This is a genomic window from Streptococcus moroccensis (assembly GCF_030812835.1).
GTDB lineage: Bacteria > Bacillota > Bacilli > Lactobacillales > Streptococcaceae > Streptococcus > Streptococcus moroccensis.
In genome coordinates this window covers 1-92,848 of record NZ_JAUSTM010000009.1, presented here as the reverse complement: position 1 = coordinate 92,848, position 92,848 = coordinate 1, and the positions used below count along the sequence as shown (strand labels likewise).

The 92,848-nt window shown below is 40.1% G+C and carries 84 protein-coding genes and 4 tRNA genes; 15 read left to right on the top strand and 73 right to left on the bottom strand.

The window, feature by feature from the left end; genetic code table 11:
* Positions 1–181: 181 nt before the first annotated feature.
* From J2S23_RS05875 to ruvA, 10 genes are all read right to left on the bottom strand, one after another.
* Positions 182–652 (bottom strand): sigma-70 RNA polymerase sigma factor region 4 domain-containing protein, encoded by a 471-nt coding sequence (locus tag J2S23_RS05875; RefSeq protein WP_307121824.1) that lies wholly within the window; start codon positions 650–652, stop codon positions 182–184.
* 135 nt (positions 653–787) lie between these two features.
* The gene (locus J2S23_RS05870; protein ID WP_307121823.1) at positions 788–1,102 is read right to left on the bottom strand and encodes a DUF1292 domain-containing protein; all 315 of its coding nucleotides are present in this window, start codon (positions 1,100–1,102) and stop codon (positions 788–790) included.
* Between the two features lie 28 nt (positions 1,103–1,130).
* The gene (gene ruvX, locus J2S23_RS05865) at positions 1,131–1,550 is read right to left on the bottom strand and encodes a Holliday junction resolvase RuvX (RefSeq protein WP_307121822.1); all 420 of its coding nucleotides are present in this window, start codon (positions 1,548–1,550) and stop codon (positions 1,131–1,133) included.
* Positions 1,550–1,816, bottom strand: coding sequence for an IreB family regulatory phosphoprotein (locus tag J2S23_RS05860; protein WP_307121821.1), 267 nt, complete (start codon positions 1,814–1,816; stop codon positions 1,550–1,552). The genes ruvX and J2S23_RS05860 overlap by 1 nt, the downstream gene beginning before the upstream one ends.
* 105 nt (positions 1,817–1,921) lie before the next feature.
* Positions 1,922–2,464 (bottom strand): SP0191 family lipoprotein, encoded by a 543-nt coding sequence (locus J2S23_RS05855; protein WP_307121820.1) that lies wholly within the window; start codon positions 2,462–2,464, stop codon positions 1,922–1,924.
* 126 nt (positions 2,465–2,590) lie between these two features.
* A complete protein-coding gene (gene spx / locus J2S23_RS05850) occupies positions 2,591–2,989 on the bottom strand; it encodes a transcriptional regulator Spx (protein WP_307121819.1) in 399 nt (132 codons plus the stop codon).
* A gap of 84 nt (positions 2,990–3,073) precedes the next feature.
* Positions 3,074–4,216, bottom strand: a complete 1,143-nt coding sequence (gene recA / locus J2S23_RS05845; protein ID WP_307121818.1) for a recombinase RecA — start codon at positions 4,214–4,216, stop codon at positions 3,074–3,076.
* 48 nt (positions 4,217–4,264) lie between these two features.
* Positions 4,265–5,521 (bottom strand): competence/damage-inducible protein A, encoded by a 1,257-nt coding sequence (locus tag J2S23_RS05840; protein WP_307121817.1) that lies wholly within the window; start codon positions 5,519–5,521, stop codon positions 4,265–4,267.
* 95 nt (positions 5,522–5,616) lie between these two features.
* Positions 5,617–6,177 (bottom strand): DNA-3-methyladenine glycosylase I, encoded by a 561-nt coding sequence (locus J2S23_RS05835; RefSeq protein WP_307121816.1) that lies wholly within the window; start codon positions 6,175–6,177, stop codon positions 5,617–5,619.
* A 326-nt stretch (positions 6,178–6,503) separates the two neighbouring features.
* Positions 6,504–7,097, bottom strand: coding sequence for a Holliday junction branch migration protein RuvA (ruvA, locus tag J2S23_RS05830; RefSeq protein ID WP_307121815.1), 594 nt, complete (start codon positions 7,095–7,097; stop codon positions 6,504–6,506).
* 220 nt (positions 7,098–7,317) lie between these two features.
* Between ruvA and J2S23_RS05825 the strand changes: the two genes are divergently transcribed.
* Positions 7,318–7,749 (top strand): helix-turn-helix domain-containing protein, encoded by a 432-nt coding sequence (locus tag J2S23_RS05825; RefSeq protein WP_307121814.1) that lies wholly within the window; start codon positions 7,318–7,320, stop codon positions 7,747–7,749.
* Between the two features lie 342 nt (positions 7,750–8,091).
* On the opposite strand, the gene mutL is transcribed toward J2S23_RS05825, so the two are convergent.
* From mutL to argR, 5 genes are all read right to left on the bottom strand, one after another.
* Complete coding sequence (mutL, locus tag J2S23_RS05820; RefSeq protein WP_307121813.1) at positions 8,092–10,056, bottom strand: DNA mismatch repair endonuclease MutL; 1,965 nt, start codon at positions 10,054–10,056, stop codon at positions 8,092–8,094.
* A 417-nt stretch (positions 10,057–10,473) separates the two neighbouring features.
* Positions 10,474–10,914, bottom strand: coding sequence for a DUF3021 domain-containing protein (locus tag J2S23_RS05815; protein ID WP_307121812.1), 441 nt, complete (start codon positions 10,912–10,914; stop codon positions 10,474–10,476).
* A complete protein-coding gene (locus J2S23_RS05810) occupies positions 10,911–11,354 on the bottom strand; it encodes a LytTR family DNA-binding domain-containing protein (RefSeq protein ID WP_307121811.1) in 444 nt (147 codons plus the stop codon). The genes J2S23_RS05815 and J2S23_RS05810 overlap by 4 nt, the downstream gene beginning before the upstream one ends.
* Positions 11,355–11,526: 172 nt before the next feature.
* Positions 11,527–14,073 (bottom strand): DNA mismatch repair protein MutS, encoded by a 2,547-nt coding sequence (mutS, locus tag J2S23_RS05805; RefSeq protein ID WP_307121810.1) that lies wholly within the window; start codon positions 14,071–14,073, stop codon positions 11,527–11,529.
* A 20-nt stretch (positions 14,074–14,093) separates the two neighbouring features.
* Positions 14,094–14,555, bottom strand: coding sequence for an arginine repressor (gene argR, locus J2S23_RS05800; RefSeq protein ID WP_307121809.1), 462 nt, complete (start codon positions 14,553–14,555; stop codon positions 14,094–14,096).
* Between the two features lie 127 nt (positions 14,556–14,682).
* On the opposite strand from argR, the gene argS reads away from it, so the two are divergent.
* From argS to J2S23_RS05785, 3 genes are all read left to right on the top strand, one after another.
* Positions 14,683–16,374, top strand: a complete 1,692-nt coding sequence (gene argS, locus J2S23_RS05795; protein ID WP_307121808.1) for an arginine--tRNA ligase — start codon at positions 14,683–14,685, stop codon at positions 16,372–16,374.
* 199 nt (positions 16,375–16,573) lie between these two features.
* Entirely contained in the window at positions 16,574–17,698 is a 1,125-nt protein-coding gene (locus J2S23_RS05790) for a 5-methyltetrahydropteroyltriglutamate--homocysteine S-methyltransferase (RefSeq protein ID WP_307121807.1), read from the top strand.
* 146 nt (positions 17,699–17,844) lie between these two features.
* Positions 17,845–18,717, top strand: a complete 873-nt coding sequence (locus J2S23_RS05785; RefSeq protein ID WP_307121806.1) for a hypothetical protein — start codon at positions 17,845–17,847, stop codon at positions 18,715–18,717.
* Positions 18,718–19,015: 298 nt separating this feature from the next.
* Here the strand turns inward: J2S23_RS05785 and J2S23_RS05780 are convergent, their stop codons facing one another.
* From J2S23_RS05780 to hisS, 38 genes are all read right to left on the bottom strand, one after another.
* The gene (locus J2S23_RS05780) at positions 19,016–20,311 is read right to left on the bottom strand and encodes a glycoside hydrolase family 140 protein (protein WP_307121805.1); all 1,296 of its coding nucleotides are present in this window, start codon (positions 20,309–20,311) and stop codon (positions 19,016–19,018) included.
* A gap of 3 nt (positions 20,312–20,314) precedes the next feature.
* Positions 20,315–21,235, bottom strand: a complete 921-nt coding sequence (locus J2S23_RS05775; protein WP_307121804.1) for an alpha/beta hydrolase — start codon at positions 21,233–21,235, stop codon at positions 20,315–20,317.
* A 3-nt stretch (positions 21,236–21,238) separates the two neighbouring features.
* Complete coding sequence (locus J2S23_RS05770) at positions 21,239–22,522, bottom strand: PTS sugar transporter subunit IIC (RefSeq protein WP_307121803.1); 1,284 nt, start codon at positions 22,520–22,522, stop codon at positions 21,239–21,241.
* A 52-nt stretch (positions 22,523–22,574) separates the two neighbouring features.
* Positions 22,575–22,886, bottom strand: coding sequence for a PTS sugar transporter subunit IIB (locus J2S23_RS05765; protein WP_307121802.1), 312 nt, complete (start codon positions 22,884–22,886; stop codon positions 22,575–22,577).
* A 13-nt stretch (positions 22,887–22,899) separates the two neighbouring features.
* The gene (locus J2S23_RS05760) at positions 22,900–23,208 is read right to left on the bottom strand and encodes a PTS sugar transporter subunit IIA (protein ID WP_307121801.1); all 309 of its coding nucleotides are present in this window, start codon (positions 23,206–23,208) and stop codon (positions 22,900–22,902) included.
* A 217-nt stretch (positions 23,209–23,425) separates the two neighbouring features.
* The gene (locus J2S23_RS05755; RefSeq protein WP_307121800.1) at positions 23,426–25,288 is read right to left on the bottom strand and encodes a BglG family transcription antiterminator; all 1,863 of its coding nucleotides are present in this window, start codon (positions 25,286–25,288) and stop codon (positions 23,426–23,428) included.
* A gap of 901 nt (positions 25,289–26,189) precedes the next feature.
* Entirely contained in the window at positions 26,190–27,656 is a 1,467-nt protein-coding gene (locus J2S23_RS05750; protein ID WP_307121799.1) for a lactate racemase domain-containing protein, read from the bottom strand.
* A 10-nt stretch (positions 27,657–27,666) separates the two neighbouring features.
* Positions 27,667–28,515: a triose-phosphate isomerase gene (locus J2S23_RS05745; protein WP_307121798.1), complete on the bottom strand. Its 849-nt coding sequence runs from the start codon at positions 28,513–28,515 to the stop codon at positions 27,667–27,669.
* On the bottom strand, positions 28,512–29,315 hold the full coding sequence (gene larE / locus J2S23_RS05740) for an ATP-dependent sacrificial sulfur transferase LarE (RefSeq protein ID WP_307121797.1): 804 nt from the start codon (positions 29,313–29,315) through the stop codon (positions 28,512–28,514). The genes J2S23_RS05745 and larE overlap by 4 nt, the downstream gene beginning before the upstream one ends.
* A gap of 103 nt (positions 29,316–29,418) precedes the next feature.
* Positions 29,419–31,839, bottom strand: a complete 2,421-nt coding sequence (locus J2S23_RS05735) for a glycoside hydrolase family 3 N-terminal domain-containing protein (RefSeq protein ID WP_307121796.1) — start codon at positions 31,837–31,839, stop codon at positions 29,419–29,421.
* A gap of 17 nt (positions 31,840–31,856) precedes the next feature.
* Positions 31,857–32,879, bottom strand: a complete 1,023-nt coding sequence (locus J2S23_RS05730; protein WP_307121795.1) for a Gfo/Idh/MocA family protein — start codon at positions 32,877–32,879, stop codon at positions 31,857–31,859.
* Positions 32,880–32,884: 5 nt separating this feature from the next.
* Entirely contained in the window at positions 32,885–33,727 is an 843-nt protein-coding gene (locus tag J2S23_RS05725) for a sugar phosphate isomerase/epimerase family protein (RefSeq protein WP_307121794.1), read from the bottom strand.
* Between the two features lie 4 nt (positions 33,728–33,731).
* Positions 33,732–34,835: a Gfo/Idh/MocA family protein gene (locus J2S23_RS05720; RefSeq protein WP_307121793.1), complete on the bottom strand. Its 1,104-nt coding sequence runs from the start codon at positions 34,833–34,835 to the stop codon at positions 33,732–33,734.
* An 11-nt stretch (positions 34,836–34,846) separates the two neighbouring features.
* Positions 34,847–35,743 carry a sugar phosphate isomerase/epimerase family protein gene (locus tag J2S23_RS05715; RefSeq protein ID WP_307121792.1) on the bottom strand — a complete coding sequence of 299 codons (897 nt, stop codon included), beginning with the start codon at positions 35,741–35,743 and terminating at the stop codon, positions 34,847–34,849.
* A gap of 10 nt (positions 35,744–35,753) precedes the next feature.
* The gene (locus tag J2S23_RS05710; RefSeq protein ID WP_307121791.1) at positions 35,754–36,485 is read right to left on the bottom strand and encodes a sulfite exporter TauE/SafE family protein; all 732 of its coding nucleotides are present in this window, start codon (positions 36,483–36,485) and stop codon (positions 35,754–35,756) included.
* Between the two features lie 9 nt (positions 36,486–36,494).
* Positions 36,495–37,748: a phosphoglucose isomerase-related protein gene (locus J2S23_RS05705; protein WP_307121790.1), complete on the bottom strand. Its 1,254-nt coding sequence runs from the start codon at positions 37,746–37,748 to the stop codon at positions 36,495–36,497.
* Between the two features lie 14 nt (positions 37,749–37,762).
* The gene (locus J2S23_RS05700) at positions 37,763–38,914 is read right to left on the bottom strand and encodes a class II fructose-bisphosphate aldolase (protein WP_307121789.1); all 1,152 of its coding nucleotides are present in this window, start codon (positions 38,912–38,914) and stop codon (positions 37,763–37,765) included.
* Positions 38,915–38,930: 16 nt separating this feature from the next.
* Entirely contained in the window at positions 38,931–40,094 is a 1,164-nt protein-coding gene (locus J2S23_RS05695) for a diphosphate--fructose-6-phosphate 1-phosphotransferase (RefSeq protein WP_307121788.1), read from the bottom strand.
* A gap of 201 nt (positions 40,095–40,295) precedes the next feature.
* The gene (locus J2S23_RS05690; protein WP_307121787.1) at positions 40,296–41,900 is read right to left on the bottom strand and encodes a sulfatase family protein; all 1,605 of its coding nucleotides are present in this window, start codon (positions 41,898–41,900) and stop codon (positions 40,296–40,298) included.
* 74 nt (positions 41,901–41,974) lie between these two features.
* Positions 41,975–42,751, bottom strand: coding sequence for a sulfite exporter TauE/SafE family protein (locus J2S23_RS05685; protein WP_307121786.1), 777 nt, complete (start codon positions 42,749–42,751; stop codon positions 41,975–41,977).
* Positions 42,748–43,863: a radical SAM/SPASM domain-containing protein gene (locus J2S23_RS05680; protein WP_307121785.1), complete on the bottom strand. Its 1,116-nt coding sequence runs from the start codon at positions 43,861–43,863 to the stop codon at positions 42,748–42,750. Before J2S23_RS05680 ends, J2S23_RS05685 begins: the two co-directional genes overlap by 4 nt.
* A gap of 30 nt (positions 43,864–43,893) precedes the next feature.
* Entirely contained in the window at positions 43,894–45,678 is a 1,785-nt protein-coding gene (locus tag J2S23_RS05675) for a sulfatase (RefSeq protein ID WP_307121784.1), read from the bottom strand.
* 67 nt (positions 45,679–45,745) lie between these two features.
* Positions 45,746–47,164 carry an MFS transporter gene (locus J2S23_RS05670; protein ID WP_307121783.1) on the bottom strand — a complete coding sequence of 473 codons (1,419 nt, stop codon included), beginning with the start codon at positions 47,162–47,164 and terminating at the stop codon, positions 45,746–45,748.
* Between the two features lie 194 nt (positions 47,165–47,358).
* Complete coding sequence (locus J2S23_RS05665; protein WP_307121782.1) at positions 47,359–47,904, bottom strand: DUF924 family protein; 546 nt, start codon at positions 47,902–47,904, stop codon at positions 47,359–47,361.
* On the bottom strand, positions 47,905–48,861 hold the full coding sequence (locus J2S23_RS05660; protein WP_307121781.1) for an ABC transporter substrate-binding protein: 957 nt from the start codon (positions 48,859–48,861) through the stop codon (positions 47,905–47,907).
* 15 nt (positions 48,862–48,876) lie between these two features.
* Entirely contained in the window at positions 48,877–49,635 is a 759-nt protein-coding gene (locus J2S23_RS05655; RefSeq protein WP_307121780.1) for an ABC transporter ATP-binding protein, read from the bottom strand.
* 3 nt (positions 49,636–49,638) lie between these two features.
* The gene (locus J2S23_RS05650; protein ID WP_307121779.1) at positions 49,639–50,661 is read right to left on the bottom strand and encodes a FecCD family ABC transporter permease; all 1,023 of its coding nucleotides are present in this window, start codon (positions 50,659–50,661) and stop codon (positions 49,639–49,641) included.
* A 12-nt stretch (positions 50,662–50,673) separates the two neighbouring features.
* On the bottom strand, positions 50,674–51,696 hold the full coding sequence (locus tag J2S23_RS05645) for a LacI family DNA-binding transcriptional regulator (protein WP_307121778.1): 1,023 nt from the start codon (positions 51,694–51,696) through the stop codon (positions 50,674–50,676).
* Complete coding sequence (larC2, locus tag J2S23_RS11380; protein WP_503167739.1) at positions 51,689–52,147, bottom strand: nickel pincer cofactor biosynthesis protein LarC2; 459 nt, start codon at positions 52,145–52,147, stop codon at positions 51,689–51,691. The genes J2S23_RS05645 and larC2 overlap by 8 nt, the downstream gene beginning before the upstream one ends.
* Positions 52,147–52,929, bottom strand: a complete 783-nt coding sequence (gene larC / locus J2S23_RS11375; RefSeq protein WP_503167738.1) for a nickel pincer cofactor biosynthesis protein LarC — start codon at positions 52,927–52,929, stop codon at positions 52,147–52,149. Before larC ends, larC2 begins: the two co-directional genes overlap by 1 nt.
* Before the next feature lie 2 nt (positions 52,930–52,931).
* On the bottom strand, positions 52,932–53,609 hold the full coding sequence (larB, locus tag J2S23_RS05635; protein WP_307121777.1) for a nickel pincer cofactor biosynthesis protein LarB: 678 nt from the start codon (positions 53,607–53,609) through the stop codon (positions 52,932–52,934).
* 354 nt (positions 53,610–53,963) lie between these two features.
* A complete protein-coding gene (gene galE / locus J2S23_RS05630; RefSeq protein WP_307121776.1) occupies positions 53,964–54,983 on the bottom strand; it encodes a UDP-glucose 4-epimerase GalE in 1,020 nt (339 codons plus the stop codon).
* A 57-nt stretch (positions 54,984–55,040) separates the two neighbouring features.
* Positions 55,041–55,502 carry a class Ib ribonucleoside-diphosphate reductase assembly flavoprotein NrdI gene (gene nrdI / locus J2S23_RS05625; RefSeq protein WP_307121775.1) on the bottom strand — a complete coding sequence of 154 codons (462 nt, stop codon included), beginning with the start codon at positions 55,500–55,502 and terminating at the stop codon, positions 55,041–55,043.
* Between the two features lie 406 nt (positions 55,503–55,908).
* Positions 55,909–56,793, bottom strand: coding sequence for a YitT family protein (locus J2S23_RS05620; protein ID WP_307121774.1), 885 nt, complete (start codon positions 56,791–56,793; stop codon positions 55,909–55,911).
* Positions 56,794–56,839: 46 nt separating this feature from the next.
* Positions 56,840–57,781, bottom strand: coding sequence for a YitT family protein (locus J2S23_RS05615; RefSeq protein ID WP_307121773.1), 942 nt, complete (start codon positions 57,779–57,781; stop codon positions 56,840–56,842).
* Positions 57,768–59,522, bottom strand: a complete 1,755-nt coding sequence (gene aspS, locus J2S23_RS05610) for an aspartate--tRNA ligase (protein WP_307121772.1) — start codon at positions 59,520–59,522, stop codon at positions 57,768–57,770. Before aspS ends, J2S23_RS05615 begins: the two co-directional genes overlap by 14 nt.
* A 112-nt stretch (positions 59,523–59,634) precedes the next feature.
* Positions 59,635–60,156, bottom strand: a complete 522-nt coding sequence (locus J2S23_RS05605; RefSeq protein ID WP_307121771.1) for an ABC transporter permease — start codon at positions 60,154–60,156, stop codon at positions 59,635–59,637.
* Between the two features lie 67 nt (positions 60,157–60,223).
* Entirely contained in the window at positions 60,224–61,501 is a 1,278-nt protein-coding gene (gene hisS, locus J2S23_RS05600; protein ID WP_307121770.1) for a histidine--tRNA ligase, read from the bottom strand.
* A 627-nt stretch (positions 61,502–62,128) separates the two neighbouring features.
* Between hisS and J2S23_RS05595 the strand changes: the two genes are divergently transcribed.
* Complete coding sequence (locus tag J2S23_RS05595) at positions 62,129–63,403, top strand: replication-associated recombination protein A (RefSeq protein WP_307121769.1); 1,275 nt, start codon at positions 62,129–62,131, stop codon at positions 63,401–63,403.
* 251 nt (positions 63,404–63,654) lie between these two features.
* Positions 63,655–63,727: transfer RNA gene (locus tag J2S23_RS05590), tRNA-Lys, on the top strand.
* Between the two features lie 100 nt (positions 63,728–63,827).
* On the opposite strand, the gene J2S23_RS05585 is transcribed toward J2S23_RS05590, so the two are convergent.
* The 7 genes from J2S23_RS05585 to mnmA form a co-directional block, all read right to left on the bottom strand.
* A complete protein-coding gene (locus J2S23_RS05585; RefSeq protein ID WP_307121768.1) occupies positions 63,828–64,106 on the bottom strand; it encodes a Veg family protein in 279 nt (92 codons plus the stop codon).
* Complete coding sequence (gene dnaB, locus J2S23_RS05580) at positions 64,107–65,462, bottom strand: replicative DNA helicase (protein WP_307121767.1); 1,356 nt, start codon at positions 65,460–65,462, stop codon at positions 64,107–64,109.
* A gap of 123 nt (positions 65,463–65,585) precedes the next feature.
* Positions 65,586–66,038: a 50S ribosomal protein L9 gene (gene rplI, locus J2S23_RS05575; protein WP_307121766.1), complete on the bottom strand. Its 453-nt coding sequence runs from the start codon at positions 66,036–66,038 to the stop codon at positions 65,586–65,588.
* 9 nt (positions 66,039–66,047) lie between these two features.
* Positions 66,048–68,024, bottom strand: a complete 1,977-nt coding sequence (locus tag J2S23_RS05570; RefSeq protein WP_307121765.1) for a GGDEF domain-containing protein — start codon at positions 68,022–68,024, stop codon at positions 66,048–66,050.
* 165 nt (positions 68,025–68,189) lie between these two features.
* Complete coding sequence (mnmG, locus tag J2S23_RS05565) at positions 68,190–70,106, bottom strand: tRNA uridine-5-carboxymethylaminomethyl(34) synthesis enzyme MnmG (protein ID WP_307121764.1); 1,917 nt, start codon at positions 70,104–70,106, stop codon at positions 68,190–68,192.
* A 1-nt stretch (position 70,107) separates the two neighbouring features.
* On the bottom strand, positions 70,108–70,581 hold the full coding sequence (locus J2S23_RS05560; protein WP_307121763.1) for an NUDIX hydrolase: 474 nt from the start codon (positions 70,579–70,581) through the stop codon (positions 70,108–70,110).
* 153 nt (positions 70,582–70,734) lie between these two features.
* Positions 70,735–71,856, bottom strand: a complete 1,122-nt coding sequence (gene mnmA / locus J2S23_RS05555; RefSeq protein ID WP_307121762.1) for a tRNA 2-thiouridine(34) synthase MnmA — start codon at positions 71,854–71,856, stop codon at positions 70,735–70,737.
* 286 nt (positions 71,857–72,142) lie between these two features.
* Here mnmA and sdaAB point away from each other — a divergent pair, with 286 nt between their 5' ends.
* The 4 genes from sdaAB to J2S23_RS05535 are packed head-to-tail and all read left to right on the top strand — an operon-like array spanning position 72,143 to position 74,908.
* Entirely contained in the window at positions 72,143–72,817 is a 675-nt protein-coding gene (sdaAB, locus tag J2S23_RS05550; protein ID WP_307121761.1) for an L-serine ammonia-lyase, iron-sulfur-dependent subunit beta, read from the top strand.
* An 8-nt stretch (positions 72,818–72,825) separates the two neighbouring features.
* Entirely contained in the window at positions 72,826–73,695 is an 870-nt protein-coding gene (sdaAA, locus tag J2S23_RS05545; RefSeq protein ID WP_307121760.1) for an L-serine ammonia-lyase, iron-sulfur-dependent, subunit alpha, read from the top strand.
* Positions 73,696–73,701: 6 nt separating this feature from the next.
* The gene (locus J2S23_RS05540; RefSeq protein ID WP_307121759.1) at positions 73,702–74,298 is read left to right on the top strand and encodes a histidine phosphatase family protein; all 597 of its coding nucleotides are present in this window, start codon (positions 73,702–73,704) and stop codon (positions 74,296–74,298) included.
* Complete coding sequence (locus J2S23_RS05535; RefSeq protein WP_307121758.1) at positions 74,279–74,908, top strand: HAD hydrolase-like protein; 630 nt, start codon at positions 74,279–74,281, stop codon at positions 74,906–74,908. The genes J2S23_RS05540 and J2S23_RS05535 overlap by 20 nt, the downstream gene beginning before the upstream one ends.
* Positions 74,909–74,910: 2 nt before the next feature.
* Here the strand turns inward: J2S23_RS05535 and J2S23_RS05530 are convergent, their stop codons facing one another.
* The 9 genes from J2S23_RS05530 to yfmF all read right to left on the bottom strand — a co-directional run bounded on the left by J2S23_RS05530 (position 74,911) and on the right by yfmF (position 83,264).
* The gene (locus tag J2S23_RS05530) at positions 74,911–75,681 is read right to left on the bottom strand and encodes an HAD-IIB family hydrolase (protein ID WP_307121757.1); all 771 of its coding nucleotides are present in this window, start codon (positions 75,679–75,681) and stop codon (positions 74,911–74,913) included.
* 284 nt (positions 75,682–75,965) lie between these two features.
* Positions 75,966–76,655, bottom strand: a complete 690-nt coding sequence (locus J2S23_RS05525; RefSeq protein ID WP_307121756.1) for a LysM peptidoglycan-binding domain-containing protein — start codon at positions 76,653–76,655, stop codon at positions 75,966–75,968.
* 152 nt (positions 76,656–76,807) lie between these two features.
* Positions 76,808–77,602 (bottom strand): energy-coupling factor transporter transmembrane component T family protein, encoded by a 795-nt coding sequence (locus tag J2S23_RS05520; RefSeq protein WP_307121755.1) that lies wholly within the window; start codon positions 77,600–77,602, stop codon positions 76,808–76,810.
* Positions 77,595–78,437 (bottom strand): energy-coupling factor transporter ATPase, encoded by an 843-nt coding sequence (locus J2S23_RS05515; protein WP_307121754.1) that lies wholly within the window; start codon positions 78,435–78,437, stop codon positions 77,595–77,597. The genes J2S23_RS05520 and J2S23_RS05515 overlap by 8 nt, the downstream gene beginning before the upstream one ends.
* Positions 78,413–79,246: an energy-coupling factor ABC transporter ATP-binding protein gene (locus J2S23_RS05510; protein ID WP_307121753.1), complete on the bottom strand. Its 834-nt coding sequence runs from the start codon at positions 79,244–79,246 to the stop codon at positions 78,413–78,415. Before J2S23_RS05510 ends, J2S23_RS05515 begins: the two co-directional genes overlap by 25 nt.
* Positions 79,246–79,800 carry a CDP-diacylglycerol--glycerol-3-phosphate 3-phosphatidyltransferase gene (pgsA, locus tag J2S23_RS05505; RefSeq protein WP_307121752.1) on the bottom strand — a complete coding sequence of 185 codons (555 nt, stop codon included), beginning with the start codon at positions 79,798–79,800 and terminating at the stop codon, positions 79,246–79,248. The genes J2S23_RS05510 and pgsA overlap by 1 nt, the downstream gene beginning before the upstream one ends.
* Before the next feature lie 9 nt (positions 79,801–79,809).
* Positions 79,810–80,652: a helix-turn-helix domain-containing protein gene (locus J2S23_RS05500; RefSeq protein WP_307121751.1), complete on the bottom strand. Its 843-nt coding sequence runs from the start codon at positions 80,650–80,652 to the stop codon at positions 79,810–79,812.
* A gap of 69 nt (positions 80,653–80,721) precedes the next feature.
* Positions 80,722–82,008 (bottom strand): EF-P 5-aminopentanol modification-associated protein YfmH, encoded by a 1,287-nt coding sequence (yfmH, locus tag J2S23_RS05495; protein ID WP_307121750.1) that lies wholly within the window; start codon positions 82,006–82,008, stop codon positions 80,722–80,724.
* Positions 82,005–83,264, bottom strand: coding sequence for an EF-P 5-aminopentanol modification-associated protein YfmF (yfmF, locus tag J2S23_RS05490; RefSeq protein WP_307121749.1), 1,260 nt, complete (start codon positions 83,262–83,264; stop codon positions 82,005–82,007). Before yfmF ends, yfmH begins: the two co-directional genes overlap by 4 nt.
* Positions 83,265–83,385: 121 nt before the next feature.
* On the opposite strand from yfmF, the gene yaaA reads away from it, so the two are divergent.
* Both yaaA and recF read left to right on the top strand, forming a co-directional pair.
* Positions 83,386–83,760 (top strand): S4 domain-containing protein YaaA, encoded by a 375-nt coding sequence (yaaA, locus tag J2S23_RS05485; protein ID WP_307121748.1) that lies wholly within the window; start codon positions 83,386–83,388, stop codon positions 83,758–83,760.
* A gap of 2 nt (positions 83,761–83,762) precedes the next feature.
* The gene (recF, locus tag J2S23_RS05480; RefSeq protein WP_307121747.1) at positions 83,763–84,854 is read left to right on the top strand and encodes a DNA replication/repair protein RecF; all 1,092 of its coding nucleotides are present in this window, start codon (positions 83,763–83,765) and stop codon (positions 84,852–84,854) included.
* 44 nt (positions 84,855–84,898) lie between these two features.
* On the opposite strand, the gene guaB is transcribed toward recF, so the two are convergent.
* Positions 84,899–86,380: an IMP dehydrogenase gene (gene guaB / locus J2S23_RS05475; RefSeq protein WP_307121746.1), complete on the bottom strand. Its 1,482-nt coding sequence runs from the start codon at positions 86,378–86,380 to the stop codon at positions 84,899–84,901.
* Between the two features lie 128 nt (positions 86,381–86,508).
* A complete protein-coding gene (trpS, locus tag J2S23_RS05470; protein ID WP_307121745.1) occupies positions 86,509–87,534 on the bottom strand; it encodes a tryptophan--tRNA ligase in 1,026 nt (341 codons plus the stop codon).
* 135 nt (positions 87,535–87,669) lie between these two features.
* Here trpS and J2S23_RS05465 point away from each other — a divergent pair, with 135 nt between their 5' ends.
* A complete protein-coding gene (locus tag J2S23_RS05465; RefSeq protein ID WP_307121744.1) occupies positions 87,670–89,292 on the top strand; it encodes an ABC-F family ATP-binding cassette domain-containing protein in 1,623 nt (540 codons plus the stop codon).
* Between the two features lie 77 nt (positions 89,293–89,369).
* A complete protein-coding gene (locus tag J2S23_RS05460) occupies positions 89,370–91,958 on the top strand; it encodes a YfhO family protein (protein ID WP_307121743.1) in 2,589 nt (862 codons plus the stop codon).
* A 296-nt stretch (positions 91,959–92,254) separates the two neighbouring features.
* Here J2S23_RS05460 and J2S23_RS05455 read toward each other — a convergent pair.
* A tRNA-Asn gene (locus J2S23_RS05455) sits at positions 92,255–92,327 on the bottom strand.
* A 15-nt stretch (positions 92,328–92,342) separates the two neighbouring features.
* Positions 92,343–92,414: transfer RNA gene (locus J2S23_RS05450), tRNA-Glu, on the bottom strand.
* A gap of 265 nt (positions 92,415–92,679) precedes the next feature.
* Between J2S23_RS05450 and J2S23_RS05445 the strand changes: the two genes are divergently transcribed.
* Positions 92,680–92,753, top strand: a tRNA-Arg gene (locus tag J2S23_RS05445).
* The last annotated feature ends 95 nt before the right edge of the window (positions 92,754–92,848 follow it).

The window sequence follows — 92,848 nt, the reverse complement described above, 5'->3', positions numbered from 1 at the left end:
GTGTGTTTGTGGTGAACTACATTATATCTCTCTGAGGTGTTTTTGTATACTTTTTTCTCAACTAGAAAGTGGCTAACTCCATTTTAGAACTTTCGAAAGTTTAAGGAAAGCTGTTACAAACCCATTTATCCTAAAGAATAGTCTACTCTTTTGCCTTAACTTTGGAAAGGAACAGGTAACCTTAGCCAAAGTCCTTGAGGTAGCTCTTCAAGTCCCTTAGCATCTCTTTTTTCCCTCGGAAGGTCTCTCCTCCCATCAGACGGTCAAATTGGTCCTGTTTTTCTAGCGTTAATTGCTTTCTATACTGAGCCAACATATCCCTTAGGATAATCTGATCAGCCATGGCCATCTCACGGACATAGAGTTTATGGGCCACGTCACTGACTTCTTCATAATTTTGGCGGTTGAGTTTGCGTTTGTCACTTTCTTGTTTGCGCAGCATGTCAAGGACGTAATTGCGAAACTTGGTTTTGAAAAAGCGGAACAATTCCCCATCATTATGTTCAATTCCAGGACAGCTTTCTAGAAGCTGGGATAACACCAGCATGCCTTCCTGGTCCCAGTCCTCTTGTTCCCAAAGTTGAATGTAATAATCCTTACGGGTCCTGTGGACAATTGGGGCCACCTTTTGATAAATCACTTTAAACTCCATCATATACTCCTTTTTTAATGTTAGGAGTATTGTAAGAGATTTTGAGTGGGCCGTGGGACGAATTTCATAAACGGTTCGTTTTCCATCTTAAATGGTCAAAAAATCTCGAGAACTCCTGTCCTCGAGATTTTTTTGTTATTCTTCGTCTAAGAAACTATTAAAGACTTCCTCAATCATATCCCATTCAGCCGTAGCGTCTTCAGGGATTGGTTGAAGGTCACCTTCTGTTCCATCTTCGTTTTCCGTAAATGAGTAGGCTTGAATTTCAACTTCACCATCTTCGTCTTCAACAGCAGATGCTGGAATCAAGAGGACATAGTTTTTTCCGAATTCTTCTTGGCCATCAATCGTCAACAAGATTTCAAAGAGGGTTTCGTTGCCATTTTCATCAACAAGTGTAATTAATTCGCGTTCTTCGTGGTTATGATCATGATCGTGATTATGTGTCATAAAGTTCTCCTTTTTTGATATGTAGTGGTTAAAAATGGCGATCAAGGTAATTTTGCAAAATCAACTGGGCTGCCAATTTATCAATCACTTTTTTGCGTTTGCCTCGGCTAAGATCTGCCTGCTCGACTAACATCCGTTCAGCGGCTACGGTGGTCAAGCGTTCATCCTGATAAGCCACAGGTAAAGCAAACCGTTCTGTTACTAAATCTCCATAGGCCCTAGACGCTTCAACGCGGGGTCCTTCAGAGTTATTCATATTTTTGGGTAAGCCAATGACAATCTTTGTCACCTGATACTCTGTCAGCAATTCAGCCAACCGATCCAGGCCAAACTCGCCCTTAGCTTCATCGATTGGGATAATTTCAAGTCCCTGAGCGGTAAACCCCAAGGGATCAGAGACTGCTACACCGACCGTCTTTGAGCCAACATCTAATCCTATAATCCGCATTAGATATCGATTCCATGTCCATTGAGGTAGAAGCGAACCAATTCCTCAACGATTTCATCCCGCTCATATTTACGAATCTGGTTCCGTGCGTCATTGTAACGTGGAACATAGGCCGGATCGCCACTCAACACATAACCCACGATTTGATTGATCGGGTTATAGCCTTTCTCATCCAAGGAACGATAGACAGTTGTCAAGGTTTCGCTAATCTCTTTCTTGTTTGTATCGTCAAGATTAAAACGAACTGTTTCATCAGTAAATCCCATCGTTACACCTTCTTTCTACTTCAACTCTTCCTTTTATTTTAACTGATTTTGGCGATTTTCACAACTATTTGCCACTATTTTCACAGCTTTCTGCGCCTCTTTTTCCTAAGGCGTTACTGGTTTTGCGCCGTAGGCTTCTAGACGTTTTAAATACTCTTCTGCTTTGAGATGATCCAGATCAGCGAGGCCCGATCCCTGAAAAATCTCTGACCGGCCTAAGGCATTTGCATCAAGGTTGGGAACCTCCAGCGTAAACTGTAAGAACAATTGGTTGTCATCCGTGCTTTGCAGTTCATAAGCCAGCCCCTCAATTTGTTCTAGTTCTTGATAGGCAGGGTCTTCAGCCATGGATTCGCCTAGTAATTTCTTGGTTTCTTCAAAGCCAAGGTCATTGATCGCATCGGTGATCTCTGGCGTTGGTTGTAACTCATTTCTTAAAATAACTTTTTGAAGTTTCTCGCCCTTATAAATAACTGTTTGCTCCTGAATCTGACCATTGGCCATTTCAAGTTCAAAAGACTGGGTTTTCACCACTTGTTCTTCAGCCACCTCGCTAGTCGTTGTCGTTTCTTTAGCCTCATTTTTGGTGCTACATCCAACAAGCAAGACCATCACAAGCAGAAGCACAATCCCTTTCATTTTGCCCATTTCATCACCTCATCCTATTTCACTTAGTATAACATTTTGCCTATTTTTTGACAAGAGAGTCTGAAAGCGAGGCCTAAAAAAGAGACCCAAAAGGATCTCTGTTAATTCTTTTAAATCGTAAGCACCTTAAAGTGCAGCTCTTAGGCGGGCTTGGGCGTTTTCAACATTACGCACAGCGCGCGGTAAAAAGGCACGAATATCGTCTTCTTTATATCCCACTTGCAATCGCTTGGTATCGATGAGGATAGGACTTTTTAGAATTCTAGGATTTTCGGTGATGATGTCAATCACTTCGTTAACGCTGAGGTCTTCGATATCAACCCCTAAGCCTTTGGCATAGCGGTTTTTTGAAGAAACAATCGAAGCGATACCATTCTCCGTTTTTGATAAAATTTCTAAAATTTCAGCTTTTGTAATCGATTCTTTACCAAGGTTATGCTCTTTATACGGGAGATGGTGAGCGTTTAACCAAGTTTTTGCTTTTTTACAACTGGTGCAACTTGATACAGTATAAATCTTGATCATGTAGTAGCTCCTTTTGCTCTGTATGATACTAGTATTATACCTAGTATATCATAATTTGCCATCCGTCGGAAGACCTATTTTCAATTATTCTTCGATTTCGATAGCATCTAGATCAAGAGTTACTTCTTCTGCAAGAGCTGATTCTTCTTGATTTGGCGCGGTTTCTGGCTGATTATCCCCTTCGATCAGACCATAGTGAACCCGAACCTTATTGTCAATTTCTGCAAAAATTTCTGGATTTTCCTTGAGGAATTTCTTAGCGTTTTCAGACCCTTGCCCGATTTTTTCATCGTTATAAGAGAACCACGCACCAGATTTTTTGATGATGTCAAGGTCGCTAGCGATTTTCACAAGCTCACCGGTTTGGGAAATCCCTTCACCGTACATGATTTCGACAAAGGCTTCTTTAAACGGTGGCGCCACCTTGTTTTTCACGACCTTAATCTTGGTTTCCTTACCAACGTTTTGGTCTTTTTGATCGCCTGTTCCCTTGATTTGAGTTGTTCCACGAACATCAAGACGAACAGAAGCATAGAACTTAAGGGCACGTCCACCTGGGGTGGTTTCAGGGTTACCAAACATGACGCCGACTTTTTCACGTAATTGGTTGATAAAGATAGCGATGGTCTTGGTTTTATTAATAGAGGCACCGAGTTTGCGCATAGCTTGGCTCATCATACGCGCCTGCAAACCAACGTGGCTGTCACCGATGTCACCATCGATTTCGGCACGTGGCACAAGGGCTGCAACCGAGTCGATAACTACGAGGTCCACCGCACCAGAGTCAATCAGCTTCCCTGCAATTTCAAGGCCTTGCTCCCCTGAATCAGGCTGAGACAAGAGCAACTCATCGATGTTAACACCCAAGGCTTGAGCATAAAGCGGATCAAGAGCGTGCTCCGCATCGATAAAGGCTGCAATACCGCCTTCTTTTTGACACTGGGCAACGGCATGAAGGGCAACGGTTGTCTTACCAGATGATTCTGGTCCGTAGATTTCGACGATACGACCTTTTGGATAACCACCTGCGCCGAGGGCGATGTCAAGCGCCAGCGATCCTGAGCTCATGACTTGCACTTTTTGTTCAGCGCGCTCACCCAGGCGCATGATCGCTCCTTTACCAAAGTCTTTTTCAATGGTTTTTAGAGCATCATCGAGGGCTTTTTTACGTTCGTCACCAAATTTTTTAGTGATTTCGTCTAATTTTTTTCCTGGTTTTTTTGCCAAAATATATCTCCTATTTCTAAATGTCTCTGGGACACTTCTATCTTTCTATTATACCAAATTTTCGCTAGTTAACAAAGTTTGTCGTACTAGGTTAAAGGCGTTCATGCAGGCAATCTGCCGAATATCCTGCCGGCTACGTCCACCGATTCGAACCTGATAGGCCTTAGTTTCTGTAGCAGAGGATAAGCCGATAAACACGGTACCCACTGGATGGCCCTCTAGACTATCTGGACCAGCAACACCTGTCAGTGATACGCCGTAGTCACTGCCTGTCAGCTTTCTGGCCTGCTCAGCCATGGCACAGGCCGTAGCTTCAGAAACCACCCCATGCCTTTCAAGGTCCTCGCGAGCAATCTGCAACATCTGGGCTTTTTGGTCCAGACTGTAGGTAACAAAGCCGCCTTTAAAGACCTCAGAAGCCCCTGAAAAATTGGCTAAAGTGGCTTGGAAGAGTCCAGCCGTTAAACTTTCAGCTGCTGTTAGGGTTTTGCCCTGAGTTTTTAGCAGGTCAAAGGTCACGCGCTCCAAACTGTTAGCGTCCCCATAGCCATAGAGGTAATCGCTCAACTGGCCATGAGACAAGATGGTCTCTTCCAGTTGGTCGAGTTTGGCATCGGCTTTTTCTTGACTAGTCGCCTTGGTCGACAAGCGCAGTGTGACCTCCCCAGTCTTAGCGTAGGGAGCCAAAGTCGGGTCTGTCTGCTGGGCAATCACATCGGCTAGGATGGTCACTAGCTGGCTTTCGCCAATGCCAAAAAAGCGAAGAACACGAGAATAGAGCTGTTGGCCCTCACTGTCTAACAAGGGCAACAATTCCTTAGTTACCATGGGTTTGAGCTCACTCGGCGGTCCAGGGAGTACCACATAGGTCACACCGTCTTGGGTGATGAGCCCTCCCACTGCAAGTCCCGTATGGTTAAAAAGCGGGGTAGACCCCTCGACAATTTGAGCCTGGCGTTCGTTGTTTGGGGTCCTAGAACTAGCCGGTCGGCTCGCAAAAAAAGCATCCAACTTAGCGACCGCTTTAGGATCAAAAACAAGGTCTCTGCCTAAAAATTGGGCCAATATTTGCTTGGTCAGGTCATCGTCTGTGGGACCCAATCCTCCGCACAAGACCACTAAATCGCTACGCTTTTTAGCGGTTTCCAAGGTCGCCATTAGACGGCCTTCATTGTCCCCAACGGCCACATGGTAAAAAACATCGACCCCGATCTGGGCAAATTTTTCTGATAAAAATTGGGCATTGGTATTGACGATTTGACCGGTCAAAATCTCTGTCCCTACTGCGATTACTTCCGCTTTCATAGTTGACCTACTTTCTTATTCGTAGTTTTCCTATCATTTTACCAAAAAAAACAGCCATTAGGCTACTTTGACATGGTTTTTTGATAAGGTTTGGTTTATCTGTACTTGTAATCACAGCTCTCTTCGTGGTCATTGATTAAGCCCGCTGCCTGTAAATAAGAGTAGATGGCGACAGGCCCTGTGAACTTAAACCCACGTTTTTTGAGATCCCTGGAAATGGTCTCGGACAAGGCTGTCTTAGCTGGGAGAGCTTTGGAGTCTGGGACACTATTGACCTGAGGCTCACCACCCACAAAAGCCCACAAGTACTCTTTAAACGACCCAAACTCTTCCTGTACCTTGAGAAAGGCCTGAGCATTGCCGCGAGTCGCCCATAGCTTGCCACGATGCCGAACGATTGCAGGATTGGCCAACAAGGCCTCCAGTTCCTGATCAGTCATGTCAGCTACTTTTGTAATCTCATACTGGTGAAAGGCCTGTCGAAAAGCCTCTCTTTTGTTAAGAATGGTTTCCCAAGAAAGGCCAGCCTGATACCCTTCTAACATGAGAAGTTCAAACAAGGCTTGGTCTTGGTAGACGGGTTTCCCCCACTCCTCATCGTGGTAGGCGATGTATAGGGGATTGCTTTCTTTAACCCAGGAACAACGATTGGTCATGAAATCTCCTTTACTGATGATAGGCAATAGGGTAACACTAGATGACTGATGAATAGAAGTCAGACTAGATTTCTCTTGAAAATATATACCGCGATAACCCTCTAAAACAGAACACGGGCTACGAACGGCGTGAAATAGACCATTTCTCATAGAAACAAATCGCTCAGCATCAAAATACCTAATGTCACTTTGTTCGCTTAAGGGTCTTTGTCTCTTACTGAACTGAGTTCGAGCTGAAATCCTTGTGAACATTAGCGGTTTTCTAGGACGCGAGTCGTCTGGCGGCAACCGATTATTTTCAAATGGATTTTTAACGCTCTCACAGCTTACTTCATCAACATTTTAAGGGCTTGTTTGATGTAGTTTTCAGCGGTATCATTTGTGCCTTCAAAGAAGGTTTTGATTTTCTTGAGTTCTTTGGCTTTGTAGCCGAGGGCCTCCATGGCCTCCATCGCTTCATCCAAAGCATGGTTGTCTGATGAAGCAAGTGGGGCTTGTTGACTTGGTTCCTTGCTTCCAACACTAGTAATTTTTCCTTCAAGGTCCAAGACCATCTGTTGAGCTGTTTTCTTACCAATCTTTGGAAACTTGGTCAAGTAGGTAATATTTTTCTCATCAATGGCACGGACAAGCCCTGCATTGTCATCGGCAGCGATAATAGCCAGGGCTGAGGTTGGACCAATTCCTGAAACCGAAATCAGATTCAAAAAGAGGGCTTTTTCGTCCTCATCTTTAAAACCATAAAGGCTGTGGGCATCCTCACGGATAACCTGATGCAGATACACTTTAAGGTCCTGATTGAGTTGGCCGGAATAGGCATAAGGGTTGGCAACACTGATAAGATAGCCTAGCCCACCCGCTTCTACAACGATGTATTTGGCTGTGATTTTGGTTAATTGTCCTTTAATATAATCGTACATGGTAACTCCTTTTGTAATGGTTCTAGTATATCACAGGTTCTTGCTTTTAAGACGAGTAAGAATAACTTAGACCGAAACCTTTTTCTGTTCGTCGATTTTGAAGAGCATTTTTTCCACTTAAAACGCAACTAGGGGTTAACAAATTGTCTACTATGCTTGCTGGAATAGGATTTTAGCTTATGATACAATAAGGGTACAATACATGACAAAGGAGCGGCTCATGACTCTCGCAGAAAAGATTTTTACCCTCAGAAAAGAGGCCGGCCTGTCTCAAGAACAATTAGCTGAACGGCTTAACCTCTCCCGTCAAAGCATTTCCAAGTGGGAATCTGGCCAAAGCCAACCAGAAATAAATCACATCGTCAAACTCAGTCAGATTTTCAACGTTACAACGGATTTTCTTCTAAAAGAAGAGGGCGCGAACACTAATCCAGATGATAAGGTGTTCCAAACACCTGATACCAAAAAAAGAGTTCATTTAGTTATCCTTTTGGAAATCGTCTATATTATTAATTTCGCTTTTCTTGCCTACTGGTGGGTTGGTGAAATGTACCAGCTTGCTACTCCGCTTGACTGGATAGGATTTTTTCTTTTGATTGCTAGTGCTGTTGCCTTACGTAAAGTGATTCAGCTGAAAAAAGAAGAAAAATAAGGAATGGGGCATTTTATCACAAAAAGACTAGGAAAAAAGTCCTAGCCTTCTAATCATTTATCATCAGTTAAGCAAGACGCAGGGTTTGGGAGTAACACTCACTGGCTTTGCCAGTTTTCATGTTACCCCTGCACAGGCCATTAGGTGCTTTAGCACCAATGAGTCACTGCTGAGTGGCCTCTAATTCACCGATTTTATCAGATTTTTCAGTCCCACTCAACTATGCTGAGGTGGGACTGACAAGGTCTGGGGATAGACCTTCTCAGTCTGAACCTAAAAACTGAAAAAGGGAGGGGAAGTTAATTTCTTCGAAATCATGACTTTTGCCCCACCCTCGTCTTCCTAATATTTCCCTAGTTCTCTCAAACTCGTATGGTTTTCTTGGATCCGGCGGAACATTTTTTCCATGTCGGACTTGGTAAAGTTGACAAGGACTGGTCGTCCGTGCGGGCAGTTGTAGGGATTGTCACAGGTGGCCAGTTGTTTTAAAAGGTCACGCGCTGAATAGTCATCCAAACGGTGGTTGGCCTTGATGCTGCGTTTACAAGACATCATGATTGCTAGCTCTGCTCGGTAGCGCTTGATGGAGACCTCCTTGGTCAAGAGAAGCATGTCGCACATCTCGTAAACCGCTGATTCAATCTCTTCTTCCTGGAACCATATCGGGTGCTCCCGCAGGATAAATTGATTGGTACCATATTCTTCTAAATGGACCCCAATCTCTCTGAGACTTGCCATCCGCTCCTTGAGGAGAAGCATGTCGTTAGCTGGAAATTCAAAGATATAAGGCACTAAGAGCTGTTGCTGGGAACTGTCAACCTCCCCGATTTTTTCCCGATAGTACTCGTACTTGACCCGCTCCTGAGCAGCATGCTGGTCGATAATATAAAGCCCGCCATTGCCTTGAGCAAAGAGGTAGGTACCGTGCATCTGGCCAAAGTATTCTAATTCAGGAAAAGTCGAGGTTTCTTCGTTTTCCAAATTGACAAGGGCCTTTTCCAAATCTTTTCGGCTCAGTTCAGGATGGTCATAATCCTCCTCATCCAGCTGAGACCGCTGCGCAAACTTAATCCGGGGAGTTGGTGTTTCAGATGGTGACAACTCCTTCTTGTCAGGGCTGTCAAGATCTTGTAAAGGGGCTCTCTCCTCAGCGACTTGAGAACTTTCAGCACCAGGTTTGACATAGAAGTCCTGCTTGACAGCATCATAGTAGAGATTGGTTTCTTTGAGCGGCAGGGTCGTCTGCTCTGGTTTTGGCTGGTTGCGAGTTGCAGACTTAGCTAGGTTTTCAAGGGCATCCGGAATCAAATCCTGAGACTTAAGCGCCTCAGCAATGGCCTCAGTGATGAGGGTCATTAGCTCCCGCTCCTTAGAAATCCGAACCTCTTGCTTGGTCGGGTGGACATTGACATCGGCTAAGTAAGGGTCAATCTGAATGTCTATGACAGCAATGGGGAAACGTCCGACCATGAGCTTAGAACCATAACCGTCAATGATGGCACGGTTCAAAAGGAAATTTTTGATGTAACGGCCATTGATGAGAAGGGTAATGTAATTGCGGTTGGCCCGCGTCAGCTCTGGCAGAGAAACATAGCCTGACACCTCAAAGTCGAGGTCAGACTTGGCAATCTCAACCATCTTTTTAGCAGTAACCAGTCCGTAAACACCAGCAATCGCTTGGCGAAGTTGGCCTGATCCAGCTGTTTTGGTTAGCTCATTCCCATCATTGATTAGGGTAAAGGCCACTTCAGGATGGGCCAGGCTGAGACGGTTAATCACATCCACAATATGGGATAATTCCGATTGCTGGCTCTTAACATACTTGAGTCGGGCCGGGGTATTGAAAAAGAGGTTTTCCACAGTAATGGTCGTCCCCTGGGGACGACTGATGGCTTCTTCCTGCTCGATCTTACCACCCTTAGTAACCAGAAGGGTGCCCTGACCCTCACCGGCAGGCGCCGTCTCGATGGTCATCTGGCTGACAGAGGCAATCGACGGCAGGGCTTCACCCCTAAAACCCAGCGTCCGGATGCGAAAGAGGTCCACCTGTGACTTGATTTTAGAGGTCGCATGGCGACGGATACTGAGCTTAGCATCATCTGCCGTCATCCCCTCACCATTATCCGTGATTTTGATCAAGGAGAGACCAGCTTCCTCAATCGTGACTGTGATCTGACTGGACCCCGCATCAATAGCATTTTCGACCAACTCCTTGACCACACTGGCTGGCCGTTCGATGACTTCGCCGGCCGCGATCTGGTTGGCTAGAATTTCAGGTAATTCGATAATTTTAGAAACAGTGCTCATAGGGCTCCTTTCGCTAGTGTTCTCATTCATCTTCGGGTTTTCTCGTTGTACCATTATACCATTAAACCTAACGAAAAGACATTCAAAAAGAGGCTGGAAAAAAGTCCTAGCCTTCTAATAATTTATCGTCAGTTAAACAAGACGCAGTGGTTGGGAGTAACACTCACTGGCTATGCCAGTTTTAGTGTTACCCCTGCACAGGTCATTAGGTGCTTTAGCACCAATGAGCCACTGCTGATTGGAAGCCCTAAAACGCTTGCTACGCAATCGTTAGAGGCCGTCCTAATCAAACTGTTCGGAGGTGGGAGTGAGAAGGTCTGGGGATAGACTTTCTCAGCCTGAGCCTAAAAACTGAAAAGTGAGGGGAAGTCAATTTCTTCGAAATCATGACTTCTGTCCCACTCTCTGAACTTAAGACTAAATACCTTGGTTAATCGTAGCAGCGATAGCCTTCATCTGACGGTAGTTGATCAGGTAGATGACCGCGTAAATAAGGACATAGATGATCCAGAAAAAGAGGAGATTAGCCCAATCCAGCGGGAACCAGCCAGCTAAGATGCCAAGCAGGGTAAATCCGATGACAGTTACGGTAAAATGGGTAAGCGTCATTTTTAAGAGACTCCAGTCTTTTTCAAAGACGCGATCAGCCGCCTGAAACAGTAGGCCAATAGCAAACCAAATGGTCACTGCAATGGCCATCACAGCCACAGGGCTAAAGTGCGCTTGATAATAAGCACCAACAGTTGAAAAGGGATTAATCGGCAAATAGTCCCCTTCTGAGAAGATGGCCGACATCATGAGTGAAATGAGGGTTCCAATAGTGACGCCTAATGCGCCTGATAAGATGTATTTTTTCATAAGTTAAGGGCCTCCTTGATGGCTTTGAGATAGCGACGGGATGAATAGGTGACATCCCCATTTTTAAGAATGAGTTTGACTAGACCATTCGGGGTGACCTGCAAGTGATCTAACTGCTTGAGGTTAATGATTTCCGACTGCGAAATTTGTAGAAAATCGGTCGACAACAAGTCCTTGACCTGATAGAGCCGATATGCTGTGGTAAAATCCTGATCCAGAGTTTTCAGATGAACAACCTTGTCCTCGATGACCAAACGGTAAACATCTTGAGGAGCAAGCAGGTGGACAGTCTCCCCTTTTTTGGCCTTGAGACGCTCTATGGGATTGTCTAGAGTTTTAATAAAATCGGTCAATTGGGCGATCTGTCTGGTGTAGCTATGGGCTTCGATAGTGACCGAATCTTCCAGAACCTGATCTGAGATGTTAAGGTGTAGTTTCACGTTATCCTCCCTTTCTGTTTGCGAATGAGATCTCCTTCGTAAGTCTATTAAACCTTATTCGCAAAAGGTTTTCAAGAGGGTTTGACCATGTGGTCTGTTTTGAGTGCTATGTGGTCAGAAGGTCAGGATAGATGGCAAAAGACTGAACAGGCGTTCAGTCTTTCTTATAATATTATAACTCTTTCTGCAGTTCGGCCAAGGCCATCATAGCCTCCATTGGCGTCATGGTATTGAGGTTGATTTGACTAAGACGGGTTAGAACCGGATGGTCCTCTACTGCTGTGAAGAGGTCTAGCTGGGCTGGGGGGTCCTGAACAGTTCCAAAACCTCCGTCCTGGTGAACCGCAATCTGGGCTGCATGCTGCTCTAACTGGGTCAGGATATGATCGGCTCTAGCGAGCAAATTGTCCGGTAAACCGGCAATCTTGGCCACATGAATCCCGTAGGATTTATCTGCTGGCCCTTGAGCAATCTTATGGAGGAAGGTCACCTGACCAGACTTCTCCAGGGTGGCCACATGGACATTGACCAAATGCTCCAACTGGTCGCTGAGGCTGGTCAACTCATGGTAGTGGGTCGCAAAGAGGGTCTTGGCCCCGACCTTGTCATGGATATACTCTATGATGGCTTGGGCCAAGGCCATGCCATCATAGGTCGCTGTCCCACGACCCAACTCGTCAAAGAGGATAAGGGAATTTTCTGTCGCCAATCTGATGGCCTTATTAGCCTCCATCATCTCCACCATAAAGGTCGACTGACCGCTGACCAAGTCATCGGCTGCGCCGATGCGGGTAAAGATGGCATCAAAAATAGGCAGAGTGGCCGTTTCAGCCGGCACATAAGAACCAATCTGGGCCAGAATGACAATGATGGCTAACTGGCGCATGTAGGTGGACTTCCCGCTCATGTTTGGCCCAGTAATCAGTTGAAGGGCTGTCGTCTCGTCCATTTGGATATGGTTGGGCACATAGCTTTGGGCTCCCATGACCTTCTCAACCACCGCATGCCGGCCATTAACAATATCAATAACTCGGCTGTCTGTGAAGGTAGGCTTGACCAAGTGTTGTTGCTCGGCCACCTCTGCTAGACTTTGGAGAACATCGACCGTCGCAATGGCCTGCGCCAGGTCTTGTAAGCGTTGGATGTACTTAGCCACCTCCTGGCGGAGGCGCATAAAAATTTCATATTCAAGAGAGGCAGACTGCTCTCGCGCCTCTAGGATATCCCGCTCAAGACTTGTCAGAGCTTCTGTCCCGTAACGCTCAGAGTTTTTTAGCGTCGCCTTGCGGAAGAAATGGCTAGGCACATGGCCGAGTTGGGAATTGGTCACGTGGAAATAATAGCCATCCTTGCGGTTGTAATCAATCTTGAGGTTGGTAATCCCGGTCGCTTCGCGCTCCTTGGCCTCAAGCTCCGCAATCCAAGCCGCACCGTCTCGCATGATGACCCGGTACTTGTCAAGGGTCTCGTCAAAGCCGGTCTTGATAATCCCGCCTTCAGTAATGACTGTTGGCACATCAGGGTCTATGGCCGCTGTGATAAGGGCGTGAAGTTCAGGAAGAGCATCCAAACGGTCTACGAGCTGGTCTAGAACAGGTTGGCCTAATCCTTCTAAAATGGTTCGAATGGCTGGGACGTGTCCAAGGGTCTGGCCGAGTTGCAAGAGGTCTTTAGGCGTTGACTTCCCAAAAGACACCCGGCTTGCCAAGCGCTCAATATCGTAGACCCCTTTTAAGGCTTCGACCAAATCGGCCCGCTCAATAAAAGCATCCATCAGAACCTGGATAACAGCTTGTCGGTATTCTATCTGCTGGCGATCAATCAGAGGCCGGTCCAGCCAAGCCCGCAGGAGGCGCATGCCCATAGCTGTTTTCGTTTCATCCATCAGCCAAAAGAGACTACCGTGCTTTTTACCGGTCCGAGCGTTTTCTAAGAGGTCCAAGCTCGACTTGGTCGCGTAATCCATCTGCAAGACATCACGGACTTGATAAGGACGAACAGACTTAAGGTGGCTCAACTCCCGCAACTGAGTCCTAGCCACATAGGCAAGGAGCTTGCCGGCTACTTGTTTTTCGAGGACTGTCAAGTGCTGGTCGATTAAGGGACTTTCTATAAGGGCGTCTTTTTGAGGAGACAAGAGCAAGTTCATCTGGCCAGAGAGGACTTGTTGAGTCTCTTCGTCAAGCTCAAAGCCCAAGACCACTTCCCGAGCACGAAGATTACGAATTTCTCCCGTTGCGCTCGCTAAATCAGCCATTTCCGTCACATAGAAATCTCCTGTGACCACGTCCATATAGGCTAAACCATAGGTACTCCCTGCTTGATCAAGGGCAATCAAAAAGTTGTTATCGCTATCCAGCTTGCTAGAATCTGCAACCGTCCCAGGCGTGATTACTTGGACTACAGCCCGTTTAACAACGCCCACAGCGGTCTTAGGGTCTTCCATCTGCTCAGCAATGGCTACCTTATGGCCGAGCTCCACCAAGGTATCAATATAAGTCTGAGCCGAATGATAGGGCACACCTGCCATAGGAATGGGGTTTTCCGCATTTTTATTGCGACTGGTTAAGGTTAACTCTAAAATCTGAGCCGCCTCTACAGCATCATCGTAAAATAGCTCGTAAAAATCGCCCATGCGAAACAGCAAAAAAGCATCTGGATAATCTGCTTTAATATCCAGATACTGCTGCATGCCTGGGGAAAGTTTTTCAGTTGTCATGACTTAACTCCTCGTTGCGTCTACTCATCTGCTGGGTCATAGATTACTTGGTAAGCCTTGAGTTTTGATTCAATGGCTTGGGCAGCAGCCTCATCTCGGCAGATCGCAATGACTGTGTCTGCTCCTGCGACTGTCCCTAAAATTTCAATAGGATGAGCCTCATCGATCACATTAGAGGTCACTCCTGCTTCACCTAAACGTGTGTGCATGACAAGGGTAAAGCTTGCCCGCTCAATTTTTAACACATAGGTCGCCAATAATTGAATAAAGTCATCCCCTTCTTGGTGCTCTGGTAAAATATAGTAAGATTCTCCCCTGTCTCTTGTTTTAATCAAGCCCAGTTCTCTCAAGTCTCTCGATAGGGTTGTCTGAGTCACTTCAAAGCCTTTTTCTTCAAGGCCTTCTTGGATTTCTCTTTGCGTTGACAGGTGACGCGTTCGGACCATTTCCTTAATGGTTTCATGCCGGTCTCGTTTTTTCATGGGTTTCTCCAATTTCTTTTCTTATGCAAGATTATACCAAAAACAGGGTAATTTTTCATCATTACAAGCGGAATTCCCTTGATTTTGTGTTAGAATAGGAAGGAAGACATTTAAAAGGAGACCTACCATGGATTCTAAGTTACAAGCTGCAAAAAGTCTGGCTGCCATCCTTCCTAGCCTGGACGAATCAGCTATCCTCAATTTACTTGAAAAACCAAAATCCGCCGACCTTGGAGATATTGCCTTTCCTGCCTTTTCTCTGGCCAAGGTCGAGCGTAAAGCCCCTCAAGCTATCGCAAGCGACATTGCTGAAAAGATTGATGCGACAGGCTTTAGTAAGGTTGTTGCTACTGGACCTTATGTGAATTTTTTCCTTGATAAGACGACGGTATCTGGCCAAATTCTAAAGGATGTGATTACTTTGGGAGCTGATTTTGGTCAATCTGATCTTGGTCAAGGGCAAAACGTGGTCATCGACCTTTCATCGCCTAATATCGCTAAGCCTTTCTCAGTAGGTCATTTACGGTCAACCGTTATCGGGGATGCCCTATCCAATATTTTTCAAAAAATTGGCTACAAAACCGTCAAGGTCAACCATCTCGGTGACTGGGGCAAACAGTTTGGTCTTTTGATTGTGGCCTATAAGCTCTGGGGAGATAAGGCGGCCGTAGAAGCCAACCCAATCAGTGAGCTCTTAAAGTTATATGTCCGCATTAATGACGAGGTTAAAGACCATCCTGAATATGATGACGAGGCGCGTGCCTGGTTTCGAAAACTGGAAGCTGGGGATGCTGAGGCGCTTGAGCTTTGGCAATGGTTCCGTGACGAAAGTTTAGTTGAGTTTGACCGTATCTACCAACAAATGAACGTAACCTTCGACAGCCTAAATGGCGAAGCTTTCTACAACGACAAGATGGATGAAGTCGTTGAGTTGTTGACTGAAAAAAATCTCCTAACCGAGTCCAAAGGGGCTCAGGTCGTTGATTTGACTAAGTATGGCATCGAGCATCCTGCCCTCATCAAAAAATCTGACGGTGCGACGCTTTACATTACTCGAGACATCGCTGCTGCTCTCTACCGTAAACGTCACTATGATTTCGCGAAATCCATCTACGTAGTGGGTCAAGAACAAGCTGCCCACTTTAAGCAGCTCAAGGCTGTCTTAAAAGAAATGGGTTATGATTGGAGCGACGACATCACTCACGTCTCCTTTGGCCTTGTGACCAAGGGTGGTGCAAAACTCTCGACCCGCAAAGGCAATGTCATTCTTCTTGAGCCCACACTCCAAGAAGCCATTACCCGCGCTCAGGCCCAGATTGATGCCAAAAACCCTAATTTAACCGACAAAGAAGCGGTAGCTCACGCCGTTGGGGTTGGTGCCATTAAGTTTTACGACCTTAAAACGGACCGCAATAACGGTTATGACTTTGACCTTGAAGCCATGGTCTCCTTCGAAGGCGAGACCGGCCCTTACGTTCAGTATGCCCATGCCCGCATTCAATCTATCCTGAGAAAAGCAGACTTTACACCAGATGCGACCCAAGCCTATAGCCTGGATGATGCTGAAAGCTGGGATATCCTCACGCTTCTTCAGGCATTCGGAGCAACTGTACAGCGGGCAGCCAATAACTTCGAGCCATCTATCATCGCTAAATATGCGATAAACCTAGCTCAGGCCTTCAACAAGTTCTACGCCCATACCCGTATTTTGGATGACAGTTCAGAACGCGACAGCCGCTTAGCCCTCGCTTACGCAACAGGCCTAATCCTCAAAGAGAGCCTCCGCCTCCTCGGCGTCGATGCTCCAACCGAAATGTAAAGTAAAACCATCTCTCGCTCGTTAGCAAGGGATGGTTTTGTTCTCTAAATAGTATAGTCAAGTCTAGCCTTTGAAAGTCTAATCAATCTTTCTTCCTCAATACATATAGGAGACAACTATATCATAACATACAAAAAAGCAATTTTCCATATCATAACTTCTCTGCTACAATAAAGCTATCAAACATGAGGTGAAACAGATGACAAAAAAATATTTTGAACACGTTGGGAGTTTTTTACGCCCGGAAGCATTAAAAGAAGCCCGCGAGGCCTTTGCCGCAGGCAATCTTTCTCAGGAAGAGTTAACAGCTATTGAAGACCGCCTGATTACAGAATTGGTCGATAAACAGGTGGCTGCTGGACTCGAGAAGGTCACAGATGGCGAGTTCCGCCGTGCTAACTGGCATGTTGATTACTTCTGGGGCTTTGATGGGATTGAACGCCACCAGTTTGGCCAAGGCTTAGCCTTTCACGGTGTGGAAACCAATGATGATTCTGCTCGTGTCACTGGAAAAATTGGCTTTACCAAGGAAAACCATCCCTTTATTGGCCATTACCAATTTCTCAAAAAATTAGCAGATGAGCGAGGTGTCGAAGCTAAAATCACTATCCCAGCACCAGCCCAGTGCTTGGTCGAGTTGCAACGAGGTTCCAATATCCAAAAAGCCCTTGAAGTCTACCCAAATCAAAAGGAATTGTTGGATGATTTAGCGACTGCTTACCGTGATTCTATCCTCGCTTTTTATGAAGAAGGTGCTCGCACCATTCAGCTGGATGACTGCACTTGGGGCGTCATTATGGACGATGAGTTTTACAAAACAGTCATCAAAGGTGCTGTGGAAAAGGACTTCCTTCGGGAAAACTTCCTCTATGTCAACAACAAGGCGGTAGAAAACCTGCCAGAAGACCTGCAAATCAACACCCATATCTGCCGTGGGAACTACCAGTCAACCTATGCAACAGTTGGCCCTTACACAGCCGTTGCGGAAACCCTTTTTGACCGTGAAAATGCTACAGCCTATTTCTTGGAATATGACAATGAACGGTCAGGTGGCTTTGAGCCGCTAGCAGAATTCAAAGACCCTAACAAAGTAGCGGTTCTAGGCTTGATCACGACCAAGGACGGCCAGTTGGAAGACAAGGAGACCATCATCAAACGGATTCGTGAGGCGGCTGAAATTCTGCCGCTTGAGCAACTCTGGTTAGCGACCCAATGTGGCTTTGCTTCTACTGAGGAAGGCAACTTGATAGCAGATGAAGACCAATGGAAGAAGTTGGCCCTTGTTAAAGAAGTCATTGATGAGGTATGGGGAACAAAGGCTTAATCAGAAGCGTCACTATTTACTCCTTTAGTAAATAGTGATTTTTAATGGTTTTAGTTAATTCTTCGGAACCATTCTTTGTGCTCTTATTCACTATCGTAAAAGAATTGTGATATAATATAGAAAACGCTTTAAGGAGGCGCAAAAATATGAAAAAGATGCTACTTTTCTTTTATATCCCCTTGCTATTTGTATTGGCAGCTTGTGGCCAAACGGCAAAGGATGAATTTCTTACGCGAGTGGAGTCCCAACAGTCTCAAAAACAGACTTCTTATGATTACAAAATAAAACTGGATGATGTGACTTCTAGTGATGCAACTGGTATCGCTACATCGTTCGAATCCTTTATTGGAAAACAGATTGATGCCACTATTTCCCAAGATCTGGAAAAGGGATTGGCTACTATTTTGCTTGATTTATCTGCTGTTAATCCTTCCCTTTCTCAAGTGGAAGTTATTTATGCAGGTGATAACCTCTACATGAATGCTGCAACTTTCACATCTCTTTCCGGTATCACGACAACTGCTTTGGATGGAAAATACATCGATGTCCAAGAATTATTAGGACAATCGATGCCGGAAATTCCAAAGTTGAGTGATTACACGCCAAATAATCAGGCTAATGCAGCTCTTTACAAAGAATTGGACGAAAAAAAATTTACCAAGGATGGGGATGATGTCACCTTGACCCTGACCTTGAATGACCTTATCGCTTTAGTTGAAAAAGCTGCAGAAAAAGGAGATGACGAAACCAAAAAGCAAGCTGCAGATATCCAGGAACAATTGGAGACTGCAACAGAAACTTTCTCTCCTGATTCCATCTTTAACATCACATTGGATAAGAAGGACAATGGAAAACTCTTGATGGATCTGTTCTCTGCTGAAAACAAAGAAGACAGTGTCCAAATCAGCATGACCTTTACGAAAAAAGACTACCAAGAGCCAATTGCCCCTACAGCAGATGATATTCTAACCGAAGAGGAGTTCAATACGTTAATGTTAGAAGCCTACTCAGGTCAATAAAAACTCATTCAATAAACATTCGAAAATAAGAAAGACTTTGTCCACAAATAAAGGGCAAGGTCTTTTTACCTTTAAAAGGCTCCATATTCTCCATAGAGATTTCACCCATTACAGCCGACGAGTCTGGGACAATTGCCCCAGACTCTTTTTAACAAATCAGTATTGACCAGTGACAGCAAACTCTCTTTAAAAGATTTCACCCACACAAACCATGTAAAGAAACAAGAATAGCATTATGATAAAATCAATTAACTTAGCTTACATATTCATTGTTAATATAATTTAGAAATTTTCTAAGCTAATCTTTTTTACATTTAATAATTAACAATGCATCTTTTATAAAGTTATGTAGATTTACAAAAGTTACCTGATTGTCTATATCGTATTGAGTAGTAACTGTTACTTCTTTTTTACTTTCTAGATCTAGATAAGTAAAATTATAGTTATCTAACCTGCCATTTAGTTTCAATCTTATATTAAAAGGCACGTATATATAGTAGTCATCATCTACTTTTGCAGCTCTAATTTCTTCCGTATTATTTGCTACTAATTCTTGAATCGGAGTAATATTTGAAAAATTGTGTTTCTCGGCAAATTTTCGTAAAAAACCATAGTCCCATGCTCCTTCAAATTTTAACGCATCATGCCAATCATATGGTGTTTCAAAAGCTTCTCCAACAGTAGTGTCAAATATCATCTGATTATTATGCCAACTCCAAATTCCATGAGCACCATACGACAATCCAGCAAAACCTCCTGATAAAACACTTTGCCAAGCAACTTTTCTTATATCTTCTCTTGTAAACCGTCCATAACGCTGTCTACTATACCCCATCATTTCATAACATGGTTCAGAGTTTAATACAGGTCTAATTGGTTTCATATTATAAAACTCTGTTGCAAGCTTGTAACCCATATCTTGAAATTCACTATTATGGCCTGACTGATACATATAAAAATCCAAGTTCTGATTATTTTTAAGTACTTCAGGAATATCCGATTCCCTACCTCTAATGTGAAGAGTTGCTAAAGAATTTGGTGCCAACTGTTTTACTATATTTAGAGAGTTATTGTAATATTCCTCAATAACTTCATCAGTTTGAAAATCAGTATCCCCACTAATAATATATATCGGATTATATTTATTGTATAGTGAAACAACTTTCTCAATATAGGTCATTAAAAGAGTTTTAGGAAATAATCCTACTTTACGCACATTCATATCACTAGCCCATGTATTTGGTAAATAATTACACCATAATAACACAATAGCAATAGTTATACCCTTTTCATAGGCTCTTTTTATCATATTTTCTGCACGTTCAAAATAAACATCATTAAACTGATTAAAATTGAAAGTCCCATCTTCATTAACAGCAAAAGGTTTGTAGTTTAGCAATGTCTGACTTGAGTCCCATTGCCAGAGCATATTAACTTGTATAACATTAAAACCTTGTTTTTGTCGTACATCCAAATAATATTCCCAATCAGACTCTTCAATATTAGTAAAAGCACTCCAACAAGTATCTGCCAAGTAAAATACAGGCTCTCCATTTTTTGAGAAATAGCGTTTCCCTTTACTAATCTGGAACATAGACTAACTCCTTTGTTTCACATCAATTGGTTTATAGAAACCTCCAAGTTTCGTCTTGATAGGATATAACCATTCTAAAAATAAATCTACCCATTTATAAACTTGAGCATTTTCATTACTTTCTTTCACTCCTGTCCGCAAATCACCTAGTACTAGGCCGTGTTTCCCTTTATCAAAAACATGAACCTCATAGGGAATGTTATGTTTATCCAGTTCTAACGCAAAACGTAAAGCATTATTAGGAGCTACCAATACATCTTCTCTAGTATGCCAAATAAAACAAGGTGGGGTATTATCAGATACATGATTTATAGGATTCATTTTTTCTACTATCTCTGTATTTCCATACAGAGACCCTGTTGTAGCCAAAGCAATTTTGCTAAAGCTCTCTTTTTCTTTACCAGACAGATTAAAGTCAAGTGCAGCATAACCTAGCATAGCATGGGTAGGCTTGTAAAGTTCCTTTTTCTTTCCAACTTTCTCTTCTAACCAATCCTCATGCCATAGAGTGGCTAATTGCCCAGCCAGATTTCCTCCTGCAGAAAATCCTGATACTATGATAAAATCTTCATCAACACTATATTCTCTTGAATTTTCACGAAGAAACGCTACTGCTGTTGCAAGTTCGATCAAAGGATTTGGAAAAACTGAAACAGGTTTTTTTGGTAATTCTGCCAAATCATCTGATGCATAAGCTTCAATTCCCTCTGTAGCATAATGGACAACTAGTACATGAAAACCTTCTGCCAGAAAACGCATTGCTACTTGTTCGTCCTCACGAAATGACGTCCAATAATATGCACCTCCTGGACAGATAACTATGGTTGGATATTTCCGGTTCAAATCTATCTCTTTATTAGGTTCTTGAAAGTAGTATTTGGCGTAAGCCCCCCTTTGTCCAATTTCACGTCTTATATATTTCATAGATTACTCCTTATCTAACTCAGACGAAACATACTCTTGCTCAAGGTTTCGTTTGTCAAGTATCTTAACGAAAGGATAGTAAATAGCCGCTGACAATGGAATCATAAGTACCTGGGCTAGTCCTAACACCCAGCTCCCCTGTAATAAACCTGCTATAAATATTGGAGCACCAAATGGTACTTGCATACCAATTGTCACTGGTAAAATTCCAGCTACAGTTAGAAAGTAACCTATAAGAGTACAAATAACAGGTGTAAGAATATAAGGAATCGCTAAAATAGGATTCATTACAATTGGTAAACCAAAAATTAATGGTTCATGGATTCCAAAGAGTGCCCCGGGTGCTCCAAGACGTCCTAACATTTTGAATTGCTTACTTTTTGTAAAAAACATTAAAACGACAACTAGACCAAGCATAGGTGCAAGGTTAGCATATACACCCCAAAATGATCCAGAAACTAAGTTTGGCATTGCTTCACCAGCTTGATATGCAGCTAAATTCTCTAAATCAAGAGCAGTCATAATAGGTCGGATTACAGCTAGTACGACGATTGCACCGTGAATACCGAAAACCCACAATATTTGCATAATTAGAAGAGCTATCAACATTGACCATATATTGCTACCAAGACCTTGCAAAGGAATTTGTAATACGGTATAGATAAATTGATGGAAACTACCAAAACTTGTATGTGCAAAAAATCCTGAAATTATAGTAAAAATAATCGCTACAATGAAAGCTGGAATTAATCCAGAAAATGTTTTTGAAATAAATGGTGGAACACCATCTGGCATTTTTATAGTCCAATTCTTATCAAGAATAAATACATAAATACGTGTTGCTAGTATCCCAACTATCATTGCTGCAAAGAGTCCTTTTGCACCTAAGAAATCAAATGTTAGTGCTGAGATAGGCATTGGAGCACCCTCAAGTTCAAAAGTCGAGACTGGAGTTAAAATTAAAAAACTGAAGAGTGCAATATATCCTGCACTTGTCCCATCTTTTTTAAATGATTTTGCTAATTCATTTGCTATAGCAAAAACAGCATAAAGAGATAACGCATTTGTTGTAAAAGTAGCTGGTAAACCGATAATCCCCTTAATCGGCTCAATTAGATTTTGATAAAATTCAATTTGCATTGAAGATAAAAGGGTACTAAATGCCCCAATCATCATTATGGGTAATGTTGACATTAAACCATTTGAAATCGCGGATATATATCTATTACTTTGTATTTTATTAGCAATCTCTTGTCCTTTTCTAGTAAAAGACTCTACAAAACTCATGTCATTCTCCTTTTTATTAAAAAATTTTATTCACAAATTACTCAAAACTATACTAGCCTACTTCCATAAGATCTAAAGCTAAATCTAATATCTTACTACCATTCATCATTCCGTAATCGATCATATCGATTACTGCCACCCTCATTCCTTGAGGTTCATATTGATCCCTTAATTTTTCATATACAAAACTTAGTTGAGGACCAATCAAAAGAACATCAGTTTGACCATCATATGAAGCAAAAGCTGACTCAGCCATCGCTCTAACATCAATTTCAACACCTTTGGCTTTAGCTGCTTCTTTCATTTTTTGCATCAGCATAGATGTCGACATACCTCCCGCACAGACTAGTGTAATGTTTACCATAAGTATTCTCCTTTTATTTTGTTTTATATAATTCTACAAATTCAGTGGCCATATCCTTAACGGTAATGGCATTCATGAGATGATCCTGGGCATGGACCATCAAGAGAGAAACTTCTGTTGTTTCTCCCGATGCTTCCTTGGTTAATAAGTCTGTTTGGGCATGGTGCGCTTGAACAAGGTAATCATTGCACTCTGCTAAATGCGCTTCTGCTTCCTCAAAGTCTCCTTTTTTGGCAGCGTAAATAGCTTTCATGGCTAAGCTTCTAGCATTCCCACCATTTACAATTAATCCCATAATAACTTGTGTTTGATCATTCTCCATAGGTTTTCCTCTCTTCTTCTATCTGACATCTTTATCATAACGATTTTATCTTGTAAACTCCATCACTTCTTCTGCCGTTTTGAAAACGGTAATACATTCGATATGATTTTAGTAATTCTTTTTTGTTCTTTTTAAGATTATTTTGCCGATTAAAACTTCTTAATGTCGGCATATGGAATCTTCAATCAGCTGTCTTACAAAAAAAGCCAGCCTAAGGCTAGCTAAGAATATGGACTAAGGTTTCAAAGGTTGGCGTCGTGATAAGGTTTTGGATGGCTTTTTCATCAAAAAAGAGATTACTGGTCTTTTGGTAAAAATCTTCGAGCTGAGGATCTTCCTGAGATCCTATTGACAATAAGAAGACAACTTGTACCTTATTAGTTTTCCATAGAATCGGTTCTTCTAAAATAGCAACAGTCACAAAGCTCTGCTCTGTCATGACCTGATAAGGGTGTGGGAGCGCGACGAGGTTGCCAAAATCAGTCTGACCCAATTCTTCTCGTCGCAAGACCGCCTCTTCAAACCCCTCTGGCAGAAGGCCGTAGTGATCAATATGTTGACACATGTGAGCAATCACCTCTTCTCGGGTGCTTGCTGTTAGTTTAGGAAGGAAAAGGTTGGTTGAATAATAATTTAAGACTGTCGAGCGATCCCCACTCTCAAACATTTGGCGGTAGGTTAAAATCTCGTTGGCATCGATAAAAAGGTTAATCTCATATATCGGTACAGGATACTTCTGATTCAGAGGAACCGTCGTAAAAATATAATCAATTTCCTTCCCTTTAAAATCAAATTGTTCCAGGTCTGCTACCGTACATTCATAGATATTGTTCAGGTAATCCCCAAATGCTTGTCGGTATTTAAACTTAAAGAGCTGTGAGCTACTTTTCCCAGAAATGCAGACCAAAACGATATTCTTACGCTCAATGGAACGATTGCGTTTTTCTGTCGCTAAAGCAAATATAATCGCAATATAGGCGACTTCATCTTCAGGAATGTCCTTGCCATAATGTTCTTTGAGACTGGTTGAAGCATTTAAAGCGATCGTAAAGGGGTAAGGGTATTCTTGCTTGATAAGGTCTAGGAGTGGATTTTGAATGGCAATATTAAAGCGCATGCGAATATCCATAGGAACAAGGTGCTGGTTCAATGCCATGCGTAGCTCTAAATTTTGCCTGAAATCAAGTGCAAGGGTTTCATGAACTCTAGTTAACATTTTATAGACAAGCTCATCAATCTCTCCTGTAATGACAAAATTTGGTCCATAATGACTATAAGAATCCGAAGATAAACGAGAGCCATAATGAATGGCTAGAAATTGCCGTTCAGGGAGAGAAAGAGGTTGCCCAAACTGCTGTTCAAATAAATCACTATAATCATCGACTATTTGCTGAGTAGCAGAACTCATCAATTCCTCTGGAACATCTTTCTCTAAGATAGCATGCCCGTCCTGAAGACGTTTTATCGTTATACTGATATACTTAACAACATTCTCCAAGGCGACTTCTGACATGTTCACTTTATGCCTTTGATTCCCCTCAATAATAGTCTCCATGAGCCATTGGTCTTGGGAGGTATCCATAAATTCCTCATAGAGCGTGTTAAGTAGACAGATTCGTTTGTAAAACTCCTTACCAATCACTCTAAAACCATAATTTGGTTTTCGCTCAATCCGTAAATTATACATCGTTAGAATAGCTTCTACGCGTTTAAGAGTAGCAGATAAGGTATTTCTCGAAATAAAAAACTGTTCTGCTATATCGTCAATTTTTAAGAAATCGTCAGTATCTAAAAGCCATTTTAACAAGACATTCTGCCGATCCTCACTTGTTTCTGGAATTTCCGAGTCATCTTTCGGAGAAACTTTTAAAAATACTTTTTCATCAAAAATGATTAACTTGTATCCAAAATGACGTTTTGATTCAATCTCAGCACCATAGGAGCCTAATAGGTCCTTTAATTCTTTCATGCGATTTCGAACTGTTTTTTCGCTAACACCTAGCTTATCAGCAAGTTCTTGAGACGTCTGATAGCTATCAAGGGATAACAATTTTAACAAGTCATATAAATTACGATTCATTGATTATCCTTTCTTAGCTAGTATCTGACTCTGAATAAAACTTCTATGGTATCCTTATAAGAAAACCATGGAAATTCATTTTTTATTCTTATTCTATTGTATCAATCCAATTCTTAATTGACTAGACTAAATTTTACCGTAATCTAAACGGTAAGTCTTGTAATACTCATCTAAAATCAAAATCTGAAATCCGAAAAATAGGTTTACTTGTTTATCGTCTTTGATGATTAGCTAAATTGTTATCCTATCTTTGGTAATTTTTTGGAGAATTGGTTACAAGTCAAATACTGGGGAAATTAGTATGTATTATCAGATTTTTGATTTTATGTAACCACCCAATAACGGAGTATATTGAAAACACCCCAAAGTCTATATTTGACTCTGGGATATTTTTCTATTTACAGTTCCGTTGAATGGTTTCATTCCATGGTAAATAAGCCTCTAGCACCTCCTTTTTTACGAGTTTTTCCTCATTAGGCAAGTGTTCTAGAAGATAAGTCATATATTTTCCTGAATCAGGGCTGTGTTTCTTGGTCGATAGCGTGAAGGAAAGTCAATTCCACATTTCCGAGACGAATGTTCAGCAGAATAGCGTTTCTGTTTTTTCTCTCAAAGTGACGAGACTGTTGGGGTGAGTTTAAGGGAACGATAGGTGTCGCATAATGAAAAACCTCCATTTCTGTTTTCTATTAACAGTTTAAGGGAGGTTGGATTATTTTTATAGATACTCCGTTCTTTTTTGATATACCAAAAAAGGGCTCTATAAATCTCCATAGGGATTTTACCCACTACAGAAATTATAGAGCCTTTATTGGGCGGTTACTATAAAAGAGAGAACCAACGTGATTCTCTCCAGACGTTAGCTTTTTAACAACCTACTACAGTTGACAATAAGCCATTTCTATTTAGAATATTTTGATGCTAGGGGTGGTAATTCATCTTTCATCATTAGATGAACAGCTGCTGTTGTGAATGCTTTGGGTAACGCTAGAATGTTTGGATTCTTCCCGACAAATTTCTTCTTAGCATCTTCTAAAGCTTCCTCAAAAGTTGCCCGTGTTTTCAAACCCATGCCTCGAGCATAACCTGGTTTTTCTGCTCCAACTAAATAAATGGCAGAAGTATGTTTTTCAGCTAAGTGGCCACAAGACATCATACTAAAACCATGGAAGGGATGAAAGGCATTAGCAAAGCGATATTGTTTTATATATTCGTCATTATTAGCATAATATTCACCATAACGGTTGAGATCAACTAAAGTATCTCCTTCTTTCTGGAACCGTTCATATAAGTCAGGAAGATAAGGCCATAAATTTTCATTAAAATAACCATTACAAGTACTTGCACAAATAAAGACGCAATTATCACTCATAATACGTTTATGGCGAATAACTTGAGCTGATAACGCTTGCATCAACATAATAGGATTTGTTCCCATACCATCACCGTAATGGAAAAATTGAGGCATCCCAAAAACAATAATATCATATTTTTTTTCAGCAAAAGGAACATAAGTACGTTTATTGCCCATTACCCATGATTTCTTTTGGACCTCCTCAGCTGTTCCACTATTTATCTCAATCTGACGTGATTTAGTATCAAGAACTGCATCACAACAAAAGAATTTTTTACCCATTTTTTCTTCCATGTGCATTCCAATTTCGTCAAATTTATGACGCATCATTGAGTCATTATTAACTGGAACAAAGTCATCTCTATGCATGACTTTTGGAACATGGTGGGAAGCTATCGAGCGCCAGTGTGTAATTCCTGTTGCACAGTGCTTATATCCTCCTGAATAACCGCCATATGGATTTCCTTGAGTATGGCCAATTAAAATAGCGACATCACTATCATATACGTACTTGTTCATAATAACAGGGTCACCTTGCTTAGTTGTACCTAAATCAACTAAGTTGTCATAGTCCTCACTATCATGATTAATAATCTGATTTGTAGCTGAAAACTCATAGTAAAGTTCAGGGCCTAGGATCCCTAGAATTTCTTTTTCAGTATTTTTTCTGTGTAGCCCATTTGAACAAATCAGAAGAATATCTTCTTTTTTAACTCCTACGCTATATAACTCTTTCAAAATAAGTTTAATAGACGTTTTACGATGAGAAGTATCTTGTTCACCACCTTTTACACGATCTGGGAATATAATAGTTACTTTACTTCCCTCATGAGCAAGTTCAGTTAGAGGTGGCATTCCAAGCGGATTACGAAGTGATTCTAACGTAGCAGAAACTATACGATCATCAGGTAAGCATTCTGGATCCGGAACTGTTTCACCGGGGATAAAAACATCTGTATCGTCAGGCAAAATAGCTTCTTTATAACCATGCCCATATTCAAATGAAAGTTTCATTTAGGTACTCCTATCTTTTATTGGATAAAAATTCTTTAATAATCTGAATGTATTCATCAGGATAAAAACCAATTTCTCCTGTGAACCTTGTTAAGGCAATTAAGCCCCCGTCTAGTGTATCAATAGCTGCAAGGTCACTAGCGTTGTCCATCTTAAGTCCACCACCATAAATAACATCAAGTTCAGGATAAATGTTTTTAATAAAGTCAATAACTTCTTTGACTTGATTGGAAGTCGGAGGTGTTTTTCCTGGACCAATCGCCCATACTGGTTCATAAGCAATAACCACATTTGAGAGATCCACCCCCTCTAAAGCTATTCTTAACTGATTCTCTAATACCTCCTGCCAGATATCACGTTCTTCAAGAGTTTCACCGATACAATAAAGAACTGATAGACCAGCTTTTTGAGCAGAAATAATTTCTTCATGAAAAAGAGAATTGATAGACGAAAAATCTGCAATCCCAGCTTTAGATAAAACACCTTTTTTATCTAGTCTTTCTTCCAGATGCCCAATGATAGTGGAAGCAACCCCAAGTTGTTTCATAGAATTAGCTGTTCGATGAGTGGTAAAAGCGCCAAAATTACCTTTTAAACTAGTATCTTCACGGTATACACTTTGACACCCAATATTTAATATATCTATATCCATTTGAGTAGAAATCGCATTTATAAGATGGGCCTCAGGGAAATATACGGTAAACTCAACGTCCTCATAATCTTCTTTTATTTTTTTCAGCTCGCGTTCTATGTATCCTACAATTTTAGAACCCCAAACTTGTGGCTTTGCAATTCCATTCACTCCACCGAATTCTTTTTGAATATCAAACCTTTTCAAATTTAAATGAATATGAATCATAATTTTTCTCCTTTAGTTAATTCTGAATTCATTTTTCCAGATTCAAAACCAAGCAAATCAAGTGATACATAAGTAAAACCAAGAGATTTAAAATGAGAATCAATTTGATATCTTTCTTCAATTGCAAACTTCAACTGCTCTTCTGGCACCTCTATTCTCACCAAAGACTCATGGTGTCTTACTCGAACTTGTTCAAAACCTAGTTTTTCAAGAAAAGTTTCTCCAGACATAATTTGTCTAACTTTTTCATGAGTAATTTCGCTATTATATGGAAATCTGGAAAAGACACTACAAGATGACGGTTGATTCCAACGCAATCCCTCTATCGACTTTGCTTGCTCACGAATATTAACTTTATAATATCCTGCTTCTTGTAATGGACTGAGGACAGCTAATTCATTTCGTGCTCTCATACCTGGACGAATATCGTTAATATCGTCCATAATCATACCGTCAGCCACATAATTAATATCATATGAGTTAGCAAGTCGTATCATTTCAAGATACATTAGCTTCTTACTATAATACCAAGAATCTTTTGTATAGTAGCGAATTGAAGCATGCTCAAGCTCATCCATTTTCAATACTTCATACCAAATATCATGTTTTTTAGCAAAGTTTATAGCATGATCTGTATCCTGTTTTTTTATGAGTTCAGAATCAAAAATAATAGCAAGTACATTTTCTTTCCCTAAAACTTCCTTAGCCTTAATGAGTAAAAAACTACTATCGATCCCTCCTGAAAAGGCTACAGCAATTTTCTTATAATTAGAAAGTATTTGAAATAAATGTTCTTTCATTAAATCTACCTCCTAAAGATATAATAACACATTCTTCAAGGTTTTTAAGGAAAACCAAAGGAAACGTTTTCGGAAAAACAGGGTTTTTTAAGTAAAATATAAATTAGAAGGTTGCTTCTACTTTTGAACTATAGCTACGTTTACCCATTAATTCTAGAGTTTGACCAGTCAATTGTACTTCATCACGATATGCTATATTTGAAGAACTTGTCCCTACAGATAATTCAATTTTATTAGGTTCGACTACAAACTTCATTTCCTCATTATAAAATCCAAGTAGGGAACATGGTATACTAAAATCAATTTTACAGCTTTGACCTTTTGTTAAATGTACCCGTTTAAAGCCTCCTAATTGTTGAACAGGGCGAATAACATGAGCCCCCCAAGTTCTATAATAAATCTGAACAATCTCATCACCATCTCGTTCACCAATATTAGTAACCTTACAAGAAACTTTTATTTCACCATCTGTTGAAACTTCTTGCTCAGCTACTTGAAATTCACTCAATTCAAAAGTAGTGTAAGATAATCCCGCACCAAATTCAAAGAGAGGTTGGTCGTCTTCGTCGGTATAACCCCCTTTAAAAATTGCAGCTGCAAATCCAGTATAACCCTTATCAGTAGGCAACTCATATCCTGATCCGGTTCTGTGATTATAGTATACTGGTGTTTGACCAACACTTCTTGGTATTGTCTGTGTAAGCTTACCACCTGGATTTATAGTACCATCTAGCACATCAGCAACAACTTCTCCTGCTTGTAACCCTGGCATTGAAGCCTGAAGTATTGCTGAAACATGCTCCTTAGCCCATGGAATAGCAAATAAACCGGGGCCGTATATTACCATAACAACAGGCTTACCAGTAGCAACTAATTTCTCTAAAAGCTCTTGTTGAACCCCCGGCAAATCAAGTTTTGCACGATCGGTCCCCTCACCTCCAGTCGCATTGGTCCATCCACAATTTCCTCCACAAGCAAAAACAACAATATCTGACTGACTAGCAGCTTCTACTGCCGCATCAAATCCACTTCTGTCTTCAGCAATAATGGGACAACCTTCCGCATATATTGTTTCAAATCGATTTTGTAACTCATCATAGAGTGACGAGCCACCCATGCGTCTAATGATATCATTGATATTCATAGAACTAACATCTTGACTTGCAGCTCCAGAGGCATCTCCTTCTTCTCCATTAGCATCAGCAATACCACCAAAGGTGAATACTTCCCCTGCTTCTGAAGCTAACATCATTTCAATATAAGCTGGATAAGTATATCCGCTAATAGGATAACGTAAATTATCAGCATGAGGTCCTATAACAGCGATTTTTTTGTCTATCTTCAAAGGTAGAATATCATCGTTCTTTAATAAAACCATGGATTTAGATGCAATCTCTTTTGCAACCTTGTTTTTTTCCTCATTATTGAGTGACTTTTTCAAAGATTCTATATCAACATAAGGTGACTCGAAAAGACCATACTCAAACTTGACAGTCAATATGCGTCTAACTGATTCATCAATTAGGGATTCATCTAATTGTCCAGATTCTACATATTTAGGTAAAGCTTTAAAAGATCCTCCAACAGGTATCTCAGTATCAGTTCCTGCTTTTTTTGCTAAGAAACCGGCTTCCTCATAGGTATTAGCGACATGATACGTATTATAACAACGCTGAATACCGGCTCCATCACTAGTTAAGAAACCACGATATTTCATTGTTCCTCGAAGTAAATCTTGTGAAATCTTTTTGTTCATAACAACATTTAAGCCATCGATTTCACTATAATTCGCCATCATACCACTCACATCAGCTAAGTTAGCGGCAGCTTCAAAAGGAGTCGCAAATACTTCATATAGTTCTCGATCGTTAACTCGAGTGATTGAGGTATTCAATCCTCCCTGCGTTTCTGAGTAACCTAGAAAATGTTTTGCGATACATGCTACTCCATCGGTTTTATTTTTTTGCATCCCATTAATATATGAGACACCCATTTGGGAGATGAGGTACTCGTCCTCACCATAGGTTTCATAGGTTCGTCCCCATCGTAAATCTCTTGAAACATCAATAACAGGACTCATTGAAGAAGTGATACCTGTAGACCTACATTCTTCCGAAATAATTGTTGTCATTTTTTCAGCTAACTCAGGTTCCCAAGTATAACCTAGGTTCATCTGAGATGGGAAAATTGTTCCACCCTGTATCGGTAGTCCACAAAGAGATTCCGTTTGAAAGACAACTGGAATGCCTAAACGCGTTTTTTCTACAAAGAATTTTTGAATTTGATTAAATCGAGTCGCCATATCGGTAGCACTTTGAATCCCTTGAGTAGAAGCTTGTGTAAATCGACCATGTCCCATATAAAAATTTTTTGCTAAATTTTCTTCTACGACTCCATTTTCATCAATAACAGAGGGAAGAAGGTTTCCACATAGTTGAGCAACCTTTTCTTCTAAAGTCATTTTTGAAAGCAAATCTTCAACTCGTTCTTCAACCGGTAGGCTACTATTTTTGTACTTATCCATTTCTCACTCCTTTTTAATTAATGATTAAATATAACTTTTTCTCCCTTTTGGGAGGACTTATAAATAGCTCTCACAATTTCTAAAGATTTCGTAGCATCTTCAGGAGTAACAAAATTATAATCTGGATTATCAATATTTTCGTAAAACTCTATCACTTGTTTTTCATGATTGGCTCCCCAATATGAGAGTGTCTCTAGAATCTCTTGAGGAGATTCATTTTTATAAATATGAGATTTCCCGTCCATCGTTATTTCTACCTGCTCACCATGCAAGAAAGCAGTTCCCCTTTCAAAATAGAAATCAATCCGAATAGGTGTATTCTCAAAAAAATAGTTACATGCATTAAATATATAGCGTGCTCCACTCTTAAATTCAATAAGGGCATTAGCAACATCCTCAACTTCAATTTGAGTAATAACACGTTTATCAATAAAACCATGGACACTTCTGACTTCTTCACCCGCTATATAGCGGACTAAATCAAGGCTATGAATAGCTTGATCAATGACAACTCCTCCACCTTCTGTTTCCCAGTGACCCTTCCAATCACACTCATAATATGAGGGTGGACGCCACCAGTTCAAAAGAGAAGACACTCCCTTAAGTTTTCCCAATTCCCCAGAATCAAAAAGTTTTTTAAGTTTTTGTATTCCAGTAATGTAACGATTTTGTGAAATAACTCCTAGCTTTTTATCAACTTTATTAGCCAATTCACAAAGAGCTTTAGCATCTGATAATTCAATAGCAATGGGTTTTTCTTGTAAAACATGATAGCCCATCTCAAGTAATTTAGAGGATTGTTCTGCATGCAAGAAGTGAGGGGTTAGAATATGGACGATGTCGATATTAAGATTTCCTAGGTCCTTATAATCCGTTAAAGCGACACATCCTTTAAAATTTTCAGCAAATGCTTGTGCTCTTTCTATTTGAATATCTACTGCAGCAATCACTTTAATATTCTCTGGGTATTTCTGGAAAATTTCATTATACACTTGCGCTATCCGGCCACAACCTACTACTGCGATCCTCAATTCTTTCATTCTTATTATCCTTTTAGTATTTTTTCTAAGCTATCATAAGCTTTCTGATAACGCTCATAAGAAACTTCACCTTTTTCATATTCAATAACAATCCATTTTTCTTGACTTTTAGGTGTAGCTTCTAATGCTTTAATAATATCCTGAATTGGCAACGTTCCTTCGTCTAAATCTGTAAAAGAGAGTGATTTTTCAGAAACAGATTTACCCACCAAGTCTTCTTCATTGGTATTGCAATCACGTAGATGAAGGTATCCAATTTTATCTGGATTCTCCTTTATAATTTGAGCTGGATTATACCCCTCCACAGCGACCCAACCAACATCCATTCCGAGCTTAAGCGAAGATGTTTCTTGCAACAACTTATTAAAGAAGTAGGCCTCCTGTTCAAATTCCCAACAGTGATTATGATAGAAAATTTGAACATTATATTTAGATTTCAAAAGCTTTGCCAAATCATCTAATTTTTCAACTAATTCTTTTTGTTGAGTTTTGGTAAATTGTTCCATAGTCATTTTATTCAAGTCCCCCATTTCATTAGAAGGGATCCCTGACATAATCAAGTTAGAGAATCCAAACTCTTGCATAATACCAGCCTGTTTTTCAAGTTGACTTTGGACTTCTACCTCATTGGTTATTAACTGATTAAAGAAAACCAAGGTGTGAAAACCTGAAATGGTCATCCCTACACGATTAAGTAGTTCTACTAATTCCGGCATATCTTCAGCTGGAAAAAATCTAAATCCAACTTCCATTCCCTGATAGTTCATATCTTTGAACTGTTGCATAATTTCTTCAGTATTCGTTTTAATCTTCTCACCAAAAAGAACAGCATGTGCAGCAAATTTCATAAGTTTATTCCTCGCCAATTACAATTGTACAGCCTTTTTCTGCTGATTCATTTACATAATCTAATAAGTTTTGGATGTAATAACCACGGTCAAATGTGTTCTCGAAACTCTTGCCTGATTGAATTGCTTCAACGAAGCTTTTTGCCTGTAGATAGAAATTAATTGAAAACGGCTCTTTAGGAGTATTAGCATCTTCCAAATAAAGCTCTTCTGGTACATCTACCACTGCTGGAGCTTTATAGTTGTTATTTTCATCTTTAGCAAACAATGTCACCTCAAAAGGACGAGTGGCATTGTAGATTACGTGGCCTTTTGATCCATAGACTTCCATAGTCGTTTCTGATCCAATTCGGCTGACTGTATTACTAATTAAAACACCCTTGTCTGTTACAACATTGTAAACACAAACATCATCATTGGTTACTGCTCTGTATTCATTAGAGAAGACTTCTTGTCGTTCTTTAATATATGTTCGCTTCATCGCTTGGACTTCAACTATTTCACCATAGTCTTTTTGTAACATCCAATCAGCAATATCTAGCTGATGACTACCGAAATCGTAGACAGCCCCTGGTCCAGAAAGAATATCTTGCATACGCCATTCTAATTTAACATCAGGATTACCAATACGATTACCTCCTTGAGACTGGCGTACATAGTAAACCTCTCCTAGCTCTTTGTTATCAATGAGATGTTTAATATAACGAAATGCAGGAACACCCCGATAGCAAAAACCAATCATACAAACTTTGTCTGTTAATTTTGAATACTGTAAGGCTCTTAAGCTATCCTCAGCACTAGTTCCAAAGGGTTTCTCACAAAGCACATGTTTACCTGCATTAATAGCTTGAACAGCATAAGATACGTGAGTATTATTTGGGGTACAAATAATAACAGCATCTACTTTGGATAGAAGTTCATCGTAAGTTGAACAAACATCAGCATTAGTTAGCTCAAAACGTTCTTTATATTCTTTTGCAAAATCAGGTAGTATATCATATAAGGCCGTAATTTCTACAGAATCCATACGTTTAAATGCACCAATATGCATCTGTGCAATGCCAATAGTCTTACCGGTCCCAACAATACCAATTTTAATTTTTTCCATGATTTTCTCCTTTATTTTTCACCCATATTATATAAATTAAGTTTTTCTTGAATAAATTTTTGTCCAAAAATAAGTCCATTTTTGACTTCATCTAAAGAGTTTGAATGTTCTTTATCCTCATGCTCGATACTTATAGTACCTTTATAATTAACCTTTTGTAATTCTTTGAAAAACCGATCCCAATCCAAATCTCCTGTACCAGGAAGTGCATATTCCCACCAATCAAAATTGGTCAAGATTCCAGTTTCACTCAAACGCTTGTGGTCAACTATAGTATCCTTAGCATGGATATGGAAAATCTTATTTCCAAACTCACTAATATAATCATACGGATTGATAAATTCCCAAACCAAATGAGATGGATCATATGTTAAGCCAAAATATTCACTATCCAATTTTTCTAATAGCGCTCTCCACATGACAGGTGAAATGGCAATATTCCCCATAAGAGGACAATTTTCAACAGCAATTTTAACCTTCTTATTTTCTGCTAACTCAACAATTGGCTCAAAAAACTTAACAACATCATCAAAACTGCGACTAGGCAATTTACGAATAGATTCATAACTATCATAAATATCTTCTCGAATAGGTTTCAATATCCCCGTTGAGGTAACAATTTTTTCAACATTATTATCACCTGCAAAATTAATGCGTTTTATCAACTCTTTTCGATGCATATCTGCTTCTTCAGAAATTGAACTTAAATAATTTCGGCAATAAGTCAGTGCACTAATGGAAATACCAGTTTTATGAATAACATCAGCAAATAATTCTTCCTCCATTGGAATGGTTGGCCCGACCTCTAGATCTCTAAAACCATTTGCCATTGCCCAATTAGCTATGGACTCTAAATTACTTTCACCTAGTTGTACTAAACGATTAGTTAAAAATCCTATTTTTACCATAATTCTCCTTTCATTTTAAAAAGCCTTGCATTATATAAAAGATACCGACAATCCCAACCGCTTGATAGATATAAATCTTAAATCTTGTGATTTCCTTTATTCTAATAAAACGATTTGAAAGCCAAAAGCCACATAATATTCCCACAATCCCAATCAGGATAATTGGCATATGTCCAACTTCTAAAATTCCGGTTGAAATTCTGGTGAGAAGTGAAAATATACTATTTGAGATAAAAAAAAGTTGCGTGATTCCTAAATATTCTTCTTTAGATTGACATACCTTTAAAAAGTAGATTGCCATTAACGGGCCACCAATACCAAATAAACCACTAAAAATCCCTGACAAAATAATAAAGATCAGACTTTTAAAATAGCCTAGATCTTTATTATTCTTATTTGCAAAAATGAATTGGTAAACTGATAATGATAACAAAAAGATACCAAATCCTATTTTTGCATAAGTTGCATGAATATAACCAGAATAATAAATAGATAAGACTGATGCAATTGAATATATAATTGCTGGAAATACAACTTTCTTTAGGTTAATAAAACGTGAATATCGTCTTACCATAAGTGCACTTAAAACCATCGTTATTGATGATGATATAGCTGCACTTTCTGCAATAGGAAATAGCGTCGGTAAAAAAATCATAATCACAATTCCTGAACCGAATCCTAAAGATGCTTGTGTAAAACCAGCAATAATTGTACTAATGCAAATGAGGATATACGCTATCATAGCACATTCCTATTTTTTTAAAGATGTGAACATCAATTGCTTATAAGCTTCAACACCAGGTTGATTAAATGGATTTACTCCCATGAGCGTGCAAGAAAGATAGCAAGCAAATTGGAAAAAGTAGAATAGTTGACCAAAATTATAAGCATCTATCTCATCAACTTCAATCATTGCACAAGGTAATTTTTCCGAATGTGCTGCAAAAGTTGCTTCAAAAGCAATCTTGTTAATCTGCCAGAAATCTTTTCCATCGAGATAATCAAAGTAATCTTTCTTATCATCAGATTTTACAACTAAGGACGCGTTAGCTTTTTTTACGTCGATGAATGTTTCAAAAACAATTGGAGATCCATCCTGAATAAATTGCCCAATGGCATGTAAGTCTTCTGAATACTCTGCATAAGTTGGTAAAATACCTTTGCTATCCTTCCCTTCGCTCTCTCCAAACAGCTGTAACCACCACTTATTGAACCATCTGAATTGAGGTTCAAAACTTGCTAACATTTCAACCTTATAGCCATTTTCATATTCGAAATTTCGATAAGAAGCATACCGATAAGCTTGATTATCAATAGTCTTATCGTTGTGTAATTGCTGTTGCATATCTCTTGCACCACTTACCATAGCATCAATATCAAGACCCGCAACAGCCATTGGTAGTAGGCCAACACTAGTCATGGAGGTAAATCGACCGCCTACATCTTCTGGAAACTCTAAAAATGTATAACCGTTATCTTTACAAAGTTGTTCTAGGCTACTATTTCGTGAACCAGTTGCAATAATCCTCTTAGCCGCTTCTTCTTCCCCGTACTGATTAATAATGTATTGTCGCAACACTCTAAAAGATGAACCCGGTTCAAGGGTTTCAAAGTTTTTTGCAATACAATTCATATAGACTGATTTGCCTTCTAATTGAGCTAGCACTTTATTAAATTGATGAGGAGAAAGTGTATTCCCACTGTATATAATTTCTGGACCATCAACTTGCAACGCTTCAATTACAGATCTGGCTGCATTGTTTGAACCACCAACACCAATTAAAATAAAAACATCTGCTTTTTCCCTTATCTCAGTAGCTAAAGCTTTAAATTGTGAAAGAAAACCTTCATTTGCCCATTTATCAACTGAAAACCAACCTAAGTTGTCTAAATAGTCAGCCTCTCCCTCTACAATTTCCCCGATAATGTTCACATGATCATTCAAATAAGCATTGTATTTGTTTTGATCTTCGATATTCTTAAAAGATTTTTTAAACGTAATCATTTCGACCCCTCTGTTTATTTTTGTGATTTATACCATTCTGCCATTTCACCTAATGACCGCTGCTGAACAAGAGGAGCTTTCCCATAACTACCAAATTTAACAAGCAATGTTCCTATTGCTTCTTTAACAGCTAATTCCATAGCTGCTGTAATTGCAGCCACATCTTCAGATGCTATGTCACCATACATTAAAGTATCCATAATCGGATGCAGGAAAGCCCTTGGATCAGAATATTCTGGATGATTCTTAAGGATACTAAAAATTTCTCCAACGGTCTCTGACTTCTGAAGTTCTGGTCTCTTTTTAAACAATTCACGGATGTTCCTTGTTGTTGCGATGCGAAGATCGGTATCTACATTAATTTTATTAATACCAGCTTCTGAAACTTCTATTAATTGATTCACATCAATACCATAAGCATTTTCGAGGTTACCACCAAGTTGCTTAATCTCCTCAACTATATATTGAGGAACAGTTGATGAACCATGGCTAACTAAAAATCCATCGATGCCTTCATGACGCATACATTCTTTAATAGCTATAGGAATCTCACGACGAATTTTTGTATCCTTACCCTTGTTCGGCCCATGTGTGGTTCCATAACTAATTGCAAGCGCATCTACTTCTGTTTTCTTAAAGAAATCAATAGCTTGGAAAGGACTTGTATATGTGCTTCGTTCGCTAAAGACATCATCTTCAACACCTGCAATGACACCAAGTTCTCCTTCAACAGATACACCACGCTCATGGGCATACTTAACAACTTCACGGGTTAATTCCACATTATCATCATAAGGCAAGCTACTAGCGTCAATCATGACACTCGTATATCCTCCATCAATAGCTGCCACACAAGCATCAAAATCATTCCCATGATCTAAGTGTAAAACAACTGGAATATCAACTTCAGCAGCATATTTTTTCACGGCATCACCAATGTTTTTGGCACCCGCTCTTTTCTCCTCTAATGTGCAATTTTGGAAATCAATACGACCGCCCATAAAACCATTAGCAAGATTTGCTCCTTGGATAATTGCAGGACTACGTAATTCATTATGAATTTCAATTGCTGCTTTAATTTGTGAAACAGCATTAACATTAAATGCTCCTTGGGCATATCTTAGTTTATCTGCTGATGTTAAAACATCTCTAAGTGTTACTAACATTGTTAAAATCTCCTTTTTAATTGAATGAAATCATCTCTGGAATCTCTTCACCAATTAATGGTTGACACCAGTCAATAAAATCTTGTGTCACACCATTTTTTGATTCATTTATATAATTATCTGGTAATTTCCTCTCATGCATCATGACTTCCTTGATATCAACCAAGAATGTTTCGATAGCATATTTTTCACCCTCAACACGTTTGAAAGCAACCATTTTCCCACTCTCTCCTGCCATTGCTGCTTCAAATGCGACTCGGCCAGCTTCAATAGCTTCATCACGATCAACTGGACTTTGAAGTGCAATTGAGGCCCTCCCGAGCAATCCAGGTTTTTCTCCGCGTGCTTTGTACCCCAATTCCTTAATGATTAAGTTAGCTAAATGTGAACTAACATCACCAAAGTAGGTTGCTCGATCTGTCTTAAAGATTGGTTTGACGATAGGTTTTCCTTCTTTATCTGTCAAACCTTCACTAGCAACAACGACGATTCCCGATTTAGTTTTCAAAAGTTCCTTGATATCGGCTAAGAAAGTTGCTTCATCAAATGCTACTTCTGGCAAATAAATCAAGTCAGGTGCGTATTTCCCTGTAGGATCAGCCAATGCACTAGCAGCTGTAATCCATCCTGCATTTCTACCCGATGTCTCAATAACAACGACATGAATCGGAAGACTTCGCACATCAAAACAAACTTCTTTCACACTCTGAGCAATATATCGAGCGGCACTTGCAAAACCTGGACTGTGGTCAGTGATAGCTAGATCATTATCCATGGTTTTGGGAATCCCCATCACTTGAATGGCAAGGTCTTTTTCTCGACAAATGTCATAAAGTTTCCCACAGGTATCCATAGTACCGTTTCCACCATTGAAAAATACATATTCGATGCCATTTTTCAACAGAACCTCTACCATCTTTTCATACTCAGGTCTTTCAAGAGGATCTCGTGAAGTTCCAATTGATGTTCCTGGCGTCTGCAATAGTAATTCTAATTCATTTTCCGAAACATCCGTTAAATCGATAAAATCTTCTTTTAAAAAACCTCCTGTACCATTTCTTGCTGCGAAAATTTTCTTTCCATCATTCAAATCTTTTGCAGCTTTTACAACACCGTACAGCGAACTATTCATTACAGCAGTAGGCCCGCCACCATGAACGATAAGTATATTACCTGACATCTTATACTCCAATCATAATTATTAATTTTATATTTATAATCCTGTGATTAAAATTAGATAATAAACGAAAATTTTTACTCAAATATTAATTATACTAAACCAATTATAACTCTAAAATAGAGAATTATTTCTTTCAGTTGAGAAAACGTTTTCTTTTTTCGTTTTTTATTTAGGTATTTATAAAAATACCTAAATAAAAAATTATGTAGTTTTACAAAATGTCATTATCTGTGCTAATGGTAATCCGCTTGCAATCATCTCTCTAACCTTTTCTTCTTTGTCTGGAGGGCAAATAGTAGAAACCATGTCCCATACACGTTGGTTAGAGAATCGACGATCTTTCTGACGGGGAATGGCATCAGCTGTTTTTTGATACCAATCAAGCATTTCCATTTGTAGTGCTAGAATATACTCTTTCAAATCAGGATCCGCTATCCTATTGTGAAGTTCTTGAGGATCCTCTTTTAGGTCGTAAAACTCATCTAACCCTGAGGCACGCTTTATATACTTATAGCGACCATCAAAAATCATAGTCCCTTTTTCATGACTTTCAGGATCGCTTTGAGCTCGTTTTTTAGGCCAATAAGCATTTTTTCGGTTACGTTCTGTATTATCTGATTCTAACCATTCACTGGCTTGTGTTTCATAAGGATTTCTACCCCCTTCAGAGAAGACATAGTCTCTAACAGTCTTACTTCTCTCTTCAATAATAGGTCGCAATGATTTCCCAAAGTGATCCTCGCTAGGCTCCACACCTGCATAATCCATAACTGTGGCATAAAAATCTATTAATTCCACTAAGCTCTCTGAAACTCCTTGATCAACATCCTCTGTTTTCGGTGGTTTAATCAAAAGTGGAACATTTACAAGAGAGTGCTCAAACGTATTTTGAGCCTTTTCAGGCAGGCCAAAATCACCGGCAAAGTCTCCATGATCTGATAAAAAGAAGATAGCTGAGTTGTCATATTCTCCAGCCTCTTTAAGCGCATCGCAGATACGATTGAACTGCTCATCGATGTATGCACATTGGGCAAGGTAAGTCGCTCTAATCTCTGTCCATTCCTCTTCTGTCATATAATCTAACCCAGCCCACTTATTAATAGCATGAATCATTAGCGACTTCCCAGTTGATTCTTCTAATAGCGCTCGCTTGGTTAATTTTGTATCGTCTATTAAACGACGATATTTTTCTGAAGTGACATAGGGGACATGAGGATTCATCCAACCTATAAATAAACAGAGTGGTTTATCGGCGTCAATCGGATTTAGAATACGCTCAATTGCGGCATCTGTATCTGATGTATCTGACGAATGTAACTCTGTTTCAAGCAATTCATAGTGAGTATATGGATCGGCAGCAACCTTCTCCATCTTAGCATTGATTTCTTCAACATATGGAGAAGTCTCCGTATGACTAACATCCTTATTTTTTCCATAATATATTTCGTCGGCATGAGACTCAATCAAACCAGGAACTTGACCAGCCAAAAGGTCATTTCGACCATTCATCCAGACATAGTAACCTGCATCTTTCAATTCTTTGAACAAGCTTGTTTCGTTTTCTTGTAGTAAATGAGACATTGTGCGATGACCCCGAGTATGAGGATATAAACCTGTTAAAAAAGAGCATCGACTCGGAACACAAACGGGGTTCTGACAAAAGGCATTACTAAATGATACTCCTTCATTTAGAGCAAAGTCGTCTAAAAACGGAGTATATGATGCTTCGTTCCCCATATGTGAAAGGGTATCTAAACGCATTTCGTCTGGATTTAAAATAATGATGTTTGGTTTTTTAGATGTCATTGTGCTTCCTTTCATCTTTAAAATATTTTTCTAAAATTATAATCCCAAAATTATCATTTATAACTTTTTAAATTTTAAAATAATCTTATTCCATTATAAATGTTAATTACTAATACTAATATGATAACTAATTGGAATATTAGAGAAACTTTCTTAGGATTTAATAGACGACTCAACTGTGCTCCAATTAAGCCTCCAAATATAGCAGCAGGTACTATATAATATAAAAGAGTCAAATCATAATGTGAAAAACCTGTTGTCATAGCAATGCTTATTAACTTTGTTGCTTGAGAGAAAAATATAGTTGCTATAGAATAGACTGTCGCTTGTTTAATTGGTAAAGAAAATAGTAGCATCAGCAGTGAAACATTAATCGGCCCTCCTCCAATTCCTAACAAGCTTGCTAATAAACCTAATGTTAAGCCACAAAATGTATATGCCAATAGACTATTGAGCCGAAAAGAAATGAAGGGATTTCTAGAATAAACAAAGGCAAAAACAAGAGTTAAACAAGTCAGAATTATTTGAACTCCTTGTACAACTGCGTTTGATTGAAAGACAATCCTTATTAATTCAAAAAGATAGTTTCCAAGGTATCCTCCAATTATTGAGCCTAGAGCTAAAGATAACATTTTAGGCCAATTAACTTCCAGTCCTCCCTTCACTTGACGATATGTTGATACAAGTGACATGACGAACACTGCCACACTAGAGTAAAAGGAAATAGCAACTACATCGTGAGCACCAATTAAATCAAATATTGGCTTAATTAGAACGCCTCCTCCCATACCAGAAACCGCTCCAACGCTGTTGGCCAGAATTATGATGATAAAATAAATAACTCCAATCATAATCTTTGAACCCTCTCTAGTATAAGTGATATTTGTGGAACAAAACCCCGCAAGAATGTTTGATAACCACAAAAATCCATCTCTTCATCAACATACATAGTATCTTTCATCCGCTTACATCCGCCTCTACACATTTTTACAAATGGGCATTCTGAACATTTACTTGGAACAGCCGAAATCGGACGAGAACAAAGAAATTTCTTTGCTATTTTACTTAAGAACATCTCGCGCAGTCCCATTTCCTGGATATAGCCTAATCGATATTCATCGAGAGCGTAGAAGTCACAAGGATAAACACTACCATCTCCCTCTATAACATATTGAACTTGACAATTACCTAGCATCCCACATGCTGTTACTTGATGATTAACCAGTAAGTTGATAACATCGTCAAAAAGCTTTATAGAAATATAGTTACTATTATCAAGTTCATCGATCCACAATGGTAATATTTTTTTGTAAAACCTCGCGAATCCTTGGGGTGTTAAAGCATACTCACCTCTCTCACTAGCATTCATATCATCTAGACAAGGTATAAACTGGATATAGCGGATATGTTCTTGTCTAACAAAATCAAATACTTCTTCTGCATGATAGGATAGAGCCTCTGTCAGCACACACAATATATTATATTCAATATCATAGGCATCTAATAATTTCTTTGTTTCTTTAACGCGATGAAATGTTCCTCGTCCTCTTGTGTCTAATCGATTCAAATCATGATACATAGGCAGACCATCTATAGACAGACCAACTAAAAACTGATTCTCTTTCAGAAACTCACACCAATATTTGTTAATAATAGTACCATTGGTTTGTATGGCATAATGTACTTGGACTTCTTTTCTTTGATTTTTAACACATTCCACAATATGTTTAAAATATTTCAAACCTGCTAGAGTTGGCTCCCCTCCTTGAAAGGCAATAGTCAGATTATCACCATCATCAAGATCTCGAAAAACATTATTTATCATTTTTTCGGCCGTCTCAAAACTCATATTTCCGTAAGATTTAACATCTCTTAACGAGGTCACATCCGCGTAAAAACAATACTTACACCGAAGATTACAAAGCGACGAGGCTGGTTTAACTAAAATTGAAATGTGTTTCATATAAAACCTCCGCTAGTTGGACAAGATACTTTATGATAGATTTCCCAAAATACGAGCTGCCATAGCTAAGAAATAGTGTAATGATTCCCGTCTTCCTTCTGGGACCAATTCTAAAATTGACTTTAGTAATAATTCATGTTTAACAATTTTTTGATCATTTTCCAATTTCTGAGCCAATGTCAACTCTAAATCTTTATAGGAAGGAACCAAGCATTCATAGGTGTTATATATCCTTACTGCTGCATCATCCCAGGTATAATCTTTTAGAACAGCTGGTTGATGAAGTAAATACAGCTTATCTTTAGATTCACGTAACCATTCCTTATTAACCGTGGCTTCTGTCGGTAATCCCATTCTTTCATACTGCTCTACTGGTGCTTCTGATTTTTTCATTTCTGAAATCATTGCATTAATCATTTCAACTTCAATAGTCTCATCTGAAAGGGGGGTCGTTTGACCAGGATCTATCTCAATATCAAAAAGAAGATTTCCAGAATTATACAACAATGTGTTGTTTTGAGCTGGAATTTTTAAAACTGGAGCACCTTTAGTAAATTTAAATGGTTTAGAAACTAAGGTAGCTTGCTTCAACTCCTCAACAGTAAACCTCGAACGCATATGAGTAGGCATCAAAGTGTAATCATATAACGGACCATTTTTATTCGATTTCGGAGCTCGCATATACACATGCTTCCCATTGGTAATATTGATTTGTTTCCCGTGATCTCCATACAGAGCATACTCTCTAATAGCCTCGTCGTTCCGAATACAATTCAATAGGGAATTTCCTTGCATATCAGAAGTTTTTTCAATTCCAAAATAGTCTAGAATTGTAGCTGGGATATCTACACTTTGTGTAAGATTCGAAATATGTTGTCTCTCATTTTGAGAGACAGGGTCATAAATAAACAGCGGTGTATGGGCTATCTCATTATACATAGGCATGGAGCCTTTGCCCCACCATCCATGCTCCCCAAGCAAGTAACCATGGTCTGTATTGACAATTAAGAGCGTATCCTCCCACATGTTATATTTATCCATTGCGTCAAGAACTCGTCCCAAATTTTGATCACACTGTGCTAAGAGTGCCGCATAGTTCTTATTCGTTTCTTTAACGACCTCTTCACCCTCTGTTACAAAGTAATACGGCGGCCAATCAGATTCAAGCTCTGAATCTTTAACATTAAACAGATCTTTAAACTCATCAGCTGCATAGAATGGTTCATGCGGATCAAACGTTTCTATTTGTAAAAACCAGTTTTCGATATCGTGGTACCGATCAATAAATTCCAATCCACTATCAAAGACCTGATTTTGTGGCATTTTTTCCTTCGTATCTAAATACTGACGATTGATTGTATCATGTGCATGCATTTTTTGTGCTAGAGGATGATTGGAGAGCTTAAACACAGAAGGATTTGGCTTAACATTTAGAGCCGGTTTCCACGGATCCCCTTCCTGTCCTCTAAAGAGTTCACTTGATGAATACCTTGTGTGATAGGTTGCACCACCATCCTCCCAATAATGTTGATGATCAGTAATAAGATGTGTATATATACCATTTGCCTGCATTATTTCAAAAATAGAGTCATCAAAAGGTTCTATTGGTCCCCAACTTCTATGTAAAAAATTATACCTACCTGTATGGAGTTCACGACGAGCTGGCATACATGGCATACTCCCAACGTAATGATTATCAAACTGGCTAGATTTTTCAGCCAATCTCTCAAAATTAGCGGTCTTTGTCCAATCACATCCATAAGGTTGTAAAGTTCTTAAATTCAACGAATCAAACATCACCATAATAATTTTCATAACTAACCTCTCCTGATGCAAAATATTCCTGTATATAGAGCACATACAGGAATACCTTGTTAATTTACTAAATAGCTATATCGTCTACTGTCTCTCTATTTTTTAATTTTTCATCCATATATTTTTGCAACTCGATTTCATCCCCACGAGTCAAAGGATAAAACTTAAGAGCAATTAATGAACATACATAACCAATAATTGGTAAAACAGTACAAATTAGCAAAATTGCCATAAGCGTTTGAGAATTTTGCTGTGCAGCGTTAGCATCATAACCAACTACCTGAAGAATATAGCCACCTAACCATACAGATAAGGCTTGAGATACTTTGTTAACAAAAGTAAAGGATGAATTAACCAGAGCAGTGCCTTTGATACCTGTTTTCATTTCTGCATAGTTCGCTGAGTCAAGAACCGCAGATCGACTCAGCATATTAGTGATCGCAAACGAGAATCCCGTTAACAAATAACTTGCCATTACAAGAGCAACCGAATATTTATTTTGAAGTCCAGTAATTAGCATCGGAAGCATGAAAACAATCCCTAATGCTTCCATCCAGAATATAGACTTTTTCTTGCCCCATTTGGAAACCATTTGTTGAATAAACATTACAATCACAAAACTGTAAATCGTTCCTGCCATACCAATATATGAAATCAGGTCCGTCCGTCCTCCCATATTATAGCGGAAGAAGTAAATACGTAGTGTATTTGCAACCTGGAAAGCAAACATATCTGTACCAAAAGCTACAAGAATAGATAACAACATCTTATTCTTAGTGATAACTGAGAATGTTTCCTTAAAGGATAATTTATTTTTATTTTTTATAGCTTTGAATTCAGGGTTATAGACATCTCTATCTTTTACCGCATTAATTGAGATATTCATTGAGATAACTGCCATTACCGCAAAAGCAGCTACTAATTTAAACCAAGCACTAGGATCTTCTTGTCCCCCAAGTCTATCGAGTATTGGAAGGGCAAAGGATGTAACAATAAGGGATGCAATTGACCCAAAAGCCTGGAATTGAGCTTGAATACGAGTTCTTCTTGCAACATCATTTGTTAATAAAGATGGTACTGCTAATTGAGGAATCTGTACTACTGTCCAAGCCAATGAATACATGATATAAGTTATCATTGCATAAGTAATTTTTCCTTTCATGGAAAAATCTGGCATGACAAAGAGCGATGTAAAAATAATCCCTAAAATCGGTGAACCAAACATTACATAAGGTCTAAATCTACCAAATCTCGTATTAGTTTTATCAACAATCATTCCCATCAAAGGATCCGTGAATGCATCTATGAGACGGGCAACCATAAATATCGTTCCGGCTGCAAGAGGTGATATTCCTGCTACGTTGGTATAAAAGAACATCACATAGGTTCCGACTGTCATGAAGATAGTATTGTTCCCTAAATTACCAAGACTATACTGCCAGCCTTTTGCTTCAGAAATGTCTGAGTTTATGTTTTTTTGAGACATTTGCTGTTCCTCCGTTTTTATAAATTTTTATTATAAGTCTAATATAATATAAAATTACAAAAATTCCAGCCAAATTTAGGAAAACGTTTCCATGTTCTGAGGTTTAGAAAGTACCAATTATTACAAATTGGTACTCTTATTTGCTAAGCCTTATTTGTATTTTATGATTTTTTGATTTTCCTGAGATATATTTTTTAAAAATTTGGATTTTCCTGTGTAAGATAAGATTTTTCTTCCGCTGTAGAAACTCTTTCTAATATTGCATTACGATGAGGATATCGGTCGAATCGATCGATGATTTCTTTATGTTTCTCTTCATAAAATAGCTTTTTAACATCACCTACTTTTTGAAATAAAAGTACGGCCTCTTCATGGATTACTCGACTTTCAGAGTGCATAAAAGGCATTAAGGCCGAAAGTTGTAGGTCCTTGTCAAGTTCCCAAAAACCTTCTTGTTTTACTGTTTCTTGTGCTAGAACGAGAGCCATTGGATCTTGGGTAAAACTTTCTTTAGAATCTCGAAATAAATTTCGAGAAAATTGATCTAGCACGATGATCTCTGCCACACGTCCATGTAAAGTAGATCTCCATGAAAACAATTCTCCTGATTGACCTGCCTCCCACGTTTTTAAGAATAATTCCTTTATTTTTTGATCAAATACCTTAGATTTTGCAAAGTGTAATTTTTTGTTTTCTGGAGAAAACCAAAAATTCAAAACATCATTAGGCTTCACAACCATTTAATTATTACCTACCTTTTCAAATGCCTTTGATAACGTTTCAACAATATAAGCTGTCCTAGGTCCCGGCAAAGCGCTTTCCAATGAAATAACTACAAAAGCCTCGTCTTTAACTGCTTTCACTTGATTCAGAACAGGATCATTTTTCAATTCAGCAATCTTCTCTTCAGCCGATTGGGCATCATAATCATGGATAATAATTACCTCAGGATTTCGAGAAAGTACTTCTTCTGCACTAACTGTAACCCAGTCTTTCTCTGTTAAATCAGAAAAAATATTGACTCCCCCACTTGCTTCAATAAGACGAGTCTCAAAGTTCTTTTGGCTAGCAGTAAATACTCCGTTATTACCACTATCATATACTAAAACACTGACCGGTTCCCAATCTATTGAAGCTTGAACACGTTCAAGACGTTTAGATTGATCCTCTATTAAATTTGAAGCTTCCTCTTTTATATCAAAAATCATTCCAAGATCCTCAATTTCTTGAAAAACTTGGTCAATTGTATGAGCACTGTTTAGGTAAGTCGTAATTCCATAATCATTTAATTCATCAATATTCAATCCTTCTTCACCGAATTCCCAGTCAATACCATAAATAAAGTCGGCACCACTGCTCAATACAGCTTCACGAGTCGGAGAGCCATAGGTTAATTCAGGAATTTTAGCATACCCTTTTTCATACTCCGGTAATGGGCCTCTGCTATGATTATCAAGTGCATTTCCAATTATTTTATCCTCCAGACCTAAAGCAACAAATAGCTCACTAGCATTAGGACCGATTGTAATTACATTTTCAGGAATATGAGTAACCGTCACTTCTCTGCCATAGTTATTAATCTTTATTTCTTTATCTTCTTGTGTCGTTGTAGTTGTCGTTTTATTGTTGGTACAGCTTGCTAAGAGATAAGTTGTTGGTAATAATAGAAGTGTAATTCCAATTTTTTTCAGATTCATATTAGTTTTCCTTTCTTATAAATAAACAATCACAGGTTGATGCGTATTTTTGTGATATATAATCTCTGCTTCAATCTGAAAGACTTCTTTTAAAAGTTGAGCTGTTATAACTTTTTGGGCATCACCCTTATTAACGATTTCCCCGTCTTTCATAACAATAACTGTATCACAATATTTTAAAGCAAAATTAATATCATGGATAGCAATTAGTGCTGATTTGTTTTCTTTTTTTAATAACTCAAATAGATTTAGTTGATGAAAAATATCTAGGTGATTTGTCGGTTCATCTAAAATGATCAAAGAGCTCTCTTGCGCCAAACTCCTTGCAATCATAACACGCTGACGCTCTCCACCTGATAAATCAACATAACGTCGGTCTTTTAGGGGTGTTAAACCTGTTTTATTAATTGCCTCTGCAACAATTTCCCTGTCCTTTGTTGTTTCCGTTTCTAGAAGCCCTTGATAGGGATAACGCCCCATCATAACAATCTCTCCTACCGTAAAATCAAAATGATCTTCGCGTTCTTGACTGACAACAGAAACCAACTTTGCCATCTGGGAAGGGCTTAGTTTTTTAATGGACTGCCCATTAATTGAAATATTACCAATTTTTGTAGGAATAAACCCTGCTAAAGTTTTTAATAGAGTCGTCTTACCACTGCCGTTAGGACCAATGATTCCAACCATATTTTTTTCTTTAATTTCTAAATCAATTCCTTTGAGGGCAAGATGTCGATTAATCTCCGCCTTAACTTCCCTTATTCTAATATCCATACTTCACCGTACTTTCCTATTTGTTTTTAAGAAGAAGATAAAGAAGGGGCCGCCTAAAATAGCTGTCAATATCCCTAATGGTAATTCTTCTGGAGCAATGATTAACCTCGCCATAACATCTGCCCAAATAACTAAAATACTTCCGAGAATAGCGGAAACTACTAGGACACGTTTATGGTCACTCCCTACTAAGAGCCTTGCAAAATGAGGACAAATTAATCCTACAAACCCTATAGTTCCACTTATAGCAACACTAACTCCTGTCAGCAGAGATGCTACTATAACTAAAATCTTTTGAAAAGACTTGACATTAACTCCTAAATTCATAGCGGTCTCTTCTCCAAATAACAGAAGGTTTAATTTTTTATAATTTACCATTAGATATAGGAGAGATAAGGCAATGATTATTACAGGCATACCCAAGTAATCCCATTTGACGCTTGCCAAACTACCTGCCATCCAAAACTCAACATTATGAAGTCCTAAAGCATTCGGTGCACTCAATGTTATAGCTTTTGTTAGAGCATCACAAATCATTGAGATTACAACCCCTGTTAACAATAGGTATGCTATATTGATTCTTCTCTGAGAATAGCTTAAAAAATAAACAAAGGTAAAAGAAACGAACGCTCCTAAAAAGGCTGAAAAGGGCAACGCATAGACGCCCAGCCAGTTGAAAATTCCAAAAATAATGCCAAGAGTAGCAAAGACACTTGCACCTGAAGAAACTCCTAGCACAAATGGTTCGGCAAGTTGATTTCTCGTAAGAGCTTGCATGCAAACTCCAGAAACTGACAAAGTGGCACCGATTACGGCTCCCATCAATACACGAGGTAACCGTAACTGCCATATAATATTATCCTGAACAACAGTCCAATTAGAAGAATCGTAAATATTAAAAAGATGATGGTTAATGATTTGATAAGTTGTTCCTATGGGGACTTTTACTGATCCAAGACTAACAGCTAGTATAATGCTCACAATGAAAAAACAAGATAATCCCAAGTAAAGTAATTTTGATCTCATATCTTTAACCCATCATTTTGTACTATCCCTAACAATTAATTTAGGTGGGAGTAATAATTTTATAGGAGTATCATTTCCTTCTTCAATACGATTTATGATTAATTTTGCAGCATATTTTCCAAGTAAATCTCTATCCACTCTAACTGTTGTCAACATGGGATCAGCATACTGAGACATCTCTATGTCATCAATACTGACAATAGAGACATCTTTAGGTACATTATAGTCTGCTTCTCTCAAAGCTCTCAGAACTCCTAAAGCTGTTACATCGTTTCCACAAAAAATTGCCTTGGGATCAGCACCGGTTTCTAATGCTTTCTTAGTCGCTGAATACGCCGAATTGGCAGAAAAATCACACGCAATCACACGATTTTGCTGTTTAATTTTCATCTTTCTAATATAATCACAGAAAAGATTGAAACGTATTTCATTTTCAACTTCTCCAATATAATAGATGTCGTCAAAACCAAGTTTCTCGAGGTGTTCCATTGCCAACCAACCAGCTTCATAACCATCGCAAATTACTTGGTCGATAGAAAAATTAAGACGATTTACTCCTGCATAAACTATAAATTTAGCATAACGTTTAATAATTTCAATGTGCTTTTGTTCTATTTTACCTAACACTACAACACCCGTAGTTATTTCATCACGAAGCAATCGGTCTAGTTCATGGCTTGTCAAATGATACGAAGAAAAAACTAATTTCATCACGTATCCTCTTCTTATTAATTCTGTTTCTAACATTCGAGAAATTTCAGAGAAAAAAGGATCTCTTTGTGTGTCAGCCGTTCTTGAAAAAATACAGGTAATTGTCTTCGCGTGCATTTCTTGACGAGATTTTTTTCTCTTTAACTCTTGGGCTGCTCGATTAGGAACATAAGATAGTGTTCTTACAGCTTCCCAAACGCGATTTTGAACATCAATACTAGCGGATTTACTTGCTTCTCCATTGATTACACGAGAAACCGTCGTTATAGACACCCCAGCTAATTTTGCTACATCTTTTAAAGTTACTTTTTTTTCTTCACTCATCCGATTTCACCTTTGACTTAAATCTATTTTGGGCCAATACAATCATTTCCTGATAGAGAGGCGGGAACGGAAGATTATTGTTTTGAGCAATACTTTTTACATCTTCGTACTCAGGCACTACTTTAACTAAATCTTCTCCAAGATACCCTAATTTAACCTTAAGAGAACCATATGGTGTCTCTATATATTGAAAGCTTCTTTCTAGAATTTCTCTATGACTCTCATATATTCGAACACCAAAGGTTGTTGTATGTTGTAGTAATAATTTTGTAATAGCAGTAACATGCTTTTCTTCAACTAGTACGCTTAATAGTGTCCCAGGACGATTTTTTTTCATTTGAACACTCGTATAATAAGCATCTAAGACACGTTCATCTTTTGTTAATAAGTCCATTACAAACCCTAATCCCTCACCAGTCATATCATCAATTTGGCATTCTACAACACTGATTAGTTCTTTTTTTTTATCTTCATTACTCTTAAAACATTTGGATGCGGAAATGAATTTGTTCCAGCCCCATAACCAATATTTTCGATAATTCCATCTGGTGTTTCGGAATAGGTTTTCGCTAAAACCTTGGCAAAAGCTGCTCCAGTTGGAGTTGTTAATTCACCCTGACAACTAAAACCATTTAAGGGGACACCTACTAAAATTTCTGCTGTTGCTGGAGCAGGAATAGGGTATAATCCGTGAGCGATATTAATTCTTCCTTGTCCTGTTGCTAGACTAGAAAAAATTAACTCATCTATTCCTAGATTTTCCAATGCTAGACTCACACCAATTATGTCTATAATGGAGTCCATTGCTCCGACTTCATGAAACTGAACTTTATGAATAGATTGATTATGGATTTTCGCTTCTGCTCTAGCAATTTCTGAAAATAATGATATACTTCGATCTTTCACTCTCATTGGCAACTCACTATCAGAAATCATTTTTAATATCTGTGAAGCATCATGATGTTTATGATGATGTCCATGATGCTCGTGATGATTATCATGATTATCTATTCCGAGAGGAGTTTCATTTTCGTTATTTATAAAATTTAAAACCAATTGTTTTGCAGCAATCCCTTTTTCAATCTTAGTCTCTACATTTAATTCAAACTCTGAAATAGGTAATTGTTTTAATCCATTTATAATGTATGAAATATCCGCCCCTAGGTCAATTAATGCTGATAAAAACATATCTCCAGCAATACCATACTGACAATCCACATAAAGATTTCCCATTATTAAACCTCCTTGTTTATAAGCTTGATAATTAGTGCTGCTTGATACGCCGCTCCAAACCCATTATCAATATTTACGATACTTACTCCTGAGGAGCATGAAGTCGTCATAGCTAGCAGTGTTGTTATGCCTTCAAGGTTCGCTCCATATCCAACAGAGGTTGGGACAGCGATTAATGGGACTTCTACTAATCCGGAGACAACACTTGGCAAAGCACCCTCCATACCAGCTACAACTATGATGACACTTGCTTGTCGAATTTTATCAATTTTGCTTAAAAGACGATGAATTCCTGCAACACCAACGTCTTGAATAATCTCAGTTTTACATCCCAGCCATTCTGAAGTAACTGCAGCTTCTTCTACCACTTTATAATCTGAAGTTCCGGCAGATAGAATTAAAACATTTCCTTTACCCATCTGATCTTGTTTACGAGTATAAAAAATTTCTCCACCTTCGTAATATGTTCCTTTAGGCAACTCATTCTTTATATTTAAATACTTTTCTTTCGATAAACGAGTAATTAAAACAGGTTGACCAACTATATCTATCTGTTTACTAATTGCTAAAATTTGACTCGCTGTTTTGTGAGCACCATAGATAATCTCTGGATACCCTTTTAATTCTCTACGTTTCAAATCAACCTGGCTAAATTCCTTAATCATTTCCTTACTATTCATACCGTATTCCTTATTATTTATAATTGCCTTATTTTTACTTAAATTATATAATTTTTTTCCTTAAATTTTTTTATTTTTAAGGAAAACGTTTTCTCTTTACGCTTTTTTTATAAAATGTCTTTATCAAAAATATCCTGTCATATTTACATTTCTAAATTTTCTCTAACAAACTCAATGAACAGTTATTCTCCTCCATCAAAACAAAAAGGAAGAACCAATGTGATCTGCTCTAAGTTATGACATTTCATCAAGCCACTACAGTTGATAAAGAGACAAAAAAACTAGCCAGACTAATGTCTAACTAGTAAAATCAATTGTTATTTTAAACCCCAACCTACTGGTCGGGATTTTTAGTCACTTGGTTGTATCGTAGCCGTTTGGATTGTTTTTCTGCCAGCGCCAGGTATCTCGGACCATATCGGCCAAGTCTTTCTCAGCAATCCAGCCAAGCTCTGTCTTGGCTTTTTCAGCATTGGCATAACAAGTCGCAATATCGCCTGCACGACGTGGGCAAATTTGGTAAGGGATGGCAATGCCATTTTCTGCTTCAAAAGCTTTAACCAACTCCAGAACACTGTAACCAATGCCGGTACCTAAATTATAGACCTTGGCTCCTGGTTCTTGGAGATTCTTGGCTACCGCTAGGACATGGCCTTTAGCTAGGTCAACCACATGAATGTAGTCTCGAACCCCTGTACCGTCTGGCGTGTCATAGTCATCCCCAAAGACGGAGAGTTGTTCACGCTTGCCGACAGCGACTTGCGAGATATAAGGCATGAGGTTGTTTGGAATGCCGTTTGGCGCCTCTCCAATCAAACCAGACTCGTGAGCCCCGATTGGATTAAAGTAACGAAGATTCGCCACAGACCATTCAGGGTCAGAATGCGCCACATCAGTCAAGATTTGCTCCATCATGACCTTGGTATAGCCATAAGGATTGGTCGCTGATGTTGGCATTTCCTCAAGGAAAGGCACTTGATTGTTCATCCCATAGACTGTCGCTGATGACGAGAAGACAATGTTTTTCACACCGACGTCAGTCATCACTTCCAGGAGAGCAATAGTCCCAGAGATATTATTATGGTAGTACATGAGCGGTTTTTCAACGGATTCCCCGACCGCCTTAAAGGCTGCAAAATGAATCACCGATACAATATCGTGTTTGTCAAAGACATCGCGCAAGAAGGATTTATCAAGAATAGACCCCTCGTAAAAAGGAATCTCCTTGCCTGTAATCGTTTTGAGACGATTCAGAACCTCAGGAGACGAGTTGGAAAAATCATCCACAATGACGACATCATAGCCTGCCGCAATCAACTCAACTGCTGTGTGGCTACCGATATAGCCCGCACCACCTGTAATCAAAATAGCCATGTCAGACCTCATTTCTCTTGTTTTAACTAGTATTATAGCACTTTTTAGTAAAATTTACTAAATATTATATAAACTTTCTATTTTTTCTGAAATCCGTTTGATGTCGTCTAACATCCCCCGCATTTCAAAATCATCCAAAACTGGAAAACCAAACCGTTGGCTATACTGTTTAGCTGTCAAACAGTACTGGTTGTTGAAATTCCGATTCCCTGAACCGACAATGCCCAAGCATTGCTTAAAATTATCCGCATGGGCGATAAACTCTCCAAGGGGATTGGTCAGAATTTCCTGATCACCATTATCCACCCCATTACCGCCTTCTAGATAGGTCGGTAGAAAGGCCACAAAAGGGCCAGCCATTTCATAAAAATCCTGACCATCTTTAACCAGCTCTTTCACATCAACAGCATCAATAGTAATGGCATCCCCATGTTTCTCCAGTAAATGCTGGCTCATGCGACGCACAAAGGAAGCCGTATTTCCACTTAAACTAATATATACAAATCGTAAGGTTATCATTTTTTTCCTAACTAAAACAGGTTAATGAGCTTGAGACAAAAGTGTCTCAAGCTTCTTTATTTGATAATAATAACAGATTGGCGCAGTGGTTTGGAGTAACACTCACTGGCTTTGCCAGTTTTAGAGTTACTCCTGCACAAATCATTAGGTGCTTCAACGCCAATAATCCACTGCTGAGTGCCCTCTCATTCGCTGATTTCATCAGCTTTTACATCCCTAATCAACTGTGCGGAGATGGGAGTGAAGTCTGAGGATAGACCTTTTCAGCCTGAACCTCAAAACTGAAAAAGGGCGGGGAAGTCACTTTCTTCGAAATCATGACTTCTGTTCCATTCTCACCTTATGCAAGCCATTAAAGGATATTGGTAAGGGCTGATAGACGAAAAAAGCCTTTCAACCCTGATACTTATTTTTTGAGATTCCTCAGGCCTTTTTTAGGAATGTCCCAGGTGAATCCCTCACCAATCACTTCATGGACATTGATCACAGAAATAAAGGCATCGGGGTCAATTTGATTAAGGCTTCCCTTAATTTGGTTGACCTCATTAGGGTTGAGGACCACGTAAAGCACCTTAATATCTGAATGAGAGTAAGCACCTTGGGCATTCAAATAGGTCGCCCCTCGGCCCAGTTCATGCAAGATAGTCGCTGCAATCTTCTCAGGATGCTTGGAAATAATAAGCATCCCACGCACCGCATACCCACCATTTTGGACAAGATCTATGATTTGGCTCATGACAAAAGCCATGATGACTGTATACATCATGTGACGCAGGTCAATATAACTCAGAGAAGCCAATAGCACAAAAATATCTAAAATGAGCAGGCTTTGCCCCACCTGATTGCCAGTCTTGTGCTCAATAATCCGAGCAATGACATCTGAACCACCCGTTGTGCCACCGTATCGAAAAACCAGTCCTAAGCCAGCTCCACCAAACAATCCCGCCAAAAGGGCGGCGATTAAGATATCTTGACCAACATTGATATGCAGCTCCATCCTTTGGAAAATCTCGATAAAAACTGACAAAGCAACTGTCCCATAGACTGTTAGCATCAAGGATTTCCGACCAAAGTACTTGGCACCAACATAAATGATTGGAATATTGATTAAGAGAGACGTGTAGGCTGGGTTGAGCCCCCATAAAGAATGGAGAATCAGGGTAATCCCGCTAACCCCACCTTCAGCCAAGTGGTTCTCCATGTTAAAGTTCACAAAACCAAAGGCATAGAGAGCCGTTCCCAATGTAATCATTAAAATATTGAGGGGGGAAATCCGATAGTCTAACTTCATAATGCGTTCTGTCTGTCTCCTCTTTTTTCTATAGGATTCTTAGTGATTACCTATCATCCTCCACAAAACGGCCGATGATTTGGACATTCTCAGCAACAGAGATGAAGGCCATAGGATCAGCCTTCTTCATCTGGTACTTAAATTCATTAAATTCTGCTTGAGTGATGATGGTAATTAAAACTGTCTTTTTTTCATGATTATAAGCGCCTTCAGCTTCATTGATAATGGTCACACCGCGATGTAGCTTGTGATGAATCCGTGCCGTCACGCGCTCAGGTTTATTGGTCACTATCATGGCCTGCATTTTTTTCTGCTTGACATAGATGGCGTCCATGACCCGACCCGCGACAAAAACAGCCACCATCGAATAGAGGGCATATTCCCAGCCAAAGAGAAGCCCAGCCATGAGCATAATGCCAATATTGACAGCTGTCGAGATCGCGCCCACATTTTTGCCGGTCCTTTTGCGGACTAGGATACTGATAATATCAAGCCCACCACTTGAGACATTATTTTTCAGGGCATAGCCTATACCAGTTCCTAGAAAGATAGCTCCAAAAATCGCATTCATCAAAGGCTCGTCCGTCAGGGTAATCTCGGGAACTAACTGGATGAAGAAAGCACTGAAGGTTACCGTCAAAAAGGTAAAAATCGTAAATTTATGGCCAATCTTATACCAAGCCAAAATCAAAAGCGGAATGTTAATGGCATAAAATCCAAGTGAAATTGGAATATAGACACCGAAAAGGCGTTCAGAGACCGTTGACAAAATCTGCGCCAAACCGGTCACACCACTCGAATAAACGCCACTGGGAACATAGAAGACCTTGACGGCAATGGCTGATAAGAGACCATAGATCACTGAACCCGTCAGACGTTCCGCATACTTTTCTCTTGAAATACTAATCAAGCCCTTGAGAAATTCATGTTGCTGAGCTAATCGCAGAATTTTTTTCCTAAAATAACGATAATATTTACTCTTTTTCATGTCCTTTTACTTGGAGGCTTAATTCCTCCAATTGTTTGTCTGCCACCAGACTCGGTGCCTGTGTCATCGGATCGCTAGCTTTATTGTTCTTAGGAAAAGCAATCACTTCACGGATATTGTCCTTGCCAGCTAAAAGCATGACCAAACGATCAAGCCCGATAGCCAAGCCACCATGTGGTGGGAAACCGTAGTCCATCGCTTCCAACAAGAAGCCGAACTGCTCATTGGCATCTTCTGTCGAGAACCCTAAGGCTGTAAACATGCGCTCCTGAAGCTCGCGGGTGTTAATCCGCAAGCTTCCACCACCAAGCTCGTAGCCATTAAGGACGATATCATAGGCGATGGCCTGAACCTTACTGAGATCCCCGGATAAGTGCTCAACCGTCTCATCCGTTGGCAAAGTGAAGGGGTGATGGGCAGACATGTAGCGGCCCTCTTCCTCAGACCACTCAAACATGGGCCAATCGACTACCCAAAGGAAATTGAACTGATCAGCATCAATTAAGTTTTGCTCTTTGGCAATACGGCTACGAAGGGCACCCAAGGTGTTGTTTGCCACCTCAAGTTCGTCCGCCACAAAGAGCACCAAATCCTTATCCGCCAACTCTAAGCGCTCGACCAAGGCATCTGTCGCATCCACCAAGAACTTGGCCACAGGACCTGCCAACTCACCGTCAGCGTATTTGACCCAGGCAAGACCCTTGGCACCAAACTGCTTGGCAAACTCGGTTAATTTGTCAATGTCTTTTCGAGAGTAGCTGTCCGCTAACCCTTTAACCACAATCGCCTTGACGACAGGCGCTTCCGAAAAGACCTTGAAATCAACGGTTTTAGCGATTTCTGTAATGTCTTGAAGCAACATCTCAAAGCGGGTATCTGGCTTGTCAGAACCATAGTTGTTCATAGCATCCGCATAAGCCATTCGAGGGAAGGGCAAGGTCACCTCAATGCCCTTGGTTTCCTTCATGACACGCGCCAAAAGACCTTCCGTAATGTCCTGAATTTCTTGCTCGCTAAGGAAAGAGGTCTCCAAGTCGACCTGGGTAAACTCAGGCTGACGGTCCCCACGCAAATCTTCATCACGGAAACACTTGACGATTTGGTAGTAGCGGTCAAAGCCAGCATTCATCAATAGCTGTTTGGTAATCTGTGGACTTTGTGGCAGGGCGTAAAAATGCCCCTGACTGACACGACTTGGTACCAAGTAGTCACGCGCCCCTTCAGGCGTTGACTTAGTCAAAATCGGTGTCTCCACATCGATAAACTCCAAGTCATCCAAGTAATTACGGATGATGTGCGTCACTGCTGCCCGCAACTTAAAGTTAGCCAACATCTCTGGACGGCGAAGGTCCAAGTAACGGTAACGCAAACGGTTATCATCACTCACTTCGATGCCATCCTTGATTTCAAATGGTGTGGTTTTAGCACTGTTCAGAACTGTCAACGCCTTCACCTGAAGCTCAACTTCACCTGTTGGCAGCTTGCTGTTGGCCTGTTCCCGCAAAGCCACTGTCCCGGTCACACTGATCACATACTCGGTCCGCAAGCTCTCGGCAACAGCTACCACATCAGCAGCCACTTCCTCAGGATTCACAACCAGCTGCATGATCCCTTCACGGTCTCTTAAATCAATAAAAATCAGGCCACCTAAGTCTCGGCGACGGCCTACCCAGCCCTTCAAAGTCATCTCTTGGCCGACGTGCTCCGCACGTACTCGCCCAGCATAAAGCGATCGTTTCATATCTACTCTCCCTTAGATTTAATCTCACTCTCTATTGTATCATAAGTCTAGGAAAATAGCAGAGCAGATTACAGAAAAAAATCACCGCCAAGCAGTGATTTTCAGAGTTTTTTTAGATAGTTCCCGCAGTGCTATCCACACGGCTCACCTTTGGCTTTCTCAAGAGATTAAAGAGTGTGATGCCAAGATAAACCGCGAAAATAAGCAGTTGAATCCCAAAACCTACCAAAAGTGATGTTGACGCAACGCTTCGCATTGTCTCATCAGTATACAAATCAAGCAAATGACGAGAAGCTAAGAACGTATACAATTGGTAAAGCAAGGTCGTTCCGAGATAGCCAACATAAATCCATCCTGCTGTTTCATACTGTTTTTTAAAGAGAAAAACCGCTACTGCAATCAATAAAGCCAGCATGACAAGAACCAAAAACTTACTAATCATATTGGTTTGAATCGTGAAGCTCCCTTTGACAAATTCTTGAGAGGCCTTTATAGCCGCATCTGCCTGAGCATCTCCCGTTGATTCATAAGGAATTTCAGGAAACTGCGTAGCAAAAACATTGGGCAGTTTTAAGAGTGTTGAAATAAGGGATAAAGCTCCTAAAACATACAGATAAATGGGTTGTTTTTTCATAAGATCCTCCTGTCTTTTGTATTAGTATACCATGACAAAGAAAGAAATACAAGAAAATTCACAATGACTATGCTAATTGCTCCAGCAGACTAGCAAAATTGGTTTTGACCTCCTCTAGACTGGCGGTGAGTTCAGCTCGACTAACATTATTTTTGAGGGTGACTTGGCCTGTCTCAACCTCACTAGCCCCTAGCGTAATCAAGACCTTAGCCCCAAAGGCATCAGCCGATTTGAACTGAGCTTTGAGTTTACGTCCTAAAACATCACGTTCTGCCTTAAATCCTTGGTGACGGACAGCTTGGACCAGACTGAGAGCAGCCAGGTTAACTTCATCACCGAGAACAGCTACATAGAGGTCAAGTCCGGTCTCAACAGGTAGCTCGATCCCTTGCGCCTCTAAAATCATAAGCAAGCGTTCTTGCCCAAGACCAAAGCCAAAGCCTGGGGTCGCTGGACCATCAAATTCCTCAACCAAGCCATCATAACGACCACCAGCGCAGATAGTCAAATCTGACCCATTAGCCTTAGTGATAAATTCAAAGATGGTGTGGTTGTAGTAGTCTAGGCCACGCACCATGTTGGTGTCAATCACATAGGGAATCTCAAGAGATTCAAGCATCCCACGCACAGCATCAAAATGAGATTGACTGTCCTCATCCAAAAAATCTAATATAGACGGTGCTTCTGCGACAGCCTCTTTGTCTTCAGCTTCTTTCGAATCTAGCACTCGCAAGGGATTTTCTGCCAACCGACGCTGGCTATCTTTAGACAGTTGGTCTTTTAATGGCGTCAAGTAATCAATCAAAGCCTGACGATAACGGGCTCGACTTTCAGCATTTCCAAGACTGTTTAAAGTTAACCTCACATCCTTAAGGCCCAAGCCTTGAAAGAACTGATAGGCCATAGCCATGGTTTCCACATCCGTCGCTGGATTAGCAGAGCCAAAGGCCTCTACCCCAAGCTGGTGGAACTCACGGAGTCTTCCTGCCTGAGGGCGTTCATAACGAAACATAGATCCCATATAAAACACCTTGACAGGCTTTTGAACTTCAGGAGCAAACAATTTATTTTCCACATAAGCACGCACCACACCTGCTGTTCCTTCTGGACGAAGGGTAATATGACGCTCTCCCTTGTCGTAGAAGTCATACATTTCCTTGGTTACAATATCAGAAGTATCCCCAACTGCACGCGAAAACACCTCGTAATGCTCAAAAAGAGGAGTCCGAATCTCTGAGTAGTTATACCGAGCAAAGGTTTCTCGAGCAATCGCTTCAACGTATTGCCATTTCTCTGATTGCCCCGGTAAAATATCTTGAGTTCCTTTAGGTTTTTGTTGTTTCATGTCTTACCTCTTCATAATAGAATACCTTTATTTTACCATAAATCAATTTGATTTTACCTATAAGTCTAAGAAATACTCGAGTTTTCCAATATTGAAGGTAAAGTCATTTTAGAAACATTCCTTAAATGATAACGGACGGTAGCGACTCCCTTCGGACGTCTGACTCAAGCTATTGCTTGCTCTATTTCCAACCTTTAACAGTCCCCCAGACTGTTAGCAACCCTAAATTTTGAGCCTAAAGTCTCAAATCTTCTGAATTCTGATATCTTATCATTTCAGGCATTTTTATCACAACGGAAAGTTTCAGTTTTGGCTCGCTTCGCTCGCTAAAATCTATTTTTTAAAACTTTTCAAGATCATTAACACAGAAAACAAAGTTTCCTAAGCTCTCTCCTTTTTTTCGACATTCATCTAACTTACAGAAATGAAGCCCTCTAATGAATGACCAACAAAACTCATAAAAATCCAAATCGTGCTATAATAGAGTCAATCATTAGACGAAATAAACCATACCCAACAGAGTTGCTCAATGGCTATTCCCAATAGTTAAAGCTTGTTCTCTTTAGTCTGATCATTCTATATTAATAGGCCATAATGGGTATTTTAAACTTTTATTTGGAGGAAACAATGCCTGATAATCTCGCTTTACGCATGCGCCCTAAAACAATTGATCAGGTTATCGGGCAGGACCACCTGGTCGCTGAAGGTAAAATCATTCGTCGCATGGTCGAAGCCAAACGGCTCTCCTCCATGATTCTCTACGGCCCGCCCGGTATTGGCAAGACCTCTATTGCAGCTGCTATCGCGGGAACAACAAAATACGCCTTTCGCACCTTTAATGCTACCGTTGACAGTAAAAAAGACCTCCAAGCCATTGCGGAGGAGGCCAAGTTTTCTGGTGGCTTAATCCTTCTGCTCGATGAAATCCACCGCTTGGACAAAACCAAGCAGGATTTCCTGCTTCCGCTACTGGAAAATGGGCTCATCACCATGATTGGAGCGACAACAGAGAACCCCTTCTTTTCTGTTACGCCGGCTATTCGCAGTCGTGTTCAGATTTTTGAGCTAGAGCCACTCACCATTGACCAGGTCAAAAAAGCTCTGGAAATAGCAATTTCTGACAAAGAAAGAGGATTTGACTTTGACATCGAGGTGGATTCAGAGGCTATTGACTTCATTGCAACTGCTACCAATGGCGATCTTCGCTCTGCCTATAACTCTCTGGAACTAGCTGTTCTCTCGACCAATCCAAGAGACGACGGGACACGTCATATTCAGCTCCAAGACGTGGAAAACAGCTTGCAACGTTCCTATATCACCATGGATAAGGACGGAGATGGCCATTACGATGTCCTATCGGCCCTGCAAAAGTCCATCCGTGGCTCAGATGTCGATGCCAGTCTCCATTACGCCGCCCGCTTAATTGAGGCGGGAGATTTGCCAAGCCTTGCTAGACGTTTGACTGTCATTGCCTATGAAGATATCGGCCTGGCCAATCCAGATGCTCAAATCCATACTGTTACCGCTCTTGAAGCTGCCCAACGCATCGGCTTTCCAGAAGCTCGTATCTTGATTGCCAATGTTGTGATCGACCTAGCTTTATCGCCCAAGTCTAATTCAGCCTATGCCGCTATGGATGCCGCCTTGTCTGATTTAAAGAGCAAGGGTGCCCTGCCTATTCCTAGACATTTAAGGGATGGCCATTACGCAGGCAGCGTCGAACTGGGGAACTCTGTGGATTATAAATACCCTCATGCCTATCCTGAAAAATGGGTCGACCAACAATATCTTCCTGATAAGCTGAAAGATGCCAATTATTTCCAACCCAATCAGACTGGAAAATACGAAAGAGCCCTTGCCAGCAATAAGGAACGGATTGATCACTTAAAGAAAGCGGATTAATTTTTTAAGATTTTTCCTTGAATTTTTTTCAAAAAGTGATAACATATAAGGTATAAACATTGCTGTGGTGTACGAATTCATACAATAGTGTTGACCGAACAAATTTTTGTATTTATATGGGAGACACAAGTCATCTAACAGCATGCAAGCCGTTTCACGCGGAAGCAGCTTCAGTTAGAGCGAGTCGCCCACCTGCTAATTAGCGCGGGTTCAATACAAATCATGAATCTCCGGCACCAATACAGCAGTATGCCTCCTTAGCTCAGTTGGTAGAGCAGTAGACTCTTAATCTATGGGTCACAGGTTCGAGCCCTGTAGGGGGTATCTATAATAGTGAAAAACGTTGATTTATCAGCGTTTTTTATGATTTCGTAATGCCAAAAGAAAAAGTTGACACTTCTGTCAACTTACTTTCAATCCTTATTTACTCCGATTCGATATATCGAATCAAGGTTTTTTCTGTCAAAATATCTGAATAAGTGTGTGATTCAACGTAAAAACGAGACGCATCACCGATTGGCTTTGTTTCATCTTCGTATTCGACGATAAAGAGGGACTGATACACCTCTGTCAGGCGTCCTGTCTTATTTTTCTCCCGTTTACGACCATTTTCCAAGGTGAGTTCCACTAACTTCCCTTGATTGTTCTTAATATCTTCCTTGATTTGCTTCATTTTAGCAACATCTGTAAATGCATCACTCATTTAATAGCTATCCTCTCTTCTTGATATGCTTGAAAATTTATTGTATTCCTTAAGGAAATTCAATTTGACAGTTCCACGCGCCCCTGAACGGTTCTTCTCAATAATAACTTCGACCGTATTATCAGGAATAGCCTCCTCATCGTCTCCCCGTTCGTAGTAATCGTCTCGATATAAGAAGGCAACGATATCCGCGTCCTGCTCGATTGATCCGGATTCCCGAATATCTGAAAGCACCGGGCGCTTGTCCTGACGTTGCTCCACACCCCGTGAGAGCTGACTTAGGGCAATGACAGGCACTTTTAATTCCTTGGCCAAAATCTTAAGCTGACGGGAAATCTCAGAAACCTCTTGTTGTCGGTTTTCCCGACCAGTTCCTGTGATCAACTGCAGGTAATCGATCAGAATGAGTCCTAGATTCTTGGTTTCTTGGGCCAGTTTTCGGGACCTTGCTCGAATTTCGGTAATCTTAATCCCTGGCGTATCATCAATGTAGATGGAGGCCCGTGCCAGTTGGGCTTGAGCCATGGTCACCTTTTGCCATTCTTCCTCAGTCAACTGACCTGTCCTGAGGGAATGAGAGTTAATCACCCCTTCTGCCGCTAACATCCGGTCCACCAAGCTCTCAGCTCCCATCTCAAGGGAAAAGATGGCAACCGTCTTATCCTGCTTGGTCCCGATATTTTGCGCAATGTTAAGAGCAAAAGCGGTCTTTCCGACCGCAGGGCGTGCCGCTAAAATGATCAACTCTTCCTCATGAAGTCCTGTTGTCATATGGTCCAGATCAGGATAGCCTGTGGCAATTCCTGTAATATCCGAGGTTTGTTGGGACCTTTTTTCGAGCGATTCAAAGTTCAGGTTTAGAATATCGTCAATGCGTTTAAAACCACTGCGACTAGCCCCTTCTCCAATATCGATGAGGGACTTTTCCGTCTTGGCAATAATATCGTCAGAGCCATCCGATGCATCATAAGCCTGATTAATAGACTCCGTCAAACTAGCAATTAATTTGCGAAGGTTTGATTTCTCAGCAACAATCTTAGCATAATATTCCGCATTAGCTGAGGTGGGAACTGAATTAATCACCTCAACTAAGTAACTGATGCCACCAATATTTTGCAAATCACCTTTATCATCCAGATAATTTCGGATAGTAGTGGCATCTATAGCATCTCCACGCTCTGTTAAGGCAATCATAGCCTGGAAAATCAGTTGATGGGCATACTTAAAAAAGTCCCTAGCGTCAATGTATTCACGAACAAAAACCAACTTGTTTTCATCAATGAAAATTGCACCGAGGACAGACTGTTCAGCTAATATATCTTGCGGTTGGACCCGCAATTCTTCCAGCTCTGCCATGACCTTTTCCTTTCTTCTCCCTACTATGTCTCTCCAACTTGTAAATGATTTACTCCTCACCATACTGAAATCCTCGGGAATACTGTATTTCCGAGGATTCCTTATGGTAAAAAGATCCAGTGCTTACGCTTCACTCACATACAAACGAATAAGGCTATTGATATCTTGATAAATCTTAACAGGAACATCAATCGACCCAAGGGAACGAATAGGATGATCCACTTTAATCTGGCGTTTATCAATTTTGATGTTGAATTGTTTTTCCAATTCTTCAGCAATCTTTTTGTTGGTAATAGAACCAAATGTACGTCCGTCTGGACCGACTTTTTCAGAAAATTGAACGACTGTCTCTTCTTTTTCCAATTGTGCCTTGATGTCCTCGGCTTCTGCAACTAATTCCGCATGGGCTTTTTCTTTGGCCTTTTCCTGGCCACGCAGTTCACCAATAGCTTGAGCGGTGGCTTCTTTAGCAAGGTTCTTTTTAATAAGGAAATTTTGGGCATAGCCCGTAGGAACTTCTTTTATCTCACCTTTTTTACCCTTACCTTTAACATCTTCTAAAAAAATAACTTTCATCTTAGCCTCCTAGTCTTTGTTAGGTTCCTTTATCGTAAGCTTTGAGATAATATCTGTCAGCGTCTCATAAACTTGGTCCAAGGTCTGGTCTTTGATCTGAGCTGCAGCTTGACCAAAATGTCCGCCACCACCCATGTCTTCCATAATCTTTTGAACGTTAATCTTGTTGCGACTTCTAGCTGAAATCGCTACTTCGTCTTCTTGTGTACGGCAAATGACAAAGGCCGCTTCAATACCCGACATGGTCAACATGGTGTCCGCTGCTTTACTAGCAAGAACGCGATCATACACCACCTGCTCATCAGCCTTAGCTATGATAACCTCTGGGCGCACGCGTTGTCCTTTTAAGATCAGCTCATTCACTTCACGGTATTCATCAAAATCAGTAGCAGAGATGTTTTGGATTTCAACACTATCACTACCACAACTTCTTAGATAACTAGCCACATCAAAGGTACGGCTTGTCACCCGTGAGGTAAAGTTTTTAGTATCTAACATGATTCCGGCCATTAGGAGACTGGCTTCCAACCTTGTTAACCGTTGATTCCTGTCACTCTTTTGGAATTGGAGTAACTCCGTCACTAACTCGCTAGCACTACTTGCACCACTTTCGATATAGCTAATTACAGCATTTTCTGGGAAGTCACTGTCTCGACGGTGATGGTCGACAACAACAACCTGACTGAATTGCTCATAAAAATCGTTCGACAAGGTCAAGCTTATCTTAGAGTGATCCACCATGATCAAAAGAGATTCAGCTGTCACCTTATCCATGGCTTCACTTACTGTAATCAGATTCTCAGTTTCTTCTTCATGGAGCCGTTGAATAGCCTTTTCAATATCACTAAACATATCTTTGTCATCATAGACAGTATAGGCTTCAGGCATGATATTCTTGGCAAAATGTTGCATCCCAATCGCTGACCCAAGCGCATCCATATCTAAGTGGCAATGCCCGACCACAAAAACCTTATCCGATGAGCGAATTTTATCAGAAATAGCGGACATCATGGCTCTGGTCCGTGTCCTGGTCCGTTTAACCGTTGAAGCAGTATTTCCTCCAAAATACATCGGAGCTTTATTTTCCCCATTCTCCTGGATAACCACCTGGTCACCCCCACGAACCTCAGCCATATTAAGGTTTTGAATTGCTAATTGACCGATTGCACTATGGTCATGGCTGCCATAGGCATAACCCATACTAAGGGTAAGCGGGATTTCTAGTTCCTTAGCAGCTGCTCTGAACTGATTGATTACAGAAAACTTATCATCAATCAGTTGTTCCAAGACACCATAGTCGGTCACCAGATAAAACCGGTCCATCCCTACACGACGGTAAAAAATTTGGTGCCGATCCGTAAATTCAGTCACAAAATTAGCAATGAAACTATTGACCTGACTGATATCAGAATCCGATATGGTATCTTCCAGGTCATCATAATTATCGACCCCAATAACACCAATTACAGGTCTTAAACTGGTTACTTCTTGTGTTGCCTTGTATTCTGAAGAGACATCAAAGAAGTAAAAGAGATGATTCGCTTCATCTGAGTGAACAATGTAGCGTTTTCCTGAAAAATGAGCATAAATCCTTGATTTGTCTAACCCGACTGTCACGATTTCTTTAAATCTGGCATGGTCAAACTCGCCATCTTCTTTTGTAAAAATCATTTCTGCAAAGGGATTAAACCACTCTACCTCATCTTCAGAAGCGTTCATCTTGATGACACCTACTGGCATATTTTCCAGCAAAGATGTCATACTATTTTCTGCCTGATCATTGACATACTTGATTTTATCCAGCTCATCCAATACATAAATCTTATTTTGATAGATTAAGAGTGTCACAAAAGAAGCAACAACAAAGAAAGCCAATAACAAGAGCATGGCTTGACTGGAAAGGAGATTGATGGCAGTCGCTAAAACACCAAAGCAAAGTACTCCAATTAATAGAAAATGAATATTAGCAAATCGAAATGGTTTCATTTTTTTCCTCTAGCCGTTATTTTACCACAAACAGGCCGAAAAAGCTATGCTAGAAACGATTTTGAAGCAACTAAAGAACAAGAGTATTAGGGTAAAGCAGAACTGATTTGATTTAAAATGAAAAAATAGATGTAAATATACTGTAAACGTTTCGTCAACCAGCTATCAACCTTTGTTTTTAAATTGACTTTTAGAAATAGATCGGCTTCTGCCTTCAAGATATACCATGAGAATAGAAATATCTGCAGGGTTGACACCTGATATGCGACTAGCTTGCCCAATTGTTTCAGGATTAATTAGCTTAAATTTCTGACGGGCTTCAGAGGCAATCGAGTCAATGTCGTCCCAATCAATATCTTCTGGAATTCGTTTTTCTTCCATACGCTTCATTTTGTCAACCTGATCAAGCGCTTTAGCAATGTAACCTTCGTATTTGATTTCCGTTTCGAGAAGTTCAATCGTTCTTGGTGCCAACGTTTCTTCAGGTTCCCCAATAAATGCGATGGCATCTTCATAGCTCACGTCCGGACGACGCATAAATTCCTTAGCAGTCATGGCATCCGTCAAAGGCTTATAGCCCATGGCTGTTACCTTGGCATTGGTTTCTGCAATTGGTTTTAACTTAATGCTGTCAAGGCGTGTTAACTCTTTGTCAAAAGCCTCTTTATGGGCCAAGAAATGCGCATAGCGCTCATCATCAACTAAACCAACATCTCTCCCTAATTGTGTCAGGCGCATATCAGCATTGTCGTGCCGTAAAATAAGCCGATATTCTGCCCGACTCGTCAAAAGTCGGTAGGGTTCAACAGTGCCTTTGGTAACGAGATCATCTATCATCACACCAATGTAACCATCGCTTCGCTTCAATATCAGTTCAGGCTTACCCTGGACCTTTAGCGCTGCATTGATCCCTGCAATCAATCCTTGACCGGCTGCTTCTTCATAGCCAGACGTCCCATTGGTCTGACCAGCTGTGAAAAGGCCCGAAATTTTCTTGGTTTCAAGAGTTGCCCGAAGTTGGTGGGGCATCACCATATCATACTCAATGGCATAACCCGTTCGCATCATTTCGGCCTGTTCAAGACCAACAATCGAGTGCAACAGGTCTTTTTGAACGTCTTCAGGGAGGCTGGTCGACAACCCTTGAACATAGACTTCCTCGGTGTAACGACCTTCTGGCTCCAAGAAAAGTTGATGACGCTCTTTATCCGAAAAGCGGACAATTTTATCTTCGATAGAGGGACAATAGCGCGGACCAACACCTTTGACAATCCCTGAAAACATAGGAGCACGATGAAGGTTGGCATTGATAATATCATGGCTAGACTGATTCGTGTAGGTCAACCAACAAGGCACCTGATCTGTTAAATAGTCTTCATCCCTAGAAAGGAAAGAAAAATGATTAGGTTTCTCATCACCAGGCTGAATCTCAGTCACCTCGTAATTAATAGAGGATGCCTTGACACGTGGTGGCGTTCCTGTCTTAAAGCGACCAATTTCAAATCCTAACTCTTTGAGGTTATCCGCAAGTGCTACTGAAGCCAAACTATTATTGGGCCCTGAAGAATACTTTAGGTCCCCGATGATGATCTCTCCCCTTAGGGCTGTTCCTGTCGTTACAACGACTGCTTTTGCAGCAAACTTTTGGTTTGTCGCCGTCCGAACACCGATAACCCTCTCGCCTTCAACTAGGATTTCATCAATCATGGTTTGACGTAAGGTTAAGTTCTCCTGGTTTTCAACTGTTCTGCGCATTTCACGGCTGTAAAGCTCTTTGTCTGCCTGGGCTCTTAGAGCTCGAACAGCTGGGCCCTTTCCAGTGTTGAGCATCTTCATTTGAATATAGGACTTATCTATATTCTTGCCCATTTCACCACCAAGGGCATCCACCTCACGGACGACAATCCCTTTTGCAGAGCCTCCAATAGAAGGGTTACAAGGCATAAAAGCAACCATCTCAATGCTCAGGGTTGCCAGTAAGACCCGACATCCCATACGACTCGCTGCTAGGGCTGCTTCGACGCCCGCATGCCCAGCACCAATGACAACAATATCGTACTCTTCTGTAAAGGTATGTGTCAACTTAATTCTCCTTTTCCATAATCACAATATGTTTGGTAGCCCCATTCCAGTTTAACAGTTCTGTTTTTAAAAAATCAGGAACTACACTTAACTTTTCTAAATCAACCAATGGAACCCAGCGACAGGAAAGTTTTTGATGACTGTCTAAAATATGCTGGCTAAGTTCTTCTAACGGTGCATTCGGTGTCACCAAGTAATGAAATTCAATGTTGTGGTAGTTGACACTATCTTGACAGAATTGATTTTCCACCACAAAGGCTAATGCATCAACTTTGACAGCAATTCCTATCTCCTCTAGAACTTCACGGCAAACAGCCTCCTCAGTTGTTTCACCAACTTCTATAGCCCCACCGATAGTATAGTGCTTGCCCTGTTCATCATGGCAGAGGAAAATCTGGTCATCTTTGACAATCAAGGCTGTCGCCCGAACGCCATAAACGCCTCTATCACTTGTCGTTCTAAAATCTTGCGTCACTTGACACCTCCTTGACACTATTAAAATAGTCTTTACACATAAAAGGTCAAAGCTCTTTTGGAATTGCAGGCCAAAAAGACCGGCAAGACTACGAGCTTTGACCTTCATAGTATAGCTTGCTAATAGTTTATCATATTTAGCCTATTTGTCAATCTAAATATATTGTCTTACCAAAGACGTTTTATAGGCATTGTCAATCATCCCGCCACCGAGACATTCCTCACCATCGTAGAAAACAACGGCTTGTCCTGGAGTAATGGCGCGTTGGTCTTCATGAAAAATCACTTCAGCTTGATCTCCATTAACAATAACTGTTACTTTTGCATCTGGTTGACGGTAGCGAAATTTAGCTGTACATTCTAAGGTGAAGGACTCAGGCATGTCCTTTGTAAAATGGACTTGACTGGCTTTGAGGCTGTCGGACATTAAATGCTCATGGTAAAAGCCTTGGCCGACGTATAAGATATTTTGAGACAAATCCTTTCCAACAACAAACCATGGTTCATTGTCACCACCTTGCTGACCACCGATACCAAGACCTCCGCGTTGTCCAATCGTATAGTACATTAAGCCAGCATGTTCACCCATATCCTTGCCGTCAATGGTCATCATGCGACCGGGTTGAGCAGGTAGGTATTGGCCTAAAAACTCTTTAAAATTCTTCTCACCGATAAAGCAGATACCTGTTGAGTCTTTTTTCTTAGCCGTTGCTAGTCCGGCTCTTTCTGCAATAGCTCGCACTTCTGGTTTTTCCAAGTGACCTAGTGGAAACATGGTTTTCTGCAGCTGCTCTTGGGACAGCTGACTAAGGAAATAGGTCTGATCCTTGTTATTGTCTTTCCCACGAAGCATACGAACTGTGCCATCAGCGTCACGCGCCACTTGGGCATAGTGTCCTGTAGCGACGTAGTCTGCCCCTAAATCCATGGCATAATCAAGAAAAGCCTTAAATTTGATTTCCTTGTTACACATGACATCAGGATTGGGCGTGCGCCCTGCACGGTATTCTGCCAAGAAATACTCGAACACACGATCCCAGTATTCTTTTTCGAAATTGACAGAGTAATAGGGAATGCCTATTTGATCAGCAACTGCTGCGACATCCTTATAGTCCTCTGTGGCTGTACAAAAGCCATTTTCGTCTGTGTCATCCCAGTTTTTCATGAAAATGCCAACCACATCGTAACCTTGCTCTTTCAATAAAAGAGCTGTTACGGACGAATCGACACCACCACTCATACCGACCACAACACGTGTCTTAGAGTTATCTTTCATGGTATTCTCCCATCTTTCGTTAAGTAAATAGAAAAAAGTGACAATTTCCCTGAAATTACCAGTCTCTCTATTCCTTTTGAAATAACGATTTGAAGGTCGTATTTCACTGTTTTCAAAACTCACGATTTGAAGGTCGTTTTTTGAATACCCTTCATTATAGCACGAAAAATCATTGTGTCAAAGAATCTGTTACAAAAGAATCTTATTCTATACCACGCTTTTGATACAAAGTTCGGATTTTATGATATGATAAAGACGATCATTTTTTATCAGAAGAGGACCACAAATGAACCATTTAAAATTTCAATCTGTCTTTGATATTATAGGCCCTGTTATGATCGGCCCTTCTTCTAGCCATACAGCAGGTGCTGTCCGAATTGGCAAGATTGTTTCTGCCATTTTTGGCGATAAACCGACAGAAGTTGAATTTCAGCTCTACAATTCGTTTGCCAAAACTTACCGAGGTCATGGAACGGATGTTGCTCTTGTCGCAGGCATTTTAGGAATGGATACTGATGATCCTCGTATTCCTAATGCTCTTGACATTGCCAGAGAAAAAAATATCAAGATTTACTGGAAAATCAATAAAGATTCATCTAACGCTCCCCACCCAAATACCACTAAAATTATTATTCGCAATACGGAAAAATCGATATCAGCCACCGGAATTTCTATCGGTGGAGGTAATATTCAAGTGACAGAGCTCAACGGCTTTGCCGTCAACCTCAACATGAACACGCCAACCATCATTATTGTCCATCAAGATGTTCCAGGCATGATTGCTAATGTCACAGAACGCCTTTCAAAATACCAGATTAACATCGCTCAGATGAATGTTACCCGAGAAAAGGCAGGTGAAAAAGCCATCATGATCATAGAGGTTGACTCTAGAGACTGTCAAGAGGCAATTGCCGACATTCATCACATTCCGCATTTGCATAATGTCAATTTCTTCGGATAGGAGGCCACATGTTTTATACCATTAAAGAATTGGTCCAGCAAGCAGAAGACCTCACTAACGGTTCAGTTGCTGAACTCATGATCGAAACAGAATACGAACTGTCTGGAAGGGATCGCGATGAAGTGCTATTCCTGATGACACGAAACTTAGAGGTCATGCTAGCCTCGGTTACAGACGGCATGACAGAGAGCAAGTCCGTTTCTGGCTTAACAGGAGGCGATGCAGCTAAACTAGATCGTTATATCAAATCAGGCCGGGCCCTTTCAGACCACACGGTTATCTCAGCTGCTCGCAATGCTATGGCTGTCAACGAACTTAATGCCAAAATGGGGCTCGTCTGCGCAACGCCAACAGCTGGCTCAGCAGGTTGTTTACCAGCTATTATCAGTGCTGCCACTGAGAAACTCAACTTAACGAAGAAAGATCAGCTCGATTTCCTCTTTACAGCAGGGGCTTTTGGCCTAGTCATCGCCAACAATGCCTCCATCTCAGGAGCAGAGGGTGGTTGTCAAGCCGAAGTCGGTTCCGCCTCAGCCATGGGAGCAGCTGCTCTAGTAATGGCTGCCGGTGGGACAGCCTATCAAGCGAGTCAAGCGATAGCCTTCGTCCTTAAGAATATGCTAGGGCTCATTTGCGATCCAGTAGCAGGACTTGTCGAAGTTCCCTGTGTCAAGCGTAATGCTATGGGAGCAAGCTTTGCTTTTGTTGCAGCAGATATGGCTTTAGCAGGTATTGAGTCAAAAATTCCTGTTGACGAAGTTGTCAACGCCATGTACCAAGTCGGTAAAGCCATGCCGACTGCCTTTAAAGAGACAGCTGAAGGTGGCCTAGCAGCCACACCAACTGGTAAAAAATTGGCCAAACACATTTTTGGGTGAGAGACTATGACCACAACTGTTTACTTGGTTCGCCATGCTGAACCTAATTACCATAATCATGATGATTTTACTAGAGAGCTGACCGAACAAGGCTTAAAAGACAGCCTAAAAGTCACAGCCTATCTAAAAGATAAAGGCATTGATAAGGTATACTCCAGCCCGTTTAGGCGAGCACATGACACCGTCAAAGACCTAGCACATCATCTTAATCTACCGATTACCCTGGAAGACGATTTTAGAGAACGGCGCATTGATAGTGTTTGGATAGAAGATTTCAATCATTTTGCTCAAAAGCAATGGCAGGATTTTTCCTATAAGCTTTCTGATGGAGAATCTCTATCTGAAGTTCAATACAGGAATATCTCAGCTCTTGAAAAAATAATCGCCGAAAACCCCAATAAAAACCTAGTGATTGGGTCTCACGGAACAGCCTTGTCAACCATTGTCAACCACTATCAACCGGACTTTGACTATTCTGCATTTAGTCAAATCAAACATCTCTTTCCCTTTATTGTCAAGCTCACTTTTTCCGAAAATATTTGTCAATCAATCTCTTTTTATAATATTCTCAAGGAGCCTCCTCATGAAACATCTCTTCTTTGATCTAGACGGAACACTCGTTGACAGTTCAGAAGGTATTCTTAATTCCTTTACACAAACCTTTACAGAACTAGGCATGGAGCTTCCAACTCTTGAAACTTTAAAAACCTTCATTGGCCCACCATTAGAGGCCAGTTTTGCCAATTATGGAGACGATGCCTTTACTTCTAACGCAGTGACAATTTACCGTAAACATTATACTGATTTTGGCATTCATCAAGTTCAGTTATATCAAGGTTTCCCTGAGGTTCTCGATCAATTAATTGCTGACAATTATCTCCTTTACATTGCAACATCCAAACATGAACCGATGGCAGTCCAGATGCTAACAGATCTCGGTGTAGCGGACCGCTTTATAGGTATTTTTGGATCCCTCGGTAAGGATAGTAAAGCAGATGTTATTAATCGAGCAATGGTAAAACACGATATCCCAGCAAAAGATGCCCTAATGATTGGCGATACTCACTATGATATGATTGGCGGGAAAGCTCTCGGTCTTAAAACCATTGGTGTCACATGGGGCTTTGGCACGCCACCATCCCTTTTAGAAAATGGAGCTGATGCCCTCGCATCAACTCCGTCTGAATTACTAAAAAAGATTGACCCTCTCTAGGGTCAATCTTTTTTGTATAATTGGCCTAATTTCTTTATCGTTTGACAGAGATTGTCAAGTAGATGATCATCACTATCAATGACTGTATGAGCATATTCTTTGAGGTCTGGATAGTCTCCAATCTGAACAGCGTATAAGGCTTTTTGAAACATTTCAATATCATTTTTATCATTGCCAAAACAGATATAAGGCTCTTGGCTGAGTTGACAAATCGTTGTCGCTTTATTGACACCTGATTTCGTAATGTAAAACGACGCTTCGGCTTCGTGGAAAAAGAAGGAAATGCCAGTTAATTGAGTTAACTCTTGATAAAGTTTGTCAATTAAGCCTTTATCATGATTTGTAAAAATAACTATTTTTAGAGGTGCCCCTAAAGCAGAAAATCCCACACGCTTCCCAATTTGAGGATCAACAAATGCCATAAAGGAAATGTGTTCTTCTCCCTGATAAGCATGATTTAAGGCATCATCAATAAAAACAGACAGATTCCATTCTAGGCAAAGGGACAAAAGTTGTTTGGCCGACTGTTCTGGAATCGAAAATGTTTTTATCACAGCACCATTTTCAATAATGGCAGCGCCATTTAAGGCAACAAGTGTTTCCCTGGCAAACTTTTCTTTTAAAATAGGGTAGCAATCCCTGAAAGACCTTGCTGAAGCAAAAATAATTTCGTGACCTAAGGCCTTTAAGTTGTTTAATGCCTTCGTGATTTCAGGACTTATTTGGTTATCACCAAAAACCAAGGTCCCATCTAAATCAAAAACAAAACGCATGTTCTAAATTTCCTATCCTCCAAAACCTTACCTTATGATATCCTGAGCCCTCTAAAACCGATAAACACATTAATCGATTTTAAAATGGCTAGCTTTTGATGTATAGCAGTATACCAATCTTCTTCAGTTCTTAGTCTACCACAAAATCATAGGCTTCGCCTCTTTAAACTTATCGTCCCTCCACTAAAGAATTGATGAAATCTGTTTTGACATAGTAATTTGAATCTTAGTTTATCTAACTAAAAAACAACCCTGATAAGTAAGCAGGATTGCTTTGGCTTCTATTAATAGCCCCAAGCTGACAAGCCTTGTGCATTGTAGGCATTAAGAGCTGATTGAATTTGATCATCGACAGTAGCTGTAGATCCCCAACCAGGCATTGTTTGGAAAAGTCCTGATGCACCTGATGGGTTGTAGGCATCAACTTGTCCGTTTGATTCGCGAGCAATGATATGCTCCCATGTTGAAGCCGGAACACCTGTTGCAGCAGCCATTTGTTGAGCGGCATAAGAACCTGTTTCACCAGCTGTATTGCCGTTAGCAAGAACTGTTCCACTTGTCGCAACCGAAGTCGAAGCATAGTAGGTTTGAGTACCCGCAGCAACAAAGCTTGATACAGTTGTTGTGCTGTTTGATGCTGATTGAAGAGTGTAACCACCACCAGCATTAAGACGTGGGAGAGTTTTACCTTCTGGTAACTTTTCGCCATCACCAAGTTTTAATTCTTGGCCAACATCAATCTTATCTGCGTTCTCAATATCATTTAAAGCGATAAGGTATTCAATTTTACGGTCATTCTCTTTTGCAATTTCTGAAAGAGTATCACCTGCTTTAACAGTGTATGTTTCTTCTTCTTCGTTTTTAGACGTTTTATCTTTTTCATCTGCTTGAACGGATGAAGTAGCAAATAGTGTAGCAAAAGTTGCTAAACCAACTAAAGCAGCTCTAAGGCTGAATTTTTTGTAAAAGTGCATGATATGCTCCTATTTTTTTATTTACCGTTCTATCATACACGTTATTTATTACAATTAGATGACTTTTCTGTAACCAAGATTACGTTTACTTATTAATTTGACAAAGAAAACGCCGAAATACAGCGTTTTATAGGTTTTTATTGACATTCTTGTCAAGACTTAAGTAAATAGAGTGTCAATCCAAGTAAACATATTGTCACTATTGTCAAGGTATCTGTCAATTTCCAGGAAAGTTGACGATATTTCGTCCGTCCATCGCCACCCTGATAGCCTCTAGCTTCCATAGCTGTCGCTAGAGCATCTGCCCTTTTAAAGGACGAGGCAAATAAAGGAATTAGGATAGGAATAATAGCCTTTACCTTTTGCATTAGATTCCCCTCATTAAATTCTACCCCTCTTGCTCTTTGCGCATTCATGATACGTTGGGTATCATCCATCAGCGTCGGTACAAACCGTAAACTCATAGACAACATGAGCCCTAGCTCATGGACTGGAACTTTGACATAAGCCAAGGGCTTGAGCAAAGATTCCACAGCATCAGCTAAGCTTAAAGGCATGGTGGTCAACGTCAACAAGGTAGAGAAAAAAATGATTAAGATAAAGCGTGTTAAGATGATTCCAGCCTGCTTTAAACCATAGCTTGTGATTTGAAAAATCCAAAAAGACCAGTAGACCTCCCCACCTTTAGCAAAAAAGACTTGGAAAAGGGTTGTAAAAATAATCAATCCTATCATGGGTTTCAAGCCATTTAAAAAGTAGGACAGTTTGATTTTTGAGAGTAAGACCAAACCGATGACAAAGGAAAACGCGATAAGATTGGTCCATAAGTTGTTTGCCCAAAAAATAATCCCTATAAAGATCATCATAGCCAGTAATTTACTACGAGGGTCCAATCGGTGTATAATGGATGGTCCTGGAATGTAACGGCCCAAAATAAGTTTATCCATACCTTAGGGCCTCCGTTAATTCTGGAATGGTAATCGGTAAACGCTCAAAGGAATAACCTAGCGTCTTCAGACCCAAAGCAAAGGATGTGACTTTAGGTACCCCAAGATTAATGCCATCCATGAAGGCAACGTCTTGAAAAATATCACGAGGAGCCCCTGACTTCACCAATTGTCCTTTAGCCAAAACATAAGCTTTATCCGCATAATTAGCAACGTCATCCATCAAATGAGTTACAAGGACGATGGTCATGCCTTCTTGATGAAGTTTTTTGAAGATCGTCATTAATTCACGTCGTCCAGCTGGATCTAAGCCAGCAGTTGGCTCATCTAGGACTAAAACTTGTGGTTCCATAGCAAGAATACCTGCAATAGCAACACGACGCATCTGCCCTCCTGATAATTCAAAAGGGCTCCGGTCAAACAGGTCTTTTGAAATGCCAACAATTGCCAGCTTTTCACGCGCAATACGCTCAGCTTCTTCCTGGGATACTCCAAAATTTTGGGGACCAAAAGCAACATCTTTTAGAACCGTTTCATCGAACACCTGGCTTTCAGCAAATTGAAATACCAGACCTACCTTTTTACGCACTTGTTTAATATCCTTATCTACGGACTGCGCAGAAATGGTAAAGCCATCAATGTTCACTTGGCCTTCACTGGGCTTTAACAAGCCGTTCATCAATTGTAAAATAGTCGATTTCCCACTACCTGTATGGCCAATTAATGCCGTGTAAGAGCCATCTTCAATGGTTAAATTGATATCAAAAAGAGCCCGCCCTTCAAAAGGCGTATTGGCTTGATAGGTGTAACTTACATTTTGAAAGTCGATTCCCATAATTTCTCTTGCAGTTCCTTTTCGGTTAAATAGTCATCTGGTAGATCAAAACCAGATGCTTTCAGAGCAATTTTTAGATGCTGGGTAAAAGGAAGGTCCAAGCCTAAGAGCTGTAAATCTTTACGACCAAAGAGATCTCTTGGTCTACTTGTCGATTCTACTTGGCCTTCTTTCATGATTAATACACGATCACTCAGAGCAACCTCATCAAGGTCATGAGTGATTGAAATAACAGTTATACCATACTGATCTTTGATGCGTTTAACGGTCTCAATAAGGGCAAGACGACCTTCTGGATCTAACATCGAGGTTGCTTCATCTAAGATCATAATTTTAGGCCTTAGGGCAACCACACCAGCTATAGCTACACGCTGCTTCTGTCCACCAGATAGACGAGCGGGTTCCCTCTGTTTGAATTCGCTCATTCCAACCAAGTCAAGAGCCTGACTGACTCGTGCCTTCATTTCCTCCAGAGTAACCCCTTGATTTTCTAAACCAAAAGCGACATCATCTTCGACAGTAGCACCAACAAACTGATTGTCAGGGTTTTGAAAAACCATGCCAATCTGATGCCGTTTTTCCCAGACATTCTCAGGAGTCAGTAGGTCCCCCGTAATGTAAATCTCTCCGGATTCAGCTTCCAGTAGACCATCAATCAAACGGACTGTTGTGGATTTCCCAGAACCATTGTGTCCAATAATCGAGAGCCATTCCCCATGTTCCACGTGAAACGAAACATCTTTTAAAATATAATGGTCATTGTCAGACTCATACTTAAAGAATACATTTTTTACATCAATAATAGCCATTACTTAAAGGTATCCTTAAACAAAAAACGTGCTCCACGGAAATAATCGTACCCTGAATAAAGCGTGAAAAAGAGTGCGACGTAGAGCAGTACCTGACCCAAAAGATGCCAGTGGAAAAGGAGGAAGATAATAGCGAACATTTGGGTAAATGTCTTGATTTTCCCCGGCATTGCAGCTGCTAGAACCTCACCACCTGTTTCAACAAGAAGCAATCTCAAACCAGTTACCGCCAATTCACGACAAACAATAAGTGAAGCGACCCAGCCAGGAACAAAACCGAGTTGTACTAACATAATAAAGGCTGACATGACTAGAATCTTATCCGCTAGCGGATCAGCGAATTTTCCGAAATTCGTCACCACCCCCCATTTTCGTGCAAGGTAACCGTCAAGATAATCTGTGAAACTAGCAAGAGCAAAAATGATCCCAGCCGTCACATGAGCCCATAAGCTATCCGATACGCTTAATATCAGTAAAAAAATGGGAATCATGACAATTCGAATGACAGTCAAGAAGTTAGGGAGATTTTCCTTAGTTGTATACCGTTTAAACATAAACTACCTCTACTTAAAATATAATGTTAGCATCGCTGGCTGTTGGCTAAGCCCAGATAAATCAACAGCTTGACCATTGATTGTCAAACTTAAGCCTTCTACCACGCCCAGAGAAACTTGAACTGAAGGGATTTCTATTTTGTTGATCGAAACTGTTACCGATTCTTGATCAGCTGACAAGGTTGTACCGCCTGCCAAGCTTGTTCCAGAAACAGCCACCCAACTTTCTGAATGCTTAACAGACAAGGTTAATTCCAACTCATCTGGGGCCTGATTGACTTCAACAACAGAAGGGTTCTCAGCAGGAGTCACTATAATATCAAGCTGAGGCTGTTCAGGTGCTTCAGTTACTTCTTCTGTACTAGAAGAGATGGTCGCTTCATCAAGACCTTCTGATGAAGCACTCTGAGAAACCTGAAAACTGACAGATTTATCTGTTTGGTTTTGACTAGACTGAAAGTCCCAAATCATATAAATAGCCGAGCATAGAATCATGAGGGATAAGAATAGCAAGGTAATAAAGGGAATAATAGAGCGTTTCGATCGCTGTTTCCTTTGTTTTTGAAAGGACCTTTTGTAGCGAGAATCTTTTGGTCCAACCTCATAAACCATTAAAGGACTGTTCGTATCATAGGCATTAAGCAGGACTTTTACATCGAGGTCTAAAAATTCTGCGTATCTAGCAACTAGTTTTCGGGCTTGACCCTGTCCAGGAATGAGGTCAAAGGCATCATCTTCCAAGGCCCTGATATAGCGTCTGTGCGTTTTCAGGGCATGGTAAGCATCAGACACACTTAAATTCAAATCCTCTCTTGCAGCCCTAAAGACCTGTCCTATCGTTTTTTCTGCCATAAGATCCTCCTTCCCGGTATTTTTTGGATATTAGTCTATTTTAGCAAAAATAACTCTTTTTATCGATAGCTATTGGGGGAAAAGAATAAAATCTGTCATTTCTGAACGACTGATAAAATCAAACCCGACTTTTTTGATGTCATCCAATGTGATGGATTCTAAAAGATCTGGTAAGTCAAATAAACTGTCGTTTTCTATCCAGCTATTAACATATTGCATAGCTGTTGACTCCAGATGATTAAGCGATTTAAGAAAGTCCCCATACATTTCCTGTTTTACCAGTGTTAAATGGTCTTCATTTAAATCATCAAGCTCATAACAACGGCTTAACAACTGTCGAATCCGCTTAGACATGGCAAGTGGTTCAGAGGTATCCATGGTCAAGATGATAAATTGATAAGCCTCTGTTAGTTCAATTTCCATTTGGAAAGAATCATCAATCTTTCCTTTATCATACCAATCTTGATAGGTTGAAGAGGTCCATCCTAAAACCATAGCCATTAATAACTTCATACACAAGCGGTATTTTGAAATTGACACAGTTGTAAAGTCATGTTGACTCCGTAAACCAACTGCTAATTTAGGGCCCATAACAGGGAATTCTAAACTAGCTGATGGCAAAACAGGTTTTAAAGAAAAGTCTTCTTTACTAATGGGCTGTTTTTTTCGAGGACGCCTAGCGTTTTGAAAGGACTCTATCTCATCTACAAGCTGTTCCGGATCAAAATCTCCAATCATTAATAACACCATGTTCGATGACTGATAGAAGATGTCAAAGTTCATTTGCAAGGTTTTAGCTGATATCTGCTGAACTGATGATAGAGAGCCAGCGATATCCTCTGCAAGAGGCGTCTCGGGGTAAAGTTGCCCTAAAACAGACATGTAGAGTTGGTAATCAGCATCATCCTGATACATTTTAATTTCTTGGGAGATAATGGCCTTTTCCCGTTCAACAGATGCGTCAGTAACATTAAGATGACTGGTTAATTCCTGAAGAAGACAAAGGCCCTCTTTAACATGATCAGTTGTTGAGAAGTAATAAACGGTTTGCCTATATCCTGTGAAAGCATTGACTTCAGCCCCAATCTTAGCAAAATCCTCCATGGCATCCCTTCCTTTTGGAAGCTCAAATAATTTATGTTCCAAAAAGTGGGCCATACCAGCCGGAAATTGACGCATTAATTTACGATTTTTGGGCCGAAAAGATGTATCTAAGGCCCCAAATCGTGTGGCCATAAGGCCTATCGTTTCCTGATAGTCTAGCCTAGGTATCAAGATAACTTCAAGGCCGTTTTCTAAAACTTTTCGATAAACAACCTCGTTTAGGGTTGGATAGTGTTTTTGTGATAATGTCATACGATGTCTTCTGAACGAGCCTCCATAAAGTACAGTGCCTGCAATTTAACTAAAGCAGCAATTCTTTTAACCGCATCCTTGTCAACCTTTTCTATTCCTGTTAACCACTTGTCAACTGAAAATCCGTCAGGAACTATCAAATCGTTGCTGTAAACCTGTTCGATTAAGTTAGCTTGCCGGTCTTGAGACAGTTTAACAGTTGCCTTTAGGGCAAGCTTTGTTTGCTCAAGCTCCACTTGACTAAACTGCCCTTGTTTGAGGGCTAGGAGCTGTTGATGAATCAATTTCATCGTTTTCTTTAGGTTGACTTTATCAATGCCTGCATAAACTTTCAGGCAGGCTGTCAAACTATCATACTGGCTGCCAATACTATAGGCCAAGCCTTCTTTTTCACGGACATTTATAAATAGTTTGGAATGCGCGAATCCACCTAATAGACCATTTAAGACCATGAGAGAAAAATAGTCCTCACTACCATACAAAGCAGGCGCATAGTAACCCTGTTGTAGAATGGATTGATTGGCTGATTTTTGTTCTGTCTGGCGTGGGGTAATTTTAGAAAGACCCTGATCAATCATGAATGTCAATTCAGGTTGACGATTTTGTAAACCAAATGTTTCCAGTTCATTGACAACAGTAACTGGGTCAAATTCTCCTACAAAGAAAAAATCGATTCTGTTTTCCAGCAACATTTTTTGAAAGGCACGGAAAGTTGACTGTGGAGATTCTTGCTTTACAAGATCGATTGTTCCTTGACGAGGTAACTGTAAGGCTTCTGAGCGATAAAACAAAGTGTTCAAGGCTCTATCAGCTTGATAAAAATTATCTTCTTTCTCTGTCTCTAAATAGTTTAGCAGGTTGTCCTGCTCCAGTAAGAATAATTTTTCATCAAAACTATCGGCCTTAGTCAAGGGTTGGAAGAGACAAGCTCTTAAAAAGGCAAGGACATCACTGGTTAGATCTTGACCTCCTATGTATCTTGGAGCCAGAAAAGACAGATCGATGTCTAATATGTGGACAGCTCCTTTTTTACTGATCGTCGTATCAAAAGTAGCCCCATATAAACTTGCTAATTTTTGACGAAAAAGCCTAGCATTCGGATATGCTTTGTTAGCAGATTCTAGAATATAAGCACTAATAACACGTCCAGCCAAGGTTTTTTTATCTATGGCACCCGAAAAACGCATTTTCACCCGTTGCGTTTTATATTTTCTCGTTTCTATAAAGTGAAGCTGAACCCCTTCAGCAAGTTTCATAAGCACAGACATCTCCATCTCTTTCTAAGTTTCTATTATACCTTTTCTAGGGGAAAAATGCTGATTTTTTGAACAGATTCCTCCTTATTTTTATGCTATAATGAACCATAAGGAGAAAATCATGGATTATAAACTTTTTGAGGAATTTATCACCCTACAAGCACTTTTAAAAGACTTAGGGATTATTTCTAGTGGAGGAGCCATCAAGGGCTTTTTAGCTGAGGAAACTGTTCTTTTTAATGGTCAAGATGAAAAGCGTCGAGGAAAAAAAATACGCATCGGGGATGTCGTAGAACTTCCTGGACAAGGGATTCGCATCACTATTTCAGAACCAACAAGTGATGAAAAACAAACCTATGAAGAGGACAAGGCTGAAAAAGAGCGCGTCGCAGCTATTGTAAAGTCTCTAAATAGTGAAACTAAAAAAAAGGTCAAAGCTCACAAACAGGTTAAAAATAAGTCTAGTAAACCTGCCGTTCGTTTTCCAGGTACTTAAGTATGTGGTTGAAATCAATCCACCTGCAACACTACCGCAATTACAAAGATCAGATAGTTGATTGTCATCCAGGACTCAATGTTTTTCTAGGTCAAAATGCCCAAGGGAAAACAAATATGTTAGAGGCCATTTATTTTCTGTCTCTAACCAGAAGTCACCGGACACGATCCGATAAGGATCTCGTTTCATTCTCGGAAAATCAGTTTAAACTGTCTGGCCTGGTTGAAAAAAGAGCGGGAACACTCTCACTGGAGGTTCATCTGACCGATAAAGGGCGTGAGACAAGAGTGAATCATCTCAAACAAGCACGATTAGCTGATTATATTGGTCATCTCAATGTTGTTTTATTTGCTCCAGAAGATTTACAGTTGATAAAGGGAGCACCTGCTCTCAGACGAAAATTTATGGACATGGAGTTAGGCCAGATTAAGCCAACTTACCTTTCTGAACTAGCCAGTTACCACCATGTGCTGAAACAGCGTAATACTTATCTTAAACAAGCTGAAAAAGTTGATACAGACTTTCTGGACGTTTTGGACCAACAATTGATTGATTATGGGTCTCGAGTGATTGAACAGCGCCTTGACTTTGTCAATCAACTGGAAAGGTTTAGTCAAGCTAAGCATGCTGATATTTCTGACAAAAAAGAGAAACTAACCCTTTTATATCAGTCATCTATTCCTTTTGAAAACCCTGACGAAATTCGTCAATCATTTCGTCAATCACTTGACAAATCGCGTCAACGTGATTTATTTAAAAAAAATACAGGTGTGGGACCCCATCGGGATGACTTACTCTTTTTTATCAATGGTATCAATGCCAGTTTTGGTAGCCAAGGGCAACATCGTAGTTTGGTCTTATCAGTAAAGCTTGCTGAAATAGAGCTTATGGAAAGCGTTACTAAAGAAAGTCCTATCTTGTTGCTTGACGACGTTATGAGCGAGCTTGACAACAATCGTCAACTTAAACTCCTTGAAACGATTTCTGATAGGGTACAAACCTTTATCACCACAACATCACTAGACCATCTCAAACCATTACCTTCCAATTTAAAAATTTTTCACATTGACAATGGTGTCATCACTACACAGTAAAAGAGCCGGATTTTCCGGCTCTTTTGTTTACAGTTAATTGACAATTATTGTACAGAATAGTTTGGAGCTTCGTTAGTGATTTGAACATCGTGTGGATGACTTTCTTTTAGACCTGCACCAGACATTTCAATAAATTGAGCATTATCATGCAATTCTTGAATATTAGCTGCTCCAACATAGCCCATACCAGAACGGATACCACCAACCATTTGGAAGACAATATCAGCGACAGCTCCCTTATAAGCAACACGGCCTTCAATACCTTCTGGAACTAGTTTATTGGCTTCATTAACAGAGCCTTGGAAGTAACGGTCGCTTGACCCTTTCTTCATGGCTGCAATTGAGCCCATTCCACGATAGGTCTTAAATTTACGGCCTTGGTAGATTTCCGTTTCACCAGGTGCTTCATCTGTCCCTGCCAGCATGGAGCCAAGCATAACGGCATGTCCTCCAGCAGCAAGGGCTTTAGCAATGTCACCTGAGTATTTGATCCCGCCATCAGCAATGATAGTTTTTCCATACTCACGCGCTACAGCAGCCGCATCGTAAATAGCTGTAATCTGAGGAACACCGACACCTGCTACCACACGTGTCGTACAGATAGAACCTGGTCCAATACCAACTTTAACGACATCGACGCCTGCATCATAAAGGGCACGAGCGCCTTCACCTGTCGCCACATTACCGGCAATCAAGGTTTTATCTGGGAAAGTAGCACGAATCTCAGCAATTTTACGAAGAACACCAGCTGAGTGCCCGTGAGCAGTATCGATGACAATAGCATCAGCACCTGCATCAAATAAAGCTTGCGCTCGCTCAAAGGTATCCGAAGTTACCCCAACTGCACCAGCCACTAAGAGACGACCAAACTCATCTTTAGCCGCATTAGGGAATTCAATGACTTTTTCGATATCTTTAATGGTGATTAGACCTGCTAAACGACCTGCATCATCCACTAAAGGTAATTTTTCAATACGATGTTCATGAAGAATCTTTTCTGCTGTTTCTAAGTCCGTTCCAATTGGTGCTGTAATCAGATTTTCTTTGGTCATGTTAGCCGAAATCGGTTGAGAATAATCTGAGATAAATCGCATGTCACGGTTAGTAATGATACCGATTAATTTACGATTTTCTAACGTTTCGACAATAGGAACACCTGAGATGCGATAGGTAGCCATTAAATTTTCAGCTTCTTCAACAGGAGCGTCTGGCGTTAAGAAGAAAGGATCAATGATTACCCCGTTTTCAGAACGTTTTACCTTGCGGACCTCAGCAGCTTGAGCCTCAATCGACATATTTTTGTGAATGATTCCAAGCCCGCCAGCACGAGCCATGGCAATAGCCATTTGGCTTTCTGTCACTGTATCCATTGCTGCAGATAAAATAGGAATATTCAGTGTCAAGTTAGGAGCAAGTTGTGTTTTCAAATCAATCTCATTAGGTAAGACGTGACTTTCAGCTGGAATCAGCAAGACATCGTCAAAGGTGAACCCTTTTTTCAAGAACTTTGTATCCCAATTTGACATTTTGATAGGCCTCTTTTCTATGATCCCTCTTAGGGAAAAATTTTGATTGATAATATCATAACACTATCATTTATTTTGTCAACCCAAAAGACAGAAAAAGACCTGATTTATCAAGTCTCATTCGTTTTTTACTTAAAATAGTTAATGCCCATGGCATCCTTAACCTCGTCGAGTGTTTTAGCTACAACAGTGCGAGCCTTCTCACTTCCTTTAGCCAACATATTGTAGACCTCACCCATATCCTTAGCCAATTCTAAACGTCGTTCTCGAATCGGAGACAGTTCTCTGTCTAGAACGTCTAAAAGATAGCGTTTGGTTTTAACATCCCCAAGACCACCACGTTGGTAATGCTCTTTCATCTCAGCAATCGTCGCTTGATCCTCTTCACGGCCAAAAACATCCAAATAATGGAACACCATATTGCCTTCAATCTTACCAGGATCTTCCACACGGATATGATCTGGATCTGTGTACATGGACATGACTTTCTTTTGAACCGTGTCAAAATCATCCGCTAGATAAATCCCATTCCCCAGTGATTTCGACATTTTAGCATTACCATCAAGTCCAGGCAGACGACCTGCTGCTTCATTTTCTGGGAAGATCCCTTCTGGCTCAACCAAGACATCGGCCTGATAGGTATGGTTAAAGGAACGCACAATCTCACGGGTCTGTTCAATCATTGGTTTTTGGTCATTCCCAACAGGGACAAAATTGGCCTTGAAGGCTGTGATATCTGCTGCCTGAGAAATAGGGTAAACCAAGAAACCAGCTGGAATAGATTCGCCAAAACCTTTTTGAGCAATTTCTGTTTTAACGGTTGGATTGCGCTCCAAGCGAGCCAAGGAAACTAAATTCATGTAATACATGGTCAGCTCTGCCAGTTCTGGAATCTGACTCTGGATAAAGAGCGTTACTTGCTCAGGATCAAGTCCAGCTGCCAAATAGTCAAGAGCAACCTCACCGACAGATTGACGAACTTTTTCTGGATTTTTGGCATTGTCAGTCAGAGCCTGTTGGTCTGCGATAAAGATAAACATATCATGCTTGCCTTCATTTTGCAAAAGAACACGATTACGTAGGCTTCCCACATAGTGTCCAATATGCAATTTACCAGTTGGCCGATCTCCTGTTAAAATAATAGGTTTACTCATTAAAACTCTCCTCTAAAATCAATTACCCACATTATACCATTTTTCAAGCCAGTTATGAAAAGCTTGTTAGGATTATTTGAAAAAATTAGGTTTTTCCTGTAGAATGAAGAGACTACAATATTTAGGAGAATCACTTTGCTAACAGTTTCAGATGTATCATTACGTTTTAGCGATCGTAAACTTTTCGATGATGTCAACATCAAGTTTACAGCTGGAAATACTTATGGTTTGATTGGTGCTAACGGTGCCGGTAAATCAACCTTTTTAAAAATCTTGGCAGGAGACATTGAACCGACTACGGGACACATCTCTCTTGGTCCAGATGAACGCTTGTCTGTCCTTCGTCAGAACCACTTCGACTACGAAGATGAGCGTGTCATCGATGTTGTCATCATGGGTAATGACCAGCTTTACACGGTCATGAAAGAAAAAGACGCCATCTACATGAAGGAAGACTTCTCAGATGAAGATGGTGTCCGCGCTGCTGAGCTTGAAGGAACCTTTGCCGAGCTAGGTGGCTGGGAAGCTGAATCAGAAGCCTCTCAACTCCTTCAAAACCTCAATATCCCAGAAGCAGCACACTACCAAAATATGAGTGAGTTAACCAATGGTGAAAAAGTGAAGGTACTCCTTGCCAAAGCCCTCTTTGGGAAACCAGATGTTCTCTTGCTTGACGAGCCAACCAATGGTCTTGACATCCAGTCTATTTCTTGGTTAGAGGATTTCCTCATTGACTTTGAAAATACAGTAATCGTGGTATCTCATGACCGTCACTTTTTAAACAAAGTTTGTACCCACATGGCTGATCTTGATTTTGGTAAAATCAAACTCTTCGTTGGTAACTATGACTTCTGGAAAGAATCCTCTGAGTTGGCAGCACGTTTACAGGCTGACCGCAATGCTAAAGCTGAAGAAAAAATTAAGCAACTCCAAGAATTCGTGGCGCGCTTCTCAGCTAATGCCTCAAAATCTAAACAAGCAACCTCTCGTAAAAAGATGCTTGACAAGATCGAACTCGAAGAAATTGTCCCATCAAGCCGGAAATACCCATTTATCAACTTTAAGGCGGAACGTGAAATCGGTAATGACCTTTTAACAGTTGAAAACCTTTCTGTTACCATTGACGGGGAAAAAGTTATCGATAATATCAGTTTTATTCTTCGTCCAGGCGATAAAACAGCCTTGATTGGTCAAAACGATATCCAGACAACAGCTCTCATTCGTGCACTCGTTGGCGATATTGACTATGAAGGAACCGTTAAATGGGGAGTAACCACTTCTCAATCCTACCTGCCAAAAGACAACAGCAAGGACTTTGCTGGTAGTGAGTCCATCCTTGACTGGCTCCGTCAATTTGCTAGCAAGGGCGAAGATGACAATACCTTCCTCCGTGGTTTCCTTGGACGTATGCTCTTCTCAGGCGAAGAAGTTAACAAGTCTGTCAACGTCCTGTCAGGGGGTGAAAAAGTGCGCGTGATGCTCTCTAAACTCATGCTCCTCAAGTCAAATGTTCTCATCTTAGATGACCCAACCAATCACTTGGACTTGGAGTCAATCTCTAGTCTTAACGATGGTCTAAAAGCTTTTAAAGAATCGATTATCTTTGCCAGTCATGACCATGAATTCATTCAAACCTTGGCAAATCATATCGTTGTTATTTCTAAAAATGGCGTCATTGACCGTATCGATGAAACCTATGATGAATTCCTAGAAAATGAAGAAGTTCAGGCTAAGGTCCAAGCATTATGGCGTCAATAATATCATCATTTAAATGAAAGGGTTGGCTTATGCCAGCCTTTTTCGCATTTTTTCCCCTTTTCTGATACAATAACACTATGAAAAGAAGCCTAAAAAGACGACAAAATCATCAAAAAACAATCTTAACCAGTGCGATAGCTTTTTTAATCCCTTTTGTAGTCAGTATCATTATCCTAGCCTTAAAAGGAATTTATCCAGGCAGTGAACGCACTATTTTAGCCAGTGACGGTTTCCATCAGTATGTTATTTTTCATACTGGACTCAAAAATGCATTGCAGGAAAATGGCAGTCTATTTTATACCTTTACTAGCGGATTGGGATTAAATTTCTATGCGCTGATGAGCTATTATTTAGGGAGTTTTTTATCTCCTTTGGGCTACTTTTTTACTTTGGAAACAATGCCAGATGCCATATATCTCATGACCATCCTAAAATTTGGGTTGATAGGGCTGTCAACTAATCTAAGTTTACAAAATATTTACCGTAAACTTGACAAGACATATACTATTTTACTGTCAACGTCATTTGCTCTAATGAGTTTTTCAAGCTCTCAATTAGAGATTACCATGTGGCTAGATGTTTTTATCATCGTCCCATTAATTATGTGGGGATTGGACCGACTGCTAAAAGAAGAGGGGCGATTACTTTATTACCTATCTTTGACAACACTCTTTATTCAAAATTATTATTTTGGATTTATGATGGCCGTTTTTTTAACACTTTGGTATCTTGTTCAATTGACTTGGGATTTTAAGTCCAGAAGAAAAACCTTTACAGACTTTACAGTAGTGTCACTTTTGGCAGGGTTGACCAGTCTAGTCATGATTTTGCCAGCTATTTTTGACCTCAAAACACATGGCGAAACACTGTCAACCTTCACACAATTTACTACAGAAGGTTCCTGGTGGCTAGATATTTTTGCGAAAAATATCATCGGTAGCTACGATACCACCAAGTTTGGGTCAATTCCTACCCTATATGCAGGATTGATTCCTTTACTACTTGCTCTAACCTTCTTCCTTATCCGGTCTATCAAGTGGCCTGTCAAATTAAGTTATCTCATTTTAATTGGATTTCTAATTGCAAGCTTTTACCTCGAACCTCTAGATTTATTTTGGCAAGGCATGCATGCTCCAAATATGTTTTTGCATCGCTATAGTTGGGTGTGGTCCCTCTTAATAATTTGGATGGCGGCCGAAACACTCCTACGTTTACAGCAGTTGACAACCTTTACAGCTTTAATTCCATATATCCTCTTCAGTTCAGGCTTTATCTTGACCTATCTCTACAGAGAAAAATATGATTTTTTAGAGCCCATTCATTTTCTTTTGACCCTTGAATTTTTAATCGTCTACCTTTTTCTAGTTCTTTTTAGAAAAAACATAGCACAAAAACAATTGGTTCTCAGCCTTCTCTTTTTCAGTCTCTTTGAGATTTCTTTAAATGCTTATTATCAAGTCTCTGGACTGGAAGAAGAATGGCACTTTCCTAGCCGAGAGAACTACAGCCAAAACATGACTGATATTGTCAATCTAGTTGACAGCATAAAAGAACGTCATACTGACTTTTTCCGCACTGAACGCTGGTTGCCTCAAACGGGTAATGATAGTATGAAATATGATTATAATGGGATATCACAATTTTCTTCCATTCGTAATCGCTCTTCTAGTCAATTATTAGATCAATTAGGATTTAAATCATCTGGAACTAATCTCAATTTACGCTATCAGAATAACACCTTACTTATGGATCTCTTATTTGGCATTACATACAATATAGCTGAGGATATGCCAAGTAAGTACGGTTTTTATCCACTTGAAACTACAAATTCAGTTAAACTGTATGAATCTGAAAATAGTGCTTCACTGGCTATCTTATCCTCAGCACCTTATCAAGATATTCCCCTCACGCATTCTCATCTTGACAACCAAACGAAACTTGTCAATGCCTTAATTGGCCAAGACCTAACTTATTTTTATGAATTAGAAACTGTCAACCAAAGCAATCATTCATCCGATAACATCTTAGAAAAAGATCCTTCATACCCGCAGTCTAATGATGCCAGTGCCTATTTTGAAGTCTTGACAGATAGAGATAGTCAACTGTATTTAAATTTGGAAGGGTTATCCTTAACCAATGATGATTATGATACTGTTGACATTATTGTCAACGGAAGACGGTTTGAATATACAGTTGACAATGCTTATCCTCTGTTTAATCTGGGATTTTTTACAGCAAATCAGAGATTACAAATCCGAATCGTCTTTCCAAATCAAGATACTGTCAACTATGACCACTTGCGTATCATTGCCCTCTCGATTGACGCCTTTCAAAAGGCTAGTGATGCGATCAACCAGCTATCAACTGAAACACAGATCTCTAAAAATGTCGTTGAAACGAGTTACAATGCAACAAATATGACGTCACTCCTTTATACAATCCCGTTTGATGACGGTTGGACAGCAAGTGTAAATGGCCAAAAAACGGCAGTAGAGCCCTTCCAAGAAGGCCTCATAAAAGTTGATGTCCCTGAAGGACAGGGAAAAGTTGTCCTAACCTTTGTTCCAAAAGGCTTAAAAGAAGGCATTATAGCATGTGTAATTGGAGTTCTAGGTTTTTCTCTTTATGAGTTTAAAACCAAAAGACCCAAAACATCCAGAGAATGAGTACACTTGATTGATGATAGTCAACTAAACCTTATAGAATACCATTTAGTTTTTATCTCATAGTATTCTCGAATTTTTATTGTTAGGAACTTGGGACAGAACTGTTTCAAGTTTTTTTTCGACTAAAAAATAGGTCACTGATTGTTAGAGTAAAAAGCACTACTTTGCTAGTTTTAGTATTAGCCTGCACTGGGCATTAAATCTAAATCTAAGTTGAAATGAAAAAAAGAGAACTGATATAGTTCTCTCCAGATATTTAGTTTTATCAACTAATACAGTTAATAAACAATTTAATACTCCGCCAACAGGGCTCGAACCTGTGACATCATGATTAACAGTCATGCGCTCTACCAACTGAGCTATGGCGGAATAATCTGATTAATATAGTCCGTACGGGATTCGAACCCGTGTTACCGCCGTGAAAAGGCGGTGTCTTAACCCCTTGACCAACGGACCATTTTAGAGGTGTCTTTACAAGACAAAAACTATTATAACTTAGATATGAGTAAGTGTCAATACTTTTGGCTCTTTTTTTTATAATTTTTCAACGGGTATTTGTTTGGGTTCAATACCATTGAAGAAATCTGTCAAAACTCCGCATGGTTTAAGGGAAATAGGGTCTTTTTAGTGTAACAGTAATCCTTTAACTAACTAGCAAAGAAAATGACAATTATCTTGACAGTTGCGCCTATTTTTTGATACACTTGATAAAGTCATTAGAGGTCTCATAGCTCAGCTGGATAGAGCATTCGCCTTCTAAGCGAACGGTCGCAGGTTCGAATCCTGCTGGGATCAAATCATGACCACCCGTCTAACGGGTGGTTTGAACAGGGGCTATAAGCCCACATCACCAGCCAGCGCCTAAAGACGCTGGCTTTCACTTTGTTCAA

Coding starts and splice junctions, on each gene's coding strand:
- yfmH (WP_307121750.1), bottom strand. CDS start 82,008: ATGACATTATCACAAAAACACTATCCAACCCTAAACGAGGTTGTTTAT.
- J2S23_RS05775 (WP_307121804.1), bottom strand. CDS start 21,235: ATGAAATATATAAGACGTGAAATTGGACAAAGGGGGGCTTACGCCAAA.
- J2S23_RS05660 (WP_307121781.1), bottom strand. CDS start 48,861: ATGAATCTGAAAAAAATTGGAATTACACTTCTATTATTACCAACAACT.
- J2S23_RS05670 (WP_307121783.1), bottom strand. CDS start 47,164: ATGTCTCAAAAAAACATAAACTCAGACATTTCTGAAGCAAAAGGCTGG.
- J2S23_RS05515 (WP_307121754.1), bottom strand. CDS start 78,437: ATGGGAATCGACTTTCAAAATGTAAGTTACACCTATCAAGCCAATACG.
- mutS (WP_307121810.1), bottom strand. CDS start 14,073: ATGACAACTGAAAAACTTTCCCCAGGCATGCAGCAGTATCTGGATATT.
- J2S23_RS05835 (WP_307121816.1), bottom strand. CDS start 6,177: ATGACCAATCGTTGTTCCTGGGTTAAAGAAAGCAATCCCCTATACATC.
- yaaA (WP_307121748.1), top strand. CDS start 83,386: ATGGATTATAAACTTTTTGAGGAATTTATCACCCTACAAGCACTTTTA.
- sdaAB (WP_307121761.1), top strand. CDS start 72,143: ATGAACCATTTAAAATTTCAATCTGTCTTTGATATTATAGGCCCTGTT.
- yfmF (WP_307121749.1), bottom strand. CDS start 83,264: ATGAAACTTGCTGAAGGGGTTCAGCTTCACTTTATAGAAACGAGAAAA.
- J2S23_RS05620 (WP_307121774.1), bottom strand. CDS start 56,793: ATGAAGTTAGACTATCGGATTTCCCCCCTCAATATTTTAATGATTACA.
- sdaAA (WP_307121760.1), top strand. CDS start 72,826: ATGTTTTATACCATTAAAGAATTGGTCCAGCAAGCAGAAGACCTCACT.
- larE (WP_307121797.1), bottom strand. CDS start 29,315: ATGAAAGAACATTTATTTCAAATACTTTCTAATTATAAGAAAATTGCT.
- pgsA (WP_307121752.1), bottom strand. CDS start 79,800: ATGTTTAAACGGTATACAACTAAGGAAAATCTCCCTAACTTCTTGACT.
- J2S23_RS05595 (WP_307121769.1), top strand. CDS start 62,129: ATGCCTGATAATCTCGCTTTACGCATGCGCCCTAAAACAATTGATCAG.
- J2S23_RS05785 (WP_307121806.1), top strand. CDS start 17,845: ATGAAAAAGATGCTACTTTTCTTTTATATCCCCTTGCTATTTGTATTG.
- larB (WP_307121777.1), bottom strand. CDS start 53,609: ATGAATAGTAAGGAAATGATTAAGGAATTTAGCCAGGTTGATTTGAAA.
- J2S23_RS05685 (WP_307121786.1), bottom strand. CDS start 42,751: ATGATTGGAGTTATTTATTTTATCATCATAATTCTGGCCAACAGCGTT.
- J2S23_RS05730 (WP_307121795.1), bottom strand. CDS start 32,879: ATGAAAGAATTGAGGATCGCAGTAGTAGGTTGTGGCCGGATAGCGCAA.
- J2S23_RS05735 (WP_307121796.1), bottom strand. CDS start 31,839: ATGGATAAGTACAAAAATAGTAGCCTACCGGTTGAAGAACGAGTTGAA.
- mutL (WP_307121813.1), bottom strand. CDS start 10,056: ATGAGCACTGTTTCTAAAATTATCGAATTACCTGAAATTCTAGCCAAC.
- dnaB (WP_307121767.1), bottom strand. CDS start 65,462: ATGGCAGAGCTGGAAGAATTGCGGGTCCAACCGCAAGATATATTAGCT.
- trpS (WP_307121745.1), bottom strand. CDS start 87,534: ATGAGTAAACCTATTATTTTAACAGGAGATCGGCCAACTGGTAAATTG.
- J2S23_RS05825 (WP_307121814.1), top strand. CDS start 7,318: ATGACTCTCGCAGAAAAGATTTTTACCCTCAGAAAAGAGGCCGGCCTG.
- J2S23_RS05780 (WP_307121805.1), bottom strand. CDS start 20,311: ATGTTCCAGATTAGTAAAGGGAAACGCTATTTCTCAAAAAATGGAGAG.
- argS (WP_307121808.1), top strand. CDS start 14,683: ATGGATTCTAAGTTACAAGCTGCAAAAAGTCTGGCTGCCATCCTTCCT.
- J2S23_RS05510 (WP_307121753.1), bottom strand. CDS start 79,246: ATGGCTATTATTGATGTAAAAAATGTATTCTTTAAGTATGAGTCTGAC.
- J2S23_RS05570 (WP_307121765.1), bottom strand. CDS start 68,024: ATGAAACCATTTCGATTTGCTAATATTCATTTTCTATTAATTGGAGTA.
- aspS (WP_307121772.1), bottom strand. CDS start 59,522: ATGAAACGATCGCTTTATGCTGGGCGAGTACGTGCGGAGCACGTCGGC.
- J2S23_RS05790 (WP_307121807.1), top strand. CDS start 16,574: ATGACAAAAAAATATTTTGAACACGTTGGGAGTTTTTTACGCCCGGAA.
- J2S23_RS05460 (WP_307121743.1), top strand. CDS start 89,370: ATGAAAAGAAGCCTAAAAAGACGACAAAATCATCAAAAAACAATCTTA.
- J2S23_RS05755 (WP_307121800.1), bottom strand. CDS start 25,288: ATGAATCGTAATTTATATGACTTGTTAAAATTGTTATCCCTTGATAGC.
- J2S23_RS05615 (WP_307121773.1), bottom strand. CDS start 57,781: ATGAAAAAGAGTAAATATTATCGTTATTTTAGGAAAAAAATTCTGCGA.
- rplI (WP_307121766.1), bottom strand. CDS start 66,038: ATGAAAGTTATTTTTTTAGAAGATGTTAAAGGTAAGGGTAAAAAAGGT.
- J2S23_RS05645 (WP_307121778.1), bottom strand. CDS start 51,696: ATGAGTGAAGAAAAAAAAGTAACTTTAAAAGATGTAGCAAAATTAGCT.
- J2S23_RS05520 (WP_307121755.1), bottom strand. CDS start 77,602: ATGGATAAACTTATTTTGGGCCGTTACATTCCAGGACCATCCATTATA.
- J2S23_RS05675 (WP_307121784.1), bottom strand. CDS start 45,678: ATGAAAATTATTATGGTGATGTTTGATTCGTTGAATTTAAGAACTTTA.
- J2S23_RS05750 (WP_307121799.1), bottom strand. CDS start 27,656: ATGAAACTTTCATTTGAATATGGGCATGGTTATAAAGAAGCTATTTTG.
- J2S23_RS05690 (WP_307121787.1), bottom strand. CDS start 41,900: ATGACATCTAAAAAACCAAACATCATTATTTTAAATCCAGACGAAATG.
- J2S23_RS05815 (WP_307121812.1), bottom strand. CDS start 10,914: ATGAAAAAATACATCTTATCAGGCGCATTAGGCGTCACTATTGGAACC.
- J2S23_RS05665 (WP_307121782.1), bottom strand. CDS start 47,904: ATGGTTGTGAAGCCTAATGATGTTTTGAATTTTTGGTTTTCTCCAGAA.
- J2S23_RS05715 (WP_307121792.1), bottom strand. CDS start 35,743: ATGGTAAAAATAGGATTTTTAACTAATCGTTTAGTACAACTAGGTGAA.
- mnmA (WP_307121762.1), bottom strand. CDS start 71,856: ATGAAAGATAACTCTAAGACACGTGTTGTGGTCGGTATGAGTGGTGGT.
- J2S23_RS05695 (WP_307121788.1), bottom strand. CDS start 40,094: ATGTCAGGTAATATACTTATCGTTCATGGTGGCGGGCCTACTGCTGTA.
- J2S23_RS05840 (WP_307121817.1), bottom strand. CDS start 5,521: ATGAAAGCGGAAGTAATCGCAGTAGGGACAGAGATTTTGACCGGTCAA.
- guaB (WP_307121746.1), bottom strand. CDS start 86,380: ATGTCAAATTGGGATACAAAGTTCTTGAAAAAAGGGTTCACCTTTGAC.
- ruvA (WP_307121815.1), bottom strand. CDS start 7,097: ATGTACGATTATATTAAAGGACAATTAACCAAAATCACAGCCAAATAC.
- hisS (WP_307121770.1), bottom strand. CDS start 61,501: ATGAAACAACAAAAACCTAAAGGAACTCAAGATATTTTACCGGGGCAA.
- J2S23_RS05710 (WP_307121791.1), bottom strand. CDS start 36,485: ATGATAGCGTATATCCTCATTTGCATTAGTACAATTATTGCTGGTTTT.
- J2S23_RS05860 (WP_307121821.1), bottom strand. CDS start 1,816: ATGGGATTTACTGATGAAACAGTTCGTTTTAATCTTGACGATACAAAC.
- J2S23_RS05705 (WP_307121790.1), bottom strand. CDS start 37,748: ATGATTACGTTTAAAAAATCTTTTAAGAATATCGAAGATCAAAACAAA.
- J2S23_RS05700 (WP_307121789.1), bottom strand. CDS start 38,914: ATGTTAGTAACACTTAGAGATGTTTTAACATCAGCAGATAAACTAAGA.
- nrdI (WP_307121775.1), bottom strand. CDS start 55,502: ATGATAACCTTACGATTTGTATATATTAGTTTAAGTGGAAATACGGCT.
- J2S23_RS05650 (WP_307121779.1), bottom strand. CDS start 50,661: ATGAGATCAAAATTACTTTACTTGGGATTATCTTGTTTTTTCATTGTG.
- galE (WP_307121776.1), bottom strand. CDS start 54,983: ATGGCTATTTTGATTACAGGTGGTGCGGGCTATATCGGTAGCCACACA.
- J2S23_RS05770 (WP_307121803.1), bottom strand. CDS start 22,522: ATGAGTTTTGTAGAGTCTTTTACTAGAAAAGGACAAGAGATTGCTAAT.
- larC (WP_503167738.1), bottom strand. CDS start 52,929: ATGGGAAATCTTTATGTGGATTGTCAGTATGGTATTGCTGGAGATATG.
- J2S23_RS05585 (WP_307121768.1), bottom strand. CDS start 64,106: ATGAGTGATGCATTTACAGATGTTGCTAAAATGAAGCAAATCAAGGAA.
- J2S23_RS05725 (WP_307121794.1), bottom strand. CDS start 33,727: ATGAAATTTGCTGCACATGCTGTTCTTTTTGGTGAGAAGATTAAAACG.
- J2S23_RS05500 (WP_307121751.1), bottom strand. CDS start 80,652: ATGGCAGAAAAAACGATAGGACAGGTCTTTAGGGCTGCAAGAGAGGAT.
- J2S23_RS05525 (WP_307121756.1), bottom strand. CDS start 76,655: ATGCACTTTTACAAAAAATTCAGCCTTAGAGCTGCTTTAGTTGGTTTA.
- J2S23_RS05870 (WP_307121823.1), bottom strand. CDS start 1,102: ATGACACATAATCACGATCATGATCATAACCACGAAGAACGCGAATTA.
- recF (WP_307121747.1), top strand. CDS start 83,763: ATGTGGTTGAAATCAATCCACCTGCAACACTACCGCAATTACAAAGAT.
- J2S23_RS05760 (WP_307121801.1), bottom strand. CDS start 23,208: ATGGAGAATGATCAAACACAAGTTATTATGGGATTAATTGTAAATGGT.
- J2S23_RS05875 (WP_307121824.1), bottom strand. CDS start 652: ATGGAGTTTAAAGTGATTTATCAAAAGGTGGCCCCAATTGTCCACAGG.
- J2S23_RS05535 (WP_307121758.1), top strand. CDS start 74,279: ATGAAACATCTCTTCTTTGATCTAGACGGAACACTCGTTGACAGTTCA.
- J2S23_RS05655 (WP_307121780.1), bottom strand. CDS start 49,635: ATGGATATTAGAATAAGGGAAGTTAAGGCGGAGATTAATCGACATCTT.
- ruvX (WP_307121822.1), bottom strand. CDS start 1,550: ATGCGGATTATAGGATTAGATGTTGGCTCAAAGACGGTCGGTGTAGCA.
- J2S23_RS05530 (WP_307121757.1), bottom strand. CDS start 75,681: ATGCGTTTTGTTTTTGATTTAGATGGGACCTTGGTTTTTGGTGATAAC.
- J2S23_RS05540 (WP_307121759.1), top strand. CDS start 73,702: ATGACCACAACTGTTTACTTGGTTCGCCATGCTGAACCTAATTACCAT.
- J2S23_RS05680 (WP_307121785.1), bottom strand. CDS start 43,863: ATGAAACACATTTCAATTTTAGTTAAACCAGCCTCGTCGCTTTGTAAT.
- J2S23_RS05745 (WP_307121798.1), bottom strand. CDS start 28,515: ATGATTCATATTCATTTAAATTTGAAAAGGTTTGATATTCAAAAAGAA.
- J2S23_RS05720 (WP_307121793.1), bottom strand. CDS start 34,835: ATGGAAAAAATTAAAATTGGTATTGTTGGGACCGGTAAGACTATTGGC.
- spx (WP_307121819.1), bottom strand. CDS start 2,989: ATGATCAAGATTTATACTGTATCAAGTTGCACCAGTTGTAAAAAAGCA.
- J2S23_RS05765 (WP_307121802.1), bottom strand. CDS start 22,886: ATGGTAAACATTACACTAGTCTGTGCGGGAGGTATGTCGACATCTATG.
- argR (WP_307121809.1), bottom strand. CDS start 14,555: ATGAAAAAACGAGACCGGCATGAAACCATTAAGGAAATGGTCCGAACG.
- J2S23_RS05855 (WP_307121820.1), bottom strand. CDS start 2,464: ATGGGCAAAATGAAAGGGATTGTGCTTCTGCTTGTGATGGTCTTGCTT.
- J2S23_RS05605 (WP_307121771.1), bottom strand. CDS start 60,156: ATGAAAAAACAACCCATTTATCTGTATGTTTTAGGAGCTTTATCCCTT.